Origin of the sequence: Heyndrickxia shackletonii, assembly GCF_001420715.1 — a bacterium.
In the GTDB taxonomy this organism is placed as follows: domain Bacteria; phylum Bacillota; class Bacilli; order Bacillales; family Bacillaceae_C; genus Margalitia; species Margalitia shackletonii.
This window is the reverse complement of the sequence record NZ_LJJC01000004.1, coordinates 57,672-173,014: the sequence shown is the minus strand read 5'-3', so window position 1 is coordinate 173,014 and position 115,343 is coordinate 57,672. Positions and strand designations below refer to the sequence as shown.

At 37.8% G+C, this 115,343-nt stretch carries 103 protein-coding genes, 8 tRNA genes, 3 rRNA genes, 1 pseudogene, 1 riboswitch and 1 other annotated feature (2 of these 117 cut by a window edge); of the genes and pseudogenes, 21 read left to right on the top strand and 94 right to left on the bottom strand.

Features of this window, described 5'->3' with window-relative positions; genetic code table 11:
* The 5 genes from AN964_RS00910 to hutU form a co-directional block, all read right to left on the bottom strand.
* On the bottom strand, positions 1–405 hold the 5' portion of the coding sequence (locus tag AN964_RS00910; protein ID WP_055737920.1) for an RNA polymerase sigma factor. It extends 120 nt beyond the left edge of the window; the window shows 405 of its 525 coding nt (coding positions 1–405); the start codon lies at positions 403–405; its stop codon lies off the left edge, out of view.
* Positions 406–769: 364 nt separating this feature from the next.
* Positions 770–1,525, bottom strand: a complete 756-nt coding sequence (locus AN964_RS00905; RefSeq protein WP_055737919.1) for a sulfite exporter TauE/SafE family protein — start codon at positions 1,523–1,525, stop codon at positions 770–772.
* Positions 1,526–1,954: 429 nt separating this feature from the next.
* Positions 1,955–2,956, bottom strand: coding sequence for an agmatinase family protein (locus AN964_RS00900; RefSeq protein ID WP_055737918.1), 1,002 nt, complete (start codon positions 2,954–2,956; stop codon positions 1,955–1,957).
* On the bottom strand, positions 2,950–4,227 hold the full coding sequence (gene hutI / locus AN964_RS00895; protein ID WP_055737917.1) for an imidazolonepropionase: 1,278 nt from the start codon (positions 4,225–4,227) through the stop codon (positions 2,950–2,952). The genes AN964_RS00900 and hutI overlap by 7 nt, the downstream gene beginning before the upstream one ends.
* 20 nt (positions 4,228–4,247) lie before the next feature.
* Complete coding sequence (gene hutU, locus AN964_RS00890; protein ID WP_055737916.1) at positions 4,248–5,915, bottom strand: urocanate hydratase; 1,668 nt, start codon at positions 5,913–5,915, stop codon at positions 4,248–4,250.
* A 328-nt stretch (positions 5,916–6,243) separates the two neighbouring features.
* Between hutU and AN964_RS00885 the strand changes: the two genes are divergently transcribed.
* Complete coding sequence (locus AN964_RS00885) at positions 6,244–6,588, top strand: YkgJ family cysteine cluster protein (RefSeq protein ID WP_055737915.1); 345 nt, start codon at positions 6,244–6,246, stop codon at positions 6,586–6,588.
* A gap of 39 nt (positions 6,589–6,627) precedes the next feature.
* Here AN964_RS00885 and AN964_RS00880 read toward each other — a convergent pair whose 3' ends face one another.
* From AN964_RS00880 to AN964_RS00850, 7 genes are all read right to left on the bottom strand, one after another.
* A complete protein-coding gene (locus AN964_RS00880) occupies positions 6,628–8,094 on the bottom strand; it encodes an AraC family transcriptional regulator (RefSeq protein WP_055737914.1) in 1,467 nt (488 codons plus the stop codon).
* 340 nt (positions 8,095–8,434) lie between these two features.
* Positions 8,435–8,941: a CcdC protein domain-containing protein gene (locus tag AN964_RS00875; RefSeq protein WP_055737913.1), complete on the bottom strand. Its 507-nt coding sequence runs from the start codon at positions 8,939–8,941 to the stop codon at positions 8,435–8,437.
* A 308-nt stretch (positions 8,942–9,249) separates the two neighbouring features.
* Positions 9,250–10,083 carry an energy-coupling factor transporter transmembrane component T family protein gene (locus tag AN964_RS00870; protein ID WP_055737912.1) on the bottom strand — a complete coding sequence of 278 codons (834 nt, stop codon included), beginning with the start codon at positions 10,081–10,083 and terminating at the stop codon, positions 9,250–9,252.
* Positions 10,074–11,786 (bottom strand): ABC transporter ATP-binding protein, encoded by a 1,713-nt coding sequence (locus AN964_RS00865; RefSeq protein ID WP_055737911.1) that lies wholly within the window; start codon positions 11,784–11,786, stop codon positions 10,074–10,076. Before AN964_RS00865 ends, AN964_RS00870 begins: the two co-directional genes overlap by 10 nt.
* 33 nt (positions 11,787–11,819) lie before the next feature.
* Positions 11,820–12,377, bottom strand: coding sequence for an ECF-type riboflavin transporter substrate-binding protein (locus tag AN964_RS00860; protein WP_055737910.1), 558 nt, complete (start codon positions 12,375–12,377; stop codon positions 11,820–11,822).
* A gap of 45 nt (positions 12,378–12,422) precedes the next feature.
* Entirely contained in the window at positions 12,423–13,280 is an 858-nt protein-coding gene (locus AN964_RS00855; RefSeq protein WP_055737909.1) for an SAM hydrolase/SAM-dependent halogenase family protein, read from the bottom strand.
* A 68-nt stretch (positions 13,281–13,348) separates the two neighbouring features.
* Positions 13,349–13,627: a binding site (T-box leader), on the bottom strand.
* 201 nt (positions 13,628–13,828) lie between these two features.
* Positions 13,829–14,197 carry an alanine:cation symporter family protein gene (locus AN964_RS00850; RefSeq protein WP_280513075.1) on the bottom strand — a complete coding sequence of 123 codons (369 nt, stop codon included), beginning with the start codon at positions 14,195–14,197 and terminating at the stop codon, positions 13,829–13,831.
* Positions 14,198–14,354: 157 nt separating this feature from the next.
* On the opposite strand from AN964_RS00850, the gene AN964_RS00845 reads away from it, so the two are divergent.
* Positions 14,355–14,843 carry a PCYCGC motif-containing (lipo)protein gene (locus AN964_RS00845; RefSeq protein ID WP_055737907.1) on the top strand — a complete coding sequence of 163 codons (489 nt, stop codon included), beginning with the start codon at positions 14,355–14,357 and terminating at the stop codon, positions 14,841–14,843.
* Positions 14,844–14,897: 54 nt separating this feature from the next.
* Here AN964_RS00845 and AN964_RS00840 read toward each other — a convergent pair whose 3' ends face one another.
* The 5 genes from AN964_RS00840 to AN964_RS00820 all read right to left on the bottom strand — a co-directional run bounded on the left by AN964_RS00840 (position 14,898) and on the right by AN964_RS00820 (position 17,588).
* Entirely contained in the window at positions 14,898–15,212 is a 315-nt protein-coding gene (locus AN964_RS00840) for an iron-sulfur cluster assembly accessory protein (RefSeq protein ID WP_055737906.1), read from the bottom strand.
* A gap of 421 nt (positions 15,213–15,633) precedes the next feature.
* Positions 15,634–16,494 (bottom strand): AraC family transcriptional regulator, encoded by an 861-nt coding sequence (locus tag AN964_RS00835; protein WP_055737905.1) that lies wholly within the window; start codon positions 16,492–16,494, stop codon positions 15,634–15,636.
* A gap of 246 nt (positions 16,495–16,740) precedes the next feature.
* Entirely contained in the window at positions 16,741–16,977 is a 237-nt protein-coding gene (locus tag AN964_RS00830; protein WP_187356703.1) for a spore germination protein, read from the bottom strand.
* A gap of 26 nt (positions 16,978–17,003) precedes the next feature.
* Positions 17,004–17,237, bottom strand: coding sequence for a hypothetical protein (locus tag AN964_RS00825; RefSeq protein WP_055737904.1), 234 nt, complete (start codon positions 17,235–17,237; stop codon positions 17,004–17,006).
* 114 nt (positions 17,238–17,351) lie between these two features.
* Positions 17,352–17,588, bottom strand: a complete 237-nt coding sequence (locus AN964_RS00820; protein WP_055737903.1) for a hypothetical protein — start codon at positions 17,586–17,588, stop codon at positions 17,352–17,354.
* Between the two features lie 240 nt (positions 17,589–17,828).
* Here AN964_RS00820 and AN964_RS26605 point away from each other — a divergent pair, with 240 nt between their 5' ends.
* Positions 17,829–18,035: a hypothetical protein gene (locus AN964_RS26605; protein ID WP_055737902.1), complete on the top strand. Its 207-nt coding sequence runs from the start codon at positions 17,829–17,831 to the stop codon at positions 18,033–18,035.
* Between the two features lie 100 nt (positions 18,036–18,135).
* Here the strand turns inward: AN964_RS26605 and AN964_RS00810 are convergent, their stop codons facing one another.
* The gene (locus AN964_RS00810) at positions 18,136–18,573 is read right to left on the bottom strand and encodes an Hsp20/alpha crystallin family protein (protein WP_055737901.1); all 438 of its coding nucleotides are present in this window, start codon (positions 18,571–18,573) and stop codon (positions 18,136–18,138) included.
* A 221-nt stretch (positions 18,574–18,794) separates the two neighbouring features.
* Between AN964_RS00810 and AN964_RS00805 the strand changes: the two genes are divergently transcribed.
* Complete coding sequence (locus AN964_RS00805; protein WP_126648147.1) at positions 18,795–19,919, top strand: GerAB/ArcD/ProY family transporter; 1,125 nt, start codon at positions 18,795–18,797, stop codon at positions 19,917–19,919.
* Positions 19,920–20,516: 597 nt separating this feature from the next.
* The gene (locus AN964_RS00795; protein WP_055737898.1) at positions 20,517–21,647 is read left to right on the top strand and encodes a serine hydrolase domain-containing protein; all 1,131 of its coding nucleotides are present in this window, start codon (positions 20,517–20,519) and stop codon (positions 21,645–21,647) included.
* 88 nt (positions 21,648–21,735) lie between these two features.
* On the opposite strand, the gene ltrA (AN964_RS00790) is transcribed toward AN964_RS00795, so the two are convergent.
* The 6 genes from ltrA (AN964_RS00790) to AN964_RS00765 all read right to left on the bottom strand — a co-directional run bounded on the left by ltrA (AN964_RS00790) (position 21,736) and on the right by AN964_RS00765 (position 28,736).
* The gene (gene ltrA / locus AN964_RS00790; protein WP_055737770.1) at positions 21,736–22,995 is read right to left on the bottom strand and encodes a group II intron reverse transcriptase/maturase; all 1,260 of its coding nucleotides are present in this window, start codon (positions 22,993–22,995) and stop codon (positions 21,736–21,738) included.
* 651 nt (positions 22,996–23,646) lie between these two features.
* Positions 23,647–25,032 carry an MFS transporter gene (locus tag AN964_RS00785; protein ID WP_055737897.1) on the bottom strand — a complete coding sequence of 462 codons (1,386 nt, stop codon included), beginning with the start codon at positions 25,030–25,032 and terminating at the stop codon, positions 23,647–23,649.
* Between the two features lie 116 nt (positions 25,033–25,148).
* Entirely contained in the window at positions 25,149–25,817 is a 669-nt protein-coding gene (locus AN964_RS00780; protein ID WP_055737896.1) for a GntR family transcriptional regulator, read from the bottom strand.
* Between the two features lie 21 nt (positions 25,818–25,838).
* Positions 25,839–26,744 carry a hydroxymethylglutaryl-CoA lyase gene (locus AN964_RS00775; protein WP_055737895.1) on the bottom strand — a complete coding sequence of 302 codons (906 nt, stop codon included), beginning with the start codon at positions 26,742–26,744 and terminating at the stop codon, positions 25,839–25,841.
* 46 nt (positions 26,745–26,790) lie between these two features.
* Positions 26,791–27,990 carry a CaiB/BaiF CoA transferase family protein gene (locus AN964_RS00770; protein WP_321198511.1) on the bottom strand — a complete coding sequence of 400 codons (1,200 nt, stop codon included), beginning with the start codon at positions 27,988–27,990 and terminating at the stop codon, positions 26,791–26,793.
* A 380-nt stretch (positions 27,991–28,370) separates the two neighbouring features.
* A complete protein-coding gene (locus AN964_RS00765) occupies positions 28,371–28,736 on the bottom strand; it encodes a Na-translocating system protein MpsC family protein (RefSeq protein WP_055737893.1) in 366 nt (121 codons plus the stop codon).
* 234 nt (positions 28,737–28,970) lie between these two features.
* A riboswitch (cyclic di-AMP (ydaO/yuaA leader) is annotated at positions 28,971–29,114 on the top strand.
* Positions 29,115–29,678: 564 nt separating this feature from the next.
* Between AN964_RS00765 and AN964_RS27435 the strand changes: the two genes are divergently transcribed.
* The 5 genes from AN964_RS27435 (at position 29,679) to kdpDN (ending at position 35,291) form a co-directional block, all read left to right on the top strand.
* Positions 29,679–29,756, top strand: a complete 78-nt coding sequence (locus tag AN964_RS27435) for a potassium-transporting ATPase subunit F (protein WP_126648161.1) — start codon at positions 29,679–29,681, stop codon at positions 29,754–29,756.
* Between the two features lie 17 nt (positions 29,757–29,773).
* Complete coding sequence (gene kdpA / locus AN964_RS00760; protein WP_055737892.1) at positions 29,774–31,453, top strand: potassium-transporting ATPase subunit KdpA; 1,680 nt, start codon at positions 29,774–29,776, stop codon at positions 31,451–31,453.
* Positions 31,454–31,468: 15 nt separating this feature from the next.
* Complete coding sequence (gene kdpB, locus AN964_RS00755; protein ID WP_055737891.1) at positions 31,469–33,499, top strand: potassium-transporting ATPase subunit KdpB; 2,031 nt, start codon at positions 31,469–31,471, stop codon at positions 33,497–33,499.
* Between the two features lie 17 nt (positions 33,500–33,516).
* A complete protein-coding gene (gene kdpC / locus AN964_RS00750) occupies positions 33,517–34,071 on the top strand; it encodes a potassium-transporting ATPase subunit KdpC (protein WP_055737890.1) in 555 nt (184 codons plus the stop codon).
* A gap of 62 nt (positions 34,072–34,133) precedes the next feature.
* On the top strand, positions 34,134–35,291 hold the full coding sequence (kdpDN, locus tag AN964_RS00745) for a KdpD-like non-kinase potassium sensor (protein ID WP_055737889.1): 1,158 nt from the start codon (positions 34,134–34,136) through the stop codon (positions 35,289–35,291).
* Positions 35,292–35,415: 124 nt separating this feature from the next.
* On the opposite strand, the gene AN964_RS00740 is transcribed toward kdpDN, so the two are convergent.
* The 5 genes from AN964_RS00740 to AN964_RS00720 all read right to left on the bottom strand — a co-directional run bounded on the left by AN964_RS00740 (position 35,416) and on the right by AN964_RS00720 (position 38,654).
* Entirely contained in the window at positions 35,416–35,814 is a 399-nt protein-coding gene (locus AN964_RS00740; protein WP_055737888.1) for a DUF6157 family protein, read from the bottom strand.
* A 388-nt stretch (positions 35,815–36,202) separates the two neighbouring features.
* Positions 36,203–37,006 carry a DUF4097 family beta strand repeat-containing protein gene (locus tag AN964_RS00735; RefSeq protein ID WP_055737887.1) on the bottom strand — a complete coding sequence of 268 codons (804 nt, stop codon included), beginning with the start codon at positions 37,004–37,006 and terminating at the stop codon, positions 36,203–36,205.
* The gene (locus AN964_RS00730; RefSeq protein ID WP_055737886.1) at positions 36,999–37,559 is read right to left on the bottom strand and encodes an HAAS signaling domain-containing protein; all 561 of its coding nucleotides are present in this window, start codon (positions 37,557–37,559) and stop codon (positions 36,999–37,001) included. The genes AN964_RS00735 and AN964_RS00730 overlap by 8 nt, the downstream gene beginning before the upstream one ends.
* Positions 37,552–37,875 carry a PadR family transcriptional regulator gene (locus AN964_RS00725; RefSeq protein WP_055737885.1) on the bottom strand — a complete coding sequence of 108 codons (324 nt, stop codon included), beginning with the start codon at positions 37,873–37,875 and terminating at the stop codon, positions 37,552–37,554. The genes AN964_RS00730 and AN964_RS00725 overlap by 8 nt, the downstream gene beginning before the upstream one ends.
* Positions 37,876–38,111: 236 nt before the next feature.
* Positions 38,112–38,654: a DinB family protein gene (locus tag AN964_RS00720; RefSeq protein WP_055737884.1), complete on the bottom strand. Its 543-nt coding sequence runs from the start codon at positions 38,652–38,654 to the stop codon at positions 38,112–38,114.
* 309 nt (positions 38,655–38,963) lie between these two features.
* On the opposite strand from AN964_RS00720, the gene AN964_RS00715 reads away from it, so the two are divergent.
* A complete protein-coding gene (locus AN964_RS00715; RefSeq protein ID WP_055737883.1) occupies positions 38,964–39,416 on the top strand; it encodes a GNAT family N-acetyltransferase in 453 nt (150 codons plus the stop codon).
* Positions 39,417–39,614: 198 nt separating this feature from the next.
* Here the strand turns inward: AN964_RS00715 and AN964_RS00710 are convergent, their stop codons facing one another.
* The 10 genes from AN964_RS00710 to AN964_RS00670 form a co-directional block, all read right to left on the bottom strand.
* On the bottom strand, positions 39,615–42,032 hold the full coding sequence (locus AN964_RS00710) for a heavy metal translocating P-type ATPase (protein ID WP_055737882.1): 2,418 nt from the start codon (positions 42,030–42,032) through the stop codon (positions 39,615–39,617).
* A gap of 61 nt (positions 42,033–42,093) precedes the next feature.
* Complete coding sequence (copZ, locus tag AN964_RS00705) at positions 42,094–42,318, bottom strand: copper chaperone CopZ (protein ID WP_083489170.1); 225 nt, start codon at positions 42,316–42,318, stop codon at positions 42,094–42,096.
* 14 nt (positions 42,319–42,332) lie between these two features.
* Positions 42,333–42,659 (bottom strand): metal-sensitive transcriptional regulator, encoded by a 327-nt coding sequence (locus AN964_RS00700; RefSeq protein ID WP_055737881.1) that lies wholly within the window; start codon positions 42,657–42,659, stop codon positions 42,333–42,335.
* A gap of 197 nt (positions 42,660–42,856) precedes the next feature.
* Entirely contained in the window at positions 42,857–43,540 is a 684-nt protein-coding gene (locus tag AN964_RS00695; protein WP_055737880.1) for a DUF2306 domain-containing protein, read from the bottom strand.
* An 87-nt stretch (positions 43,541–43,627) separates the two neighbouring features.
* Positions 43,628–44,659, bottom strand: coding sequence for a DJ-1/PfpI family protein (locus tag AN964_RS00690; protein WP_055737879.1), 1,032 nt, complete (start codon positions 44,657–44,659; stop codon positions 43,628–43,630).
* A gap of 120 nt (positions 44,660–44,779) precedes the next feature.
* Positions 44,780–44,947: a hypothetical protein gene (locus tag AN964_RS26600; protein ID WP_163258631.1), complete on the bottom strand. Its 168-nt coding sequence runs from the start codon at positions 44,945–44,947 to the stop codon at positions 44,780–44,782.
* Between the two features lie 319 nt (positions 44,948–45,266).
* The gene (locus tag AN964_RS00685) at positions 45,267–46,061 is read right to left on the bottom strand and encodes an SDR family NAD(P)-dependent oxidoreductase (RefSeq protein WP_055737878.1); all 795 of its coding nucleotides are present in this window, start codon (positions 46,059–46,061) and stop codon (positions 45,267–45,269) included.
* A gap of 119 nt (positions 46,062–46,180) precedes the next feature.
* Positions 46,181–47,194 (bottom strand): helix-turn-helix transcriptional regulator, encoded by a 1,014-nt coding sequence (locus AN964_RS00680; RefSeq protein WP_055737877.1) that lies wholly within the window; start codon positions 47,192–47,194, stop codon positions 46,181–46,183.
* A gap of 489 nt (positions 47,195–47,683) precedes the next feature.
* Entirely contained in the window at positions 47,684–48,253 is a 570-nt protein-coding gene (locus AN964_RS00675; protein WP_055737876.1) for a hypothetical protein, read from the bottom strand.
* Between the two features lie 869 nt (positions 48,254–49,122).
* Positions 49,123–49,584 (bottom strand): GNAT family N-acetyltransferase, encoded by a 462-nt coding sequence (locus AN964_RS00670; RefSeq protein WP_055737875.1) that lies wholly within the window; start codon positions 49,582–49,584, stop codon positions 49,123–49,125.
* Between the two features lie 326 nt (positions 49,585–49,910).
* Here AN964_RS00670 and AN964_RS00665 point away from each other — a divergent pair, with 326 nt between their 5' ends.
* The 3 genes from AN964_RS00665 to AN964_RS00655 all read left to right on the top strand — a co-directional run bounded on the left by AN964_RS00665 (position 49,911) and on the right by AN964_RS00655 (position 52,715).
* Entirely contained in the window at positions 49,911–51,341 is a 1,431-nt protein-coding gene (locus tag AN964_RS00665; protein WP_055737874.1) for a PQQ-dependent sugar dehydrogenase, read from the top strand.
* 163 nt (positions 51,342–51,504) lie between these two features.
* A complete protein-coding gene (locus AN964_RS00660; protein ID WP_055737873.1) occupies positions 51,505–52,314 on the top strand; it encodes an MBL fold metallo-hydrolase in 810 nt (269 codons plus the stop codon).
* A 2-nt stretch (positions 52,315–52,316) separates the two neighbouring features.
* Positions 52,317–52,715: a DUF1259 domain-containing protein gene (locus tag AN964_RS00655; protein ID WP_205603484.1), complete on the top strand. Its 399-nt coding sequence runs from the start codon at positions 52,317–52,319 to the stop codon at positions 52,713–52,715.
* 139 nt (positions 52,716–52,854) lie between these two features.
* Here AN964_RS00655 and AN964_RS00650 read toward each other — a convergent pair whose 3' ends face one another.
* Positions 52,855–53,064, bottom strand: a complete 210-nt coding sequence (locus tag AN964_RS00650) for a hypothetical protein (protein WP_152982335.1) — start codon at positions 53,062–53,064, stop codon at positions 52,855–52,857.
* Between AN964_RS00650 and AN964_RS25270 the strand changes: the two are divergent.
* Positions 53,023–53,301 (top strand): annotated as a pseudogene (locus tag AN964_RS25270) (YmaF family protein); the annotation flags it as partial. The gene AN964_RS00650 and the pseudogene AN964_RS25270 overlap by 42 nt on opposite strands.
* A 549-nt stretch (positions 53,302–53,850) precedes the next feature.
* Here AN964_RS25270 and AN964_RS27430 read toward each other — a convergent pair.
* From AN964_RS27430 to sigW, 22 genes are all read right to left on the bottom strand, one after another.
* Complete coding sequence (locus AN964_RS27430; protein WP_083489168.1) at positions 53,851–53,982, bottom strand: methyltransferase domain-containing protein; 132 nt, start codon at positions 53,980–53,982, stop codon at positions 53,851–53,853.
* Positions 53,983–54,166: 184 nt separating this feature from the next.
* A complete protein-coding gene (ltrA, locus tag AN964_RS00645; protein WP_055737770.1) occupies positions 54,167–55,426 on the bottom strand; it encodes a group II intron reverse transcriptase/maturase in 1,260 nt (419 codons plus the stop codon).
* Positions 55,427–57,082: 1,656 nt separating this feature from the next.
* Entirely contained in the window at positions 57,083–57,283 is a 201-nt protein-coding gene (locus AN964_RS00635) for a hypothetical protein (protein ID WP_055737870.1), read from the bottom strand.
* 87 nt (positions 57,284–57,370) lie between these two features.
* On the bottom strand, positions 57,371–58,558 hold the full coding sequence (locus tag AN964_RS00630; protein ID WP_055737869.1) for a Ger(x)C family spore germination protein: 1,188 nt from the start codon (positions 58,556–58,558) through the stop codon (positions 57,371–57,373).
* The gene (locus AN964_RS00625; RefSeq protein WP_055737868.1) at positions 58,536–60,062 is read right to left on the bottom strand and encodes a spore germination protein; all 1,527 of its coding nucleotides are present in this window, start codon (positions 60,060–60,062) and stop codon (positions 58,536–58,538) included. Before AN964_RS00625 ends, AN964_RS00630 begins: the two co-directional genes overlap by 23 nt.
* Complete coding sequence (locus AN964_RS00620; protein WP_268877619.1) at positions 60,059–61,126, bottom strand: endospore germination permease; 1,068 nt, start codon at positions 61,124–61,126, stop codon at positions 60,059–60,061. Before AN964_RS00620 ends, AN964_RS00625 begins: the two co-directional genes overlap by 4 nt.
* Positions 61,127–61,420: 294 nt before the next feature.
* A complete protein-coding gene (locus AN964_RS00615) occupies positions 61,421–62,005 on the bottom strand; it encodes a hypothetical protein (protein WP_055737866.1) in 585 nt (194 codons plus the stop codon).
* A gap of 391 nt (positions 62,006–62,396) precedes the next feature.
* Entirely contained in the window at positions 62,397–62,642 is a 246-nt protein-coding gene (locus AN964_RS00610) for a hypothetical protein (RefSeq protein ID WP_055737865.1), read from the bottom strand.
* Positions 62,639–63,862 (bottom strand): DUF4062 domain-containing protein, encoded by a 1,224-nt coding sequence (locus AN964_RS00605; RefSeq protein WP_055737864.1) that lies wholly within the window; start codon positions 63,860–63,862, stop codon positions 62,639–62,641. Before AN964_RS00605 ends, AN964_RS00610 begins: the two co-directional genes overlap by 4 nt.
* Positions 63,863–63,952: 90 nt before the next feature.
* Positions 63,953–66,295: a S8 family peptidase gene (locus AN964_RS00600; RefSeq protein WP_055737863.1), complete on the bottom strand. Its 2,343-nt coding sequence runs from the start codon at positions 66,293–66,295 to the stop codon at positions 63,953–63,955.
* A complete protein-coding gene (locus tag AN964_RS00595; protein ID WP_055737862.1) occupies positions 66,296–67,435 on the bottom strand; it encodes an AAA family ATPase in 1,140 nt (379 codons plus the stop codon). It abuts the gene before it with no gap.
* A 517-nt stretch (positions 67,436–67,952) separates the two neighbouring features.
* Positions 67,953–69,485: a Tn7-like element transposition protein TnsE gene (locus AN964_RS00590; protein ID WP_055737861.1), complete on the bottom strand. Its 1,533-nt coding sequence runs from the start codon at positions 69,483–69,485 to the stop codon at positions 67,953–67,955.
* Positions 69,478–71,334, bottom strand: coding sequence for a TnsD family Tn7-like transposition protein (locus AN964_RS00585; protein ID WP_055737860.1), 1,857 nt, complete (start codon positions 71,332–71,334; stop codon positions 69,478–69,480). The genes AN964_RS00590 and AN964_RS00585 overlap by 8 nt, the downstream gene beginning before the upstream one ends.
* Before the next feature lie 85 nt (positions 71,335–71,419).
* On the bottom strand, positions 71,420–73,111 hold the full coding sequence (locus AN964_RS00580) for an ATP-binding protein (RefSeq protein WP_055737859.1): 1,692 nt from the start codon (positions 73,109–73,111) through the stop codon (positions 71,420–71,422).
* Positions 73,086–75,242 carry a TnsB C-terminal domain-containing protein gene (locus AN964_RS00575; RefSeq protein ID WP_055737858.1) on the bottom strand — a complete coding sequence of 719 codons (2,157 nt, stop codon included), beginning with the start codon at positions 75,240–75,242 and terminating at the stop codon, positions 73,086–73,088. The genes AN964_RS00580 and AN964_RS00575 overlap by 26 nt, the downstream gene beginning before the upstream one ends.
* The gene (locus tag AN964_RS00570) at positions 75,239–76,078 is read right to left on the bottom strand and encodes a heteromeric transposase endonuclease subunit TnsA (protein WP_055737857.1); all 840 of its coding nucleotides are present in this window, start codon (positions 76,076–76,078) and stop codon (positions 75,239–75,241) included. Before AN964_RS00570 ends, AN964_RS00575 begins: the two co-directional genes overlap by 4 nt.
* Before the next feature lie 151 nt (positions 76,079–76,229).
* Positions 76,230–78,032 carry a glutamine--fructose-6-phosphate transaminase (isomerizing) gene (gene glmS / locus AN964_RS00565; RefSeq protein ID WP_055737856.1) on the bottom strand — a complete coding sequence of 601 codons (1,803 nt, stop codon included), beginning with the start codon at positions 78,030–78,032 and terminating at the stop codon, positions 76,230–76,232.
* Positions 78,033–78,624: 592 nt separating this feature from the next.
* A complete protein-coding gene (gene glmM, locus AN964_RS00560) occupies positions 78,625–79,980 on the bottom strand; it encodes a phosphoglucosamine mutase (protein ID WP_055737855.1) in 1,356 nt (451 codons plus the stop codon).
* A gap of 32 nt (positions 79,981–80,012) precedes the next feature.
* Positions 80,013–81,245 carry a CdaR family protein gene (locus AN964_RS00555; protein WP_055737854.1) on the bottom strand — a complete coding sequence of 411 codons (1,233 nt, stop codon included), beginning with the start codon at positions 81,243–81,245 and terminating at the stop codon, positions 80,013–80,015.
* Positions 81,238–82,065, bottom strand: a complete 828-nt coding sequence (gene cdaA / locus AN964_RS00550) for a diadenylate cyclase CdaA (protein ID WP_055737853.1) — start codon at positions 82,063–82,065, stop codon at positions 81,238–81,240. Before cdaA ends, AN964_RS00555 begins: the two co-directional genes overlap by 8 nt.
* A gap of 262 nt (positions 82,066–82,327) precedes the next feature.
* Positions 82,328–82,954 (bottom strand): anti-sigma factor family protein, encoded by a 627-nt coding sequence (locus AN964_RS00545; RefSeq protein WP_055737852.1) that lies wholly within the window; start codon positions 82,952–82,954, stop codon positions 82,328–82,330.
* A 5-nt stretch (positions 82,955–82,959) separates the two neighbouring features.
* Positions 82,960–83,523 (bottom strand): RNA polymerase sigma factor SigW, encoded by a 564-nt coding sequence (gene sigW / locus AN964_RS00540; RefSeq protein WP_055737851.1) that lies wholly within the window; start codon positions 83,521–83,523, stop codon positions 82,960–82,962.
* A gap of 223 nt (positions 83,524–83,746) precedes the next feature.
* On the opposite strand from sigW, the gene AN964_RS25260 reads away from it, so the two are divergent.
* Both AN964_RS25260 and AN964_RS00535 read left to right on the top strand, forming a co-directional pair.
* Positions 83,747–83,911, top strand: coding sequence for an aspartyl-phosphate phosphatase Spo0E family protein (locus AN964_RS25260; RefSeq protein ID WP_083489166.1), 165 nt, complete (start codon positions 83,747–83,749; stop codon positions 83,909–83,911).
* Positions 83,912–84,072: 161 nt separating this feature from the next.
* Complete coding sequence (locus AN964_RS00535) at positions 84,073–85,647, top strand: IS1182 family transposase (protein WP_055737850.1); 1,575 nt, start codon at positions 84,073–84,075, stop codon at positions 85,645–85,647.
* Between the two features lie 103 nt (positions 85,648–85,750).
* Here the strand turns inward: AN964_RS00535 and rocF are convergent, their stop codons facing one another.
* The 14 genes from rocF to AN964_RS00465 form a co-directional block, all read right to left on the bottom strand.
* Positions 85,751–86,650: an arginase gene (rocF, locus tag AN964_RS00530; RefSeq protein WP_055737849.1), complete on the bottom strand. Its 900-nt coding sequence runs from the start codon at positions 86,648–86,650 to the stop codon at positions 85,751–85,753.
* Positions 86,651–86,778: 128 nt separating this feature from the next.
* Entirely contained in the window at positions 86,779–87,747 is a 969-nt protein-coding gene (locus AN964_RS00525) for a cation diffusion facilitator family transporter (protein WP_055737848.1), read from the bottom strand.
* A gap of 469 nt (positions 87,748–88,216) precedes the next feature.
* Positions 88,217–88,289 (bottom strand) — tRNA-Lys (locus AN964_RS00520).
* A 211-nt stretch (positions 88,290–88,500) separates the two neighbouring features.
* A tRNA-Gln gene (locus tag AN964_RS00515) sits at positions 88,501–88,575 on the bottom strand.
* Between the two features lie 60 nt (positions 88,576–88,635).
* Positions 88,636–88,719: transfer RNA gene (locus AN964_RS00510), tRNA-Tyr, on the bottom strand.
* Positions 88,720–88,728: 9 nt separating this feature from the next.
* Positions 88,729–88,804 (bottom strand) — tRNA-Thr (locus AN964_RS00505).
* A 164-nt stretch (positions 88,805–88,968) separates the two neighbouring features.
* Positions 88,969–89,044, bottom strand: a tRNA-Val gene (locus tag AN964_RS00500).
* Positions 89,045–89,058: 14 nt separating this feature from the next.
* Positions 89,059–89,133, bottom strand: a tRNA-Glu gene (locus tag AN964_RS00495).
* Positions 89,134–89,154: 21 nt separating this feature from the next.
* Positions 89,155–89,227, bottom strand: a tRNA-Thr gene (locus tag AN964_RS00490).
* Between the two features lie 2 nt (positions 89,228–89,229).
* A tRNA-Asn gene (locus tag AN964_RS00485) sits at positions 89,230–89,304 on the bottom strand.
* Positions 89,305–89,313: 9 nt separating this feature from the next.
* A 5S ribosomal RNA gene (rrf, locus tag AN964_RS00480) occupies positions 89,314–89,430 on the bottom strand.
* 324 nt (positions 89,431–89,754) lie between these two features.
* Positions 89,755–92,689 (bottom strand): 23S ribosomal RNA (locus tag AN964_RS00475).
* 188 nt (positions 92,690–92,877) lie between these two features.
* Positions 92,878–94,428 (bottom strand): 16S ribosomal RNA (locus tag AN964_RS00470).
* The 16S, 23S and 5S rRNA genes sit together here with 8 tRNA genes alongside, the layout of an rRNA operon.
* Before the next feature lie 346 nt (positions 94,429–94,774).
* Positions 94,775–94,996: a hypothetical protein gene (locus AN964_RS00465; protein ID WP_055737847.1), complete on the bottom strand. Its 222-nt coding sequence runs from the start codon at positions 94,994–94,996 to the stop codon at positions 94,775–94,777.
* A gap of 173 nt (positions 94,997–95,169) precedes the next feature.
* Between AN964_RS00465 and pdaB the strand changes: the two genes are divergently transcribed.
* Complete coding sequence (pdaB, locus tag AN964_RS00460) at positions 95,170–95,919, top strand: polysaccharide deacetylase family sporulation protein PdaB (RefSeq protein ID WP_055737846.1); 750 nt, start codon at positions 95,170–95,172, stop codon at positions 95,917–95,919.
* Positions 95,920–96,101: 182 nt separating this feature from the next.
* Here the strand turns inward: pdaB and AN964_RS00455 are convergent, their stop codons facing one another.
* On the bottom strand, positions 96,102–96,767 hold the full coding sequence (locus tag AN964_RS00455) for a KinB-signaling pathway activation protein (protein WP_055737845.1): 666 nt from the start codon (positions 96,765–96,767) through the stop codon (positions 96,102–96,104).
* Between the two features lie 271 nt (positions 96,768–97,038).
* On the opposite strand from AN964_RS00455, the gene gerD reads away from it, so the two are divergent.
* Positions 97,039–97,674 (top strand): spore germination lipoprotein GerD, encoded by a 636-nt coding sequence (gene gerD, locus AN964_RS00450; RefSeq protein ID WP_055737844.1) that lies wholly within the window; start codon positions 97,039–97,041, stop codon positions 97,672–97,674.
* A 54-nt stretch (positions 97,675–97,728) separates the two neighbouring features.
* Here gerD and salA read toward each other — a convergent pair whose 3' ends face one another.
* The 4 genes from salA to AN964_RS00430 all read right to left on the bottom strand — a co-directional run bounded on the left by salA (position 97,729) and on the right by AN964_RS00430 (position 101,659).
* Positions 97,729–98,787, bottom strand: coding sequence for an iron-sulfur carrier protein/transcriptional regulator SalA (salA, locus tag AN964_RS00445; RefSeq protein WP_055737843.1), 1,059 nt, complete (start codon positions 98,785–98,787; stop codon positions 97,729–97,731).
* Between the two features lie 124 nt (positions 98,788–98,911).
* The gene (gene cwlD / locus AN964_RS00440) at positions 98,912–99,622 is read right to left on the bottom strand and encodes an N-acetylmuramoyl-L-alanine amidase CwlD (RefSeq protein WP_055737842.1); all 711 of its coding nucleotides are present in this window, start codon (positions 99,620–99,622) and stop codon (positions 98,912–98,914) included.
* A gap of 110 nt (positions 99,623–99,732) precedes the next feature.
* Positions 99,733–100,176, bottom strand: a complete 444-nt coding sequence (locus AN964_RS00435; RefSeq protein ID WP_055737841.1) for a YbaK family protein — start codon at positions 100,174–100,176, stop codon at positions 99,733–99,735.
* A gap of 214 nt (positions 100,177–100,390) precedes the next feature.
* Positions 100,391–101,659, bottom strand: coding sequence for an MFS transporter (locus AN964_RS00430; RefSeq protein ID WP_055737840.1), 1,269 nt, complete (start codon positions 101,657–101,659; stop codon positions 100,391–100,393).
* 221 nt (positions 101,660–101,880) lie between these two features.
* Between AN964_RS00430 and AN964_RS00425 the strand changes: the two genes are divergently transcribed.
* A complete protein-coding gene (locus AN964_RS00425; RefSeq protein WP_055737839.1) occupies positions 101,881–102,261 on the top strand; it encodes a YkvA family protein in 381 nt (126 codons plus the stop codon).
* A gap of 152 nt (positions 102,262–102,413) precedes the next feature.
* On the opposite strand, the gene pqqE is transcribed toward AN964_RS00425, so the two are convergent.
* From pqqE to AN964_RS00390, 8 genes are all read right to left on the bottom strand, one after another.
* Positions 102,414–103,547, bottom strand: a complete 1,134-nt coding sequence (pqqE, locus tag AN964_RS00420; protein WP_055737838.1) for a pyrroloquinoline quinone biosynthesis protein PqqE — start codon at positions 103,545–103,547, stop codon at positions 102,414–102,416.
* A complete protein-coding gene (gene pqqD, locus AN964_RS00415; protein ID WP_055737837.1) occupies positions 103,531–103,860 on the bottom strand; it encodes a pyrroloquinoline quinone biosynthesis peptide chaperone PqqD in 330 nt (109 codons plus the stop codon). Before pqqD ends, pqqE begins: the two co-directional genes overlap by 17 nt.
* A gap of 42 nt (positions 103,861–103,902) precedes the next feature.
* The gene (pqqC, locus tag AN964_RS00410; RefSeq protein WP_083489165.1) at positions 103,903–104,652 is read right to left on the bottom strand and encodes a pyrroloquinoline-quinone synthase PqqC; all 750 of its coding nucleotides are present in this window, start codon (positions 104,650–104,652) and stop codon (positions 103,903–103,905) included.
* A 2-nt stretch (positions 104,653–104,654) separates the two neighbouring features.
* On the bottom strand, positions 104,655–105,554 hold the full coding sequence (gene pqqB, locus AN964_RS00405) for a pyrroloquinoline quinone biosynthesis protein PqqB (RefSeq protein ID WP_244885878.1): 900 nt from the start codon (positions 105,552–105,554) through the stop codon (positions 104,655–104,657).
* On the bottom strand, positions 105,550–105,792 hold the full coding sequence (locus AN964_RS00400) for a hypothetical protein (protein ID WP_055737835.1): 243 nt from the start codon (positions 105,790–105,792) through the stop codon (positions 105,550–105,552). The genes pqqB and AN964_RS00400 overlap by 5 nt, the downstream gene beginning before the upstream one ends.
* 58 nt (positions 105,793–105,850) lie before the next feature.
* A complete protein-coding gene (pqqA, locus tag AN964_RS27425) occupies positions 105,851–105,925 on the bottom strand; it encodes a pyrroloquinoline quinone precursor peptide PqqA (RefSeq protein WP_152982403.1) in 75 nt (24 codons plus the stop codon).
* Positions 105,926–106,209: 284 nt separating this feature from the next.
* On the bottom strand, positions 106,210–107,469 hold the full coding sequence (gene ltrA, locus AN964_RS00395) for a group II intron reverse transcriptase/maturase (RefSeq protein WP_055737770.1): 1,260 nt from the start codon (positions 107,467–107,469) through the stop codon (positions 106,210–106,212).
* 641 nt (positions 107,470–108,110) lie between these two features.
* On the bottom strand, positions 108,111–110,090 hold the full coding sequence (locus tag AN964_RS00390) for an outer membrane protein assembly factor BamB family protein (protein ID WP_055737834.1): 1,980 nt from the start codon (positions 110,088–110,090) through the stop codon (positions 108,111–108,113).
* A gap of 348 nt (positions 110,091–110,438) precedes the next feature.
* Here AN964_RS00390 and AN964_RS00385 point away from each other — a divergent pair, with 348 nt between their 5' ends.
* The gene (locus AN964_RS00385; protein ID WP_055737833.1) at positions 110,439–110,894 is read left to right on the top strand and encodes a hypothetical protein; all 456 of its coding nucleotides are present in this window, start codon (positions 110,439–110,441) and stop codon (positions 110,892–110,894) included.
* 166 nt (positions 110,895–111,060) lie between these two features.
* Here AN964_RS00385 and AN964_RS00380 read toward each other — a convergent pair whose 3' ends face one another.
* The 5 genes from AN964_RS00380 to truA form a co-directional block, all read right to left on the bottom strand.
* Positions 111,061–111,522 carry a hypothetical protein gene (locus AN964_RS00380; RefSeq protein ID WP_055737832.1) on the bottom strand — a complete coding sequence of 154 codons (462 nt, stop codon included), beginning with the start codon at positions 111,520–111,522 and terminating at the stop codon, positions 111,061–111,063.
* Between the two features lie 111 nt (positions 111,523–111,633).
* Entirely contained in the window at positions 111,634–113,565 is a 1,932-nt protein-coding gene (locus tag AN964_RS00375) for an outer membrane protein assembly factor BamB family protein (protein ID WP_055737831.1), read from the bottom strand.
* Between the two features lie 357 nt (positions 113,566–113,922).
* Entirely contained in the window at positions 113,923–114,315 is a 393-nt protein-coding gene (rpsI, locus tag AN964_RS00370) for a 30S ribosomal protein S9 (RefSeq protein ID WP_055737830.1), read from the bottom strand.
* Between the two features lie 21 nt (positions 114,316–114,336).
* Entirely contained in the window at positions 114,337–114,774 is a 438-nt protein-coding gene (gene rplM / locus AN964_RS00365; RefSeq protein WP_055737829.1) for a 50S ribosomal protein L13, read from the bottom strand.
* A gap of 237 nt (positions 114,775–115,011) precedes the next feature.
* Positions 115,012–115,343, bottom strand: the end of a protein-coding gene (truA, locus tag AN964_RS00360) for a tRNA pseudouridine(38-40) synthase TruA (protein ID WP_055737828.1). 409 nt of this gene lie beyond the right edge of the window; only the last 332 of its 741 coding nucleotides appear in the window; its start codon lies off the right edge, out of view — the gene reads right to left on this strand; the stop codon is at positions 115,012–115,014.

Sequence of the window (115,343 nt, the reverse complement as noted above, 5' to 3'; positions counted from 1 at the left end):
TTCTGATACCGATAGATCCATGATTCCTCTTAAAATCAGAACGTCTCGGTCCTTCTTTTTCAATTCGTTTATTGCCTTGTAGATTAGTTGGATTTCTTCTTGACGGATTAAATACTCCTCTAGGTGCAGTTGATTAGATGGGATAAGTTGTAACATGTTGTCTGGTAGGTGAGGTAGCTTTTGCTTTCTGCGGTGATGATCAATGGCAACACGTCGGGCAATGGAAACAAGCCATGTTTTCGGATCTGCCCTGCCTTCAAATTGTTGAATACCTTTTAACGCTTTTAAAAAACTCTCCTGAACAAGGTCCTCAACATCTGTGCTTTGCGTGTAATAAACTAGGAAATGATAAATATAGGAGTTGTACTTTCGGAATAAATCTTCTATTATTCGTTCCTTATCCACTGAAGGTCCTCCCTTCCAAAACACTATTTATAATTAGACGGTCTTGAGCGTTGGAGATTTCATTTTTATTATAACTTTTTGTAAAAGAGGAAAAATCAATGAATAAAGCAATAAGCAAATAAAAGAACAATACAGCAATTAATAATTTCATTTCGCGCTTGGCGGACACCAGTTCCGTTATTATGGACAAAACGAGATAATTCTTACTGTTCGCGGACATAGGTTCCGTTATTCTACTAAAAAACAGTGATTTTCCTGTGTATTTAATTAAATAACGGAATCTGTGTCCGCTTAACCCTTAAATTAGCGGCATTTTAATAAAATAACGGATCCATTGTCCGCTTACCGATTTTCTTCACGTACTTCAGTACCTACCATGCGGAAAAAGCAGCAATATCCCTAGCGCAACTATGATGATAAATAAAGAGTTTTCAAATTTCGCAGCTGGGATTTTTTTATTAAAATATTTTCCTATTATAATAGCTAACAATATTGCCGGAATAGAGAAAGCATACAGAGTTAACAAATCCTTCGTCCATAAGCCGCCCAAAGCATGCCCGGATACAACCAGTACGCCAGATATCAAAAAATGAGCCTGCAATGTTCCTCTGAAACGCTCTGGATTCCAACGGCGTAATGTTCCATATATAACAACCGGTACACCATTGAAGTTATAGGCACTGCCAAGGGCACCAGAAGCAAATCCAAATGGTAAAACCCAGCCTCCCGCATTTAGTAATGGACGATCCAGCCCTTTTAAAAGCTTTTTCTTTAATATCGAGTAACATCCGTAAGCTATTAGGAAAACGCCTAGTCCAGTTGTAATGACATTTGCCGGTGTAAACCTGAGCATGAGCAGACCTATCGGGATTCCAATCACCGTGGTAATTGCGAGTCTAATTAGGACTGGCCGTTCTATATGACGCCATCCGCTGGCAACGGTTAAAGCAGCAACAGTAAGTCCAGCCAATCCAATCAGGGAAACAGATGTATTTAATGAAATTGGCAGTAGTGCAAGCAGCGGCATACTAACGATTGCTTCCCCGAACCCGAACATAGTTCTCATCAAGGCACCAATAAAAACAGCAGCGATAATTAAAATCATAATATTTATTGACATAGCTCAACCTCACTTATCAATATATTCCATTCATTTGCATATTTTACTTTTTATGGTAATATAAAAATGCAGAAGTTCCCTCCTTCCCTTATTAGTAATGTTCATTAATAAAGGAACTACTATTATTCATCCTTATCATTCATTGATGTATCCCTTCTATTATTATAGCATATTTTTACACCAAAAACCGCTATTTAATAAGGTTTTTTGACGTTTTTCAGCGCGTTTTAAGGTACTATACAGGCTTTAAAAATCTGTTTTAATAGGGAATTCTATCAATTCCCTCTAAAACGGCTTAAACAGAAAAATAAGGCCCTTTTACAAGATGGCCCCATTCTAAAAATCCCTCTTTCTATATATCTATATAAAACAGCAGTAAAAAGGCCTAAATCCGTATTGGAATTAGACCTTTCCATTGTTTTATATGTCCTATTTCTTCCGCATAGCTAATCCAGTCATAAACGACAAAAACACATGTGTTCCGGCTTTTACAGTAGGTTGTACGACTCCGTCCCGCATTGGATCCAAGCAAACAATATCCATAGCTCCAACTTTTGGATGAAGACCAGCAGTATAGACTGCCTCAAACAGTTCATCTGTCCTCATTCCACCGGGTGTGGAGGCTGGGACACCCGGTGCATAAGCAATATCTAAGACATCCATATCACAAGTCAGATAAATGCGGTCTACTTTCCCCGCTAAAGTATGCAGCGCTTGCTCAACCGTTTCTTTCACACCATTTTTTCGCACTTTCTTTAATGTAATGTAATTCACGCCATATTCCTTTGCACATTCCACTAATGATGGTGCATTAAAGAAACCGTGTAAACCAATATTAAATACATTTTCTCCCTTGATTGTTCCGCTTTCAATCAAGTTACGGATTGGTGTCCCGTTTGTTGGACCATGGTCCTTTAAATCACGTAAATCAAAATGAGTATCAAACTGTAAGATCCCGATTTCCTCATTAGGATAGGTTTCCTTCCAGCCTTTCACAAGCATCGCGGTAATCGAGTGATCTCCACCGATGCTAACTGGGATGGAACCTGAAAATTCCTTTGTTAGCCCATGGAAAGCGTCTTTAATATTTTGGTGGCTTAATAGGATATCTGTGAAGTGCATTTTCACATCACCGACATCGACAACGGACAATTCCCTTAAATCCACTTCTTCATCAAGATTATACGTATTGAACCCTTTCCAAGCGCGTCTAAAACTCTCCGGAAATTCAGATGCACCGGATGCACTAATCGATGATCTGGAAATTGGAACTCCCATCATTACTGCATCCCAGTGCTTTCCCCCTTCCTCTTCATTTAAATGGTGAATAGATTGAATCCATTCATTCACCTTTAAATCCTGCCCCCAAACGGCCTTTTTCCAAGAAAAAGCTGGAGTTTCGATCGGTAATTCACTTATTTTATTTAACATAGCTGACCACTCTCTACCACGATTTTTCCGGACTTAATAACGGTATCTGTATGATTCATTCCATAATGATATTGCAGCTGCATATAATTTGGCACATTCATAATGACAACATCCGCTTTCTTGCCAACTTCTAAACTGCCAATTTCTTTCGAGCGATTGATTGCATGCGCAGCATTTATAGTAGTTGCCGTAATAGCTTCTGCAGGAGTCATTCCCATTTTCATGCATGCCAGATTCATAATAAAAGGCAAAGAAGTGGTCGGGGATGAACCAGGGTTACAATCTGTTGATAGCGCAACCGGAACACCTTCATCAATCATTTTCCGTCCCCGTGCAGAATCCGCCATTAAGAAGAACGCCGTACCCGGCAGTAATACCCCAATTACCCCTTGTTCCGCCATTCTTTTAATGCCTTGGTCAGATGCCCTTAACAAATGATCAGCAGAAATAGCTCCTACCTCTGCCGCTAATTCTGCCCCTTCGTATGGCTCAATTTCATCGGCATGAATCTTCGGAATAAGCCCGTGCTTTTTACCAGCTTCCAATATCAAACGGCTTTGTTCAGGTGTAAAAACGCCTCTTTCGCAAAAAACGTCATTAAACTCTGCTAAACTATCAGCAGCAACTAGAGGAAGCATCTCTTCGATTACGATTCTCACAAATTCATCCGGGTTTTCCTTATATTCTCCTGGAACTGCATGAGCTCCCATAAATGTGCGAACAACATCGATCACGTGATCATCATTTAAACGTTTTGCTACTTCCAGCTGTTTTTTCTCTGTTTCCCAATCAAGCCCGTATCCGCTTTTTGCCTCAACTGTTGTTACGCCGTGCTTTAAAAAGGAATCCAGGCGCTTCATACTTTCCGAATAAAGCTCCTCTGGTGAAGCCGAACGAGTCCTCGATGTAGTAGCATGAATACCGCCGCCATTATTCATGATTTCCATATAGGTCGCACCATTTAAGCGCATATTAAATTCATTTTCACGACTTCCCGCATAAACAAGATGTGTATGCGGGTCAACAAGACCCGGCATCACAATTTTTCCACTCGCATCAACTACTGTTGCTTCCGAAATACGACTGGAGTACTTCTCGTTCAGTTCTTCCGTCTTCCCAACAGCTTGAATCTTCCCATCCTCTAACCAAAGTGCTCCATCCTGGAGTATATGAAGCTCGTTCATCGCCTCTTTTGTTAAAGGCTTTTCCGAACCGCCTTTTACCGTAATCAATTCATTTGCATGTTGGATAAAAATTGGTTTTTCAGACATTTGTGGTACCTCCGCTAAAATTATTTCGAACGCAGCATTGGAATATGGATACCTTTTTCCTCCGCTGTTTTAATCGCTAAGTCATAACCTGCATCCACATGACGGACAACACCCATTCCAGGGTCTGTTGTTAGCACGCGTTCAAGACGTTTTTCCGCTTCCTTTGTACCATCTGCAACGATAACCATCCCTGCATGTAACGAATATCCCATACCAACACCGCCGCCATGGTGTACAGATACCCAGCTTGCACCACCAACCGCATTGATCATCGCATTCAAAATCGGCCAATCTGCTACTGCATCACTGCCATCCTTCATGCCTTCCGTTTCACGGTTTGGTGAAGCAACGGAACCGGAGTCTAGATGGTCGCGGCCGATTACGATAGGAGCTTTTAACTCTCCGCTTGCCACCATATCATTTATGATTTTTCCGAAACGAGCACGTTCTCCGTAGCCTAACCAGCAAATACGTGCCGGAAGTCCTTGAAATTGAATCTTTTCACGGGCCATCTTAATCCAGTTACATAAATGGGTGTTGTAGCTGAATTCACGAAGGATAACCTCATCTGTTTTATAGATATCTTCAGGATCTCCTGATAATGCTACCCAACGGAAAGGACCTTTTCCTTCGCAAAATTGCGGACGAATATATGCTGGAACAAAGCCTGGGAAGTTAAAAGCGTTTTCTACTCCTTCATCCTTTGCTACTTGGCGAATATTGTTTCCATAATCAAATGTAACAGCACCTTTTTCTTGCATGACAAGCATTGCCTTCACATGCTCTGCCATGCTAGCTTTGGATTTTTTCACATATTCAACTGGATTTTCCTTACGTAATTCAGCTGCCGCTTCTAAGCTATAACCAACTGGAACATAGCCATTTAATGGATCGTGTGCAGAGGTTTGATCGGTTAGCACATCTGGAATGAACCCAATCTCAATCATCTTTGGTAAAATTTCAGCTGCATTCCCTAATAATCCAATAGACAATGCTTTCCCTTCCGCTTTCGCTTCTTTCGCTAGACGGATGGCTTCTTCTAAGGAATCCGTTTTGGTATCTAGATAACGCGTTTCTATACGGCGATCAATTCTTGTTTCATCTACCTCTATCGCAATACATACTCCTTCTGCCATTGTTACAGCAAGTGGTTGTGCTCCGCCCATGCCGCCGAGTCCCGCTGTAACCGTAATAGTTTGCTTTAACGATCCGCCGAAATGTTGTTTTCCTGCTTCAGCAAATGTTTCATATGTTCCTTGAACAATTCCTTGGCTGCCAATATAAATCCAGCTACCAGCTGTCATCTGGCCATACATCATTAAGCCTTTTTTGTCCAACTCATGGAAGGTATCCCAATTTGCCCATGCCGGTACAATGTTGGAGTTTGCAATTAATACTCGCGGTGCATCTGTGTGTGTTTTAAATACAGCAACAGGCTTACCCGATTGAACTAAAAGCGTTTCATCCGATTCCAACTCATGTAATGTTTTCACAATCGCATCATAGCAATCCCAGTTACGGGCAGCTTTTCCGATCCCGCCATACACAACTAAATCTTCAGGACGCTCCGCCACATCCTTATTTAAATTGTTCATTAGCATACGTAATGCCGCTTCTTGAACCCAACCTTTTGCATGTAATTCAGTGCCTGAGTAATTAATAACCTCTCTCTTTGTATCCGTTTTCATTTCTATGCCCTCCAAATCTACTTTTGATTGTTTCCTACTCTTATTATATAAATAAAATATTCAGGAAAGTTTTTAAAAAATATTTGATTTCTTATATTTATTCAACATTTTTTAGGCTATCTTTATAATAAATTGCTCATTTATTTATACTTAATCTATATTTTTATACTTATTCAATCTAACAACGAATTTTTACTTTCTTGGAATGAGCAATCAATTAAATATTGACAAATAAATATTTTTATGTTATGATAGAATATTTACCCGTTGATTACTAGCTTACTATATGATAAATTTCTTTTAACTTGTTTTTTTGGGAGGAGATAGTGTGGATACATTACCTTGCAAAGGATGCAGAGGGCTTTGTTGTGGACCTGTCCCAATCACGGGAAAAGAATTAACAAAAATAAAACGAAAGGTTAAAAACATGCCAAAAAAGCTGCGATCGAATCTTGAAAATCAAACCAGACTTTTGGGAACATGTATATTTTATGATTTAGATAATGATAAATGCGGTATTCATGATGTAAGGCCAGAAATTTGCAGAATGTTCGGTTACTATGAGCAACTTGCTTGTTTTCGTAAACCGGAGCTTGCAACTAAACCTTTACCTGCTATAATAGAAGACCCCGTTGGAATATTATCGGTAGATTTTACGTGGGACTATTTTTAAATATTTCCTGGGCTGTTAGCAACAGCCCTGTTTTTCTTATCAGTGTTCCATCCGATATTCCTTCGGTGCTTTTCCTACCACTTTTTTAAAAACTCTTGAAAAGTAATGCTGATTTTGAAAGCCAGTTAACGACGCAATCTCTTTAATGGCTAATTCCGTTTCTTCCAGTAATCTTTTCGCCTCTTTAATTCTTAATTGTGTTAAGCTTTCGCGGAATGTGCTCGATGTTTTTTCCACAAACAGATGACTTAAATAAGTAGAATTTCTTCCTACATAACGAGACAATTCATTTAAATCAAACTCAGGTTTCCAAAAGTGAAGTTCCATATAATGGAGGCATTTATCAATAAGCTCCAGATGGTCACTTTTACTTTTTTCGCGAACAGCATCAACCAGTTTCGAAGTGAAAATAATGAGCTTTTGTACAATACGATAAATTAAAGGATTATATAGAATGGTATCAAATATATCCAGGTACTCCTTCTCGTATGAATTGGAATCTAGATTTGCAGATTTCATATGACGGCGAATTTGTGCAAGAATACTTGTTAAGCGAATCCGCAGTAACCCCGGGTCGGGATACGGTTCATGAAACTGTAAAAATTCACTCGTTAAAAATTGAGATATTCCCTCTTTATTACCTTCGTTTAAAAAGCTTATCCATTGCTTCTGTTCACTCGGTGTCAAAAAGGGATCAATAAAAGCCCATTTCAATGGACTTTCAAATTCCAGTACTTGCCGATATCCAATAAAAAAGGTTACCTCGGTCATCTTTTTTGTTTGACTATATCTTTCATGAATGGATCTCCCCGAGTATTGATCATGATTGATAATAATAGAGACAGGCTCTTTTTGTTCCTGTTCCCAATCAAGCATAAATCGTTTACATCTTTCACTCCAATTCACATCTGCTGCATCCTTAAATAAACAAAGCAGCATATCACTCAACGGAAATATAATAGGAGAAACCGGAAAGATGTAATCCTTTAAAAATTGATTCAAGGTGGGTATGGTACTGGTATTTTCCGGCTGAAAAGCAATAAACACATATGATTTTGCTTGCTTTTTTACCATCATAAACAATTCTTCGTACATAACCTCTTGTTTTATTTCCGGATGAGGATGAATAGCATTTCTTTGTCGTTTACGATGCTGCTCTCGTATTAAATTATTTATATAATTTAATAACTCTTGAGGGGAAAAGGGCTTTAATAATAAGTATTTTGTTCCAATATCGATTGCTTTTTTAGCAGTCTCATAGGTTGCTTCCATCGTCAAACAAATCATAGCTGGCTCATGAATTTTCAATAGTCTTGTCAAGGATTCTGAACTTCCAATATTCATATCATATACCAATATGGCAGGGGGATCTTGTTCAAGTGCCAATATCGTTTCGCTTAAACTTGTAGCCACTTTTATACTTACATTGGAAACAGAAGACTCCACCAGCCACTGTATTCCCTTTGCCTCAAAGTCATCATGATCGGCAATGACTATTTTTATCATACGATTTCCCCTTCTTCCAATCCCTATTACCCATCATTATTTCAAAGATAATTTAAGAGGTAAAGCTTTTATATTATTAACGATTAATCCAGATATTTTTATAATTCACTTTTCGCCAAGAGTCAACACCACCTCCATTAATTGGGGAAATCAGCGGAATTACCAGGTCAATGTTTAAACTAGGTATGCATGGAGCCGGCTGGATATCGGCACTGGCGCATTCGGAAATCGTATTTCTTCTCGCGTGTATCGGGGATGTTCTTATATTTCTATTTTGTCGCTATAGTTTACTATGGAAAAAGTAAAAAACTGTGTGAGTTCACACAGTTTTTTCTGTATATTAAATTGTTTCCACTTTTAGATCACCCGCACATACTTTCCGAAATTTAACGAAGCTGCCAATTCTCCAAACTGCTATATAAATAAAGGCTAGTTCCATCGTTAAGACGGTAAACTCAATATAATCCAAGGTTTTAAAATATTGGCTTAAAGCAATACGAATCGCAATAAGAGCTATAATTACATATTTAAAATTTTTATTTCGTTTTGAATATACGAGTCCATCTTCTCTTATCTCATAGGATGTTTGAGTTAGCATTATTACTCCGAACAAAATACCAAGAATGCCGGCAATTAGCATTTCCCAAAATGCAGGTAAGTGAAATGGTTTTCCTGGTATATGCATTAGCTGACTAATACTTAACGTAAATACAATACTTAAAAACAACATGGGAGCAAGAATGCTAAATCCATTCCCTTTAATCGGACGCCCCCCTCTTTTCACTTTTATCAAAATGATTAATCCTATAATAATAGCCATGATTCCAAATGTTATTATTGTTTGCATTTGAACCTCAACCTTTCTATTTTATTTCTGCTCTTCTTTATATTGCTATTATAGTCAAGAAACGTATGCAAATATCAGTGCAATCCTTCACGTTTTCCATATGAAAAATTTCATGATTTAGAGATGAAAAAGCTTGGAATGAAGCAAATGATCTTTAAAAAGGATTCAAACAAAGGACGAGAAGAATGATGACTTATGGAGAAGTTATTATTCTTTCTTATTGCACACAAAAACCTTAAAACAGCAAACCACGAAGAGAGAATAGAAAATGAGTGAAGCTAAAAGCTTCACTCGCACTAGAACACAGGCTATTTTACAAACGGATTATAAAAACGATTACCATCATGAAAGGTAATAAACAAAGCAGCACCTAAGATACATGCACCCGAAACGATAGTAATATAATCCGCACGTTTAAAAGGCTTCCTACTATACCAGGTACGTCTTTTATTTTTTCCAAAGCCTCGCAATTCCATTGCATTCGTAATCACTTCGATACGATCCAAGCTCGATAAAATTAACGGGATAATAATCGAAGATGCATTTTTTATCCGCTTGAAAAGCTTTTCCTTCTTTGATAAGTCAATCCCGCGTGCTTGTTGAGATTGCGCGATATTCCGAAAATCCCTCTGAATATCCGGAATATAGCGCAGGGCAATGGAAACGGCGTACGCAATTTTATAAGGAACTCCTATTCTATTTAAAGAAGCTGCAAACTCACTCGGATGTGTTGTTACAATAAATAGCAATGCCGCTGGAATGACCACAAAATATTTTATCGTAATATTAAACTGATAAAATAGCTGCTCCAGCGTCACATTATATCTACTTGCAATATCAAATAACACATGACTAGTTCCATATATCTTCACGCCCTCTTGCGGGGAAAAAAGATAAATAGCGATATTATTTAAGAATAGAAAAAATAAAATAAAGAATAGAACAAAGGAAACCTCTCGAAGGTGAATCTTTGAAACAATGAAAATAGCAATACTTATTACTAATAAGAATAATAATACACGGGTATCATATGTAAGCATGGCTGCCGAAGACCACATGATAAAGAGGATTAGTTTGGTCGCACCTGAAAGTTCATGAACAGGTGATGAACGTTTAATATAGGAAAGCATCTCTACTGCCATGTCTTCCTTACCTCCTTATCGTAAGTGATAAATCTCGCAACAAAATCCTGAGGTTCTGGAATTTCCGCGCGAACCGCTAAATCATATAATGATGTTTCCTTCAAATTTGCTTTTTCAATAATTTGTTTATTAGTAAGGACATGAGATGCAGAATCATCTGCAATGAGTTTTCCGTCTGCAATCACAAGTGCTCTTGGTGTATACTCTAGCATCAAATGCATATCGTGAGTGATCATCAAAATGGTTACCCCTTGCTGATTTAACTCTACTAAAAATTCCATGATATCTGTATACGCTCGAAGATCTTGTCCAGCAGTCGGCTCATCCAGTATTAGAATTTCCGGCTGTAAAACTAAAATCGATGCGATCGTTACTCGTTTCTTCTGCCCAAAGCTTAATGCGGAAATGGGCCAATTGCGAAACGGATACAATCCGCATACTTTCAGTGTTTTTTCGACCCGCTCTATAATCTCTTCTAGCGGTACACCACGCATCACAAGCCCTAACGCAACCTCATCAAAAATCATATGCTTCGATATCATTTGATTCGGATTTTGCATGACCATCCCAATTCTTTCCGATCGCTCTCTAATGGTATCCTTTGTGATTTCCTTTCCATTCAAAAGAATTCTTCCGGACCGTACTTTTTCAAAACCGCAGATTAGTTTGGACAAAGTTGATTTCCCTGCACCATTTTTTCCAACAATACTAACCATCTCTCCTTTTTGAATGGAGAAGGATATTCCCTGCAGTGTGTTTTTACCTGCATGGTAGCCAAATGTAAGATTCTCCGCCTCTAATATAGGAAGGGGTTTATCTGGACTATTTGGCATGTTTGTTTTCTCAAACCATTTCTGTAATTTCTCTTTACATGAATGGATATCTAAACGTTCCAAATAGGCGGGATGCATATCCTTTGTAATAGTACAACCAGCATATTTCAAGGCCTTTACATACAAAGGCTCCCGAATATGATTTTCTTCTAATATTTGTGAAGCTAATAATTCATCTGGCGTTGTATCACTTACAATACGTCCCTCATTCATCACAATAATTCGATCTACATCCTGGTGTAAAACATCCTCTAGGCGGTGTTCCACAATAATTACCGTTGTATTGGTTTCTCTTTTGATCCGATCAATCAATTCGATTGCATGTTTTCCAGTTGCAGGGTCTAAATTTGCCAAAGGCTCGTCGAACAAGAGAATCTCCACCTGATCTACCATTACTCCGCCAAGTGCAACACGCTGCTTTTGCCCTCCTGATAGTTCATGAATCGAAGCTTCTAAATAATTCTCCATGTCGATTAATCTGGAAACATCCGCTACTTGCTTCTCCATCTTCTCTTGTGAAATACAGTCGTTTTCGAGAGCAAAAGCAATATCTTCTGCTACAGACAACCCAATAAATTGCCCGTCTGGATCCTGCAAGACTGTGCCAACCATTTTAGATATGGTGAATAAATCTAATTCCTTTGTTTCCCTCTCTTTTATTTTCAGACTGCCTTTTATTTCACCACTATAAGAAAAGGGAACAAGCCCATTGATGCAATGAGCCAGTGTACTTTTTCCAGAACCTGAAGGACCGACAATTAATACTTTTTCTCCTTCAAATATCGTTAAATTAATATCATGAAGAGTAGGTTCTGCTTGACTTCTGTATTTAAAAGTAAAGTTTTTAAAAGAAATAATACCTTTTTTCATTAATGTACTCCCTATAATACTATCTCTATTTCATTACATATCTTTTGTCAGACTTCCTGTTTTGCTGCGCGTTTTTGCATAGGCAAGTAATAAAACCGTCCCAATTACACCAACAGTTATAATATTTGAAATACCCGCAACTAAACCTTGCGTGTAAACTTTATGAGATGGTTCTGCATAAATTAAGACGTCTAATGATGGCGCAATGAGGAACCAACCTATTGCTTGAACAATAGCTTGAATAAGGTTAAATGTCACAATTTGTTTTACTCTAAAGACACCAGATTCAATATTGATTTTTTTAGACACTAGACCAATAAAAAATCCAACAAATACGGAAACAATTACCCAACTCCACCAAACAGATCCATAGAAAATAGCATCTTTAAGCGCGTGACCAATTAATCCAATCAATCCTCCTGCAATTGGTCCAAAAACAATAGACATTAACGCTAGAAAGGCATATGAAGTTTCAATAGAAGTATTAGCTATACCACTCGGGATGGACGCGAACCTTCCTAATACAGCAAAAACAGCCGCTCCTATACCGATTGCAACAATCGTTTTAACAGATAGTCCTTTTCTTTTCATCTATACTTCCTCTCCTAATTTTTTTATTTTTCAAACATTTGATTCCTAATTATAGCTGATTTTCGGGACTTTGCGAATAGTAATTTTCCAATTCACACCTGTGGAAATATGATACGCTTTAGCAAATGATCCTTGATTAATCGCCACCCCTAAATTATCGAGTGAATTTACATAAAGCAGTGGTTCACCTAAATGGGTATCAGCGAAACAACGGCCAAAGGTCATAATATTTTTATAAACTTGGCGAGTATTATTATCGATGGTTACTTGTAAGGAATCGCCATATGATATTCCTGCTTTTTCAAATAATTCTCTGCTTATATTTGTCCAAAGGTTGCCAAAGCGAACATCTAAAATATCGATAGTACCAGAAATGAGATCTTCCGTAAGGGTAGGATCAGTTAAAGGCAATTCAACAAGGTCATCCACATTTACAACGGGGCCAACTTCCTCAAAAGAAATAATATTTGCCGCCAAGCGGGCACCCGTGTATGCATAGACATCTCGGCCATGAAATGTGTACGATTCTCCTGAGTTTGGCAAACGGTTAACCGTTTCATCTATTTCACGTGCCTCAACAATCCCAATATTCTGTTTGATATGCGTAATGCTTCCATTATCCGGTGTAACAATATAATGGTTGTCAGCGGTTTTGACTACAATACTTAATCTGTCCGAACCTACCCCAGGATCGACGACAGAAACAAAGACTGTATCTTCCGGCCAATACGAAATCGTTTGATAGAGACGATAAGAACCCTCCCATATATTGTATTGCGGAATTTCATGTGTTAAGTCAAAAATAGTAATGCCTGAATCTACGGATAACGCAACACCGTACATTGCACTGACTGCACCATCACATGTACCAAAGTCTGTTTGAAGAACTAAATGTTTTGCCATTGTCGTATTCCTCCATTTACGTTTAGATATTTGTATAAAAATAAAAAACCACGCCATTATCAATAAATGATAAGGACGTGGTTGGAATCAACGTGGTACCACCTTACTTCACTGCATGCTCGCACATACAGCCTCAACAAGTACATAAGCCAGCAAAAAATATGACTCTTTATACTGTGGTTTTGATAACGAGTACCAAATCTCGTCGGAACCTACTGATATCAAAGATACGTTCAGCACGAAACTCAGAGGCCATTGTTCAGATTTCTATTCTTTGCTTCTTTTCAGCTACCGAAGCTCTCTGTGTAAAAATATTGAAATCTTACTTTTCTCTTCATCGTTTTTAAAAGGGTGTTTTTCCTATTCTATTGAAATATTAACGTTATTATACGGAACAATATTTGGCAATGCAAGCATAAATTTCAAAAAAGTATGAATTCAATATCGACAAATAACGACTAGTCCAATGACTTGTAAATATCAAAAAAAATAAACTACCTTCTCTTTTTTATTCATTAAGGGAAGATGACTAATTTTTTACATTGATTTTAGGTATTTATCGGGACTTCTTTTACATTGTTCCTGCTTTTGCTTTTCTCTTTTTTACGAACATCCTCGAAAATCTTTGTTTCTGATACGATAACACCTGAAAGCATAAGGAGAGCGATTAGATTAGGAATAGCCATTAAATCGTTGAAAACATCGGATATTCCCCATACGATACTCAAGCTAGAAACAGAACCTATTAGGACTGCTATTGTAAAAATAACACGATAGACAAATACTGAACGATCACCAAATAGGTAACTTACACATTTTTCCCCATAGTATGACCAGCCAATAACAGTGGAATATGCAAAGAAGATAAGTCCAAAGGTCACAATGTAGCCTCCGACATGCGGGAAGAACCGTCGAATGCAGATTCCCTATATTTTTTTGGCATTTTCATTAAAAAAATAGTCATATAATCCGTTATATGAAATTAATGTGTCAGTATGATGTATTCACTTGATTACATTTATAGGAAAAATTAACATTAGGTTAGTTGTATAAATAGTACGGGAAGGTGATGAAATGATTAAAAGATATTTTGTGAGTATTCTAGTTTTACTTTTATTCATTTTCGCAGCGGGCTGCTCGAATTCGAATCATAAAAAAAGTGCGGTAAGTGATGACCATAAGGCATCAACGGGAGATTTGGCGGAGGAAACCTCTTCCATGAATGAACTGCCTACCTTTTTAAATGGCCAAACAGATACTATTAAATCTATTTATAAAGCCTCTGCTGCAAGTAAGGAATTGCTTGAAAAGATTCCATGTTACTGCGGATGCGGTAAAAGTGTGGGACATAAAAATAATTATGATTGTTTTGTTAGGGAAAATAAGAAAAATGGCAGTATAGTTTGGGATTCCCATGGGGTGAATTGCGATGTATGCCTTGAAATCGCGGCACAATCTATTACAGATTATCATAACGGAAAATCCATTAAAGAAATCCGAAAAGAAATTGATCAAAAATATAAGGAAGGATATGCTAACCCAACTCCAACACCACAAGTATAATAATGAAGAAGTGTCCGCTGCACGAGGACACTTTTTCATTTTGTATACGAGTCATTAATGGTGGTGATGGTGTCCAGCATGACCTTTTTTGGGATTGGTGATGACGAATTCTTCTTGAGGAACGAAGAAGAATTGGATCCAAACACCATCAAGGTATTCTTCGTCACGTTTGTCCAACAGGATATCGATGCCTTTATCCGTTTTGACAATTTCATCATGCTCCGTTGGGTGATCAAATTGTAAAGCGTAGTGTGCATGATCTCCGTGAACCTCGGTAATGATAACACGGAGCATTTTGCCTTCTGATTCTTCGTCATTTAACATTTTATTCATGATTTTTGCGGCATTTCGGTTTATTTTAACTTGCATTTTAATAGGACCTCGATTCACATAATGTCTATTTCATTATTCTATCACAATAATGGAAAAGACAAACATCAGAAGCCTCATACAAAATCAAACTGGTTCTGAAAATACAGTGAAAAAACGTTGGGACAATGAGCTTGGGAGATTGTAGACGAAAACAAAAGAGGAAAGCCCAGGGCTAAGCGGACAGAGGTTCCCTTATCTGTGACAAAAGTGGTATTTATAAGAGTTTACAGGACAGACGTTCCGCTATTCACGGAAAAACGCATGAAAATCACTGCATTTATACCGAATAACGGATTTTGTGTCCTCTAACATCGAAAATAAGCCCATTTTGTCACAGATAGCGGAACTGGTGTCCGCCTCAAGATCAAAAAAAGCAAATACCCTTTGTTTATACAAAGAGTATTTGCTGCTCGTATCCCTATTTTACCGGAATCCAAATTTCAGAATAATAATCATCCTGATATGCATCATCATCCGGATACACTTCTAATTCTGGTGTTCCCGCATGGCGGTATCCGCTTGAAGGGAACCATTCGGAAAAAATTCGCTCCCATGTTTTTTGCATTGCTTCAGGCATTGGACCGTTTACTTCAAAAACAGCCCATTTAGAGGCAGGGATCTCGAGATGAAGTAATTTCTCCGGTTGCTCGCCTTCATGTGCTGCAGCAATCCAGTAATCAATCTTACGTGAATCTGTATCACTCTTATCTACACAAACACCAAGCACACCTTTAACTGGACCATTATTCAATTGGTTCAATAACCGCGCTGTTCCATTTGAATTTACTTCTTCCCATAACTTAGGAATTTCAATAAGATTTTCATTGTTCATCACCGAATACTCACGTTTGATTCCGACTACTTGAAACGCTTCTTTTTCTACAATACTGTACTTCACTGGTTCTACCCCTTTCAGACTCACCTGAATAGTCAGGCGGTTATAAGATTGCAGCTTCCCCTTCCCCTTTCGCACTTCGCTTGGCGAGATACCATGCTGTCTACGGAAAGCTTTCGTGAAAGCCTCGGGAGTGTCGTAGCCATATTTATAGGCTAAATCAATTACTTTCTCATCTGTTCTGGACAATTCTTCAGCTGCAAGGGTCAGACGACGTCGCCGTATATACTCTCCTACCGTTGTATCCGTCAAGATAGCAAATGTTCGTTGAAAATGAAACACGGATACATTTGCTTGTTTGGCAATATTATCGATAGATAGGGAATCAAGTAAATGTTCTTCCATATAATCGATCGCCTTCTGCAATGATTCAACCCAAGTCATATTGCTCACTCCTTACATTTATCTTAACGGCCGAAAATTTTTTCTTCCTGTCATTTTGTGCTTTGTGATGACATGTTCCAATTATGTAAATTCTGCATAGATCCCGATTTCCCCTTCCAGTGTTAAACAACATAAAAATAAAGGCTTTACAGGTGTTCTTTAAAGAAATATCAATCAGAAGAAACAATATAACTAACCACAACAAAAAACAGGTGTAAAAAAATACACCTGCTAAATATATATCGTTTATACAATGCTATTTTTAACAGAAGGGCTATCGCTTACATCTGGATCAACTAGGTAATCAATCGGTATATTTATCGGCGACAAATCGCCGTTTAGTTCTCCAAACCCTTGATTACGCTTATAGGAAGTAAATTGATCAATAAATTGAACCGGCCCAACATTAATAACCGAATTATTATCAACTGAATTAATTTTAAATGCAAGCAGATTGAGTGCGAAAGGGGTAAAAAACACCATTTAAATACCTCCCTTTTGACCATAAGCTATAGTATGCTATTTTTTACCGTTGGGGTATCGATAAAATCACAATCAATAGCCGTCGTAATAGGAAAAAAAACAGGTGAGAAATCACCATTCAGTTCTCCGGTTCCTTGATTTCTCTTATAAGAAACGAATAAATCAATGTGTTGACTAGAACCCATATTCACAGTAGCGGCATGGTCAACTGCATTTAATTTAAAAACTTGAAGGTTTATCTCCACTGGAGCAAAATTCATGTTATACCTCCTATTTTCAAAACGGAGCCGTTTTTTCCTTAGCTATAATACTAAATTTTTTTGTTAAGTACCTGATGAACGAATCTTAGTCAATATCCCCAGATACAAATTCCTTTACTCCATATCCGTTTGCTTTTCACTGGAAAAATCAGTCATATCATCATCAATAAGTTCACTAACGGTAAAAAACCGGGGACTTCCATCTGATAAAAACTGTCCAATCGCCTGATTTTTTTTAGCACTTGCAGCCTTATTTACCTGGACTGTTGACCCTAAAGAAATAGTACTGGAATGATCCGCGTTAACAATAATGAGATCACTAAGATTGATTCGTGTAGAGTCAAACTTCATATTTCATTTCCCTTTCTCAAAATCTAAGAATTATTTAATCCTATGCATAGGTTAGATACATTATTCAGTGGATATTAATTTCATGCGTGTATCACTTTGATTTTCCGTCTACCCTTAACTTTCCATTATTCCATGAACCCACTTCCTGAACATTTTCTAGGTAACCCCCTGGATTTCTGCCCATACCAATTATTTTTTATTGAATACCAATAGATTAATGGGATGTAAAGGAGGGGAAATATGTCTAAGCAAAAACACGAAAAAGTCATTCATGTCGATAAGCTTGTCATACATGCAAAGGAAGTTGAAATTATTCAAGAAAGGCCGGCCCACACTGAACCAGAAAGAAGAAACCCATGGGATTTCTTCTGGAGAGGGCAGCCAAGAACTCAGGAGAACATGGCACCAACAACGGCTGAAAATATGCCGGTTGAGGAGAGCGAATAAAAGGAGACAAAAAAAGGCCAGTTTTGGCCTTTTTCTTCTGCAATAAAAATTTGATAGTATCGTAACCTTAGTCCTTATCTAGCTATAGCGCCTTTTCTTCTTAATGAAATTCCACATCAATTTTTCGGTTGTTTTCCTTCATTAATTTTGGCATTCGGACTTCCAGCACTCCACTTTTATAAGAAGCTTTTACACCTTCTGTCGAAACAGGGCTTGGCAATGAAACGGAACGATGGAAACGCCCAACATACCTTTCTTTCCTGTGCATATTTTCCTCTTTTACTTCATTTGTTCGATTAATCGATCCACTAATCATCAAAATATTGTTTTCTATCTCGATGTTTACATCTTCCTTCTTCACCAATCCCGGAATATCACAAGTGGCAACCACTTCACTATCCGTTTCATGTACGTCTACTCGTATCCCTCCCAGATTAGGCTCTCTATCAAAGTTCATTGGAAAATCTGAAAACAACCGATCAAAATCCTTTCTCATGTTAGATAAATGTCTAAACGGATCATACGGAGTTAAATCCATCTTTTCTCCTCCTTATAAGTAGTACTGTTCTATTTTTTGAAGTATGGATAAGATTATACAAATTACAAATGAGAGAGTGATTCCTTTTCATTTGTAATTCCTACATAACAAACCTTTTTTTGGAGACAATAATATTAGAATAATGAAACTCCGTTTATTCGAATTATATTTTTTTCATAATCCATTGGCATTAATAAGTGCCTACAACCTGGGGGTTAATGATGCAGCCGCCAATAATTCCAGAAAGCAAAAAATTCTCCCCTTATCTAGTTTTTTTTACTGTTGCTGGTATGCAAATCGGGATAGGGATATTAGGGTTTCAACGAATAATCGCCAAACTAGCGGGATATGATGCATGGGTATCTGTTATTTTGGCAGGGTTAAGTACGCATGTTATTATTTGGTTTTTATACAAACAATTGGAGACAGTGAAAGGTGATCTTTCCGACATTCACACGGCTGTTTTCGGAAAATGGATCGGAGCCTTATTTAATATCTTTTTTGTGTTATATTTTTCTTTGTTTGTAGTAACAGCTCTTCGCACGTACATTGAGGTTATTCAAGTGTGGATGTTCCCTGATATGAGTACTGCTTGGTTTGCCTTAATATATTTAGTTCTATGTATTTATAGTATTAATGGAGGAATTCGAACAGTAGTCGGTCTTTTCTTTTTTGGGTCAGCCCTTCCTTATTATATTATTTTCTTCTACGGATTTGCGATGCAGTATGCCGATTTCCGGCACTTTCTGCCTATCTTTAATCATTCTTTTAATGATTTTTTACAGGCAGCTCAAGGCATGTCCTTAACCAATCTTGGCTATGAACTTATTTGGGTTTACTACCCTTTTATAAAGGAGCCAACTAAATCAAAAAAATGGGCTCATCTTGCATTGGTTTTTACAACTATTGTGAATTTATTTGTCACTTTAATAACCTTTGCATTTTATTCCCAGCCTCAATTACAAAAAAATATATGGGCAACCTTGACTACTTTTAAAATTATTCATTTTCCAGTTGTAGAACGCTTTGAATTTATCGGGATAGCTAACTGGTGTTTAGTGATTCTCCCAATTGTTTGTCTTTCCTTATGGAGTGCAAGTAGAATTTTAAAAAGAACCGTGAAAGTCAAACAAAAATATGGGGTTGTCCTAATAAGCTTTTTTGTATTTTTAGTATGCCTGCAATTAGAAACAAGGTTACATATTGACTTGATCAATGCTATCATCTCCGATATTGGATTTTTCATTAACTACGTTTATATCCCTTTATTGTTTGTTTTACTGATAATTGTAAATAAAGTGAAGAAGATGATGAAAAAGCAAAAGAAGAGTTCCGCTTCGTCTTAGTACACGAGATCTTAGGAAAAGGGATCTCGTTTTTTTGTGGGTTAATGGAGTAAGTTAAAAACAAAACGGGGAAAGGAAGGATATTTTAGCCTTTAGGTGAATATAACAAACTTAATAGCCTATAGGAAGCAGGTGTCAATTTATGATGCTAAAATTATTTATCTGTTCATTTATTTTACTCTTCCTGTCATTTGTCTTCTGGCTTTATGCACATCTTTCTCCGGTGTATATGGACAAAATGGCTTCCCCGACATCCCATGATCATCTAAAAACATGGAGCAATTTAGGCACAGGAATTTTTCTTATCAGCACCGTTATCCTGCTAATCATTCTCATCATGCGAAAAAAAGCGGATTAATAAAAGGATTCGTTAATTAGATTATTCTTGGATGGAATCGAACTCCTTTCATTGTGATACAAATAAAGTCAAAAATATGTGGTTCGAACCTTCATTTTCTTATTGATTATTCATTTCTATTTCATTAATATAGGACTGTTACAGAATGATTTTAAAAAAGAGGATTGGTTACGCTGACTAGGGCATCCACATTAAAACGTAGAAGGGCCATAAGAAAGAGGAGAATTATCGGAACCCTAATGGTTTTTTGTCTTCTCATTTTACTTCTATTTGGCGCCATCTACAGTTTATTTCACAAAAAAGGAATAACGAAAGCAACAGAACAAAAGCATCAAACGGAAAGTTTAATTCGTGATGATAAACCAAATATAACAGCAAAGAAAAATGCAAAAACAAATCACTCTCCAAAAAATATCGTGAAGAGCAAAGAAATTGATGATTATTTAAAAAGCATTCATTTTAACGGAACGGCAGTCGTTGTAAAAAATGGCCAGTTCGTTATAAATAAAGGATACGGTTTTGCAAATAGGGAAAAACAAGCGCCAGACAATCCCAATACCATTTATTATATTGGCTCCATTACGAAATCCTTTGTATCTGCATCATTCATGCAGTTACAGGAAAAAGGTTTGGTAAATACGAATGATTTATTGTCAAAATACCTGCCATCATTTCCACATGCTAACGAAATAAAAATCTATAACTTGTTGACACATACTTCGGGAATTCGGGAGCATATGGAAACGAGTGAAAAACTTTCGAGAGAACAATTGATGAAAAAAATCGGTAAAGGCGCACAAACCTTGCTATTTAAGCCCGGAACTCAATGGAACTATTCTGATTCCAATTATGCGATATTAGGCTACATCATTGAAAAGGTTACAGGAGAATCCCTACATGACTATATTCGTGGACACATATTCAAGCCAGCACAAATGAAAGATTCCGGTTTTGGAGAGGCCTTATACCATTCGCCTAATCAATCCATTGGCTACAAGCTAAAAGATAACTCTATCTACACACCTGGTATGCCTGATTTTTCCCAGTTATTTGGATGTGGGGATATCTATACAACTGCTTCCGATTTATATAAGTTCGATTTAGCAATAGAATCTGGAAAGCTGTTCTCAAAGGATAGCTTCAACCAAATCTATACTCCCAACAAATCGAATTACGGCTTTGGCTGGTATGTAGATCCAGGAAGCTACTCATCCCATGGAGTTATGCCTGGTTGGAATACACTAAATAGTTATTCAAAGAGCGGAAATATTTATGTAGTTTTGCTCTCTAATATCCAAAATAATATTCAATCTATGGGTGTTGTAAACAATAATATATATATGAAACTGGCAAATTTTCAAGGAAGTTAATCTTTTGTCCAAAATCGAGTAGGAGGAGGTGACTAACCCCCGACCTCTCACACCACCGTACGTACGGTTCCGTATACGGCGGTTCCATTTATGTCTGACGTAGTTGAGAATATCTCACATAAAGACTCTTCAGCCCTCGCATCTCCCAATAGGAGTTTGTGAGGGTTTTCTGTAGGATTGGGCTTCTGGCTATTCTCCAATATTTCTTTCTAGAGTTTCCCCATTCGTATGCCTTCTCTTTTGGAATCCCTAATCCAATGAGTTTTCTTACTTTGGTTTTTGGTTTCTTCCATTCTTTCCATTGGCACATTCTGAGACGCCTTCTAATCCATTCGTCTAATTCTTTGAAAATAGTGGGTGTATCTGCTAATGCATAATATCCGCACCAGCCAATCAAATATTGATTCAGCTTCTCTATTCTATAATCCATTGGAATTGGTTTTGACCTTGAAGTTAATTCTCGTATCCGTTTCTTGACACGTTGAATACTTTGGTTTGACATCCGCACCTTCGGTTTCTTATGAAATGTGAAGCTAAAACCTAAAAACTTTCTTTTCCAAGGTCTGTCTACAGCTGACTTTTCTCGATTCACCTTTAGTTTTAGAGTAAATTCAATGAAAGTAGTAATCGAGTCCATTACTCGCTCTCCGGCTCTTCTCGATTTTACGTAGATATTACAATCATCTGCGTATCGGACAAACTTGTGCCCTCTCTTTTCTAACTCTTTGTCTAGTTCATCTAGAACGATATTGGAGAGTAAAGGACTTAATGGTCCACCTTGGGGCGTACCCTCCTCGGATTTCGTTATGACTCCATTAATCATAATGCCAGACTGTAGATACTTCCGAATTAGTGATAGGAGCGTTCTGTCTTGAATCCTTTTGGATAGAGTCCGCATTAATCTATCATGATTGACTTTATCAAAGAATTTCTCCAAGTCCATGTCGACTACCCATCGGTATCCCTCTTCGATATATTTCTTCGCTTGTCTAACACCGTCATGACCTCGTTTGTTTGGTCGAAAACCATAGCTCTGTGTTGAAAAAGTCGGGTCGAAGATAGGGGTTAAAATCTGAGTAATCGCCTGTTGGATGAAACGGTCTGTCACGGTTGGGATACCTAATAACCTTACTCCACCGTTCGGTTTTGGGATTTCAACCCGACGGACAGGAGAAGGTTGATAAGTACCCTCCATTAAGGATGTTTTAAGTGTATCCCACGTTTCGAGAATATGTCTTCGTAGGTCTTTTACGGACATATTGTCTACTCCATGACTTCCTTTGTTCTTTTCTACTCGCTTTAATGCCAGTAAAAGATTTTCCCGTGACAGCATTCGTTCCATTAACATTGAGATTTATCCTTTCTACGTGAACAATACATTCTCATTAAGTGGGTTCTTTACTAAGCCCTCCCGAAGTCCCCCATGGAATTCACCATTTCTTCCTTTCAGGTAGGTTCCGTAAGAATTTTCTGCTTTCATACATAAAGAACCGTTTGCCGAGTGTTTGTTCTCCTAAAATGGTTCAGTCCTTCCTTGATTCTCTCGAGCAAACCAAGTACTACGACTTCGGCTGACTTCTGATTGTTCAGCTATCCATTACTAGATAGGTTACCAAGTGTACTTGGCGTATCAACCAGACCTCCCCGGGTAAGAGTGCAATCTTTCCTTCCATCTATCTGCTTCATTTACTTTGTATCACCTTCGGCAGAAAGGACTTTGTTTTGTATTGCAAACTCATCCAATGATACCTAGCCTTGTATGAAGTTCGTGTTCCTCAGACCGGAAGTTTGCCGCTCGCTTCCTTCAGATTCCGCGTCACCACGGACACCCTTGCGTTAAGCTAACTGCTACTTCTGCCTTCACAGTTCGGGACTTTCACCCTAGAGACTACACCCATGCCGGGCGCACAATAAAGAAGCACCCTATCAAAATAGGGTGTTTCCTTTTATATAAGTATTAAGTTAGCAAACACTGTCCAAGCATGAGATCAAAACAATTCTATGATGTTACTTGAGTTGGATCGACAATGGTTTGCTCATTCGTTCCGTCAATAGTCTCGAGGGATCTTCCCCTTGTTGGCGGTGCAAGTAATGCTATATCAAGGATAACGATAATCATTGCTGCTGCAACAATCGAATACATTGCAGTAGCACCGCTTTTATTTAACACAGGAAGCAAGATAAAAGGCATTAGTCCGCTCATGATACGGCTAATACTATACGCCACCCCTGTAGCAGTTGCTCGAATATCTGTCGGGAATATTTCTGCTTGTAAAATATGATAAGCATTGGAAAAGACATTGCTGCAGAGGGTATAAATAAATCCAAATAGAACAATCATCGCTGCTGAATTTCCCATCCCAAATAAGATTCCGAATACGCCCATGCAAAATGCCGATAAACATACCAGCCATTTACGGTCGATGCGTTCAATTAACGGCACAGAAAGCAATGAACCTAGAGGATATCCAATAAAGGATAAGGCAACAAACTCAAGAGAATGAGTAATGGTATATCCTTTTGCTGCTAAAACAAGAGGGGCAAGGGTACCAAATCCATAGTATCCGAGTGTTTGGAATATTTGGAAAATATAAAGCATAATGGTCCGTTTCATATATCGTTTTTGAAAAACATCCGCATATAATTTTGAATTAGAAACTTGTGTACTCTTGTTTGCCTTCTGAACATGCTTTACATTAGGAACCTGGCTGTTTCCTGATAAACTTTTCACAATTTCTTCCGCTTCTTTCGTTCTTCCAACAGATTCTAGCCATCTAGGTGATTCCGGTAAATGGCGTAATTGCATAAATACAATTACCGCTCCAATCGACCCGATTAAGAACATCCATCTCCATCCTTCAAGACCAAGAGGAGTTAAAGGCACCAACCCCCTGGCTAAAAACCCCTCAATCGGAACAGCGAGGAAAGCAAGGGTGTATGCCCATGCAATGTATTTCCCACGTTTTGCAGATGGAATAATTTCACTTAAATACGTATCACAAAGTGCTGGCTGCGCTCCTAAACCCATCCCTGCTAAAAAGCGAAATAGAATGATAAGACCAACATTAGGACTTAATACGATTAAAAACGTAAACACACTGTAAATCCCGAGATTAAGTAAGAACGCATTTTTCCTCCCGTATCGATCGGCAATACCGCTTAATAGAATTGCTCCCACAAACATTCCTAAAAAACTTGATCCAAGTAACAAAGGCATAAGCGAAGAGCTAACATGGAACTTTTCTCCTAAAACACTCGACAACACACTTGCCAAAAACAGCTCAAAGAATTCAAAGAATAACCCAATACTTATTAACACAACAGCCTTTTTATGACCTTTCCCAATAGAGAGCAAATCCAATCGCTTTCCGATCGTTCCTTCCATTCCATAACCCCCTCATTTTCATATCCGAAATATAGAATGCCTTCACCAACACCTAATACTCCCCATCATTGCTTCTGCCACCACCCCCTACTAATTGGTTAATTGGTTTCACCGTTTTATTCTTCCTTTAAAAAGTGACGAAATGTTTGCAAATCATGAAGAATATGTTCACTCATCCGCTGCTGCGCCTTTAATGGATCTTTTTCTTTCAAAGCCAAAAATATAAGTTCATGGTCTTCAATATAGCTTGTATCTCTAGATGAATAGTAATAGTCCCTGGTGATATTGGATCGCATAAATAACGTTTTCGTTCGAATGGTTTCAAGCAGAGCAATGAGCTGGTGATTATGCGAAGCTTTGATAATGGTTTCATGAAATTTTGTGTTTAATTCTACGGATTCTGATATTCTTCCGTCCAAAAATGCATTTTTGGATTCTACGATTAATCGCCATAATTCATGCTCAATTTCTTCCGTCATATGACCTGCGGCTAATTGTGCAGCAAGAGACTCCAATCTTTCACGGCACTGGTAAATTTCAATAACATCCTGAACACTCGGCTTATAAATATGAATAGCTCCGGATCGTTGTACAAGTAAACCGTCTTTTAATAGCATTCGCACTGCTTCCCGTAGTGTTCCTCTTCCTACCCCCAACTTTTTAGCCAAATTAGTTTCCACCACTAATTCACCTGGCAGCAAATCCATTTGTATAATTTGTTTCAGTAAAATATCGTAAATTTGTTCATGTAATGGTGTAGATCGAACAATTTCTATTTTTCTCAACCCCTCATTATTTTTTGATCGTTATGTTGTTTGAAGCGCCTTTACTTTATGAATATGCCCTGTAAATTCACGCTTGGTAAAGGCTTGAATCTGCTTTACACAGGAAAGAAGCGCGGATACATCAATACCAGTTTCAATCCCCATTTCATGGAGCATAAAAACAACATCCTCTGTTGCAACATTTCCAGCTGCACCTGGAGCAAATGGACAACCCCCTAATCCTCCAACGGAAGCATCAAAACGGGTAACTCCCGCCTGAAGGGCAGCCATAACATTCGCTAAAGCAAGCCCATAAGTATCATGAAAATGAGCGGAGATAACTGCCTGTGTGTTGATGGCCATGACTTTTTCAAATATTTCAAATACTTGTTTTGGATTTGCACGACCGATCGTATCACAAATGGCAATTTCATCGACCCCCAATGCCTCTGCTCTTTTGACCATTTCTAACACGATTGCTGGATCTACCTTTCCTTCAAATGGACACCAAAATGACGTTGCAATGCAATATCGAATAAAGGAATCGTTTCCCTTTGCTTTTGCAATGATTCTATCTAACACTCGGATGGATTCTTCTCTGCCCATTCTTACATTATGAAGATTAAAAGTTTCACTTGCTCCTACTACCAAGGAAAAGGCTTGAACATTACTCGCTAATGCACGCTCATATCCTTTTTCGTTTGGAATTAAAGCAATATATTGAATGCTCGGGTCCTGGTGTATTCCAGCAAACACTTCTTGAGCGTCCCTCATTTGCGGCACGAATTGCGGATGAACAAATGAAGTCGTTTCTACTCTTTTAATGCCTGTTTTGCTTATAGCATTAATAAAGGCTATTTTTTCATCTGTGGGAATAAAATTCGCTTCATTTTGCAGCCCATCTCTTGGACCCACTTCAACAATTTCGACTTTTTTTGGTAAACTCATATGATAGCCACCTTTACTCTACATATCACTAGTTTTATAGGTTTTTTTAAACTATACCCTTTTCTTGCAATTCTTTAATTTCTTCCTCTGATAAATGTACCTTATCGGATAAAATTTCCTTCGTATGTTGGCCTAATCTAGGACCTGCCCACTCAATATCGCCCGGCGTTTCACTCATCTTTGGCACGATTCCAGGCATTTTTAATATTCCTATGTCCTCCACTTCCACATCACGTATCATGTCCCTTGCTTGATAATGCGGATCGTTTACTATATCTTCAATGGAGTAAATCGATCCTGCAGGAACCTGGGCTTCATCTAGAAACTTCATTATCTCCATAAAAGGATGTCTCAGCGTCCATTCTTCTATTAATTGATCCAAGTAATCAGCATGCTCTGATCGTTTTGCATTATTTGCAAAGCGCGGGTCTTCCGCAATATCGGGGCGCCCCATCACATTCATTAGGCGTTTAAAAATGGTATCACCGTTTGCGCCAATAACGATATATTTCCCATCCTTACAAGGATAAGTATTAGATGGTGTCACACCAGGCAAAGAACTCCCAGTCCGTTCCCTAATCAAACCCGTTCTTCCGTATTCTGGTAAAGTGCTCTCCATTAAGCTGAAAACAGATTCATAAAGGGCCACATCAATAATTTGTCCCTCATGGGTTCCTTTAACATCCCTATGATAAACCGCCATCAATGCTCCAATGACTGCATAAAGTGCTGATACGGTATCCCCAATACTGATACCCACACGTGTAGGAGGACGATCTGGATAACCGGTTATGTACCGCATTCCTCCCATCGCTTCACCTATGGAACCGAACCCAGGTTTCTCTCGGTAAGGTCCATCTTGACCATATCCGGATACACGGACCATAATTAGGGATGGATTAATAGATTTAAGTACATCATACCCCAGCCCCCATTTTTCCAATGTACCCGGACGAAAATTTTCAATAACAACATCTATGTCTTCAATTAGTTTGCGAACTAGCTGCTGCCCTTCCGATTTCCTTAAATCGATGGTGATCGACTTTTTATTCCTGGACTGCAAATACCACCAAAGACTAGTGCCATTTTCAACCGTTCTCCAGGTCCGAATCGGATCGCCTTTTTTTGGCGCTTCGATTTTTATTACTTCAGCACCAAACTCAGCTAGTAAGCGGGCGGCAAATGGTCCAGCAATCAATTGCCCCATCTCTAGCACACGTAGACCTTCCAACGCTTTTTTCCCCAAGTCAAACATCCCCTTAAGTCAAATAACACATTTTTAAAACGCTTTCATTAATGTTTAAATAATAAATGTTTTCAAACAATTCGTCAACCGTTGGCGGTCGACACATTACTACAATTATTGCTTTATAGAAACCCTGAATAAATTCACGCTGTTTTTTATTCTATTAGGATATTTTTAAAAAATATACAGCTTTTCTAAACAGAGGTAGGGGAGGAAACTACGAGGGGTTTATCCATATTACTAAATATAAGAAGAAAAGAATAACCTCACAATATTCTGTTCGCATTTATTTCTATTTGAAATTATATTCATATATCATTTATTAATAGAATTAACCCTATTCTTTTATAGATTTTTAAGAGAAACATACCGAACTTTTACTAATCAAGTAATTTCTCTAAATTTTTATCTAAAATAAATACCTCAATTCGCTCACCCATTCTAGTACTTATATCACTATGACTGGAAAGAACTGTGCAATTTGTGTATTGTTCCACAATTTTTTCAAAGTCTTGACTGTACATTTCGCGAAGCACTTGTCTCATCTGTTTAACAAGCTTCTTTCCGTATTGGTGGTTGACCAAATGTTTCTCTTCAATGGTTAAAACTCCTTTAAACCGAGCAATAATCATATCCTGGACGATATACGTCTTAATCTCCTGAGGACCGCGTCCAATTAAATCTCGATGGAGTTTAATAAAAGCCTCGTTTAATTCTGATTCAAGTTTTTTCTTTGATTTGGTCATTTTTCCAATCCCCCTAATCATTCATGAAAAATATATTACGCAGAGGAGATTTCAATTGTCAACCATATTTTTATAAAATTTGAAATCGGTAGAAAATGAATAAATTAATTAGATATCGATAGTTTTCATTTGATTTCCTTCCTAAATTGCCGAATATCAGACGTAAAAGGCAAAATACCGAATTTTACAAACAAATCATATCTGCGTAGAATATGCCACATATAGTTTTGAAATGAATATGATCGGCCTAATCTCAGAAATGAGAGCGGAGGAACCACCTTTTATTGGGGTTAATTCTACAGATTGTAGAAGGGATGAGATTTTCTCTTTCGCCATCCTACCCGTCAGCTAACTTCGTCGGCTAAAGCGAGGGAGGTCTTAAGACCGCCTTTTAACAAGAGGCTTTTTTTATTGCATCTTAATGATGCAGTAAAGGATGCAGCTTGAAAATAAGTAGGTCTTTTTTGTATGCCTATTTTTAGGAAAAGTGTCAGAGAAGACAGAATGCAAAGAGGGCAATAGCCAGCTGGGCATTAGGTAGACTACTGTGTACTTTTTCTCCCAAATGTTAGAGGAACATGAATTTAGTAATTATCATTCCAAGTCAGGGATGATCTTTCCTTCATGTTCTGAATTTGCGGGGAGAGTATGCAGTAGTCTTTTTTATTCTCGATTCTTTGAATAAAAAAGACTACTGATAAGGCTCTCCAAGGAATGTAAAAAATAAGGAGGGCATCATGCATGGTACATTTTTAGCTTATATAGGGTTTATCGTTCCCTTTTTAGGATTTTCCATATTAATACTGTTCGCAAATAAGAAAAAAAGGTGATATGAGTGATTACATTTATTATGATTCTGCTCCTATGCGGGAGTTTTACTTGTTTGCATTTTTTTATAAATTGGTGTGAACGAATACTTGAGGAAAAAGGTGGAGCTTGACCATGATCATCGTTTCAATATTTACACTATTTGTGTTCATCTATTTAGTCTACGCCCTTGTTCATCCTGAGAAATTTTAAAAAAGGAGTATTTGATGATGGATATAGTACAAATGCTGGTTGTTATTCTTATCCTAGTATTACTGGTTAAACCGTTAGGAACCTATATTTACCACGTGTTCTCAAATAAACAAAACCGTACAGATAAATGGTTTAACTGGTTAGAAAGGATTATTTATACCTTTTCAGGGTTAAAAACTAGACCGTCGATGTCCTGGAAACGCTATGCACTATCGTTAGTATTGTTAAATGCAGGCTTTGTGGCCATTGGATTTTTGATATTGCTCATTCAAGGGTATTTACCCCTTAATTCAAGCAAGATTAAAGGGATGGAACCTACTCTTGCATTTAACACGATTATCAGCTTTATGACGAATACTAACCTGCAGCATTATAGCGGTGAAACAGGTTTATCCTATTTTTCACAAATGGCCGTCATTATTATGATGATGTTCACATCCGCAGCAACAGGTATATGTGTGGCAATAGCCTTTATTCGAGGAATTACCTCAAAGGGAGAAACGCTTGGAAATTTCTTTGAGGATTTCACTAAATCGATTACGCGATTGTTACTTCCTCTCGCTTTGGTTATGGCAATTATCCTGGTTGGGCTGAAAGTACCACAAACATTGCAGCCAACGATCCATGCCACGACGGTAGAAGGAAAAGTACAAAATATCGCGATTGGACCAATTGCCTCCTTAGAATCGATCAAGCACATTGGGACAAACGGCGGGGGGCATACAGGAGCAAATTCGGCGCATCCATTTGAAAATCCTAGTCCGCTGACAAATGTATTAGAAATTCTAATGATGTGGTGTATACCAGCATCCTTAACGTATACATTCGGTAAATTTGCACGCAATCAAAAACAGGGTTGGGTAATTTTCAGCACGATGCTTCTTATATTTCTTAGTTTTCTCTCCCTTGTTTACTTTTCAGAGAGCATGGGGAATCCAACATTAAATGCTCTGGGATTAAACCATGAAGAAGGAAGCATGGAGGGAAAAGAAGTTCGATTTGGAATTGCACAGTCTTCCCTTTTCACAACGGTTACGACTTCTGCTACTACAGGAAGCGTTGATAATATGCACGATACATTAACACCTCTAGGAGGTTTAGTACCACTTTCCTTGATGATGTTAAATGTCGTCTTTGGCGGTGACGGAGTAGGATTAGTGAACATGCTTATGTATGCCATCTTGGCAGTCTTTCTATGCGGATTGTTAGTGGGAAGAACACCGGAATTCTTAGGCAGAAAGATTGAACCAAAGGAAATGAAGCTTATTACGATTGCTCTATTGGCTCATCCGCTTATTATTCTATTCCCATCCGCTCTCGCATTTATAACAGATTTAGGAAAAGGAGCCATAAGCAATCCGAGCTTCCATGGCATTTCACAAGTAATATATGAATTTACCTCTTCAGCAGCCAATAACGGATCTGGTTTTGAGGGGCTGGGAGATAACACTCCATTTTGGAATATTTCTACTGGAATTGTTATGTTCCTTGGACGCTATATATCTATTATTGCTTTATTAGGAGTGGCAGGCTCCCTTGCCAAAAAACAATTTGTCCCTGAAACGACAGGTACATTTCGGACAGATAATGGACTGTTTATCGGCATTTTACTAGGAATTGTCCTCATTGTCGGGGCTCTTACTTTTCTTCCTGTTTTAGCATTGGGACCGATAGCAGAATATGTTTCGATTCGATAGGAAAGGATGTTAGGAATGTCAAAATCCACTGATGCAATAAATAAGAAGCTAGTGATGGAAGCCACGAAACAAAGCTTTATAAAATTGAATCCTATTATCATGATAAAAAACCCTGTCATGTTTGTGGTGGAGGTAGGAACCATTATTGTATTACTTATACTGTGCATGCCTTCTTATTTTCATACGGAAGGTGCATTTGGATACAATCTGGCGGTTCTCCTCATTCTGCTTTTTACCATTTTATTTGCTAATTTTGCAGAAAGCTTGGCAGAAGGCAGAGGGAAGGCACAATCGGAAAGTTTAAAAAAGACAAAGCAAGAGACACTTGCTAAGCTCATGCTGAAGGATGGGGATATCAAATCTGTATCATCTTCTAGCTTAAGAAAAGGGGATATTGTACTCGTGGAAACGAGTGACATCATTCCGGGAGACGGGGAAATTATCGATGGCCTTGCTTCGATCGACGAATCAGCCATTACTGGTGAATCAGCTCCCGTTATTAAAGAAGCCGGCGGTGATTTTAGCTCTGTCACAGGCGGTACAAGAGTAATAAGCGATTGGATAAAAGTCAAAATTCAAGCGGATCCAGGTGAATCATTCTTAGATAAGATGATTGCACTTGTGGAAGGGGCTAAGCGCCAAAAAACACCAAACGAGATTGCTCTAAATATTCTTTTGATTACTTTAACGATTATTTTCTTAATCGTTGTCGTTACCTTATATCCGATTGCCCAATATGTTGGAGTCACTCTTTCCATCTCAACATTAGTGGCATTGCTCGTTTGTCTCATTCCTACTACTATCGGCGGCTTACTCTCAGCTATTGGAATCGCAGGCATGGATCGGGTGACCCGCTTCAATGTCCTTGCCATGTCCGGTAAAGCAGTGGAAGCAGCGGGCGATATCAATACGATTATCTTAGATAAAACAGGAACTATTACATTCGGAAATCGGATGGCCAGCAACTTTATTCCGGTTGAAAATACATCCATGGAGGACTTGGCTCAGGCGGCGGTATTAAGTTCTATTCAGGATGATACACCTGAAGGAAAATCTGTCATTCAACTTATGAAGAAGTTAAATATAACGCCGCAATCAATCCCAATTGAGAATGCTTCATTTATCGAATTTAAAGCAGAAACAAGAATGAGTGGCCTGAACTTGGCTACCGGAGAAAAAATTAGAAAAGGTTCTATTGACGCAATCAAGAATTGGGTCTTAACTCAAGGCGGACAGATTCCAAAGGATTTAGACGATAAAAGCAATCAAATTGCCTCTAAAGGCGGAACCCCATTGGCGGTTGCAAAGGGCAATCAAATTCTTGGCCTAATTTATTTGAAGGATACAGTAAAGCCCGGAATGAAGGAACGTTTTGCAGAGCTGCGGAAAATGGGGATTAAAACCATTATGTGCACTGGAGATAACCCTATCACCGCTAAAACCATTGCTGAGGAAGCCGGAGTCGATGATTTTATTGCTGAATCCATGCCTGAAGATAAAATTTGCGTCATAAAAGACGAACAAAAACAAGGGAAATTAGTTGCCATGACAGGGGACGGAACCAATGATGCTCCAGCACTTGCTCAAGCAGATGTCGGATTAGCGATGAATAGCGGCACGATTGCAGCAAAAGAGGCCGCAAATATGGTGGATTTAGATTCTGATCCAACCAAAATTATCGAAGTGGTTTCTATCGGAAAACAGCTGCTAATGACACGCGGAGCATTAACCACCTTTAGTATTGCAAACGACATCGCTAAATATTTCGCAATCATTCCAGCGATGTTCACGATTGCTATTCCGAAGATGGAAATCTTAAACATTATGAAATTAACATCGCCAACTTCAGCTATATTGTCTGCGTTAATCTTTAATGCAATTATCATCCCATTGCTCATTCCTTTAGCAATGAAGGGTGTGAAATACATTCCGATGAAAGCGAGTAAACTTCTGTCCCGAAATCTAATGATTTATGGCGTCGGGGGGATACTTGTTCCTTTTATTGGAATTAAAGTTATCGATATGATCATCAGCCTCATATTATAGGCAAAGGAGTATAATCAATGAAAATAATACGTTTATGTATAGTATTTATCCTTGTTTGCGGGATTATCTATCCATTGGTGACTACTGGAATCTCCCAATTAATATTTCCGAAACAGGCTGACGGAAGTCTCATTTATAAAAATCATAAAGTAATAGGTTCCGAGCTAATTGGTCAAACCTTCACGTCACCAAAGTATTTTCATGGCAGAGTTTCTTCTATTAATAATGATGCTTCTGCGAGCGGGTCCAATAATTATGGTCCATCGAATAAAGAAATGTTGGAGAGAGTAGAAAAATCGATCAACACATTAAAAAAGGAGAATCCCGGACTTGATGTAAACGACATCCCTCTGGACCTGATTACAAATTCCGGATCAGGACTGGATCCCAATATTTCCATTAAGGCAGCAGAATTTCAGATACCGAGAATTGCAAAAGCTACAGGAATTTCCAAAGCAAAACTGAAACAACTAATTACTGATTATAAGGAAGGAAGGTCATTAGGAATCTTTGGAGAACCGCGCATCAATGTTTTGAAGTTAAATCTTGCACTAACGAAACTAGAAAATTAATCTTCATGCCGGCCCATTTGAAATGGGCTGGCATTTCCTACTTATGAAAAAGGGTGAATGGAATGTTTACAGGTGATCATTTTGATTTTAAGCGGAAATCTCCCGAAGAGATTCTGCGTGAAATGGAGATATTAAAACATGGAAAGTTGAAGCTTTACATTGGATCTGCTCCAGGAGTTGGGAAAACCTATCGAATGCTCCTGGAAGCACATGAATTAAAACAAGAAGGAATTGATGTTGTCGTTGGATTAATTGAAACCCATAACCGGCCGGACACCATGAATCTTTTTACAGACTTAGAGACTGTTCCTCTCAAGGATATCCAATATAAGGGAAAATCCTTTAAGGAATTGAATGTAGAAGAGATAATTGCTAGGAACCCAGACGTAGTTATTATCGACGAACTTGCACATACAAATGTACCAGGTTCCCCAAATGAGAAACGATATTCCGATGTACAGGATATTCTGGCAAATGGAATACATGTCATCTCCGCCGTTAATATTCAGCATTTGGAAAGCTTACATGATATTGTCCAGCAAATCACTGGTGTACATGTGAGAGAGAGAATACCAGACAGTATTCTAAATTTCGCCCAAGAGGTTATTTTAGTCGATGTCACCCCTGAAATCCTGCAAAAAAGGCTTAAGGACGGAAAAATTTATTCCTCCAATAAAATTGAGCAAGCTTTGCAAAACTTTTTTACCAAAAGCAATCTTTTAGCACTCAGGGAACTGTCCCTTCGCGAAGTCGCAAATGATGTAGATGAAAAAGCGGAGAAGGAAAATGAAAAGAATGGTTTTGAAACTACTCCAGCAGGTACTTGTGAAAAAATATTGGTCTGCATCCAAAATGATCAAAATGCCGAAAAACTGATAAGACGCGGTTGGAGAATTGCAAGCAGACTAAAAGCACAGCTATACATCTTTCATGGGTCACGAAAAGAAATAAGGGAAATGACTCAAAAGGAAATGAAAAAAATCGAAGGCTGGGAGCAGTTAAGTATTGAATTTAATGCAAAATTTATTCTCAAAAACCTGAAAAATAAAAAGGTAGCAAAAGCAATTACAGAAGTGACAAAGGAATACCATATTACTCAAATTATCTTAGGGCAATCCGCAAAATCCCGGCTGGAGGAGTTAACAAAAGGCTCGATTGTAAATGACATTATGCGCTTAACTTCGGGAATTGATATTCATATTGTGGCGGAACAATCATGAGAGCTCGTACCAGTAAGGAATCGAAAAGGTGATTCCTTATTGGTAGACTAGTTTATTATTATATGGTCATATAGTAAACCTATAAAATAGCTCATCGCTTTATTTGATCCAATCATTGAAATCTTTATCTTTTAGACCTCATCGCTTTTACCTTTTTAATAGTATCGCTATTCTCTAGCATCTGGTACCTATCCGATTCCACAGGAACCAATTCCGCTTTCCCTTGTGCATCAAAATAGATACCCCATCCATAACGCTTGGGAAGAGCAGAAGTTCGCATGCAGGCCCGTTTTTTCGCAAAGAAACGCTTCCTTTCTTCTTCACGGTTCGTTTCTGGAATCTCCCTGTGATTCATATACGCTTCAAATTGCAGCTCATCGTGAGTATAAAAACCCGGATTTTCATTAAGTAGCTGATACTCGATTTCAGCCAATGTTTTCTTGTTTCGATTGGATATCGGTACTCGGCTTTCTTGCGCCGGGCAATCATCCGAAATTAGTATCAGAGTATTATAATAGACCATGGAATTTTCATCCTCCCTCAAAAGAGCAATAAACATATTTTGTTCTTACTATAAAACAACTTAACTGTCAGTTACAGTCAGTCAACTTTAATGGTTATTAGACCCTAACCATTGTTCCCTAAAATGGATTTGCATAGTCTATAATAATAGAATTGAATTATACTAAAAAAGGATGGTTAAGTTATAGTTAGTTGATGTACCTGAAGAGATCGTTCGAAGAGAAAAATGGATTTTTTAAGTAATAGAAGCCAAGCTCCCGTTATTTAAAGCATTACCATACCGGAACCTAGGCTTCCTCTACATATACTTGTATGAAAATAATTGTATTGTTCTTGCTTTAATGAATCATGATTAAAATAACCGACCAGAGGAACACATTACGATGAAATCACTTCTTTAAAGATACATTTATACTTCCATTATCGGTTGTAAGATGAATAACATGCTCCCCATTGCCAATAACAGCATTATCCTTGTATTTATTAAAAATATTAATTCTCCCATTATCTACATGAACATCAAATCGTACATTGGTTGGCTCTTTTTCCGTTTGAACATCAATTCTTCCGTTATTAGACGTTAAATCAATCGAACCGTTCATATCCCTAGTTACCACAGAAATTTTACCATTGTCTGTTTCCCCTTTTAGTTGACCCTCCACATGGTATAATGACACTCTGCCGTTGTTCGCTTTTACTTTAACCTTTTTACCCGTAATATTCTTTAATTCCATCATACCATTATCTGTTGATGCAAAGACATCCGTACTAGTAATCCCCTCTAAATAGACTTTCCCATTATTACTCACGGTGTCTATAGATTCATATTGTTTTTCTGGCAAAAGCACTTTTAAATGAAGGGATCGGTCTGTAAATTCAAAATTAAAGAAGGTGGACTGTTTATCGATTAATTCTACCTTGAGTGTCTTACCTTCCACATTTGTGTTGAAAATTACATTTGTATTTTTTGCTTTTTTTCCCGACAGTTCTATTTTTGCTGCCTTATCTTTCGTAGGAAGTATCTCAACCTGAGCACCAGAAATTACCTTCACTTTAGAAAATTCTTCATTTATCACTTTTTCCTTAGATATCGTTTCTGATTGATTCATGGAACGAAATGTTAAGAGGCCTCCCACTACACCAACAATCACTAATCCTAAAGCAATGAACATTATTCCTTTTAACTTATTCATGCTTCAACCCCCCTCTAACAAGTGAGACATTGAATTTCAAATAACGAATGAAACCCTTGTTCAATACTTTTGTAACAAAAAACATACCTATACCAAGCAAAATCCCAAGACCGCATAATGCAATGGATACAAACAAATGAAAGAATTCAAAAGTGCCTGGATGAACGAGAAAATCAAATATCACGAGCAGTGGAGCCAATGTAAATCCTAAGCTAGCCACCCAAAGTCCGCATATGACCCCAACTAATGCTACGAAAGGTCCCAAGACAATGATTAAATTGAAGAAGCTTAACCCAATCACAGCCCAAATCGCTCGTATAATATTACCTGCTGTAACGGACTGTTCCACTCTATCAATATGGTAGGAGGCCAATAAATCCTTCCCAATTGAACTTGGTGAACCAAGCCTCTCCGCAATCTCCGCTTCCGTCTTTCCTTCTTCCAAACCAATCACAAAATGTTCTTCATAGTCCTGTAAAATATCCCGTCGTTCATTTAAGGACAAACCCCTAAGAGCTTCATTCAATTTATTTAAAAATTCGTCTTTAGTCACTGCTTACACCTTCCTTTATTAATTCATTGACAGCATTTGAAAATTCTCGCCATTCATTCACCAGTTCGTTCAAATACCTTTTACCTTTCTCTGTTAACCTATAATATTTACGTGATGGCCCTTCCGTTGATTCCTTTAAATATGTGGTGAAATATTCTTCCTTTGTCAGTCTTCTTAAGAGCGGATAGACAGTTCCTTCAGATATTTCAATCCGATCTGAAATTTTCTGTACTAGCTCATACCCGTATCGATCCTGTTTATCCAGCAAAACCAGCACACACAGCTCTAAAACTCCTTTTTTAAATTGTACATTCAATTTTTTAGCCACCTTATTATTATTTAGTACTATACAATAAACAGTACCAATTTTTAATTAATACTCGATAGGAATAATATATCACTTAGTATTGTTCATTGCAAGGTACTGTTTTAAAAAAAATATCCAAAATGGGCTGAGAAAATCTTTGTTTTGAGGGAGAAGCTGAAATTTATTAAAAAGAGACACCGTTTCATTAGAACTGTGCCCCATTTCATTGCTTAATGTACCCAATGTTAAACCTGCAGCTTCTTTGCCATCATTTTTTTGATAATCCTAATCTGGCCCCTATGATTTAATTCATCTTCGAATACATGAAACCATTTAAAATAATTATTTGCCTGCTGATTAAACCAAAATGGAGTTTGTTGAAACAACCATTCATCCGGAAGTGTTTTGAATGTTTCGATGGTTTTATTTCTTGTGTCCGTTAATTCTTTTACATAAAAATCGATGGTGTTCCCTTTAATTTGCTGACGGGCGTTTTCTCCTAACTCTAACGCTGGATTTAATTCATTAATTTCCTCATCTGTAACCTCACGATTTTGGAACGATTCAATTTGATACGCCTTTTCTACCGCTGCCATATGCGCCAATAACATCCCAATCGAATTGGCATCCTCATTATAAAGGAAATCCAGTTCCTCTACAGTTAAATCCTTTACCTCTTCCAGCGTCAACACTCTCGTATAATTCATCATCGAAACTAATTTACTGAACTCTAAGCTTAGTCCGTCCTTTTGATCAATAATAAATAACGTTTTTAATTTCTCTGACATTTTTACACCTACTTTTTTTAAAAGTTTACTTATTATTAATTCTGGTAGAAGTATGGAAATTCCTTCAATTTTTATTAATTTCGCACCTTATTTGCTACAAGAATGTATTTATTACTTATGAACTTTGCTTGAATAGGAAAATCCGTATATGAAACTTATCGTTTTTTACTATTCCTAAAAGATCCTCCCAAAAATAGATTACTTATGAAAATCCATTTATATAACGGTTAAAGGAAATTTAGAGTCAAAGTAGAATTACTATATTTAAAAATAAAGGCAAAAAATCAAAAATATTAAAGGAGTACACAGATGGAATTACAAACAGAAAGATTAATAATTGTTCCTTGCACAGATGAACTAGTTTCAACAATTTCAACGGAAAGATACGAAATGGGTCCTCATATAAAGAGGTATGTAGAGAAACTTAGAGAGGATTCAACCCAATTAGGTTGGGGTGTATGGCTGGTGATCACGAAAGAAACCAATACGATTATTGGTGATATTGGATTTAAAGGGAAACCTGATTCAGAGAATACAGTCGAAGTGGGATATGGAATTATACCTTCAGCGCAAAATAAAGGGTATGCAACGGAAGCTGTGAAAGAAATTATTCATTGGGCATTTACACATGATCAAGTAGATAAAGTTGTTGCTGAGTGCTTACATGATAATATTCCTTCCATTAAAGTATTGGAAAAGTTGAATATGAATAAAATCGGAGTAGAGAACGAAATGTTAAAATGGGAATTAAAAAAAGGTTGAGATGAATTCTTTCTTCATAACAGTACCTGAAGGCTGCCGGAAGGAACCTTCGGCTTGAGCATGTTTACTTAATTATTGAAATCATAACACTTCATAAAATACTGAAATCTATTAATAAATCAATACCTATATTATGATGATTAACCTTATAAAAGGATGGCCAGACATATAAGTCAAAAATACACCTGGCCATCATGTCTATAACTTTACTTTTTGCAATCGAAGAGCGTTCAATACAACGGAAACGGAGCTGAAAGCCATTGCTGCGCCTGCCAGCCAAGGAGCTAGAAATCCCGCTGCGGCAATCGGAATACCGATTGTATTATAAGCAAGAGCCCAAAACAAATTTTGCTTAATGTTTCGAATGGTTTTCTTACTCATAAAAATGGCATCTGCAATACTATTTAAATCCCCTCGGATCAGGGTAATATCAGCTGCTTCCATTGCAACATCCGTTCCTGTTCCAATCGCCATCCCAATATCGGCAGTTACTAAAGCTGGTGCGTCATTAATTCCGTCCCCAACCATTGCCACTTTCTTTCCTTGTTCCTGTAATTTTTTCACTTCTTCTGCTTTTCCATTTGGTAAAACTTCTGCAATAACGCGGTCAATTCCTACCTGCTTTCCAATAGATGCAGCTGTTCTTTGATTATCACCTGTCATCATGATCACTTCGATACCGATATTTTTTAATCGGCTGATTGCCGTTTTCGACGTTTCCTTTACCGTATCAGCAACGGCAATCATTCCTGCATATTTTTGATTGACCCCAACAAGCATCACGGTTTTTCCATCGGACTCTAATTTATTCATCGTCTCAAATGCAGATTCTATGTTGATATTATGTTGTTTCAACAGCTTTTGAGTCCCAACCAATATAGAATTTCCCTTTACGATTGCTTGGATTCCGTATCCTGGAATAGCGTTAAATTCACTTGCGTCCGTCAACAGTATTTCTTTCTCTTTTACACCGTTCACAATAGCTTGTGCTACAGGATGTTCTGATTGTTTTTCGGCAGAACCAACAATCTCTAATAAGAAGGTTTCATTAAATCCATCATTTACAACTACATCCGTTAATACAGGTTCTCCATTGGTTACGGTCCCCGTTTTATCTAAAACAACGGTGTTGATAAGATGCGTTTTTTCAAGATGTTCCCCACCTTTAAATAACACACCTATTTCTGCTGCTCGCCCTGAACCAGCCATAATAGAGGTTGGGGTTGCAAGACCCAATGCACACGGACAAGCAATAACTAGCACTGCAATAAATTTTTGAAGTGCAGCGGGAAAATCACCTGGATTTACCCAAATAAACCATATAATAAAGGTAAGAACGGCTATCCCTACGACAATCGGGACGAAAATACCTGATATTTGATCAGCAAGACGTTGAATAGGTGCTTTTGAACCTTGTGCTTCTTCTACAATTTTAATAATTTGGGCTAGGGCAGTTTCTTTCCCAACTTTTGTGGCCTTGATTTTTAAAAATCCATTTTTATTTATCGTAGAACCGATCACAGTATCACCGACCGCTTTATCCACTGGTACGCTTTCTCCTGTAATCATCGATTCATCAAGAGCGGAATTTCCCTCCAAAATAATCCCATCCACAGGCACTTTCTCTCCTGGTTTTACAAAAACGATATCATTTATTACAACTTGGTCTAAAGGTACCTCTTGTTCCACCCCATCCCGTTCAATGATCGCAGTTTTCGCCTGTAAACCCATCAATTTTTTAATGGCTTCGGAAGATCTTCCTTTTGCTTTTGCTTCAAATAATTTTCCAAGGAGAATCAAAGTAATCAGAATCGAACTCGTTTCATAATACAGTTCTACCTTTCCATGAGAACTTACAGATAGAATGGTTAAATATAAACTGTAAAAGAAGGCAGCTGATGTCCCCAGTGCTACTAGCACATCCATATTGGCACTTCTGTTTCTTAAAGCTTTATAGGCACCGACATAAAATTGCTTACCAATAATAAATTGTACAGGTGCTGATAAAGCAAGTTGTACCCATGGATTCATGAAAGCCTCTGGAACATAGATAAAAGAAGTAAAACTAAAATGGCCAACCATTGCCCATAGTAACGGAATGGATAAAATAGCTGAAAAGATAAGCTTTCCTTTTTGACGCTCTATTTCTTTTTCTTTATAATTAGCAGCCTTTTCGCTGTTATTGTCATCCTTTAAAATAGCCCCATAACCTAACTTTTCAACCGTTTTAATGACATCTTGTGTGGACACTTCAATCGGATTCAATTCCACAGTTGCACTTTCTAGCGCAAGATTGACCGATGCTTTCGAAACTCCATTTAATTTATTTAGTCCTTTTTCAATTCGATTGGCACATGCTGCACACGTCATTCCTGTAATGGCAAACTCATTTTTTTCCGTTACAACATCATACCCTAAGTTTTTCACTTTTGCTTGAAACTCTCCGATGTTGGTGATCTCTGGATTATATTTAATCGAGGCATTTTCTAAAGCAAAATTAACATTGGCGGATTCTACACCATTTACTTTATTAAGGCCCTTTTCAATTCTGTTAGCACAAGCTGCACACGTCATTCCAGCAATTTGAAGATGGACCTCTTTTTGATTTCCACTCATCGTTATCAACTCCTCCCACATACCCAACAGGGGTATATTTCAATAAAAAAGAAAGTGCTCATCAAACGTGAGCACGTTCTCCCTTTACTTCATACCCTTGATCATCAATTGTTTCTTTAATTTGTTCTAGGGTTACTCTTTCAGGATTGAATTCAACATCCACTAATCCTTCTGCCAAATTTACTTTGACCATTTCCACTCCATTTAATGCACCAACATTACTTTCCACAGCATTAACACAATGGCCGCATGACATTCCAATTACCTCTAAAGTTACTTTATTCACTTAAAACACTCCTTTTATTTTTTCATTAATTTTTGAACGGTTAATAACAGTTCATCTAAAACATCCATATCCCCTTCTTGGAGTCGATCGACTACACAACCTTTTAAATGACCTTCCAGAAGAATTTTTGCTACACCATTAAGTGCTGACTGAGTTGCGGCAATTTGGGTAATGACATCATCACAATATGTGTCTTTTTCAATTAACCCTTTTATTCCCCTTATTTGTCCTTCAATTCTATTTAGACGTGTAACTAAGTTCTTTTTTACTGTATCAGAATGATGGCTTTTTCTATCACAATGTTCAAGTTGACCTTCCATTACTTCTTGAATTTGATCCATACGAATAGCTCCTTTCGGTTTGCTATACCCCCCTACTGTATCTGTGGTATGATTTTATCATACAATACCCCCCCACCCTATGTCAAGCGATAAAAAAAATTAGGCGTCACACTTTCCATAATAAAGACAAGGACAAAAAAGCCCCCTAAATATGACAGGTAGCCGTAATGTCCTAAACGAAGTCCACCATCAATGTATTAAACTAAAGCAGAATGTTTATTCTTTCTCTTGATAGGCGTTAAGTTAGTAGGAGTCCTGTATACGTTTCGAATGACGATCTCCGCTAAAATGAAATTTACTAGTATCGTCCCTAAAACAGCTGAAGTATAGCTTATATCATAAGTAATACCAAATCCATCATTGAGAACAAAAGTAAGGATCTTGATAAACATGTTCGTAAAGCAGAATACATAGCTCCGGACCATCCATTTCCGATGTTGATTAACTTGTTTTTGTTTGATTCGAACAAGCGCTGTGATTGTCAAGACCATCCAAATCATATTCATAAGATTGAACGCTATACTGTTTATTCTTCCACCTGTTGCATAAGGCGCCATAAAACCGGATGTTCCACAAACAACAAAGACGGAAACGATATACATGTACCCATTGATTCTGTGAAGCATTCTATGTTTTCGTAAAACCCTGTTTGAGAAATTAATCGCTCCTGTTACCATAGCCAAACAGGCGAAAACAATATGAATATACAGTACATTTAACCAAACTGGAACATTCATCGGATGATTCAGCTTGGTCTTGTGACTCAAAAAGTGAGTGGCATGTGGATCAAAATACAAATTAGTAAGCATAACATAAACCATGTAGGCAACAGAAATAACAATCATAGTGAAATACAGATATCTACCTTTAATAATCTTCATTAACTTCTCCATCCTTCATGCATTCGAATTGCCTTGTTAAATAAAAAACTCCGGGGGGATCATCCCTCTAAAATATGGTTCCGTTTCTCAACTAATACGTTCTCCTGTTAGCTTTGAAGATGGTAAAACACCAGCTTTAGCGACCCCTTCCATTTTGTTTCCATCCACAGTTGCTTCAAATTTAAGTTTCAAAGACATCGGTTTAGTGATGTGTTGTGTCCAGGTCATCCGATTTTCGGTAATCACAGGATCAATAAACTCACTTATCTCACCGTTTTGTTCAGCTGAACCTTGTACTATTCCATCTTTTGTCGAAATCTGGGCTATAATGAACTGCTTGCCGATCGGCGTGGCAATGGTGATGTCCCATTTCCCATCAAAAATAGTACTGTCATTATAATTTGAGGTTTCCTTTGTTGGTTTAGGCAATGACACATCGAGTGTTGACTCTATTTCAGAATTAGTGTGCTGATCCATCTCAATTGGGGCAAGGCCTTTTGCACACCACACCGTCCCGCTGCGTTCATACTCGAACAACTTTTCCACCTCATGTGCTATACGTGGACCAAGCTCCCGTTCGACGACGTATAAGGCTACATCAAGACCCGACGTTACCCCTCCACCAGTAATAAGATTCCCATCATCTACAACTCTTGCGCTCACAGGTACTGCGCCCGTTGCTCCGAGAACATCCATGCCAAGATGATGAGTCACGGCATGTCGCCCGTCGAGTAAACCTCCCATCGCCAGCAACAATGACCCTCCACAAACAGTAACAGTGACAAGGTCTTGCTTGTTAAGTCCCGAACGAACTAAATTTGTTAATTCGGTTTCCGCTGCTCTTCCAAGTATGGCAGGGATTGTGTTTGGTCCCTCTCCACTGACTTCTCCGGCTGCTCCGGGAACTATAATGATGTGGGCATGTTCCGGATTGAGTTTGCCACTGGCGCGTATCTCAAGCCCGCTGATTCCGCTTTGTACCGATCTCGCTCCTTCAGCGGTTACCAATTCTACATTTAATGCACCATTTGCAATATTTCCTGCCGCATTTAATACCTCATAAGGTACTATCGCATCAAGAAGATCAAAACCATCGAATAAAACAATTTGTGCTAACATGAAATGTCCTCCTATAGTTTAAATCCGTTTCAGTTGTGCCATCCCGTCCATGAAATGGCATCTAAACCTTGTGGTGATAGTGAGCTTTTTTTATATATTGATATCTTTCAACTATTGATATTAATGATCGCCATGATCCTCTTTGTCCACTTTGCTTTTAAGTAATCGGTCATGTTGATATCTATCCCTATATCGATAGCGAATTTCAAATACTCTAACCGCTACAAAACATAGAAGGGTAAAACAAAACAAAGCACCAAATGGAAAGAACGAAAAATAATGACCCATTTGAAAATCCTCCTTCAAGTAGTTAAAGTAGAAACGAATCATTACACTCAACTGCACAAAAATCCGTCTCTTTGTACCACATTGAAAGATTAACATTTAAAAGTCTCAAACCAAGGCGCAAAAATGTCTCAAAACAATCACAAAACGTACGGTAATCTTGTTCCTTGTTACAAACTTAATTTGATTAATTATTGGTAGAATATGAGAAGAAAAAAATAAACAGGTCACTTATTGGTATTTTATTACCATTAAGTGACCTGTTTTAACATTTTGCTGACTGATTTCCTGACGTAAATGGGAATATGAAATAGAAAATATGTTAAAAAATAGTCGGAACCATTCCGCCATCCATACGGATTGGGGAACCTTTAAATGCTGATGCATAAGGGCTGCATACAAATGTAGTTAGTCTACCTATTTCGATTGGCTTGATAAAGCGCTGTATTTCTGATTGAGGTAGGTTTGTAGTCATAAATTTTTTCTCTTTTTCAGAAAAGGACATGTCTTCATTAGGATACATTCCTTCTATGATTTGATGCACGTTTTCAGAGAGTGTCGGTCCTGGCATGATAGTATTGACTGTAACTTCTGTTCCTATTGTTAATTTAGATAAGCTTTTTGACAATGATAACAGCATTGATTTTGTCATACAATACTGCGGCATTTGACCAGAAGGCATGATTGCTTCTTCACTCGCAATAAAAATAATACGGCCATAATCATTTTTCAACATTTTAGGTAAATAAAATTTAGATAATCCATTTGCAGCAAGAACATTCGTACGGAAGTATTTTTCCCATACTTCATCGTCAATGTCCTCATATTGCATAATTTCATAAATACCCATATTGTTAACTAAAATATCAATATTAGGGTATTTTTCAAATAAAGCTTCTCTTTGTTTTATATCCACAATATCGGCTGTAGCATTTTGAGGAGAAGTAGTTGGGAAATCTGACTTAATTTCATGTACAACTCGTTCTACCTCTTCATCATTCCGCCCATTAATTAATACATTAACACCTTCTTTGGCAAGTTCAATGGCAATTGCTTTCCCTATACCTTTCGTTGATCCTGTAACTAGAGCTGTTTTATTGTTTAATCCCATATCCATAATACTTTCTCCCTTTCATTTACTTATAATAAGGTTAATTTAAAAAGCGTTCCTACTCCGTTGTATAGTTATTATCCCTTCGTATAACGGAGTGTAAAAAATTTACTTTTAAGACAAAGTCAATTTATTGGGTTTGTCCCTAAATGTTCAGTACGCCAATTTGAAGGAGAATCCCCTTCCCAAAGGCGAAAAGCGCGGTAGAACGAATTTTGGTCTTCATATCCAATCAGAAAAGCAACTTCTTTAATATCAAGCGAGGGGTCTGCCAGGTACTCCCTTGCCTGTTCGTGTCGGACTTGTGACAACAGAAGATGGAAGCTTGTACCTTCGTCAGCAAGCCTTCGCTGCAAGGTACGATCACTCATCCCCAACTCGCTCGCGACTGCTCGAATATCGGGACGCCCTCCTGTTAGACTGCGTTTTGTGATCCACTTGACCATCTCGGTGATGGAACGTCTACTTTGTTGCTCATCCAACGATTGGTCCAGAACAGGAGTCAGAATCTGCAGCAGCTCTGCGTTATACGAGACAAAGGGGCGATCAAGATCTCTGCGATGCAGCGTCAGCCGGTTACAATTGGCACCGATCTGGATACGGCAGCCGAAGTAAGCTTCAAGTGCCTGTACATCGCCCATTGAGTGCGAAAATTCGACGAACTTCGCCGTCAAAGGTTGACCTGTGCCGCGCCGCCCTAGCTCCAGTAGAAATGCCAGTGTAACTCCAACCAGAATTGGTGGACCTGGTTGGTCGGAATGCAACCATTTCAGTTCGATTGTACAGTGCTCGCCTTCCTCAGTAATACGTAAGCTTTCAGGAGGACATAGTTGTTTGTACCGGACCATTCGATTTAACGCATCACGGTAGTCCCGAGCATGGTAAGTCGCTAAGACGCTCGGTGGGTATTGAGCGGCTTCAAAAACCGTCGGAAGTTTGATAATTCCTTTGGCAGTGTCACCAATGAGATCAGAATAAGCCTGCCAAATTGCGAAATATTGGGCGGTGGTGACAGCTGGTTCAGTAATAATAGTGAGCGGCAGACGTGCTTTTCGAATGACGTCGTGGGCAGCGATTCCCAATTGACGTAATCCTGCCCAAAATCCTGCCGGGATTTTAATACGATTGTGAGAAGTCATACATATGTCCCCTCCTTTTGCTAATCTATACATTTACTAGTTTTTGTTATGATTTCGTCCTTTATATTAAACATAAATAAAACTTTTCTTTATTAATAGATTACCTTTCTTATGTAGCTCTGTAACTAGCAAAAAGCGACAATTTACTTGCAAATTACGCCGAGCCCGTTAGTAATAAGTGCCTTTAAGCGTTTGTACAGGTATCAATACTCCCTAAACACTGTGTCCTATAAACAAAAATTCGTTTTTTGTGTTTATTCATCTTTAAGCCATTCAGTAAATTTCAAAGCGGCATTCGTGAAACCAGTAAAAGGAAAACGATTATTAAGATCAAAGCACGATAATATTGATTAAGAGAATTTTATGTAAAGGAAAGCGAAGAAGGAAAACCCTTCAGATTCGCACATAGTACTTTGGTATAGAGTTATCAAACTCTTTAAAACGTCAATAAATTCAATATATATGACTTTAAAAAATGCCTATTCCCTATTATTTTCCCCATAGCCAATTTACCCTTTTTATGACGAAAATGGACAACTTTAGCCATACCCAGGAGTACACAGTCGAAAAAATTAGGATTATCAAAATGGTGTTGACATCAATTTTGGTGGAGATTGTCGGACCTAATACCGGGAACCGGATGATATAGAGGATAATTAAGATTCCTAGGGTAAGTGTTACCCCTGAAAACAATGTGGCAAAGATTCCTTTCTTAAAAAAGCGAATAGAAAAGCCCATGCTAATTCCCAATAGCCCTGTAGTAAAGGGGTAGACAAAAAATTCGCTCGGTTGGATAAACAAAATTAACAAAAAGGCGCTAATATAAGATAAAATCCCCATCCGGTAGGAGAGAAATGTACCTAAAAGTATTGGTAGTGTACTAAGGGCGCTAATCAAAAAACCAATGCCGCCAAACATTCCAGCTGACTGGAGAATGGTTGTAAAACAAGCTAATAATGAACCAACAACTATGATTCTAGTCTGATTAGAATACTCCCCTCCAGCAGGATGCTTCAATCCTATATCTTTACGTATATATTTCCCAATAAAGCCTTTCATTTCAATAACCTTTCAACTCCTTTTTAATCAATCCCAAGACCCTTCATCATCATATTCGTTTCTGAGAAAAGAGTGCGAATGAATAGATTTCAATAATCAATGTCTGAGAGAAACGGTTATCCTACTGGTAGAAATGAATCTATTTTTATCAACCTTATGAAGAAAAGGAATGAAAATTACCTCTTTCCATAAACAAGGGCTATTAAAAATCCTCGATTAATTTCAATAAAACAAGTAAATAGCATAAAAGAATATTTGAAATATTAATTGGATGGAAGTGGACAATTATCTCATTTAAAAGAAGTATTTAGGAATCGAGGATATTGTGTAGTTATTTATCGGTTAGGAATGGGGCTTATAAATAAGTCTCAGTCAAGCTATCAAAACAATTTTAGGCACATCAAACATTTAATGTGTCCTACGATTTTATTAGTACTAAAAGAAAAAAAGGCGAATATGTTGTATTTGAGAAAAATGAATAGCAACTACCGTTTTAAAATAACAAGGAAAGGTGGAATAGTTTGATGGAAATTCCGGTTACAGGTATTATTGTTCATTCACCAAATTCTAATTTGGATTCTGACCATTCACACGTTTTATATCTGACTTCTTGGGATGGGAGACCACTTACCTTACCACAGTAACTGCGGATTTAGTTTGAGTATAACAATTACTCAGCACATTTCATTATTCTGCTGTTTGTATCTATTACATGTTCCAAGTGGATTTACTCCTACTTTTACTTCCCTCCATAATCCACTAGCTCATTTTAAAATTTCCATATAAAGCCGATTCTAGAATACTGAGCATTAAGTAAAATAGCGCATCCGCTTATTGCAGATACGCCACCGATAGTTTTAAAAAAGTTATTAAAGCTTCAGCTTTAAACCTTCATGCGTTGCTTTAAAACCTAACCGTTCATAAAACCTTAACGCATCTGGTCTTTTTTTATCAGTTGTCAGTTGTACTAAATGACACCCCCGTTCCTCCGCACGTTGAATTGCCCATTTTATAAGTTCAGTACCTACACCCTTACCTCTTACAGAAGCGGATGTTCTCACTCCTTCGATAGTAGCTCTCCATCCACCTTGATGTGTTATATAAGGTGTAAAAGTAATTTGTTGTACCCCAATCACTTCATTGCCTTCACAAGCAACTACTAATTCGTTATTAGGGTCAGATGTAATAGCCTTAAATGCTTTTATGTAACTATCAGGAAGCGGATGCTCATAACGCTCACGTTTACTTCCCAAAACATCATCAGCAAGCATTGCAACAATACTATCTAAATCTTTTTCAGTAGCTATTCTAAACCTTATTTCTGTCTTCAATCCAATCCCTCCTCTTATTTGTAAACCTTTTATTAGTTTCTATGCTAACTGAATTCACGCCATAAATTAATTGCAATTATTTTATGATATTTAATAAGTTTTACTTAATGATTGATATCTGATCCCACTTTTCTTCCTGTTTGCTCAGTAAGAAATGCAATAAAAGTGCGTTAATCCTGCTTGGATATAGGCAAAAAACACCATGGAAACCTACCAATAGCAGACCAATATTAAAAGGAATTTCACCTGCTCTAATTTACATACTAATAGAACAGTTCTAATCATATTCTTATAAAAGAAAACAATAAGATGGGGTGTGAAATTAGTTGATAAAAGTGAAGGTTAGTTTACGGCCCATTGTTAGTAAGATAAATTTACCCACTGTTTTGAAAACCACCATACTTCCAGGGGACTCAATGGAAAGTTTATTTATTGCAACCCAGGTAGGAGAAATCTTTTACATACGAAACCGGGGGATAAGGACTTTTTTAGATATTCGTCCGCGAATCATAAAACTAGGTGCTTCTGAACCAGGTGTTTCAGGTCGTGGCTATGATGAACGCGGTTTGCTGGGGCTAGCGTTTCATCCACAATTTTATTATAACGGTTTGTTTTATCTTCATTATTCGGTAGCCGGGACACAAGGTCCAGGTGCTCTTCCTAAACCCTTTAAGCCTAACCCGTGTGATCCCAATACTTTAAACCTAAAGTGGATTAATAGAGAGACTCAGTATGATCATATCGATACTATTGAAGAATGGATTTTACAAGCGAACGGGCAACCTCAAATACGACGGACATTACTTAACTTAAGAAGACCATTTTTTAATCATAATGGTGTCAATAGCCTAAACTTTTCACCTGAAACAGGAAAACTTGTTTTAACAACCGGAGATGGTGGAGCAGGCTATGATCCATTTAATTTAAGTCAGGATGATATGGAGATATTCGGTAAAATAATCGAAATTGATGTAGCTAAGAATACATTTATCTATACTCCTCCCGCAGTCACACGTTTTAATGAACTTCCCGCTCCTATTCAGGAAACGCTGACGGTAATTGCCAAAGGTGTCCGCAATATACCAGGCATATCATTTCAACGGTTTGGTAATCAATATATCAAATATATGGGAAATGTCGGACAAGATTTGGAAGAGGCGATTTTTTCATTTGTTTATTATAAACCAATACCGGTTACACAGCTTATTCAAGCTTCTTTAATGAAATCTAAACCTGACCAAGAAGGATTTATTAACATTGGATGGCGAGGGTGGGAAGGTGCTTTTCCTACTTCGATTATAAGGGGCTGCTCTGCAAATCCAACTTTAAATGAGAAAACGATTGCTTATTACAATGAAGCGGTAAATACTTCAGTGAGTCGTCTTCAGCCTCTAACAAGTTATTATCATAAAGATCAAAGGCCCGGTAAATTTGGAGGAACTGCACTTACAGGAGTCCAACCGTATATGGGGAATAGAATTCCCCATTTAACGGGAAGTGTAGTATTTACCGATCTTGCCCGGAATGAAGAAGCGGGGCCTCCTGTAAGAGGGGTCTTAGCTTATACTAGGGGCAGAACAGATTGTAAACTAAATGATTTTAGTGTTATGGAAACCGATTATAATTTTGGGTCCGGATCAGCTTATTATGTTAGTTTAGGAACGAACCTGGATCAAACCAGACTATATTTAGGAGTATATGGCTCTATGAAAGTAACTGATTTTTACCAAGGCAGTGTATTGGAAATTGTTCCATGATTTATTACTATAAAATTCGACTTAATCAATCTGCCGATGAAGGCAGTCACTTTTTCTAGTGACGTGACAGGCTGAAGAGAAGAAGGATTTTTAACAAAATAACAGAATTTAATAAGTAAATAAAAAGAAAAATAAAGGGAACTGGTAGAAGGAGAAAAATCGAATGATACAATATAGAAATAATTATGTGACCATTTTTGAAAGTCAGCTATTTAAAACTACATCTACAGTAATTCAAACCGATGATTGTGTAATAGTAGTTGATCCTACTTGGCTTCCCAATGAAGTGGAGAAAATTAGACAATACGTTAATAAAGTTAAAAAGAAAAGACCAGTTTATCTTTTGTTTACGCATTCAGATTGGGATCATATTCTAGGCTATGGGGCATTTCCTGATGCAACTGTAATTGGAAGTGAGCAATTAAGTGAACGAAATGATAAAGAACAAATCATCGAACAAATACAGATATTTGATAGTAAATATTATTTAGATCGTGATTACCCAATTGTTTATCCTAAAATTGACCTTGTAGTACGTGAAGAAGGGCAAGTTATTAATATTGGCAATACCTCACTAACATTTTACATTGCAAATGGACATACGGATGATGGTTTATTTACAATAGTTGAACCATATGGTATATGGATTGCTGGAGATTACTTGTCAGACGTTGAATTTCCTTATATTTATTTTAGCAGCGACAAATATGAAGAAACATTGGCAAAAACAGAATTTATTTTAAAAAATCATGATGTGAGCCTGCTTATTCCGGGGCACGGACATGTAACAGAAAGTATAGAAGAGATCCAGAAACGTAAAGAAGTATCCCTTAACTATATCAAGAAATTAAGGAATGCCATTGTTAATGAACACGATAGTTTACATTTACTTGAAAACTACTCCTATATAAGAGGGATGAAGGCTTTTCATGAGGCGAATATAAATTTAATTAAAGGGGAATTAAGTAGGTAGCTTTGAAAATTAGGGAAATAACTGCTTCAACATGCCAACGACTGGCAGATATTATCGGCGGCGAAGTTATTTCAGCAGCACCTGTATGTACTGTAATGCGACTTCGAGATATTAATGCTACTATTTTAGGGCGCCGCACACGTTCACCGCTTGCACTTCCGTTTATGTTATCCTTTGAAAATAATGGTCTAAATTTTGGTGAATCGGTTGTTCTCCAAAAAGAACTTAATCGATTTATAGCAGCATTACGGAAAAGAAGCCTTATCGTAACGGCCTTTCATAACCATTGGCTGTTTGAAAATCCACGTTTAATGTATATACATTGGGAGAATGTTGGCATTTCTGCGGAAGAGTTTGCTAGAAATAGTATTGCTGCCGCAAGGGAAGCAGGACTATTCTAATGATAATGCATTTGTGATACTTCTCAAAATAATCATGAATGGCTTCCTTTTCCATTTTGTTGCCATGCTCAAAAGGGGCATCTATATAATAGCTGTGCCCCTTTAATTCTTTTAATTATGCACCTTTTTTGTTTCTAAATTATTTTTGAAGGTCTTTCTTCAGGAATATAAATAAGGACGGAATAATAAAGACGATTAACGCTACTGTTTCAAAAACTTCACCACCACCAACAATTTTGACTAATCCTTCCCCAAATAATTCTCCGCCTAAGTAAATGAATATAATTCCTAATGCTTTAAAAACTAATCCGTTGACTATACGTCCGTAGATAACGGGCATGTCCATCAATGTCTTGATGTTACATCCCCACCGATTCAGACGCAGGAAGGAAGTCATATTCATTATACGGAGGGTTATGTTTTATACGAGGACGGACACACACATTACTATTAAGCTTATTCAGGTCCAGCTATTCCTGTCGGTAATGGCATGCATGTTCATTATTATGACTTTTATACAAGTGAAGCGAATCATCATCGCCACCATGTAAAAGGTGTTGACCAACCCGCTCCCGGTACAAAATAATACAATAAAAATGGATGAAGTCCCTTTTTTAAGAAAGATTTCATCCATTTTTTTATTACTCGATTCCCGCTCAAAAGGGTAATTTCCTTTATAGTTCACCCATCAATTTCGGATCTCAAAATCCTCCACCCCTGTTTAGACAGAATCCCTGAAAATGTCCATGTATTATTAGGTTTCACAAAAGAAATTAAGGTATTGGACTGGGTTTAAAGTCAAGGGGTTATGCATGTAGGAAATAAAATCGATGAATTAGTAGAGATCCCCAAGTATCATGATATTTACAAAATTACTATCCAGATAGATGGGTTACTATTAAAAGTACTATTCAGCCCACCTTATAAGTACAATTATAAAATTATTCACCTGATCAACTTCTAATTCACCTGGCATTATAAAGACTTGACACTTTTAAGAGTACAGAAAATATTCACTCATTTGACAAAGGAGGTTCTTTTTTTCAACATTAGGTTATCTTATTTAGGTGGTTCTAAATTAGCTAATCGATACAAAACTCCCATAGGAATTGATATTCCAGGATTATTTTCTAGTTTAGACCAAACTAAAGCCCCGCTTTTTTAATACACGATAAATTTCTTTAAATGCCTGTTTCACGTTTGGAACAAACATTAATCCATGTCTTGATATGACACTATCGAATGTATTTTCAGCCCTTGCATCCATTACTTATGTTGAACCATTCGTAAAGCCATTCTTCTTTTGCTAGCTCTAATGCCACATTCAACATCTGAAATGATAAAGAGGATCCAAATGCAGGAAATAAACCTGGGTAATCGAGTAGGAGGAGGTGACTAACCCCCGACCTCTCACACCACCGTACGTACGGTTCCGTATACGGCGGTTCCATTTATGTCTGACGTAGTTGAGAATATCTCACATAAAGACTCTTCAGCCCTCGCATCTCCCAATAGGAGTTTGTGAGGGTTTTCTGTAGGATTGGGCTTCTGGCTATTCTCCAATATTTCTTTCTAGAGTTTCCCCATTCGTATGCCTTCTCTTTTGGAATCCCTAATCCAATGAGTTTTCTTACTTTGGTTTTTGGTTTCTTCCATTCTTTCCATTGGCACATTCTGAGACGCCTTCTAATCCATTCGTCTAATTCTTTGAAAATAGTGGGTGTATCTGCTAATGCATAATATCCGCACCAGCCAATCAAATATTGATTCAGCTTCTCTATTCTATAATCCATTGGAATTGGTTTTGACCTTGAAGTTAATTCTCGTATCCGTTTCTTGACACGTTGAATACTTTGGTTTGACATCCGCACCTTCGGTTTCTTATGAAATGTGAAGCTAAAACCTAAAAACTTTCTTTTCCAAGGTCTGTCTACAGCTGACTTTTCTCGATTCACCTTTAGTTTTAGAGTAAATTCAATGAAAGTAGTAATCGAGTCCATTACTCGCTCTCCGGCTCTTCTCGATTTTACGTAGATATTACAATCATCTGCGTATCGGACAAACTTGTGCCCTCTCTTTTCTAACTCTTTGTCTAGTTCATCTAGAACGATATTGGAGAGTAAAGGACTTAATGGTCCACCTTGGGGCGTACCCTCCTCGGATTTCGTTATGACTCCATTAATCATAATGCCAGACTGTAGATACTTCCGAATTAGTGATAGGAGCGTTCTGTCTTGAATCCTTTTGGATAGAGTCCGCATTAATCTATCATGATTGACTTTATCAAAGAATTTCTCCAAGTCCATGTCGACTACCCATCGGTATCCCTCTTCGATATATTTCTTCGCTTGTCTAACACCGTCATGACCTCGTTTGTTTGGTCGAAAACCATAGCTCTGTGTTGAAAAAGTCGGGTCGAAGATAGGGGTTAAAATCTGAGTAATCGCCTGTTGGATGAAACGGTCTGTCACGGTTGGGATACCTAATAACCTTACTCCACCGTTCGGTTTTGGGATTTCAACCCGACGGACAGGAGAAGGTTGATAAGTACCCTCCATTAAGGATGTTTTAAGTGTATCCCACGTTTCGAGAATATGTCTTCGTAGGTCTTTTACGGACATATTGTCTACTCCATGACTTCCTTTGTTCTTTTCTACTCGCTTTAATGCCAGTAAAAGATTTTCCCGTGACAGCATTCGTTCCATTAACATTGAGATTTATCCTTTCTACGTGAACAATACATTCTCATTAAGTGGGTTCTTTACTAAGCCCTCCCGAAGTCCCCCATGGAATTCACCATTTCTTCCTTTCAGGTAGGTTCCGTAAGAATTTTCTGCTTTCATACATAAAGAACCGTTTGCCGAGTGTTTGTTCTCCTAAAATGGTTCAGTCCTTCCTTGATTCTCTCGAGCAAACCAAGTACTACGACTTCGGCTGACTTCTGATTGTTCAGCTATCCATTACTAGATAGGTTACCAAGTGTACTTGGCGTATCAACCAGACCTCCCCGGGTAAGAGTGCAATCTTTCCTTCCATCTATCTGCTTCATTTACTTTGTATCACCTTCGGCAGAAAGGACTTTGTTTTGTATTGCAAACTCATCCAATGATACCTAGCCTTGTATGAAGTTCGTGTTCCTCAGACCGGAAGTTTGCCGCTCGCTTCCTTCAGATTCCGCGTCACCACGGACACCCTTGCGTTAAGCTAACTGCTACTTCTGCCTTCACAGTTCGGGACTTTCACCCTAGAGACTACACCCATGCCGGGCGCACAATGCAAAAACAAGGGAGTAGTACTCCCTTGTTTTTGTGTAACACATTAATTATTATTTAAATAAATTAATTATTAGAATCCCTAGAAATGGACCTTGGTTCGTATACTGATAATTAAGATTTTCATATAAAAAAACTTATGCCCTTCTTTTCTGCTTCTTTCTTAAAAAAAGATCGAAGGGTAACCAGGATCCACCTGATTTTCCTTCGATCTAATTCAAACTTTTTTACTTAAGGATTTACATAGATGTTTCAGTACATTAATTTTTGATGTACACTAGTAACTTACTTTAATGTAAAGTAGTGAACTTTAATGTAAAGTAGCGAACTTTAATGTAAAGTAGTGAACTTTAATGTAAAGTAGCGAACTTTAATGTAAAGTAGTCAACTTTAATGTATCTAGACATGAACAACATCTGTTGCTTTGAAATAAAGTTTGATCAAAAATATCACACAAACCCTAATTTTACAACGAATATAAAGAATCCATTTTGAAAAAAGATTGATTAAAATGGATTCTTTATCAGCAGATTCAAGTGTCGTTTTTATAAAAAAGTTTGATCATTTCGTAGTGGTGTTAATCTAGTAAGCATATACAACTAATTTAATTACATAACTCAAATTCACTGCCCTTTTTGCTTCAGCGTAGGTGTTTAATTTCCTGAATTCAGATTGATGGTCTTCTAATCCTCTTAGAACATCTATTTCAAGAGATATCCTTGGAGTTACACCCTTATTATTAATATCCAAGTTAGCCTCGAATTCTTTCATTGACTTCGCTAGAATATCCCATTCAGATTCTGAATAATGTTTTGTAGCAATGTATGCTTGTAACCGTCAGATAACTTTGAACACTTTTTGCCAAATTGAAGTGAACACTTTACTGGAAATTAGAACGTGTCCAATGTCACTTTACTTGGAGCCTCTACGGGCAAGATTGTGAGCCAAGAAGCCAGATGTACCAAGGTATCTGGCTCAGCCCAAGTAGGCTATCATGCCCGCCTCTCCAAATAAAGTGCACGTCTCTACTGGAAAATAGTGTTCAGGCTTATTTAGCATTTTTGGGGTAAGAAAGTGTTCATTTCTACTTGGCGGTTACAATGCTTTCTCTATCACACTTCCCACAGTAATATTTAAAGTTAAATTCAAACTAATACCTTCTAATTCCCTATAAAAATCTTGAAGTAGTTTTTCTTCCAACCTATCTATTAAACCTTGTCTAATTTCTTCATTTAATTTTGCTTGTTCATTCTCCCAACAAAAAATAATGGAGAACCCAAATAAAGCAACATCCACGCCTAAGCATTTTACCTCTTGAAATTTATATGGACCCTCTATAATGGTTTAAAACATGATGTTAAACATCGACTTAAAGCCATCCAATTATGGATGGCTCGGATATTTTCTCTTAATTAAGGTGGGCTTGTTCCTTTGTTTTCCAGCATCTATTATTTTTAAATTAATGTCAATATTATTAATTGAGTGATTATTCAACGGTATTTTTCCATCATGTTGTATTCTTTTCCAAGTGGAATAATTCTTTATGTAAAGTACGTTTGAAAGACGATATATATCAGAATCCAGTTTCAGACCTTCTAAATAAGTATCCATTATTTCTTTTTTAATTTTCCTTTTAGCCTCAGAACTTATTTCCTCTAATGAATTAGTTCGTCTTACTTTATTTATATGTACTTTAGCTTTAATTTTAACATCAAATTTAACCTCATTATGTTTTATGACCGGAGTTACCTTTACATGTAAGTTCCTTAATAAAAGACCCATACCTTCCTTGCCTTTTATAGTTATTTCTGATCTTTGAAAATCCTTATTCATCCATCTATATCCTTTAGCTTTACTGTTACTAAGATACCCTTTCAAATTGTCATTAGTGATAATACCTAATCCGTTTAATATTGCTGCATCCATGTGTTTAGAATCAGCTTCCCATGATTGGTGATTTCCTGAAATAATTGGTAATACTATTTCATTTGGTGGACGGTTATTTAAAATAATTAATCTTCTTAAATCAATAGGTCGGATATAGGAAAATTGTTTAAAACTAGGTTCTGGATCACTAAGGCGTGAAAGATCTGTAGACATTCCAATATTCGGCATGGCATGAAGTATATTAGGAATGGAATCTTCCGTTAGATATATCCATATTTGATAATAAGTTTCAACATACCGATCTAATATATCTGTAATGGCTTGTAAGCCTCCTTGTTTCAAAACATTTTCTGTGAAAACAATGTATGCAATATGCCCCCAGAAAAGTCTTCTTTGAGTTGTCTGATAGATATTAAAGATGGCTTCTTCCACGGTATTTCCTGATGCATGACCAAGTTCTGCTGTAACTTGGTTATTGCTACCTCCTGCCTCGCTTTTTGCAAGTAGTCCTAAATTAATGATTTGTAAATATGCTATATATTTACCGTCTTTATAGTCAAGACCTATAGAATGTATGTAAACCATTCTTTCCGTTTGTTTCACATCCCAGCATCCAGAAAGAAATACTGTAGTTAAAATGCTCAATAAAAGAAAAAATTGATTAGCTTTTCTTTTTATTTTCATTTTCTTCACCTGTTCTAGTAACGTCATTTAATTCGAGCGCTTTTGGCCTTTTTGTGTATTTTGTGCTAGGAATTTTAATAATTGTTTTAATAAAATCAGATATATTTAGTAGGCTAATTCCCTCCAAATAAGAAACACCAAATGTATTTATTCTGCCGATATATGCACAAATAACAAATATTGCTGTAAACATGCCAAAAAAACCGAATAAAGAAGAGAATATAATAATAAAAAGACGTGTAAGAGAGAGTGTTCCAATTAAAGATTGGTCATTTAGATTAAACGTGGATAATGTGGAAAGAGCTATTACAACGACGGTAACCGGACTAGCCAATCCAGCACTTATTGCAGCATCTCCAATTATTAATCCACCAACTACACTAAGAATTTGACCAATGGACATAGGTAATCGTAATCCCGCCTCTTTAAAAAGTTCAAATAAAAGTAACATAAGAATAACTTCAATGGATAATGGTAATGGAACTCCTTTTCTTGATTCGACAACGGTTGCTAATAATGAGAGTGGGAGTTGATCTTGATGAAATGAGGTTAAAGAGACCCATATGCCTGGTAGTATAGCTGACAAGAAAAGTCCAGATATTCTTATCAATCGTTGAAATGAACTGAAGATGTATGATACTTCTTTATCTTCACTTCCTTTAAGTAGCAAAAAAAAGTTAATAGGAGTAATTAAGGCAATAGTGACACCATCAATTAGGATAACAAACCTTCCATTTAATAATGTTTGCACAGCGAAATCTGGCTTACCAGTATACTGGTGTCTTGGAAATACTGCATAAGGAGTGTTATTGAACGTTTCTTCTAATTGTTGGGTAGTTACAAGTCCGTCGATATCAATGGTAGAAAGTCTATTTTTTATTTCTTTAAGTACATTCATATTTGCGATATCTTCCATATAAAGAATAGCAACTTTCGTTTGGGAACGTTTACCTATCGTTGTTTGTTCAAATGCAAGTGAAGATGTGCGTAATCTTTTCCTGATTAAAGAAATGTTAACATTGATATCCTCAATAAAGTTATCTCTAGGACCTTTTACAGTTGCTTCAGTGGCAGTCTCTTCAGGCTTTCTTTGAGGACGTTCTGATATATCAATCGTAAAAAGTTTTCCATTGATTCCAAAATCGATTAATAATTTTCCGGCGAATATATCCGTTATTGCAACCTCTAAATTATCAATTACATCCAAGGTTGGGATATGTAGATAGTTGCGTATCTGTTCCTCAGTGATTTCGCCTTTATGTACGAAAAAAAAATGATCAATTGACTGAGGAACAGTATTGTATAATATTTCAGTATTGACTAATCCCGAACAATATATATATGTAATTTGATGATGTATATAAGTAGTTGAGGAAAATTGTATATCCGGACATTTTTTTAGAACATTTCTTAATACTCGTTCACTAATTACGGTGCTCTTTTTATTATTATCATTACTTATTGATAAATTTTTTTGTAGGGATTTTTTTTTGAAAAACTTCATACATTTATTCTCCTTTTATGTAGTACTAAAATAAATAAGGATAATAGAAGTAAAAAACTGATTAAAAAGTAAGTCGTAAAAGGTAGTAGGATATTCCATAAAACATTCGAATAATGAATATCACTGATGGGATAAACGGCATATCCAATTACGATAAATAAAATTACAAATAGACACCATTTTGAATATAAATTAATTTCTAATAAAACTTCTTTTATCGTATAAAAGAATAAGGAAATGCGAATAAATGCACCTGCTAACCATTGATACAAAGCTAAAAAACTCACATGTTCAATAAAATCCCCTATAGAAACTAATCCCCATTCTTCAAATGCTGGGAAACGTTGATAGGATGCTTCAACCTCATCAAATTCCGTTATTGCTCCTATTAATGGTCCTAATGTAAGCCCCATTAATATGAAAGACGTTATAAAGAGATGTCGAAATTTAACTGGAGTATTAATTCTCTTTTTTAAAAATAAAAAAAGCATAAGTTCAGTCATTCCGGAATAGGGAAAAATAATACTTTTTAATATGGGGCTATATCCATTTTCAAAAATAGGAAGTAATAGTGAATAATCTTTGTGTTCCATATTTGTAAAAGCAACGAAAAACCCAAGACAGACAACGAAAATGAGTAATAAGATATTAATGATACTTATCGTTCCTAGTTTTGATCCTCCAAAATATAGGCAAACAATACTGAAAATACATGCTACTATCCATTTTGGGGTTTCAGGAAGATATCCAACATTAATTAACGCAATAGTTTCTCTTAATGTGATAGCACTTAAATTTATTAAAAAGAGAATAAAGATTATTCCCAAAATAATAATAATTTTTTTGTTTACTTTAAATCGTAGCCACTCAAAAATTCCCTCATTATTAATTGACTTTTGGAAAACTAAAAGAAGTATAATCCAGACTATGGATAATAAAAATGATAGAATTACACTGATCCATGAATCTTTACCTGCATGTTGCACAAGTGGAGATATTACAAATACATGATTGTTTAGACCTATCACTGTTATTAGAATAAGCATCATTTGCTTATTTGTAATGGAATCAAGTGTATTAATACTAGCACTTCCTTTTTTTAGAATATTATTTTTAAAAAAGGAGAAATTTATTCGTTTTTTTATATAAAATCATAGGTAGACTCAGGAAAATACATAAACTTAATTCTTAGGAACATTTCAATATTAATTTTAATAGGCATAATTTTTTACAATATTTTTGAGAACCACAGCTTTTTTCATTGTTCCATTAAAGCAAATGTTAGTTATCTTATTTATTTTGCGTGGTAGAATAAAAAAATAAAGCCCAGTATTCCAAGCTTTATCTATCTTAAATACTTATGAAGTTAGGTAGCATTTTTTACATAATGTTTTCCATCTATTTTCAGCATTTAACCATCTTTTTTTATGACATGAGGGACAAGGAATTCTTATCTTATGTAATTCCCATTTCAACTTTTCCCCGTTAAAAACGTACTTTTCATTTTCGTTTGAAGGATTAGGGATTTTTTTTACTCCTGCATCAATAATGCATTTCTGACAATAAAGTTTATTATCAAATTTAATTAGTTTTACAAACTTAATTCCTTTCAGTTCCCCGTCTATCACACCACAAGAACTACAAACAAGTCCATTTAATTTGTTCTGATAAAGTTTAATATTAATTTTACATATGTATTCATTATAACCATCATAGTAACGAACATCTGGAATAATCTTTGAACAACAATAGCAGTTTAATTCCTTTGTTCCAGATGGATAGGTAAATTCATAACCCGAACTGCCTTTCTTATCCGACTTAAGTTCAGCACTACCCAAAACATTTAAGACATTGTTAAATCCACAATGAGGGCATATTATACTGAATTGGTCTGTTCTACAATCCTTACAATCACATGGTCTACCCCAATCACAATTTGGCATAAAGCACGAACTCCCTCACTAAAATATTCTTTCTTTTAAGATAACATGTTAATAGATTCGGAAAAACATTTTTTTTCACATGGAATAAGGTGAAAATTACCGATATCCTCTCAATATAATTGTTCAGGAAATCACAGCTTTACGTACTATTAAAGAATTGTTGTTGGTTTGATTTAAAGTTTGAACAAAAATATGCTTTGAATGTTGATTTTATAAGAAAAAACCCCCTCCGTTTTGAAAAAAGATTACTCAAAACGAATGAGGTTAATTTTAGCTAAATTTATTTTTAATAAAAAGTTTGATTACTTAGGAGACTTTCCTCCATTAAGACTAGATAAAACTTGTTTCAAACATTTTTTGAAACAAGTAAATGGAAGGATAACTCATTTAATTACCTGTTTTCAAGTTGTCTATCCCAAGGCAGAATCTCATTAGATTCTCTTAGTACCTTATCTAGAGTAAATATATTTTTTGCAATCGCATTACTTACACTTTTTACTATAGGTGGATTACTCCTTACCACTATTGAGCATTTTAAAGATGATGCGGATAACGTATTTAGATTTTTCCTTCCACTTACTGCTGGGGAACGTTTAATAATAACGGAAGAATCATGTTCATAATCCTCTTTTCTCATAATTTCCCTCCTATCAGCAATTTTAAGTACTCGTAGAAATATTCATCTTCTTCTTTAATTATAGCATATTCGATTAAGTCAATGTGTGCCTTTACTTGATCATTATTCCACCGTTCAACTAAAGGAAAATGGAGACAAAGTACACATTCACCTATGGGTTCAGTTATATACAAAGTTTGTTTTTCTTCCCTATAAAAAATAATTTTCTCTTGTTGGTTAAATGCATCCACTACATAGACATTTGAATTAGTTAAATCAAAAGTATCAGGTGCAGTAACATTTCCAGTTGCCCCTAATAAAATTAATTTTTGGGGTGTGTTCTCATTATAATGATAAAGTGATGCAGCCTTACAACCTCTTATTATGTTTACTCTAGTCGGATTAAAGTCTGGAGCTACAATGATTTCTTTGTCCTTCTGTAAAAAATTAATTGCCTGTTCTAAAAAGTTTGACCAATTTCCAATTTCATTATTCATTATTAAGTTTTTTTCTGAAAGTAAGGTAAGTGTATAGTTAGCATAGTTCATTAAGTTAGCAGTTTGATTCTTAAGTTCATTTAACTTCGTTCTTTCAGGGATTAGATTTACAACTGACCTTAACGAAGTACTTAATAATGCAGATATATTCTTTGCTTGTTCCTGAGAACGTGCAATATCAAATTCGTATAACCAATAGCCATTACTATATATATCATATAAAAATGCCCAGATAAAAGGGTCTGCTTTTTCAAGTAAACTTTTGCCTAATTGACCATCTTTCATTTGGTCCCTTATCCAGTCTTTAAATGGAGTATATGGCGAATCAGGAACCCTATGGTGGTCTCTTAAATAACTTTCATAAACATTTTTCAAAGCATCTTTTAACGACATAAAACTTGCTTTTACTTCAGGGGATACAAAAACTAAGATGTGTTTTTTTTGATTTTTTGCTGCTTTATATTCTAAAAATGTTGGCGTAATATCACCATATAGCAAAGTACCTGAACCTTTATTGATCAAGAGAATTAAAACATCACTTGAATTGACTACATCAACACATTGTTGTAAGGTATCACTCTCCCATGATCCAAAGTCTCCATCTTCAAATATAGGAACCTCATGTCCGCTTTTCTCTAAATGATCTTTTACAATCTTTCTAGTATCTTTTAAAGCATCTTCATAAGCAGAACTAATGAAAATTCTAGTTCTATTAATCAGTTTAAACGACTCCTTCAATATCATTTGGTTAACAAAACAAATAATAAAGCTACGTACAATTGTAATTGCAAGTAGCTCTATAACTTTTTAAATTTATTTTCAAGTCACTTAGGACTAACGTACACTGATCTTAACCGGTGCGTTTTTAAGTCTAAGGTCTGTTGTTGCAAATGATTCGTTTAGTTTTTGAGCAACTTCATTATATACTGGTAATTCTCTTTTAGGATCTTTAATAGTTAATGCTATTACAAATGGTACTCTTTCCTTTTCGTCTAGGTTTCTCCAAGTAGGTAATACTTCTAAAATCATATCATCTGTACCTTGCCTACCTACAGGACTCTTAAATTCGACTTGCTTAATATTGGACCACTTTGATTCACTAGTTATTCTATCTCTTTCCCATTTTGCATCAAATGAAGCATCATCAGTTTTGCTTCCTTCTGTAATTTTTTTATAAGAATCGCTAATTTTTGTTCGAATACGAACATCAAGGTTGCACCTACAATATTCACTTCCATATCTTGCATTTAATGGAGTTTCATACCCCAAAGTTACAAGAATATTTCCTTTAATTTTTTGGTTTTCCTCATCAAAAAAAGATTCCGGAAAAGGGAACTCCTCAATTTTTATCCAACTGGTACCTCTTGAAGAATCAATTTCTCCTTCGAATAATAAAGTAATTTCATGCTCATCCCCATTTAAAATATCTGATATTCTTCGGGGCAAACCATATCCATATTCATAATGAGCTGATATTTCTTTTATTCTATCTTTACCTACTGGGTTTTTAGCACCATGTATTAACAATGTTTTCGCCATTAACGGATACATGTTCTGAGGATAAAGACTAAAATATTCAGCTATAATTGCTGATACCAATGGGGTAGAAAAGCTAGTCCCGAAATCTCCAATCCTTTTACCATTAGAATCTAATGAATATATAGGGTGGTTAGACGGATTACCACTAAAGTGTACTACATCAGGCTTTATCGAAAGGCCAATACCAGGGCCGACTCTTGAATAAGGAACTATCATATTCTCTTCTACAACATCACCTATACTGCTATTTAAAGCAATTGAGCCCACAGTAACTGATCTAACCGAATCAGCAGGCAATGTAATTCTATTAATACGACTATTTGTGGTATTTCCAGCAGCGACAACAAAAATCACATTATATCTTTTTTGTAGTTCATCAATCGATGCAGTGAATTCTGATACAAACCCTGTACATTGTCTCTTACTAGACAGAGATAAATTCCAAACTTTATACGTATCCGAGTATTCCTCTAAAGCCTGTTCAAGTGATGATAATAAATCATCTTCTCTTACTTTCTCTTTTTCTGGATCAGGAAGTACTATAACATCAAGTATCTTAACTCCAGAATCTACAACATTAGTTAAATTTTCATTTAATATGTGTCCGTAATTTATTATTCCTGCAACAAAATCACCATGATAATTATTTTGATTTGTTTCAATCACATAGTTATCAACATCTTCTACCCAAGGTTTTAGGTGGTGATTGTCAGAGGAAACACCAGAATCTACAATTGCAACTTTTGGGTATTCATTACCTGGCAACGAATTTATAATATCAATAATTTCATCTTCTACTAAAGCTTCCTGCGAGCCCGATTCAAAATAAACAAAACTAGAAACAGACTCTACTCCAGGAAAGTGGGAAGCTATTTGGATTATTTCATCAGACAGATAAGGAATCGCATAAACTTCTACAGAGTTAACAAAGTCCATTTTCCTAATTTTACTTCTATTTATCCCATAATCTTTTAATTGCTTTAAAAATGCAGTTAAAACTATTTGATTTATTTCCGAATCACCATAATTAAAAAACCTGACCTTAAACTCTTTGTCCTCTTTAATGTTAATCATTTCATCTTCGTTTAAATTTTCAACGACTAATTCATTATTATAAAGTTTTATATTATTTATACACGTGAGCTGATGAATAACTTCATACCATTTTTCTTTACTCTTAGTAACTGCCTCACGCTCATCTCTATAAAACAACCATTCTCTACGGTTATTTGGAACCACTTCAATGACATCATATATTAGTTCTATTAATGTTTCTAAAGAAGACTTAGATGCGCCAACGACAAGAACTCCGATATCCTGTACAGCAATAACTTCACTATTAATTTGATTTAATATAGATGTTGGCCTATGATTCTTTGCGATTTTATTATTTTGAAGTTCAAATAATATTGGAAAAGGATACTCCGATTTATTTCTAATAAAATCTGCATATCTTTCTAATTCAACATCTAAAATACTTTCTATTTGGGCTATTAATTTTTTAAAGTGTTTTCTTATAGTTGGACCTTCATCATAATACCAAGTCTTTGGACCTGGTGAAATTTTCATATGATTACCTCTTTGTCTGTCATTAGCTCTTAATCCTATCTGTTTTGCCGGAAAATCTGGATTAGCCAATTACTCCAACTCCCCTTGGATTTTTTTAAAATCACTTCTTATTGTATTGTGATGGCAATTTAATATTTGTCCTAACATTCTTAGACTAAAAGAAGGATTAATCTTTAATAAAAACTTTAATTTTTCTCTACGTACAGCGTCTGGGTCACCATCCAAATTAACATCTGTAGCGATATAATTGAAATATCCCTCAATAAAGTCTAAAAATTCAGTTTCTCTATTTTTTAATACTGCTGTTCGAACAGATTTTTTTAATATTTGCTCTATATCAGCTACAGATAAACTTTCAAATAAATCAACCAATACATCTAAGAAGTTCCTTTTATAGGTATTATAACCTATATCAGAGAGTATTTGGATAATTATTTCTCTTCTTAATTGTCTCTCAGGATAACTAATATTTAATCTAGTGCCGAATCGTCTCCAAATAGCTTTATCTAGTAAATTCTCATGATTCGTTGCACCAATTAAAACACTTCTATCATTTAAAAAATCAATATTCTGCAACAAGGAATTTACTACCCTTTTCAATTCACCTTGTTCATTTACATCGTCTCTTAGTTTTGCTATTGCATCAAATTCATCCAAAAATAGAATACAAGGGTTTTTTTTTGCATATTCAAATAACATTCTTATATTCTTTGAAGTGCTTCCTAAATATGATGAGATTAAAGTATCTAATCTTGCAATTACAATTGGTAAGTTGAGCCTTTTTGCAATAAAAAATGCTAATTCTGTTTTCCCACACCCTGGGGGGCCATATAATAACAAAGTAGAAGGGATATTTAACCCATATGATGCAAGACGATCAGATTCTTTATAAGAATCAATAAACTCATCTATTTGTTGTCTTAAAGATTCATTGTAGAACAGTGTTTTTTCTTCTATTTGAATCGGCATTAAGACTGTTGCTACTTCAAGTTTAGATTCACTATCAAATGGGACTTGCCTAGAATAGTTTATTGTATTTTCATCAAAACTACCTGATTTCATTAGTATTTTTTCTATTCTTTGTGATTTTTTTTCTTCACCATCATCTTTTAACTTTTTTGCTAATAAAGTAGCATAATCATTTACTTTCTGGGAATCTTTTTTTATTCCTCCTTCAATTATTTTTAATAACTCAGTATAATATTTCACGGTACATCCTCCTTACTAACATTATCCAAAAACCCTAAAAAACTATCCATATTTGTAATATTTTTATCCATTTACTTATATATACTATCCAAATCAGTGGAATTATTCAATGTTTTTTATATTTCAGCAGGGTAAGAAATAAAACAAAGAGATAGCATCCTCTATCTCTTTTACTTTAAGTTCTCTAGGAAGAAAGGTCGCAATGAATTAAGCAACCGACTAGAAGAAAAAAACAAATACCGATACATAACTAAAAACCATATCTCGAATCCACTTTAAGAGAACGGTGTAAAACTAATGATTTTTGAGAAGTTTATACAAAAAGACAACTTCCCCTATGGAATTAAATAGGAAGTTGTCTTTTTAGTATTTCTACTTCAAGTCGATACGGTAAATCCACCCACACAAAGGACGTTATTAGCTAAAAAAATATTTCATTAATTCTATCTTTCTTTAAGAAAGTCAGCAAAGATAATTAATGCTACCTCATATCCCAATTCTTCCTTAGATAATATTTCTATAGTAACTTGCTTAATAGGATTTCTGCCTTATGATGAATACTATTTTTACTGTGCTTTGCCTTAATTATATTAACTCCTTCATTTTGGCTGTCTCTTAACGATTTACTTGTCCAGGTACCACTATTATTAACCAAATTTACAAGCAAACGATTATACATAGGTTTCCATTCGTGAATAAAGGTAGCAGATAAAATTAACATCGACAATGATCGATTCTCTCGCTCCACTTCTAAAATATTAAACAGCTTTCCATTAACCATATATACTTCGGCAGTCACATATCTTCGTTTGGTTATACCATCACTTAATTTAGTAAACCTACGCTCTCCTAATCCATCTGGTAAAACATCCATAAACGCTCGAATTGCCTTAATTTGTGGATATTGTTCTAGAATCTTTAAAACATTAATAAAATCCTGTAGTTCACCTTGAGCTTGTATTTCGTGCAACATTTGATGCTCTAGCCCTCTTGCCAGTTTTTGACCTCCAGTGTCTGCTGTAGATCGAATTGAATTATTTTCCCCAAAGTATTTCTTTGTATTTTCATCCTCTCTTGTTCGCTGCTTTGAAGAACTACTTTTTATACGTTTAATTTTAGGTACCGATGTATATTCATGTTTCAACTGATTCATTTGTAAAAGATCAAAATCTTCGGTAGAACCACCGGCTTGTTCATCTAATGTAAGACCATCTTCATCGTCCTTTTTTTTTAGTAAACGATATGTGAATTTCTTTGCCTCATTAGATTTCTCTCGATCCAGTATTTCTGGATGCGAAATCGAAATATGTTCATACGGAATATATTTATTTTTCACATTAACAACTTGTAATACTGTACATGTGTTATTCTTTTCTTTTACACGAGCTATTATGGTGATCGGTTGTGTAAAATCCCATTCAAATTTCAAAGTCTTTTCTTGCAACCAAGTAAAGGCGATATTTTCATATACTTGTCGTATATCACTGTTCGTTAGCAGCCACGCAAGTTGATAGATAAACGTTGTCTTTGTATATTTCAACTCATATTGTGATGAAAAACTAAGATGAATTTTATTAGGTTCGTATGTTTCCGTGAAATATTGAGGAAATGAATTCGATTCAAACAAGCGATATAAAAGAAAGACATTCGGGGCTAAGATACTACGTAACACTTCAATAACAGGTAAAATAATATTCTTGCCATCATATGAGAATACGAAACTACGGGAGGTTGCAGAATCATCGCTACCTCGAATGTTCCATGGCCTTTCATAATACTTTACTCCGTTAGGATAAATGGTTATATCTACTTCTCGAGCTCCTTGAGGGGGATGACTTGTTGTTATGGTTCCATCTGAATAAAAGTGTTGAATTGCTAAGCAGGGTAAAGTTCCCCAGTCCATCAGAATTTTCTCTGTTCGCCCATGCACACGAAAATAAGCATGTATCATTATTTTACTTTCTTGTCGGAAGGGCTCACCAATCCAGATTAATTCGGCTTTTTCCCCCTTTACAAATGGCCAAACAATTTTAACCTGTTGTTTACTCATAATCATCCACTTCCTGTTTTGTTCGTATATACACTTCTAAATGAGGTTTTATTTCGTTAAAATGATTTGACTTCACAGCACCAATTCGTTGTACTTTCCATAGCAATACTGGTTCTTTTTTCAGTAACATACTGTCAATTATTTTACAGCAACGTCGAATCTGAAATTGTAGTGTAGATTCCGTAATTTTTTTTAGATATTTTTCAGTTTGTGGCAACTTATCAAGATGTTTCTCCAAATTTGGTAAGATTCCTAGGCGTTTCCCAATTATCGAAATTGTGATACGTATGGGCTTATCTATTTCAAGTAATTCTTTGTAAAGCTGTTTCACTTTAGAAAGATACTCCCGATCACGTATGCCCCAATCGACAATTGATTTTGGCTTCTCTTTCGCATGAACTATAGGTAACTGATCAAACAACCATTCATAATCGTGGCGATACAGGTACATATATTCTTTTGAGAAGCATTTACGTATTTGTGTTCTTGTATAACTTGGATAAAGCTGTATCCCTTTTATTAATTGGTTTCGATACATATGTAACTTAGGTGGGCAATACTTTTCAGATAATTCTTCCATTTCCGCAGCTAAGGAAAGTTGCCTCTTAACTGTTTTCGTATCTACTCCAAGTATTTTCGCTATTAATCTTGTACTGTACATCCCTTTAGCTGTTAGTTCATGTAATTTAGCCTTCCAAACATCCCCATAGGCTTTTGTACGTCCAATTCGATATTTATCTTCAGATAATCTATCAGGGCCTTTTCTAGCGTAAATAAAACCGCAAGAGCATTCAAACGTACCAATAGGTGCTTTTGATTTAAAATCTCTCGTAACATTTACTTCAGGAATCACACATTCCTTATAATGATTAGCTGCCTTATTTAAACAAGGCCATGGGCCACAACCGAAAGGACCTGTATCAGTTTCAACTTGTAAAAAAGAATCTACATCTTGTTCTAAGAAATAAAGCATAAGCAAATGACGGAAAGGATGTGAATGGCGTTTTAGATTGCGTGTAATGATCCTCAGCCAATTGTACTCATCATCAACATCGATTTCTGATTCATATTTAACTAAAAATCCTTTTGGAAACTTTGATTGAAATGCTTTGTATAGCTCATTCTGCCGAACTCGATTAGAAGTTGTTATTAATTTGTGCTCACGTAAAAGAACACGATATTTATGATTAATAGATTCTCTTGAAAATCGATCTATTGGGACTTGCAGCAATTGATAAGCCTTCTTTGCCAAAGCAATTTGAATAGCTTCGAACTCTTTTGGTTCAACTTCTTGAATCATTGATAAGTTCAGTGACCTTTTATCGAATCGAATAAATTCTATTCGACTCTGCTTTGAAGGATCTACAGGATACTTCTTTAATTTCAATTCATGATGCGCACAGAAATCAATTCCTTGTAGCTGATGCTCACGATGAATATAGGGTTCTCCATACTGATCAATATCATTAGCAGCACATTCTGGACAATAACAGAGCCAGTCTTTTTTACAAATACCTCCTGCGACCATCCCAAGTCTTATATAAAGTCCTTTTCCATCTCCTTGAACATCATGTAGAAGTTCTTTCTGGCGGTTCTTAGAAAGAAAAGGAGCATAGAAAGGATAAATTGTATGCTTGGCTAATAGGCTCTCAACAGAATAGTTAGAGCCAAATTGCTCAACTAGTACAGAAAAATGGCTGCCAATCTCTACACTTGGTATCACAGTACGACTTTGAAATACTTCTTCCAATGTGTCCTTACAATCGATATTGCCACTATAAAAGTGATAACGAGCAATCGCTGAATACATCAATTCATCAGGATATGGGTTCGTAAAGAACGGTAGCATCCAAAATCCCCCTAGTTTTATTCGACATACTTCTATCATGTCGATCAATCTAGGTTTTTAGACACCTCATAACTTAATTTCTAATTTACTTATAGAATTCTTGTAGTGGACTTTTAATAAATCCTTTTAATTTCAACAATTCATAAGGGTGTTGCTTTTTTTCAATTGCTGCTGTTCTTAATGTTAACAATGGCAATAATTCTCCCTTTTGCATCTTTGATTCTTTATTTTTTTTCTTTTGTTGATTTATTGTAATAGCTTGTTGAATTGAATCTGTTTTTAATACATTTAAATCTGTATCAATCGGGTTATTTTCAACAATTCTGATTATAATTCGCTTAATATCACTCAATTCCAGATTATCAAAAATTCCTAGTGAGGCTACCTCCACAGTTAAATTTTCTATCGTATCCTGTCGCTTATATCCCAAAGTATTTTGTCGTTCTTTCATCGCCTTTTTGATTTTACCTTCATACTCTGTGTTTTGCTTATGGTTAATCATCAGATCATCTAGATTAATCATAATATCCTCGTACTTATACATCGCTTTTAAATCGTTTTTACGAATTGCATTAAGCATTGGTTGGATAATTTTCATATCTTCTTTTGCTGTTTTCTTCAGAACACGTGGAGTAATTCTTTCTTCTTCATTTGATTCATCAAATAAAGCTCGCTCCTGTGCTAAAATAAACAAGTTTACTGCAACCGAAGTTATCCCCTGACATTCCTCATAAAAAGTCTTTTTCACATCTTCAGTAAGTTCTGAGCGTGTTTTAAGACATTGTAATTCCCATAAAGTTTCTAAAAAGAAATCCCATTCCTCACTGTCCTCAGCCATACGATCCCAAATAATCGCACCGTCACTTGCTGCACGACGAGCTTGTCTGAAGTTACCTTTAAATAATTGCTGTGCCTTTGAAGTACCAATTAATACTGTGGGGATACCAACTGTATTTGATAGTGTAACAAAGAAATTCAGCATTTCCTCTTGGTCGTTCTTGGAATGTAAAAGGTGCTGAATTTCATCGATGACTAGCATACCAATACCATACATACTTGCTAATGAAGTCATATGTAAAAGCATTGTTGATGTAATACGATTTAAGTAGCCGTACTTCTCTAGATAACGAGTTCCTAATAAGTCATCAATCGCTTTGAAAAAGCTTTTACAAAGTGTTGATAAGCTGCCATCATATGGACAATCAATTTTAAGCCAAACAATTTGTGTACGGTTAAAAGGCTGGCCTTTATACGTCTCATGCTTAATAACTTGAGGATACATAAGTAACAATCGTTCAATTGCTGTTGTTTTACCAATACCAGATATACCGATAATTGATAAACTATCTGCTGTAGAACGAATATAATTCAAGCGCTCATCAATATATTTATGAGCTTCTTCCTCATCTTCACGTAATTGGTGTAATACTCGAATACGTTCAAAAAACGTTTTCTCTAAAGGATTTCGAGCTAAGTAACCTCTACGTATTAGCGTAGAAAGTCTCCGTTCTACTTCAAAATGAATTGGTAAAGGCTGAATAAAGTTTTTCACACGTTTTAGCACATGATATCGGATATTCGTTTCACTTTGCTTTTCTTGCTGTGTAATACGTGGGGTCACCATAAATCGCTCTAGTACATTGTCTTCATCGAAAATACATGGAAGAGCTTCGATGAATGGATTGTTACTATACTCAGATAAAGCTTGTTCCCTATATGTTGCTTTCTCAAAATCACCTTTAAGGACAAGATTATTCGTCTTTTCCAAACTTCTCATCTCGCTTCTTCTTTAGTTTTTCCATTAGACGCGAACTGGATTTTTTAGGTATGTCATCTTGCACTTTTTCTTTTGTTACAAAATCAATAACATCTGGTTTATCACTGACTACAGCTAGCGATAAATCAAATTTCTCCTCTACACGATTTAACTGTTTTTCCGTATGTTTGTTATCTCTTATCGAAACAATTTTTTCTTTCTTACTTGTCGGTTGATTGAATGATTGCTTTTTCTTCTTCTCTGCTTTTTTTATTATTTCATTCATCATGGCATCCGTATTAATTGTTAGCTGTACTTGATGAGATCGTTCGATTTCTTCCAATTCACTACGTAGCTGTTGATAAAAAACGATTTCCTCTAAAAAGTCGTTTCGATACTGTTGGCTTGGCTCAAGTAATATACACGCTTCATAATCCATACCATTATCATGAGGAATATATATCTTCTCGACATTACGAGGATCATAAACAATTTCAATACTGCGATTTTTTAACTTCAAGTACCACTGTTCTTCAATTGCTTGTCGTGAACCATATAACAAGTTTTTAAACTTAATACCGGCTCTAGAAATTGTTGCCTTGCCACGTGGTAACACATTTAAGCGTAGAATATTACGATCGATTGTTCTTAATCGCCCTTTACTATTTTGAATGCCCCAGTTCCATAAATTAACTGGTGTTGGTACTAAACCGTCTGTAATCATTTCTTTTTCCATTGGATATTTATCAATGATTTTATGATTATGATGAAGGACTAGCGTAATAATTAATGTTGTGAACTCTTTAAGATTTAACGTAGCATCTAAACGATAATCTTGATCTCCACGTTCTCGATATTCCTTTTGAATTGCACCAGGAGCCTTCTGTTTTATCTTGCCGTTAAACGTACGAAATTTGCGCTCAACAATTCCTTTTAAATCTCCTCGGTATGCTGTCGTATTTTCTATTTTTATATTTAAGTTATTGATTAAATTTTCGACAGAATATCCTTCAAACTCTCCACGATCTGCAATAATAATTTCAGGTAAATGTTTTGTTGGCCATTGTTCCTCAGTAATCTCGATTCCATATTTCTTACAAAACTCCACCTTGTCTGCTACCATATTATCTAAAGCCATCATCGCTCCAATCCATGAAGGTCCTTCTAATCCAACATATAGTCCTGTTATTATTCGTGAATACACATCAATGACAGCATAAATAACAGGGCGACCAATGACTTTATTTACATCCAACGAGCTCACTAAATAAATATCTGCAATTGTAGCATCAATTTGAAAGCGAGTACCTGGACCATTCGTTTCCGATTTTGAATCACTTAAAATAGGACGATGCTTCAGTTCATATTCTTTAGCACTTTTACGGAACTGAATATCTTTCTTTGGATCTTCTATTTTCTTAAACCAATAGTAAAACTGATTGTAAGACGGTATTCTGTTTACTTCCCATACTCTATATTTCATTTCACCATTTTCTTTATAACGGTCGGAATAAAAATCACGCAATATGAAATGATAGACATCTTTTAATGAGTAGTTGTTCGTTTTTCGGTAAAATTTATTAATGGCATGCTCAAACTGAAGCTTCACTTCGTCTGTTATATTAATGCCAGTTTGATAATCTCCACTAATTTGCACTCTACGTGGACGACCTGTTTTGGCTTCTTTCAAAGACTTTGCTTTACCCTTGCCACCAGAATTTGCATAGTCTGGTAACATGGAATTTTTATTCATACCACGCTGCCAATAACGGCTAAGTAATTTTTTTATTTTCGTTTTTCCAACTCCACTTGTCTTAACGATTTCAGTAATTTTCTTTTCTCTTCCTTTTTTTCGTAGTAACTCACTTATATTAGGGAGGATATATTCTTCTACTGTTCGCCAATCTTCTTCACGTTTACGAATTTGAACTTCTGTGAGCTCATTATCTGGGATAGCTTTTGCATAAGGATCACTTACAACAAGCAGTTCATCTTGATTCATCTCTGTTTGTAAGTTTAAATAAAGTTCCCTTTGGGGCATAGCACTTGTCGTATCAATATTGACTATATATACATAAGATTCTTCTATCTCAATAACACGTAATCTTCTTGAATCAGATACATATTGAAGCACTTGGTTAATCAACATCATCCGTATTTCACCTTCTTCAGATTGCTATCATCAATCGACTTAATGGTGATTGGCTTTTCCAAATTTAAAGGCTCAATCATATCTATGATGATGATTTTTCGAGATAATAAATGATAAAACAACGTTACACCACTACCAAAAGGCAAATGCGTATCTGTATCAAATTCATTTGTGATTTTACGAATGCTTTCTGTAGTTCCTAATAACCTTTGCATTAAAGAAATAGATAAGTCTTCAATATGCTGTGCACTCATTTCTCGAAATACATCATAATCTCGAATGTCATAGTAATCGTGGATAAAACTGATGTTTCTTGCCATTGTTTTAAGTATTTCTTCTTCTGTTACAATGCCCCAATCAATTCCTTTTCGATGCCAATACTCACGTTCAATCTCAAACTTTTCAAGTATACGCTCTTTTAATAATTCATCCTTCATTTTAATTGTATGAGCTACTTCAAATACGCTTTGTCCATTATTAATCGTTAATAAAAAATCCGTTGTCATCACAATCGGTTCTCCCGTTCTAGGATCGGTAGGATGTTTAATACCTAACTCATCTGCAATGACAATTGTTTCTTCCAATGGAAGTAAAGGAAATTGTTCACGAATATCAAGAACCAAATCCGAATATTCAGTAATATAAAAGTAGTTTCGTTCTAAATCTGATAAAAACTCATGCTGCCTTTTTGTCTTAATTCCTTTCAAGCGAGTAGATCTACCTAACGAAGATACATCTTGGATCTTTAACCATGGTTTATATTCTGAACCAATTCCTGAGCCACGACCTTCCTTAATCCACTTCTCAATTTTAGATGTTCTTTTTCTTTTAGACATAAAAACACCCCTTTAGACAATCATATCTAAAGGGGAAAAGCTTCGCAACTTTCTTTAAAACATCGTGACTTTCTTCAAAACATCGCATCTTTTTTATAAACATCGCGACTTTATTTCAAATCCACAACATCATCTATTCTTCAACTAACCATTACTCCACTGTGACACTTTTCGCCAAGTTACGTGGTTTATCCACATCACAGTCGCGATGAAGGGCAGCGTAGTATGCGATTAGTTGTAATGGTACTACAGAGATAAGAGGTGTTAATAATTCGTGTACTTCCGGTATGATGAAACGGTCTTCATCTGTTTCTAAGCCTTTCATGGAAATGATACAAGGGTTTGCACCACGAGCCGTTACTTCTTTGACATTACCACGAATGCTTAAGTTGACATTCTTTTGTGTTGCCAACGCGATGACAGGTGTTCCTTCTTCGATTAAAGCGATGGTACCATGCTTTAATTCTCCACCGGCAAAGCCTTCTGCTTGAATATATGAAATTTCTTTTAACTTTAGTGCCCCTTCAAGTCCTACATAATTGTCAAGGGAACGTCCGATAAAGAAGCAGTTACGAGTTACAGTTAAATACTCATAAGCAATTTTTTCGATTTCTTCCTTCGAATCACACAATACTTCCATTGCATTTGCGACAATACCAAGTTCATGAATAAGGTCGAATTCTTCTGCAATTCCTTTTACTTTTGCAGTAACGCTTGCAAGGATGGAAAGCACGGCTATCTGTGCTGTGTATGCTTTTGTTGAAGCAACTGCAATCTCTGGTCCTGCATGTAATAATAAAGTATAGTCTGCTTCACGTGAAAGTGTAGAGCCAGCAACATTCGTGATCGTTAATGCCTTATAGCCTAAATTCTTCACATTTACAAGCACAGAACGGCTATCTGCTGTTTCCCCGCTTTGGGAGATGAAAATAAATAAAGGCTTTTCACTTAAAAGCGGCATATTGTAACTGAACTCACTTGCTACATGCACTTCTACTGGAATTTTTGCGAGCTTTTCGATTAGCTGCTTACCTACAAGTCCAGCGTGGTAACTCGTTCCACACGCTACGATGTAAACACGGTCGGCTTCTTTTAGAGCAGCAGTAATATCGGAATCAATTGCTAGTTCCCCATTAATATCCTGATACGCCTGAATGATTTTTCTCATTACAAGAGGCTGTTCATCGATTTCCTTCAACATGTAGTGAGGATAGGTTCCCTTTTCAATATCACTTGCATCAATTGAAGCGGTATATGGATCACGTTTAACTTGGTTGCCTTGGAGATCCTCAATGACAATTGCATTATTCGTAACGATGACCATCTCTTTATCCATTAGTTCGATATATTGATTCGTTACCTGAATCATTGCCATCGCATCACTAGCAACTACATTAAAGCCTTCTCCAACCCCGACTAGGAGCGGACTCTTGTTTTTCGCAACATAAATAGTGCTATTATCTTCCGTATCTAATAATGCAAGTGCATAGGAACCAATAAGTAGAGTAAGAGTTTTGCGGAATGCTTCCTTCGTAGAAAGCCCCTCACCTGCAAACTTTTCAACTAGTTGAACAATGATTTCCGTGTCCGTTTCACTTCTTAGTTCAACATCCTTTAAATACTCCTGTTGCAAGTGGGAATAGTTTTCAATTACTCCATTATGAACAAGCGTAAAACGGCCTGATGCACTCTGATGGGGATGAGCATTTCCTTTGCTCGGAACACCGTGAGTTGCCCAGCGTGTATGTCCAATTCCCTTTGGAGCTTGAACTTCCTCCGAAACAATTGCACGAAGATCTGCAATTCTTCCCTTTTCTTTGAAAACATGAACCATATTTCCGTTCTGCAACGCAATACCTGCAGAGTCATATCCTCTATATTCAAGCTTTTCTAAGCCTTTTAGTAAAATTTCCTTCGCATCTTTTTGTCCAATATAACCTACAATACCACACATTTTGTATCTTCCTCCCTAATAATAGGGGCAAGAATACTAGGAGCATTCCTGCCCCTTATCTCTGCTTTTTAGTTGGTAGTTTTCCTGTTCATATAAATCATCTAATCTTTTCCTGATTTCGTATCTGCTGTGAAATAGAAACATAGATTCATTAATGAAATAGGATCTTTTCCACTTTTCTTTTTCCTTTGTGCACCAAGTCACCTCAGTGTTTTAAGAAAAAGACATCGACTGTGTGTGGCAGCCGGGAGGTATCCGCCGAAATCCTCGATACTCCTCCACCTCGTCAACTAAACCTCTACGTTTAGTTCTGGCGCTTTTAAATAAAATATTGTGACACTATCCTCCTTTTCCCTTTGATGTTAACTCCAATTAAAAAGCACCATTATCTTACCTTACTTTAGTGCTTTTCGTCAATAAAAAACTTTTTTTCGTTTCAATTGTTGCTTTTCATCATTTGTTTTTAGTCTAAAAATAGGTAATTTTTGAGGTTCTTAATTTAAAAAAGCAACAAAGAAAAAGAGCTATAAAAAACATTACATAAATAAAATATGCATACGGGATTGGAAGGTGACCCGTATGCATATCCATTTTATTTTTCCACTTTTAATCCCATTTCTTTTTCCACAACTTCTACAATTCGACGCACGTATTCTTCACATTTTTCTTCAGTCGGCGCTTCTGCCATTACACGAACTAATGGTTCTGTTCCGGAAGGGCGGACGAGAATTCGACCATTACCTCCCATTTCTGATTCTACTTCTTGGATAATGGCTTTTACACTTTCATTATCCGTCACATGATATTTATCTGAAACCATTACATTCACAAGTTTTTGTGGATATTTTTTCATTTCCTTTGCAAGCTCGGATAATGGCTTTTTCGTCGCCTTCATAATATTAACAAGCTGAATACCGGATAACAGGCCATCCCCTGTTGTATTATAATCTAAAAAGATAACATGTCCGGATTGTTCACCGCCAAGGTTATAACCGTCATTTTTCATTTCTTCCACTACATAACGATCCCCGACAGCGGTTTGAATACTCTTAATGCCGAGTTCCTCCAGACCTTTATGAAATCCTAAGTTACTCATAACAGTAGATACCACCGTAGAATGCTTTAAACGGCCTTCACTCTTAAGGTATTTTGCACAGATATACATGATCTGATCGCCATCCACGATTTCACCATTTTCATCCACTGCAATCATGCGGTCGCCATCACCATCGAAGGCAAGACCTACATCCGCTCCTTTTTCTTTTACAAAAGCGGCTAGATTTTCGGGATGTGTAGAACCGACACCTTCATTAATATTCAATCCATCCGGAGATGCTCCCATAGTAGATACATCCGCATCAAGATCAGCGAATAGATGCGTTGCTAAAGAAGAGGTTGCGCCATTAGCACAATCTAATGCAATATGAATGCCTGAGAAATCTTCTTCAACCGTTTGCTTCAAAAATTGTAAATATTTTTGACCACCTTCAAAGTAATCGTTTACCATACCAAGATCTTTCCCAACTGGACGCGGTAGATGATCCTCTTGCTGGTCAAGTAATTCTTCAATTTCCAGCTCCTGTTGGTCCACTAGCTTAAAGCCGTCAGATCCGAAAAACTTAATTCCATTATCGGCAACCGGATTATGGGATGCAGAAATCATAACTCCAGCCTGAGCACCTAACGCTTTTGTTAAAAAAGCAACACCAGGTGTTGAAATAACACCTAAACGCATGACCTCTGCTCCTATGGAAAGCAAGCCGGCAACTAGTGCACCTTCCAGCATATGACCGGAAATACGAGTATCACGACCAATTATAACCTTAGGTCGCTCCGAATTTTTTGTTAATACATATCCACCATAACGTCCGAGTTTAAATGCCAGTTCGGGTGTTAATTCTGTATTAGCAATCCCTCTTACTCCGTCAGTACCAAAATATTTACCCATAAAATCTTTCTCTCCTTCTTTAAATCCATTGTCTATACATTACTTTGATTTTTTTCAGTTAAACGAATTTTTGCCTTCTTACTGGATAACTCCCACGATAAGTCGTTTGGCCCGTTAACTTCTATGTTCACATTATGATCACCAGGTTTTAACCCCGATAAGTCCAGAAACACATCAAAATTATGATCGTCTAAGTTCTTAAGCTCTTGACTTGGACCCGTCACATTTAGGTCCACAAGACCATCAGAAGGGGATAGGAATTCTAAATCATAATTATCATCCAAACCTTTACTGCTCAACTTAATATTCGAAAAGGTTTTTTGTTCCACCTTATCCCGCACCTTTACCTTTACCTTCACCGTTCCTGGATCCAGTTTATTAACGTCTTTAGGACTCTTCAATGGAACAGTAAGATCCGTATCTTTAGCAATTTTGCTAATATCAACATCTAAGGTTAGGGCATCAATGGTTTTTAATACATCGCTCTTTCCGTAAATAGTCACATTCTTTGGATCTGTCGAGATACTGTCAATGACCACCCCATCCTGCTCTTTTCCTGTAGGGTTAATGGTAATTGGCACCGTCTTACTTGGATTCTTTACTGGTATGTTAACCTGCACAGTACCGGGATTCACTGACACATCTAATTTGTTAAAATTACGGTCGAGAACTTGTACCCATGCATCTTTCGTTATATCGGCATCAATGTTCTTATTGACATTTAATGCCGCTCTTACATAGCTAATTTTATCAATAACATCTTTTGCACCGGTGATTTTAACGGTTTTCGGACTAACAGTTGGCTGTTCCGCCTCAAATCCTTCCGCCAGTAAATCCGAATTAAATTCTGCGGTAACTGGCTTTTCAACGGTGACCTTTTCTTGTACAGATACTTCTACCGCTGCAGGGGAAATTTTTGCTGTTAATTTATCCGAAAGACCCTTTGTCTTTAGTTTCACTCTTTGACGCCCAATTTTGGCATTGCTTAAATCAACAAACACACTGAAATCTCTGGAGCTTTTTGCAAACTCAACAAGATTATTAGGGCCGGAGAGTGTTACCTCCACCGTTTTAGGAACTCCCGAAACAACGGTATTTTCCTCATCATAATAAAGTACAACCGGCATTTGTACGGTTGCTTCCCCTTTATTTGATTTAATGTTTTTAAAGAGACTTTGATTATCATGTACGGAAGTAAATAATAAAAGGGCTAGGAGCAGTGCAAGAATTCTAATAAACCATTTACTTTCCATAAATTTATCCATGCTTCTTCACCCTCCAATTCCACTTTGATGAGGAAGCCTGTTTATCATGATCTACGTCAAAAAGTTCTTTTTCCAATAAGTGTTTAAATTGCTCTATCGTAAGGTCACGATGTAATTCACCATTTTTCGTTAAGGAAATACCACCTGTTTCCTCGGAAACAACAATCGTCACACTATCTGTTACCTCACTGATTCCGATTGCTGCCCGATGCCTTGTACCAAGTTCTTTTGAAATAAAAGGACTTTCAGATAATGGCAAATAGCATGCTGCCGCGGCAATTTGGTTTTTTTGAAGAATAACAGCACCATCATGCAAAGGAGTGTTTGGAATGAAAATGTTGATCAAAAGTTCCGAGGATATCGCCGAATTTAGCGGTATACCCGTTTCTATGTAATCACTCAATCCGGTTTCCCTTTCAAATGAGATTAATGCACCAATTCTCCGTTTTGCCATATAGCTGGTCGCTTTAACCAGAGATTCAATAATCCGGTTGCGTTCCTCATCCTCATGGACATTTCCGCGTGAGAAGAGTTTCCCTCGCCCTAATTGTTCGAGCGCCCTTCTCAATTCCGGCTGGAAGATGATGATAACTCCTAAAAATCCCCATGTAATTACTTTGTCAATCATCCAACCTAACGTATTAAATCCTAGAACGCCACTTAGTGCTCTGGCAAGAACAATGACGATGATTCCCTTTAACAGCTGAACCGCTTTTGTACCGCGAATCACCATTAATAGCTTATATATCACGTACCAAACGAGGAGTATGTCTACTATACTGGATAGATAATCTAAGACAGTGAAATTAGCAAACGACATCTTTTGTCCTCCATTAGTTTTTAATCAGAGACTCTTTTCTTAACTTTATTCATTCAAAAACCAGATCAATTTAAATGATGCAATTTTTAAGATAAGATGCCCCTAAACAATACTTGTTTTATTATTATTTTACACATAATGCGAATAGCAATATTTTACGAAAACAGCTTAATTAAAAAATTGCTTAGTTATTATTATACCATATTATAAGAAAACAAAATAAAAGGAAACAATCCTGCATAAATTGCTTCCTTAGTAACATTTATTTAAAATAATTTACTATCTTCTTTCCCGTATCCTTCATTTCGAACCATAGCCAATCGTATATTTCATTAATTTCCTTTACATTTCCGGTGACATTTCCTGCTGATGCCATGTATTTCTTTCCGTTAATTACGGTGACATCCCCTTCTACTTTGCCATCTACTCGCAGGTCGCCATTCTTCACCACGAGATCACCTTTAATTACCTCTCCCTTTGGTACTATCACTGTGTGGTCCTTTACTATTAAGTGCGGGTTTTTCGTAAAGGAAAACTCATGATCATCATTCCACACTGAGAAGACAGTGCCTCCCATCAAAATAATAAATACAGAAACTGCAACTAATAGTGGATGGACTCTGATCCAGCGTTTTATTCCTGCTTGAAGCTGCTCCTTAGGCAATTGTGCCATTACTTTTTTTGTAAAATCATGCGGAGCAAATATATGTGAACCACTTTTAACATAGGCAACAGTTTTCTTGAGCTCTTGAAAATGCTTTCCACAATCAGGACAATGTTGTATATGTTCTTTAAGCACTTGTTCCTCATTCGCTGTTAGTTCACCATCTAGATATTTGTGCATATAGAGAATAATTTCTTCAGAACAAGTATTCAATTTCGTTCTCATCCTCTCTATAAATTTCGAAGTTGCTTTCGAAGTGCTTCTCGTCCTCGATGTATCCTTGTCTTTACCGTTCCAAGGGGTAAATTCATTATTTCACTTATCTCATTTAACGATAAGTCTTCTACATATTTCAATACAATGACCGAACGATATTTTTCGGGTAAATGGTAAATGGCCTGCTGAATATTTTCTTGCAGCTCTATATTTTCAACTTCCACATCAGGTAATCGGTCATTGGAAGGAATTTGTGAATATAAAGTAAGCCCGTCAGTTCCTGACACTTCAGCATCTAAATAATAATCAGGCTTCTTCCTGCGTAATCGGTCGATACATAAATTTGTTGCTATGCGATAAAGCCAAGTAGAAAATTTTCGTTCCTGCTTAAAGCTTTCAATATTTAAATACGCACGAATAAAAGCTTCCTGTGCCACTTCCTCCGCATCATGACGATTCCCCAACATACGATAACATATTTGAAAAACCTTGTCTTTAAATAGCTCTACTATGTCTTCATAAGCATTACGATCACCTTTTATAACTTGCTTAATTCTCTTTTTTACAAGCATTTCCATCTAGTTTCCCTCCGCCCTAGCGGCTATACATTGTTACGAATGAATAGCAAAAAGGTTTCAAAAAAATCTATACTTCTATATTATCAAATATTTACCAATGAATGTTTTATTTTTTACAAAAATGGATAAACAGTAAATAATAAACGCAAATACAAGCATTAGGAAATTTTTCGGAAGACCATGCTGTAAGGATAGTCTTCATTAGAAAAGAGGAGGTTTTTATATGAAGATGCAAAAGATAATATCTAATATTGAAGAAAAACGAAAAGAAATGATTGAACTTGCATTAAAATCCTCTTTTAACAATGAAAAAGTTATTGAAGCGAGTGACAAATTAGATCAGCTACTTAATCAATATGAAGTGTTAAAAAGAAGTATGAAAGAATAAAAAAGAGGCTGGGACAAAACCCGCCTCTGAGATGAAAAAGCCGGTGAAATTTTACGACAAGTAAAATTTCACCGGCTTTGATTATTTTTTGAATAAAAATAAGGACCGCTTCTGATAAAATTAAGTCACCACAACAAAATTATACAGAAAGAAGGATCCTTATGTTTAAAAATTATACCATGAATCAATTAGTTTTGCCTTTAGATTTAGAAGTAAAATTACAAAAAAATGATATTGCCTTCCATGTCCATCATTTAGTTGAAAGCATCCCTCTTGAAGCGTTCGAACCATTTCTGCGAAATAATGGCTGCCCTGCCTACCATCCACGCATGATGCTTAAAATTATCTTATGTGCTTACACGCAATCTATCTTTTCAGGACGCAAAATGGAAGCCCTATTAAAAGACAGTATCCGTATGATGTGGTTAGCTCAAGGTTATCAACCAAGCTACCGCACCATCAACCGATTCCGTGTTCAATCAGAAGTGAAAGATTTAATTCGCCAATGTTTCGTCCAATTTCGTTGCCAATTGATCGAAGAAAAACTTATCGATCAAGAAGCGGTTTTTATCGATGGTACAAAGATTGAAGCGAATGCGAATAAATTTACGTTTGTCTGGAAGAAATCGATTGAGAAATATCATCAAAGTTTAATTGAAAAGTCAAACCAGCTATACAATGAACTGCTTGAAAATGAAATTATACCTGAAATGGAACGTGAAAGCGATGAACAGTTATCATTGGAAGAACTCGCTCAATTGGTTCAAAAAGTGGACGATGTCGTAACCGAGTATGATAAACAAATAGAAGCATCATCAGACGTTCCAGAACGAAAAGCTTTAAGAAATGAACGGAAATACCCAAAACAAGTGCGAAAACAGTTGATTGATTTTGTCCTGCGAAAACAGAAATACCAACAAGACATTGAAATCTTTGGCACGCGTAATAGCTATTCTAAAACAGATCCAGATGCGACATTTATGCGAATGAAAGATGATTATATGCAAAACGGACAATTGAAAGCTGGTTACAATGTACAAATCGCAACGGAGGGCCAATACGCGCTTGCCTATAGTTTATTTTCAAACCCAACAGATACGCGTACGTTAATTCCATTTTTAGATGAGATCGAGCAGCATTATTTCGAGTTACCGAAACACATTGCCGCAGATGCAGGTTATGGTAGTGAACAAAACTTTAATGATATCCTTTTGAAAAGAAAACGAGAAGCACTTATTACATATAATATGTATTTGAAGGAACAAAAGAAAAAGTACAAACAAAACACTTTTAATCCCGACAACTGGAAGTATGATAAAGAAACAGATACCTATACATGCCCTAATCAGAAACGTCTTGAATATCAATATCATTCAGTCCGAAATGACCGTACAGGCTTCCAACGGAAGTTCAAAATCTACGAGTGCGAAGACTGTTCGGGATGCCCATTCCGTTCATCCTGTACAAAAGCAAAAGAAGGCAACAATCGAAAACTAATGGTGAATGAAAAATGGGAACAGCAAAAAGAATATGTAAGAGCGAAGCTTTCAGAAGAGAAAACGAGTGCCATCTATCGAAAACGCAAAATCGATGTGGAACCAGTTTTTGGATTCTTGAAGGCTAATTTGCGTTTCGCTCGATTTTCTGTACGAGGAAAATCGAAGGTAGAAAACGAAATGGGCCTTGCGTTAATGGCAGTGAATTTAAGAAAATTCACTGCCAAACAACTAAGGTAATAGAAAATTTAAACGCAAAAATAGAGAAAGGTGAATTTGAGTTCCCTCAAATTCACCTTTCTCACTATTTGAAGCTAGTTATGTCCCAGCCTCTAGATTATGATTATAATAGCTTTTCCCCAAATAATGAACACATTAAACCTACAGCAACATCTGCTGTTTTATTCTTGTCATCGAGAATTGGATTGACTTCAACAAATTCTGCTGATGTGATGATACCCGATTCAGCAAGCATCTCCATTGCTAAATGACTTTCGCGGTAGCTTATTCCTCCCATTACAGGGGTTCCCACACCTGGACAGTCGTTTGGATCTAATCCGTCTAAATCTAATGATAGGTGAACACCATCCGTACGATCCTTTAAGTATTCAATCGTTTCCTCTATTACTCTTGTCATACCCATACGATCAATTTCATGCATGGTATACACTTTAATGCCCTTTTCCTTAATTAACTCTCTTTCTCCTTCATCTAGATCTCTAGCTCCGATCAGAACGATATTTTCATATTTTACTTTCGGGCAATAACCGCCAATATTCGTTAATGTTTCATTCCCAAGCCCTAAACTTGCAGCAAGCGGCATTCCGTGAATATTGCCTGAAGGAGAGGTTTCTGGAATATTTAAATCTCCATGAGCATCATACCAAATTACACCTAGGTTTTTATAATGTTTAGATACTCCTGCTAAAGTACCAATAGCAATACTATGATCTCCTCCTAAAATTAGAGGAAAATCACCTTTTTCAACAATCTCATTAACTTTAGAAGCTAATATTTCACTCGCATCTGCAACCGCTTTCAAATTCCTTAAATTTAATTCTGCATCATGCAATCTTTCTGCTTTGCCAATTTCTATATCATCCATATCATGAACTTCGTATCCAAGCTTTTCAATACGCTCTACAACATCCGCATACCGAATCGCACTCGGTCCCATATTAACCCCTCTGCGAGTCTGTCCTAAATCCATCGGGACACCAAGAATCGAAATATTCTTTTTCATATAAAACCCTCCTTTTCCCTTATACGCTTATTGTATACAGGAAAAAGAAATGACTCAACTCGACAACTTTCTGTATATATATTCAATTAAAAAAGCTGTGAAAATTTCTCACAGCCAGTCAGTATTGTTCACTCTTTTTCCTTATCTTCTTTCCAATTAGTTACCCCATCATCTTCATCAAACTCAATTAAAACATCTACTACTCCGTTTTCCTCCATAATTCTTTGTTCCAATCGATCTTTTATGTCATCTGCCTCTGCCACGGTTAAAGTTGGATCTACCTCAATTTCAAGTTCTACATGGAGATCCTCACCTTCTTTGATTACGGTAACATCCTGAATATCTTTTACAGAAGGATCATTCATAACAATCTTGCCGATTCTATCTTCCATTTCTTCATCTGCTTCACCTAATGCTCCAGCAGCATTATCTAGAAAAACTTTACCAACGACAATAAACATCATCACACCAATTAAGATAGACGCTATTCCTTCTGCCTGATGAAAAGAAGTAAAATGAGAAATAACCACGGCTATAATGGCAAGCAAGCCTCCGCCTGTAGCAACCGTATCTTCCAAAAACACTAATTTCGTCGCAGGTTTTGCTTTCGAAAAACCTCTCATACTTTGTATAACAATTCCGAATCCTTTTGCCTCGACACCTACACTGTGTACGATTTCCTTCATCGCCTTAAAAAGAACAAAAGATTCTAGTATTACACCTGCACCTAACACAACGATATTAATAATAAACCCATGTGAAACGGTAGGATGGATGATATGATGAAATCCTTCCTTTATTGTTTCGAATGACATAATCCCCACTATTAAAACTGCTCCGAGTAATACAAGGTTTACCAGTCTTCCAAATCCATTTGGGAAACGATCAGTAGGAGCCTTTTTACTTAAAGCCGATCCAATAAATACAAATAGCTGATTTGCTGCATCCCCTAAACTATGCATCGTCTCCGCAAACATCGCAACATTGCCTGTGAGAAAAAAGGCAATACCTTTTATTATAGAAATAATTGTATTTACTATAGCGGCTAATAAAGCTGATTTATTACCGCCTTTTAAAAGCCTAAATAACTCTGTCATCCATGACCTCCAATGAAATTTATTCTTTCATTATACATTAGGATTTTGTTGTTTTCGTAATTTTATGGTGGATATTTTTTGAAATTTGAAGGAAGGGGTTTTCTGGAATAAGGTTTTAAAATAGCATGTGGAGAAGCATTGTAAATAAACAAACACTAGCAAATCAAAAGCATATGAAGTTCCATCGTTATAATATTTTTCGTCTTGTACAAAGTTTATCGGACACTAGTTCCTTTATCTGTGACAAAACACGATAATTCCTTGAGTTTGCGGACATAGGTTCCGCTATTTTACAAAAAAGCAGTGATTTCGATGTGATTTTTCTTAAATAACGGAATCTATGTCCGCTAAACGTTTAAAATATGGGCATTTAATAAGAATAACGGATTCAGTGTCCGCTTAAGAGATATAACTGCTTATTAAAACAAAAAAAGGCCTGATTTTTTCAATCAAGACCTTAAAGGATGGATGAGCCATGAAGGACTCGAACCTTCGACCCTCTGATTAAAAGTCAGATGCTCTACCGACTGAGCTAATGGCTCGTAATATAGATTGTAGAAAAGATTTTATGCTTCTTTCCTAAGAACATCTACGTCGTCAAGCTTTCAGTATGCCTATTCAAGTAGCAGCTCAAGCTGTACGCTGATGTTTCGCTTCGTAGATTACTCGTGCGAGCTAATGGCTCGCATATCTATGCCTCTTTATTATGTACTAAAGTTCAATATATATGAATCAAAAAAGGGCAAAAAAAAATGGCTGGGCTAGCTGGATTCGAACCAACGAGTGACGGAGTCAAAGTCCGTTGCCTTACCGCTTGGCTATAGCCCATTGAAAAGAAAAAAGACATTTATATTATGTCCACAGTTTTAAAAAAATATAACTTTAAAATGGTGGAGGGGGACGGATTCGAACCGCCGAACCCGAAGGAGCGGATTTACAGTCCGCCGCGTTTAGCCACTTCGCTACCCCTCCGATAAGGAATGGTGCCGGCCAGAGGACTTGAACCCCCAACCTACTGATTACAAGTCAGTTGCTCTACCAATTGAGCTAGGCCGGCTTATTAAAAGATGTTAACTGCTGATAAATTATCGCAAATAATTGTCGTCCAGCTCTCAGAAAGCTTATCCAAGTAGCAACTCGAGCTATACGCTGAAGCGTCGCTTCGTAGCATATTCGATCGTGCTCTACCAATTGAGCTAGGCCGGCATTTTTTTTAAAATATGGTGGAGGATGACGGGATCGAACCGCCGACCCCCTGCTTGTAAGGCAGGTGCTCTCCCAGCTGAGCTAATCCTCCGAAATATATTAAAGTGGTGACCCGTACGGGATTCGAACCCGTGTTACCGCCGTGAAAGGGCGGTGTCTTAACCGCTTGACCAACGGGCCAATCTAGATGCTGTTTAGGTAAGCTTCCAACCGGGCTCGAACCGGTGACCTCTTCCTTACCATGGAAGTGCTCTACCTGCTGAGCTATGGAAGCAATGGCTCCGCAGGTAGGATTCGAACCTACGACCGATCGGTTAACAGCCGATAGCTCTACCACTGAGCTACTGCGGAATAATCTAAACCCGGCAACGTCCTACTCTTGCAGGGGGAGAGCCCCCAACTACCATCGGCGCTGAGAAGCTTAACTTCCGTGTTCGGGATGGGAACGGGTGTGACCTTCTCGCCATAATTACCGGATATTGTTTCTTTTGCTTCACTGCTTATAAGCAGTTCATTTCATTAAGACAAACTTAATTATAATGATTTTCAGCTAAATTTCAAGGGTTTTTTTAGAATTTCTTCATTTTATTCCCTCAAAACTAAATACTGCAGAAGAAGAAGTAAAACTGAGTTTCGCTTTTTTCAATCCAGCTCCAGCGCCTATCGGCTAGTGAATTTCTCCGTCTCCTCCCTACGATAAGTCAACATCAGTTCGTGAACTACCTCACTGTGTTTCCTTTATCTCGAGCCTGCGACTACGAAATTCATACGCCGATGAGCAAGGCGCTTCCACTTTATATTTTGGTTAAGTCCTCGATCGATTAGTATTCGTCAGCTCCATGTGTCGCCACACTTCCACCTCGAACCTATCAACCTGATCATCTTTCAGGGATCTTACTAGCTTGCGCTATGGGAAATCTCATCTTGAGGGGGGCTTCATGCTTAGATGCTTTCAGCACTTATCCCTTCCGCACATAGCTACCCAGCGATGCCTTTGGCAAGACAACTGGTACACCAGCGGTGCGTCCATCCCGGTCCTCTCGTACTAAGGACAGCTCCTCTCAAATTTCCTACGCCCACGACGGATAGGGACCGAACTGTCTCACGACGTTCTGAACCCAGCTCGCGTACCGCTTTAATGGGCGAACAGCCCAACCCTTGGGACCGACTACAGCCCCAGGATGCGATGAGCCGACATCGAGGTGCCAAACCTCCCCGTCGATGTGGACTCTTGGGGGAGATAAGCCTGTTATCCCCGGGGTAGCTTTTATCCGTTGAGCGATGGCCCTTCCATGCGGAACCACCGGATCACTAAGCCCGACTTTCGTCCCTGCTCGACTTGTAGGTCTCGCAGTCAAGCTCCCTTGTGCCTTTACACTCTACGAATGATTTCCAACCATTCTGAGGGAACCTTTGGGCGCCTCCGTTACTCTTTAGGAGGCGACCGCCCCAGTCAAACTGCCTGCCTGACACTGTCTCCCACCCCGATCAGGGGTGCGGGTTAGAATTTCAATACAGCCAGGGTAGTATCCCACCGACGCCTCCACCGAAGCTGGCGCTCCGGCTTCAAAGGCTCCTACCTATCCTGTACAAGCTGTACCAAAATTCAATATCAGGCTGCAGTAAAGCTCCACGGGGTCTTTCCGTCCTGTCGCGGGTAACCTGCATCTTCACAGGTACTATAATTTCACCGAGTCTCTCGTTGAGACAGTGCCCAGATCGTTACGCCTTTCGTGCGGGTCAGAACTTACCTGACAAGGAATTTCGCTACCTTAGGACCGTTATAGTTACGGCCGCCGTTTACTGGGGCTTCAATTCAGAGCTTCGCTTACGCTAACCCCTCCTCTTAACCTTCCAGCACCGGGCAGGCGTCAGCCCCTATACTTCGCCTTGCGGCTTCGCAGAGACCTGTGTTTTTGCTAAACAGTCGCCTGGGCCTATTCACTGCGGCTCTCTCGGGCTTGCACCCTACCAGAGCACCCCTTCTCCCGAAGTTACGGGGTCATTTTGCCGAGTTCCTTAACGAGAGTTCTCTCGCTCACCTTAGGATTCTCTCCTCGCCTACCTGTGTCGGTTTGCGGTACGGGCACCTTTCACCTCACTAGAGGATTTTCTTGGCAGTGTGGAATCAGGAACTTCGGTACTATATTTCCCTCGCTATCACAGCTCCGCCTTCACGGTTACGGGATTTGCCTCGTAACCAGCCTAACTGCTTAGACGCACATAACCAGCAGTGCGCTTACCCTATCCTCCTGCGTCCCCCCATCGTTCAAACGGTGAAGAGGTGGTACAGGAATATCAACCTGTTGTCCATCGCCTACGCCTTTCGGCCTCGGCTTAGGTCCCGACTAACCCTGAGCGGACGAGCCTTCCTCAGGAAACCTTAGGCATTCGGTGGAAGGGATTCTCACCCTTCTTTCGCTACTCATACCGGCATTCTCACTTCTAAGCGCTCCACTAGTCCTTCCGGTCTAGCTTCACCGCCCTTAGAACGCTCTCCTACCACGGACACCTGCCAGGTGTCCATCCACAGCTTCGGTGATACGTTTAGCCCCGGTACATTTTCGGCGCAGAGTCACTCGACCAGTGAGCTATTACGCACTCTTTAAATGGTGGCTGCTTCTAAGCCAACATCCTGGTTGTCTAAGCAACTCCACATCCTTTTCCACTTAACGTATACTTTGGGACCTTAGCTGGTGGTCTGGGCTGTTTCCCTTTTGACTACGGATCTTATCACTCGCAGTCTGACTCCCAAGCATAAGTATTTGGCATTCGGAGTTTGTCTGAATTCGGTAACCCGATGAGGGCCCCTAGTCCAAACAGTGCTCTACCTCCAATACTCTTCATCTTGAGGCTAGCCCTAAAGCTATTTCGGAGAGAACCAGCTATCTCCAAGTTCGATTGGAATTTCTCCGCTACCCACACCTCATCCCCGCACTTTTCAACGTGCGTGGGTTCGGGCCTCCAGTAAGTGTTACCTTACCTTCACCCTGGACATGGGTAGATCACCTGGTTTCGGGTCTACGACCTCATACTTATTCGCCCTATTCAGACTCGCTTTCGCTGCGGCTCCGCTTCATCAGCTTAACCTTGCATGAAATCGTAACTCGCCGGTTCATTCTACAAAAGGCACGCTATCACCCATTAACGGGCTCTAACTACTTGTAGGCACACGGTTTCAGGTTCTCTTTCACTCCCCTCCCGGGGTGCTTTTCACCTTTCCCTCACGGTACTGGTTCACTATCGGTCACTAGGGAGTATTTAGCCTTGGGAGATGGTCCTCCCTGCTTCCGACGGGATTTCACGTGTCCCGCCGTACTCAGGATCCACTCTGGAGGGAACGAAGTTTCAACTACAGGGTTGTTACCTTCTTTGACGGGCCTTTCCAGACCTCTTCATCTACTCCGTTCCTTTGTAACTCCGTATAGAGTGTCCTACAACCCCAAGAGGCAAGCCTCTTGGTTTGGGCTTCTTCCGTTTCGCTCGCCGCTACTCAGGAAATCGCGTTTGCTTTCTCTTCCTCCGGGTACTTAGATGTTTCAGTTCCCCGGGTCTGCCTTCATTACCCTATGTATTCAGGTAAAGATACTGCTCCATTACGAGCAGTGGGTTCCCCCATTCGGAAATCTCCGGATCAAAGCTTGCTTACAGCTCCCCGAAGCATATCGGTGTTAGTCCCGTCCTTCATCGGCTCCTAGTGCCAAGGCATCCACCGTGCGCCCTTACTAACTTAACCTATAAGGTTATTACTACTTTAAAATGGATGAAATCCATAAAGTGGCGATTCTCGGTTTTACTTGGTTTCTTCTATCAGTATCTAGTTTTCAAAGAACAAATTATCCTGGATGAATTGATCATCCAAAACTGAACAGAACTTATAAACGTCTTCTTATAACCACGTAAGTGGTTTTCCATTATCCTTAGAAAGGAGGTGATCCAGCCGCACCTTCCGATACGGCTACCTTGTTACGACTTCACCCCAATCATCTGTCCCACCTTCGGCGGCTGGCTCCAAAAGGTTACCTCACCGACTTCGGGTGTTACAAACTCTCGTGGTGTGACGGGCGGTGTGTACAAGGCCCGGGAACGTATTCACCGCGGCATGCTGATCCGCGATTACTAGCGATTCCGGCTTCATGCAGGCGAGTTGCAGCCTGCAATCCGAACTGAGAATGGTTTTATGGGATTGGCTTAACCTCGCGGTCTCGCAGCCCTTTGTACCATCCATTGTAGCACGTGTGTAGCCCAGGTCATAAGGGGCATGATGATTTGACGTCATCCCCACCTTCCTCCGGTTTGTCACCGGCAGTCACCTTAGAGTGCCCAACTGAATGCTGGCAACTAAGGTCAAGGGTTGCGCTCGTTGCGGGACTTAACCCAACATCTCACGACACGAGCTGACGACAACCATGCACCACCTGTCACTCTGTCCCCCGAAGGGGAACGCCCTATCTCTAGGGTTGTCAGAGGATGTCAAGACCTGGTAAGGTTCTTCGCGTTGCTTCGAATTAAACCACATGCTCCACCGCTTGTGCGGGCCCCCGTCAATTCCTTTGAGTTTCAGCCTTGCGGCCGTACTCCCCAGGCGGAGTGCTTAATGCGTTAGCTGCAGCACTAAAGGGCGGAAACCCTCTAACACTTAGCACTCATCGTTTACGGCGTGGACTACCAGGGTATCTAATCCTGTTCGCTCCCCACGCTTTCGCGCCTCAGCGTCAGTTACAGACCAGAGAGTCGCCTTCGCCACTGGTGTTCCTCCACATCTCTACGCATTTCACCGCTACACGTGGAATTCCACTCTCCTCTTCTGCACTCAAGTCTCCCAGTTTCCAATGACCCTCCACGGTTGAGCCGTGGGCTTTCACATCAGACTTAAGAAACCGCCTGCGCGCGCTTTACGCCCAATAATTCCGGACAACGCTTGCCACCTACGTATTACCGCGGCTGCTGGCACGTAGTTAGCCGTGGCTTTCTGGTTAGGTACCGTCAAGGTACCGCCCTATTCGAACGATACTTGTTCTTCCCTAACAACAGAGTTTTACGATCCGAAAACCTTCATCACTCACGCGGCGTTGCTCCGTCAGACTTTCGTCCATTGCGGAAGATTCCCTACTGCTGCCTCCCGTAGGAGTCTGGGCCGTGTCTCAGTCCCAGTGTGGCCGATCACCCTCTCAGGTCGGCTACGCATCGTCGCCTTGGTGAGCCGTTACCTCACCAACTAGCTAATGCGCCGCGGGTCCATCTGTAAGTGATAGCCGAAGCCATCTTTCAATCTTTCCTCATGCGAGGAAAGAAGTTATCCGGTATTAGCCCCGGTTTCCCGGAGTTATCCCAGTCTTACAGGCAGGTTACCCACGTGTTACTCACCCGTCCGCCGCTAACTTTTAAAAGCAAGCTTTTAAAAGTCCGCTCGACTTGCATGTATTAGGCACGCCGCCAGCGTTCGTCCTGAGCCAGGATCAAACTCTCCAAAAAAGTGTTTGATATAGCTCATTATTTAAAACATTAACGTTTTGTTCTGTTCAGTTTTCAAAGATCAATATCCAACTGCTTAAAATCAGCAACTTTTATACTTTATCATTGTTGTGTTTTCTTGTCAACAACTTTTTTGTCGCCATCAGCGACATTTATTAATATACCAGGATTATTATTAACTGTCAACATATCTCTTGCATTTTTATCAATAAAAAAATAGTTTCTCTTATTTCATTACAAATATGTTGATAGATGCTTAATCAAATACTTCAATTATGTTTCAATTTATTAATGACTTTTTTGTTCCATGTAAAAAAGGGCCCTTTTAACACTTTCATTATCTACTCTAGTTTTTTATTTTTGTCGGTATAATGTAGTTTACACACTCACTATGCGGAGCAACCCTTGTAAAAAGGGAAAACAAAATTTTATACCTTTCCTTCATTGCTCTTTTCACAATGTGATCGATTCTTGAATCTTTTAAGTCATGTAGTATCTCGTCCATCTCTCTTTTCAATAAATATTGAATTTCTAGTTTTTCTTTTTCATGAATGATCAGACCGAGCATTCTGTCCACCCCTTCTTAGTAGTAAGTGTAGTTTTTTCCAAATTAACCAAAATTATAAGAAGAAAATCTTTTTGGACATATTTTTTATACAGGCAAGCATAAGATTCTTATAAAAGAACTTGTCTTATTTATGTATGGTCAAAAAAGAAATAGAAAACAAAAGGGGGATCGATATGAACTTTTTTATGGTATTAAATGGACGTAAAGTGAAGCAGCTCGTGTTCATTTTAGTAGTTTCCTTCTTTACAGCACTTTTTCTTTATTCTCAGTCTGCTGCTAATGTTTCGGTTTTCTCCACTAAAGAAGGACCAAAAGCTGTGTATAAAGGGGAAAAGGGAATTGCATTAACTTTTGATATTGGGTGGGGGGATGAAAAGGCCGCACCGATTATTGAGGCGTTAGATAAAAAAGGGGTAAAATCCGCTACATTTTTCCTATCGGGATCTTGGGCGGAAAGCCATCCGGATATTGTAGATAAAATTGTAAAACAAGGTTACGAAATAGGAAGCCTAGGCTACGCATACGAAGATTATACAGATCTCGAAACAAGTAAAATTAAAAGCGATATTTTAAAAGCGCAAGAAGTATTCAAAAAACTAAATATTAAGAATGTAAAAATTTTGCGATCCCCTACCGGACATTTTGATGAAAAAACTTTAAAAGTTGCTGAAAACCTAGGGTTAACGGTCGTTCATTGGAGTGTAAATTCGGATGATTGGAAGAATCCTGGGGTGGATAAGATTGTGAAGAACACGGCAAAGGCTAAAAATGGCGATATAGTTTTATTACATGCCTCCGATTCTGCACGGCAGACAGCAAAAGCAATACCTGCTATAGTAGATGAATTGTCTAAAAAGGGAAATTTTATTAAAGTATCCGATATGATCGCAAATGGAAAAGTGAAGACGACTCTTATTCAATAAAGTATCTTCCGAAAAAATACGATTATTAGGTATGATTACAATAGTGTTCAGTTACAGCGCCTATCGGCAAACGTATTTCTGCGGATAGGGACATCGGCTCCCGAAAAACTTCGCCGTGTTTCCTTTATCTCGCCTGTGACTACGAAATCCGTACGCCGATGAGCAAGGCGCTTCCACTTTTCTTATTCTCGTGGTTTTTTCCCTTTTTCTGCTTTTCGAGCTTCTATTCTCTGTCTTGCCTGTTCCCGCTCTGCCTCAGATCTTTTAAGATATTTCGGCAATATTAAAATTTGGTATGCATTACAAATGATTAAAGGATAAATCATAAGGAAAATCCAGCTTTTTTCGTTTACACGTAAAACTGGCACCCATTCCACTATCGTTACAACCACCATAAAAAATAATGCAGAGATAAATGTATTTTTATGAGACTGTTTCGCCTTTAAATACGCAATTATTAAACCAACAACTAAAATGAATACAGCGAGTGCAATATACGGCAAAATACTTTCGTTATTCTTAGCAAATTTTTCAAAACGGAAATACACTAAATCAAATAATGCGAATAGAATCAACACAACTTGTACAGGATTCCATAAAGAGCGGAAAATGCCGAGACCGAATTGATGAATGGTTAAGTATGCAAAATACCCAACCTGACTGATAACACTGAAAATGAAGCCAACCCCTACAAGCCAAACAAATGTGGAAAGAATACTGGATATATTAACATGAATAAAATACTCTTGAAATTCACTCCAGCGGATTACAAAGCCTAATATTCCGGTTGTTAATCCACCAACAATTAAAGTGGAAAAAAACAAGCGTACCCAATTTCGACTCGTCAATTGAGAAATCCTCCAATACCAAATTTATCATCCTTTTGATTTTACCAACCACGTTATAAAAAATCTAGAAATTCCTCTTCATATGCATAATTCTTTTGTAAAATCCCATATTAACATTAAAAGTCCAATCAAAGGTTCTTTTCTTAAACTTTTTTGCATTTTTATTGAAAATCTTATATCTTTCTTACTTTAAGAAAAGATGCCTGAAGTGTTTTATACGAAATACAAAATAATGACGACAACAGCCATTCAAATGAAAGGAGCTATTCTTATGAAAAAGATCGCTACATTGCTCCTAATTCCAATGATGATATTTCTGTTAGCTTCCTGTTCAGGTAGTGAAACAAAAGCAGGGCAAATGGATTACGATCAAACGAAAAAAATGATTGTCGATATATTGAAAACGGATGATGGTAAAAAAGCGATTCAAGATATCATGACTGATGATAAAATGAAAAACCAATTAATTATGGACCAAACAACTGTGAAGAATACCATTGAAAAAACGTTAGCGTCCGATAAAGGCAGCGAATTTTGGAAGAAGTCATTTAGTGATCCCCAATTTGCTAAGGCTTATGCAAAAGGCATGAAAAAGGAAAATGAAAATTTACTGAAGAGTTTAATGAAAGACCCTGATTATCAAAGCATGATGCTTTCCATCTTAAAAGATCCCGAATATCAAAAAGAAGTAATTGACTTGATGAAAAGTAAAGAGATGCGGAAACATTTTCAAAACACCATGATCGAAACATTCGACAGTCCATTGTTTAAAGCAAAGATGCAAACAATATTACTTAAAGCTGCTCAAGAAATGAATAATCAAAAAGGCGGACAGCAAAATCAAGGGCAGCAGCAAGGCGGAACATCGGGAGGCCAGCAGCAAGGCGGTTCATCAGGAGGAAGTTAATTAGTATGAATGTTAATATTATAGTAAAACCTGCTGCTGCGCAGCAGGTTTCTTTTATTTATCCAATAAGGTAATAACCTTTTTAGCAATGTCTTTATAAATAACACCTAATTTATGATCTTCTGCATAAATAGAAGGTGCAAAGTCCTCTTCATTCCAATCCGGCTGTTGTAGTGGAAGTTGTCCTAAAAGCTCGGTTTGCAGTTCTTCTGCAAGCCTTTGGCCACCGCCTTGTCCAAAAACATATTCCCGTTCACCCGTTACTTTGCTTTCAAAGTATGACATATTCTCAATCACACCAAGAATTTCATGTTCCGTTCTTAACGCCATAGCACCTGCACGTGCCGCTACAAAGGCTGCAGTTGGGTGTGGTGTTGTTACGATAATCTCTTTACAATGTGGAAGCATCGTATGAACATCAAGGGCTACATCACCAGTTCCCGGAGGTAGGTCTAGTAGTAAGTAATCTAATTCGTCCCATTCCACTTCGGTAAAGAAGTTATTAAGCATTTTCCCAAGCATTGGCCCACGCCAAATAACCGGTGCATTATCTTCCACAAAAAATCCCATCGAAATAACTTTTACACCAAATCTTTCGACTGGAATAATTCTTTCACCGCGAACAACAGGTCGTTGTGTTACACCCATCATATCCGGAACACTAAATCCATAAATATCAGCATCTACCAATCCAACTTTTTTTCCAAGTCTAGCAAGGGAAACAGCTAAATTGACGGAAACAGTAGATTTACCTACCCCGCCTTTACCACTGGCGATAGCAATGAAGGTAGTTTTGCTTTTTGGTGATAAAAGATTATTTCCCTGATCTTCTGGCTCAGACCCGCGAAATTGTTCCAGAACCTCATCCGAAAGCTGTGCAAAACGAATTCCTACCGTCTTTGCTCCTGCTCCTTTAAGTGTATTAACAATTAAAGTTTGTAATTGCAGCTGTTCACTTGTTCCTGTCTTGGCAACCGCAATCTTTACGCTAACATGTTCCTTTTCCTCTTTAATGTTTATTTCAAGAATACCATTTGTTTCTTCCAATGTTTTATGTAAAAAAGGATCTTTCATTACTTTTAATAAATCAAAGACTTGTTGCTCTGTTAACAATTTTGATACACCTTCCTTTTACCCATATTCTCTAATTCCACCCCAAGTATATCACAATTTAGGAGAAGGGAAGAAATTGAAGTATATGGGGAATAAATAGAAGGTAACCGGAGAACGATTACCCTCATTTTAAATCCTTTTCATTTGTAAAATATCTCATAATTCCATTATAAATAGATGCAGAGACCTTTTCCTGATATTTGTCTGATTTTAAATTTTGCCTTTCTTGCGCATTGGAGAGAAATCCGACCTCCACTAGTGCACCCGGTTTTTTGGAATTTTTCACAATATATACGTTTTGCAGCATTTTAGCTTGTCTATCTGTGTTTCCTAAATTTTTTATTAATTCATCCTGGATAAACTTCGCAACTCGTTTATTTTCAATGAGATGTGGGGAATAAAAGGTTTGAGCACCGCTCCATCTTGGTGATGGGATCGAATTTAAATGAATGCTTATATAAAGATCTGCATCAGAGTCATTAATCAACTCCAGCCTTTTCTTAAGGTCCACCACTTTTCTTCTACTATAGCCTCTTACATCAGATCCAGCTAAATCCTTGTCTGTTTCCCTTGTCATTAACACTAATGCGCCCTGTTCTTGCAGAAAATCCCGCAACTTTAGAGATATTTTTAAGGCTATTTCTTTTTCTAAGGCATCATCATCCCCTGCACCACCATCCGGCCCCCCATGACCAGGATCTAAATAGATTATTTTTCCAGAAAGGGGAAGATTCCATGAATCCCAGGTATCCTTTTGAAAAAATTGAAATTGAAAAAGCAGAAATAACAAAATGGCCCCAAAAATAAAACTAAACGTTTTTATCCTTCGCTTCATCTGATTCTTTCCCTTCCTTGTCTCTATTCAAAACATATGGGACAAGGAACATTTTTAGAACAGAAAAAAGGGGACAAAATGTCCCGATTTCATCGTTATGGAAGATGATGTTAGTGAAGCCTTAACTTTCTTCTTTGTTCACCTTTCTTAAATCCCTCCATCCACCATTTATCCACGAACTGTTCACATGCATAGTAGGTGGATTCTTGCATAAGGCTTTCATCTCCAAATTTCCAATAGAGCCAAAAATTATAGAGTGTATCTGTTAAATGCTTTAATTCCTTTTCACAACGTAATTTTATATGTTCAACTGGCTCCCCGCCGTAACCAAAGCGGCTATACTGTCCACCTAATAAATAGGCTTCAATGGCAACATCGTAGCATCCTTCCTCTACACCTTGCTGAACCCAAATCCCGCCTTGTACTCTTTCAGAGCTAAACGAATTCTGTACACTTTTCTTTAAGCTTTCAATCGAAAGCTCCCGCAGCAGCTTCCGTTCATTTTTTATTTGTCTTTCTCGTCTTTTAGCTGATAAAGTTGTGATAACATTCATATCCCATCCTCCTACCGATATTTTTCAACGAATGTTATCTTCTAATACAGAAACAAGACACTAAAACTTTACCAATCAATACGAAAAGTGGAAGCGCTTTGCTCATCGACGTACTTCCTTTCGTGCTTCGACTGAGATAAAGGAAACCGTGCTGAGGCAGTTCAGGAACTGAGGGACTTATCACAGTGAGTAGAACCGGAAGTCCGCCAGCCGATTATCCGGATGAAGCATGTGATTTCATGCGAACTTCGTAAGCGCGAAATATTCTTCCATAGAAATAGGCAAAACTTAATTGTAACCCGGAGGCTATGTAAAAAGGTAGGGAAAGTGAACCTAATCCAAATAGATAGCCTGATATATAAGGTCCGATTGAGGTTGGTAAGCGCATGGAAAGAATATTAACACTGGATGCAAACCCTCTCCTTCTATCACGGGTCAAACTTACACTCAACGCTTGCTGTGCCCCTTGTGTACCCCTATTTAAAGCAGTTCGAATCATATACACAAAGGAAACAAGTGCATATGAGGGGAGCAGAGGCATCAGAATTAAAAGGAAGCTTGCCATAAAACGTACCAACACAATGGAGCGAATATTCCCATGTTTATGCGATAATCTAGCCTGAAAAAGCGACATAATACCTGTCGCAAAAAAAGTAATGGCCAGTGTGCTTCCAATTTGCGTATTGCTTGCCCCAAATTTAGCCGCGAGCCAATAAGACATCATCGGCCCTGTCAAACCGATTGCCATTCCGTTAAGGATATTAATGGCAGCCAGCTTAAAAACCGCAGTATTCTCTTCACGCAGGATTTTCTTATCCTGTTTCTCTATACTTTCTTCCTTATGCCCTTTCTGTCTTTCGGGCTTTTCTTCCTTTACGGTTAGAATAATCGAAGAGGTAACTAGTGATAAAACGAAAACAAAGACAAAAATGGGTCGAAAGGTTAAGACTTCAGGAAGGTTTTTTTGCCACAAGGCTATAATTCCAGCGAGCACCGCACCAACAGCCATACCAAAAAAACTAAGAGAATTGTTCAAACTATACACTTTTCCACGCTCAGCTGGTGGAATAAATGTTGCTAGCCATGCATGCTCTGCAGGGGCGCATGGACTGGGCGAGCCGGCATCCGCTTTACCGAATCCGGAAAGGGTGATGGCAATAAACAACAACATAAAGTTCGTTGAAATAACTCCAATCAATGCACATGCCGCTATTAATAGTTCATAAAAAAGAATAAACGGCTTTCTGCCAACACGATCACTATAAATTCCTATACATGGTGCAAGTCCTACACCTAGCAACCCGCCAGCAGCAAGTACACCGCCAATCGCGGCAGTACTCCATCCCAATGTATCCAAATATAAAGTCAAATCCACCACCATCATTCCTTGACCTATACTCCGTAATGCATTCACTAACATAAGCCTGCGAGCCCCATGATGAATTTGTCCGGTAACCTTATTCTTTAAAAATGTCACTTCCATCACTTCTTTTCCATTTTTTGAACTTTATAAAGGGAATATTTGGCTTTATTTATGGTTCCTAACCTCATTGTCATTTATGCACAATAAAGAGAGACACTCTAATAAAAATCACAACAAATATGTCTGGGCATATTATAAAAAGACATCACATGAGGCAAAATAAAGCAAAATGAAGGAAATTACTGTCCGAAATACAGCAGCAGAAGAGGGAAGTAAGCGATATGAAGAACCAACTTAACAAATGGAAGAAACTCATACAAAGTGTAAAACGTAATATTCATATCCTTTACCTGGCATATCGCCATCAGGATACACCATGGTATGCAAAAGCATTTTCTCTATTTATTGTTGCTTATGCACTAAGTCCAATTGATTTTATTCCAGATGTAATCCCGGTATTGGGGTATTTGGACGAGGCTATTTTGCTGCCATTGGGTATATTAGGTGCGTTCACCATGATTCCAAATCATGTACTGCAAGAATGTCGGGAAATTGCGGAGAAAGCCCCGAAAAGATTACGGAAAAATTGGGCTGCGGCCGTTGTTATTCTTCTTATTTGGATTAGTCTTGCTACCTCCATTCTGTTTAAATGGATTATTTAACCATTTCCTGAATTATTATGAAAATCGGACGAATTTTAGTGTAAACCCGCTGGATTATAGTAAAATTTGGACGAATAAGTCCTAGTAGTCCTTTATAACTGAGTGGTTATTTGAAACAAAAAAGGTGCCAAGCTAATTTGGCACCAAAACCATTATTTTTTTAAAGCCTTTGGTTTGTCAGATAGGTATTTCCGATAAATCAATTGTGATGATATAGGTATTAATGACTTACTTTTTGTTTCCTGTATCGCTTCTTCAATCAAGTGATGCTTAGGTGCCCACCTGCATGCAGGATCTGTTGCATAAGCATCTCCCGTTAAAGCATAAGCTTGACAACGGCACCCCCCGCCATCCTCATGTCTAAGATCACATGAAAGGCAAGGTTCAGGCATCCATTCATCCCCGCGGAAACGATTAAAGGCTGCTGAGTCGTACCAAATACTTTTTAAAGACGAATAACGTATGTTTTCAAAGGATAAGGCTTTAATCATACCAGCAGTCGGGCAAGGAAGAGCAACTCCATCGGGGGCAACAGTAAGGCCAATGGCTCCCCATCCCCCCATACAGGGTTTTGGTGTCGAAGCATAATAATCAGGGATAACCCAAATGATTTCCATTTTCTTTTCAAGGCGTGCTTTTGCTTCATTATAGATTTCAGTTGCTCGTTCAATCTGCTCCTTGTTCGGTAACAGCCGCTCTCGATTGAGTAATGCCCAATTATAATACTGGGTGTTTGCTAGTTCTAAACGTTCCGCTCCCATTTCCTCCGCTAACTTAATAATCTCATCCAGATGATCGATATTCATCTGGTGCAGCACAACATTTAATGACAAATGCATCTCAGCTATTTTTACAGATTTTACTGCTTCTTTCTTCTTTTCAAAGGCCTTATACCCGCCAATGATATCCGAAAGCTTTGAATCGGCGGCTTGAAAACTTATTTGAACATTTGCCAAACCTGCTTTTCTTAGACGAATAGCCTTTTCAGTCGTTAACCCAATACCGCTTGTAATGAGATTGGTGTACATCTCTAATGAATCCGCATGGCGGATTAAGTTCTCTAGGTCATCCCGTAAGAGCGGTTCACCACCTGAAAAGTGAACTTCTACTACTCCTAAATCTGCGGCCTCCGACAAAACACGGTGCCACTCCTCCGTAGAAAGCTCTGATTCCTGTAATGCCATTTCCAATGGGTTTGAACAATAGGGACAATGTAAAGGACAACGGTGAGTCAACTCCGCAAGCAGCGAATAAGGCGGCTCAATTGTATTACTTCTTTTTATCATGATAATCAACCACCACCCATCCTAAATCCACCATTTCCTGAAGAAAGTCAGAAATATCCTCCTCCATCGTTTTTAAATCCGGCAAGGCATCTGCTTCATCTTCCGTGCTTTCCTTAAGCGAATTTCTCATCCTTTCTACGAGTCCAGTCACCGTTTGACTTCCGTCACATAGAATAAGGATAGATGCGGCAGTTTCGTTCAAGACGACAACTTTTTCCGGTAACAAAAGGAGATGCTTCTCTCTCACCTTATCAAATTTTAGGCGTGCTTTTGCTGCGAGTTTTGGATAGCAATTTGCTAAAATATGCTCCACCACCAATCCTATATTCTTTTGGGCCCATTATGAGCCTTTCGATCAAGCATTAGAGGAAAAAGCTTTTTCGATGGCATCAAGCTGTACCCATAGTACATCACACTTAAAACGTAAAGCGGCAACTGCCCGTTGTTGAGCTTCCGGTGTTTGGCAATACGTTAAAACAAGCCTAAGCGCAGTGTCTGAGTCACGTGGCGCTTGGGTTAAACGATTTTGAAAATACTCTAGTCCGCTGCTATCAATCCACGGATATTGCTGTTCCAGTACTTTAATTCGCTTTGAGATTAAATCCGGTGAAAATAATTCTGTTAATGAGGAGGCAACCGCTTCAATCCATGGTTTTGTCCGTGCAAAGTTTACATAAGCGTCAACGGCAAAGCGAACGCCCGGAACAACATGCTTCTCGTTCAATACGTCTTCACGGGATAACCCCACAGCTTCTCCTAGCCTAAGCCATGCCTCAATACCGCCATCTTCTCCATGCGTTCCGTCATGGTCGATAATTCGGCCAATCCAGTCACGTCTCAGCTCCAATGACGGCAAATTCGACAGGATGGCGGCATCTTTAATCGGAACAGATTTCTGATAGTAATACCGGTTAGCTACCCAGCCACGAATCTGTTCACGATTTAATTCACCTTGGTGCATTTTCACATGAAAAGGGTGTTTATCATGATAATAAGAACGCCCCACATTCTTTAAACGTTCTGTAAATTCATCTGCGGTCCATAACACTTTTCTTTCTTGTTCTGGTTTCTTTTCGTGATTGACGAAACCTCCTTTTTCAAGCATGATTACACCTCCACTTCCATTCCATCAAAGGCAACCTCAAATCCAAGTCTTTCTAAAGTAATCCTTTCCCTGGAGCCCATTTTTAATATTGGGTTGCTATTGTTAATGTGTATTAGAATTTTTCGCTCTGCCGGAAATGTCGCTAACTTTTCCGCTGTTCCCCCTCCTCCGCTAATTGGCAAGTGTCCCATATTTCTTGCATCACGCATCGTTGCACCCATCTCTACCAATTCATCCTCTGACCAAAACGTACCATCAACCATTAAAATATCCGCTTTCTTTAAGCTTGCTTCTATAACAGGCGTAATCTCTTCCAACGTAGGAAAATACGCAAGGCATTTGCCGGATTTTTCATTATGAAGAATTAACCCGACCTCCCAAATATCATCCTTATTTGACTTCGTATAAAGCGGTGGCTTTCTGGAAACAGGAACTGTCTCGACGATCATTGTTTCTTCTGCTGTCCCTATCCTATGTGGAAATTCAGGGGAAAGAGATTCCCACTCCCATGAGCAATAGTTTTCCAGCATCGGAAACACTGGAAAGGTGGAATGTAAAGTCTTTCGTACCATTTCCGTTCCATAAATGCTCAAGCAAGAGCCTTCCCGCAGGGACAATAATCCGATTGTATGATCAAGCTCGGCATCCGTTAAAATAACACCGGCTAAAGGAGTTTCTCTTATTCCAGGTCCTGCATGCAGCGCAGGGAATGACTCGATTTGTTGATGAACGTCTGGCCCGGCATTTATTAGGTACCAATCCTTTTCATTCGCACTCACTGCAAGTGAAGATTGTAATAACGGGTGAAATGCATCGTTTTCTTTCCGAACCTCGCGACAGTTTTCACAAGCACAGTTCCACTGTGGAAATCCTCCACCTGCTGCTGAACCTAAAACTCTAATTCGAATTTGGCTTCAGTCCTTTCTCCGGCGAGTCAAGAACTTCATTTTTACTAACATCCCGCGATTTTCCCACTAATCTTCCAACCTGCCATCCAATCACTATATTGGACAAAGCCATGAGGGAAAATAATAGATAGTCGCCAATTGGCTCAGGCGTCAGAAGATCAACACCTAACCACACTCCTGTTGTGGCAGCTCCAATAATCGCGCCTAACAATGACTTTAAGTAACGATTCATTCTATTTGCACCACCTCTTGTATTTATTGAACCCCATTAGAAGTCGCGAAAGTCCATACTATTTACCAACATATGCATACATCGTCACCTCAGAAGACGTATTTATCACTTTGTATTCAGGCTTCTTCCACATGTTAGTCACCACCTTTCATGACACCAACATTTGTGAAAATGGTCTTAAAGTGTGTCTGATTTTCTCTTTCAAATTAATCTTATGTCGTTCGATTCCCCGAAATAACCAGAATTTTGACTGGAAGTTGTCCAAAAGTGTACGGCTATTTGCAATTTATTACAAAAAGGGACAAGAAGAGATGGGACACTTGTCACTGAAAATAACGTAAAATCGAGTAGGAGGAGGTGACTAACCCCCGACCTCTCACACCACCGTACGTACGGTTCCGTATACGGCGGTTCCATTTATGTCTGACGTAGTTGAGAATATCTCACATAAAGACTCTTCAGCCCTCGCATCTCCCAATAGGAGTTTGTGAGGGTTTTCTGTAGGATTGGGCTTCTGGCTATTCTCCAATATTTCTTTCTAGAGTTTCCCCATTCGTATGCCTTCTCTTTTGGAATCCCTAATCCAATGAGTTTTCTTACTTTGGTTTTTGGTTTCTTCCATTCTTTCCATTGGCACATTCTGAGACGCCTTCTAATCCATTCGTCTAATTCTTTGAAAATAGTGGGTGTATCTGCTAATGCATAATATCCGCACCAGCCAATCAAATATTGATTCAGCTTCTCTATTCTATAATCCATTGGAATTGGTTTTGACCTTGAAGTTAATTCTCGTATCCGTTTCTTGACACGTTGAATACTTTGGTTTGACATCCGCACCTTCGGTTTCTTATGAAATGTGAAGCTAAAACCTAAAAACTTTCTTTTCCAAGGTCTGTCTACAGCTGACTTTTCTCGATTCACCTTTAGTTTTAGAGTAAATTCAATGAAAGTAGTAATCGAGTCCATTACTCGCTCTCCGGCTCTTCTCGATTTTACGTAGATATTACAATCATCTGCGTATCGGACAAACTTGTGCCCTCTCTTTTCTAACTCTTTGTCTAGTTCATCTAGAACGATATTGGAGAGTAAAGGACTTAATGGTCCACCTTGGGGCGTACCCTCCTCGGATTTCGTTATGACTCCATTAATCATAATGCCAGACTGTAGATACTTCCGAATTAGTGATAGGAGCGTTCTGTCTTGAATCCTTTTGGATAGAGTCCGCATTAATCTATCATGATTGACTTTATCAAAGAATTTCTCCAAGTCCATGTCGACTACCCATCGGTATCCCTCTTCGATATATTTCTTCGCTTGTCTAACACCGTCATGACCTCGTTTGTTTGGTCGAAAACCATAGCTCTGTGTTGAAAAAGTCGGGTCGAAGATAGGGGTTAAAATCTGAGTAATCGCCTGTTGGATGAAACGGTCTGTCACGGTTGGGATACCTAATAACCTTACTCCACCGTTCGGTTTTGGGATTTCAACCCGACGGACAGGAGAAGGTTGATAAGTACCCTCCATTAAGGATGTTTTAAGTGTATCCCACGTTTCGAGAATATGTCTTCGTAGGTCTTTTACGGACATATTGTCTACTCCATGACTTCCTTTGTTCTTTTCTACTCGCTTTAATGCCAGTAAAAGATTTTCCCGTGACAGCATTCGTTCCATTAACATTGAGATTTATCCTTTCTACGTGAACAATACATTCTCATTAAGTGGGTTCTTTACTAAGCCCTCCCGAAGTCCCCCATGGAATTCACCATTTCTTCCTTTCAGGTAGGTTCCGTAAGAATTTTCTGCTTTCATACATAAAGAACCGTTTGCCGAGTGTTTGTTCTCCTAAAATGGTTCAGTCCTTCCTTGATTCTCTCGAGCAAACCAAGTACTACGACTTCGGCTGACTTCTGATTGTTCAGCTATCCATTACTAGATAGGTTACCAAGTGTACTTGGCGTATCAACCAGACCTCCCCGGGTAAGAGTGCAATCTTTCCTTCCATCTATCTGCTTCATTTACTTTGTATCACCTTCGGCAGAAAGGACTTTGTTTTGTATTGCAAACTCATCCAATGATACCTAGCCTTGTATGAAGTTCGTGTTCCTCAGACCGGAAGTTTGCCGCTCGCTTCCTTCAGATTCCGCGTCACCACGGACACCCTTGCGTTAAGCTAACTGCTACTTCTGCCTTCACAGTTCGGGACTTTCACCCTAGAGACTACACCCATGCCGGGCGCACAATAAAATAACCTGAGTCTTATTGAGACTCAGGTTGTTTACATTACAGTATCCCTTTAAAACATCATTAACTCAGAACGGTTATTTCTTTTGAGACAACCATCTTGCCAACGTTTTCGCATCGTCTCCTGTTGCCATACCTGCAGGCATGCGGCCGCCTCCGTTTATTATCTGATTTAATATATCTTGTTCAGACATTTTACTTCCGATATGCGTTAGGTCAGGACCGACGCCTCCACCAAGATTTTGTCCATGACAGGAAGCACAGCTCTTTTTGTAAATTGCTGGTGCCGCAGTATTACCAGGCTGCTTCTTGCCTTTTTCTTTATTACCGCTACTTCCATCATTGGCATTATCATTTTTACCCGATTCTTCTTTTCCTTGTTCAGGAATAAGTGACTTCTTGCCGCCGAGTCCGTAGGTAACAACCTTGGTGCCCGTAACAAAGGTAACGAATTGTTTACCGTTATCCATATAGATCGCTGGTGCCATCATAACCTGTTGTCCACCGGTTTTTGCGTTCCATAATTTCTTTCCAGTTTTGATATCCATAGCACTAACGGTTCCATCCAACTCTCCGTAAAAAGCAAGTCCGGTAGTCGTACTCGTAAAACCTCCACGCATTGGTTGTTTTGTTTTATTCTGATAAACTTTTTTACCGGTATTCAAATCGATTGCGGTAATGGTACCGGATGACTCCGTACCTTTAGGGCTGGGAAGAACTTCTGTCCCTGGGAATAAACCATTTTTTTGCTCCACTTCTTTTTCATCTTTAGCGGCAACAGCTAAAGATGGCATATTAATTCCAGGAATTAAAACATAATTAGTTCCAGGATCATACGTTTCTGTACCATAATTTTGTCCACCTTCCACCCCTGGCCATTGGAGTACAGCTTTGCTTTTATCCGTTGGTGCCGGCGTATGCTTGATTTTAACAAATGGAACTCCGTCGTAAATGGTATTTCCTGATTTAGCATCCCAAGCAAACCATTTTCCGTTTTTTCCCCCATGAACAACGACTTTTTTCTTTTTGCCTCCCACTGTGGCATTGAGAACCATTGGAGTGGAAGCTGCATCATAATCCCAAACATCATGGCCGACTTCTGATTTTGCCCAAACCAATTTTCCTGTTTTACTATCAAGAGCAACAACCGAGTCAGTGTGTGGATTGTTGCCAGGGCGAATGTCTCCAAAATAGTCAGGAGCTGGATTTCCTACACCGAAATACATCATATCCGTATCCGGATCAAAAGCCATTGGGTTCCATACGGCTCCACCGCCTGTATATTTACCCTTCACCCAATCTTTCCCTTTTTCAGGGATCGTCCAAAATGGCGCGTCCCAAGCAGGTGATAAATCGCTTGCTTTAAAAGCCATAACAAAGCCTCGAATTCCGTTATCACCACCGCTGCTTCCTACATAAATATTTCCTTTGTAGTACATAGGAGCTGAGGTTTCATAATACCTATTTTCAAGAGTGACTCCCTTCATATCCTTAACATCCCAAAAGTTAACCATTTTTTCCATTTTACCAGTTTTCGCATCAAGCTTAATTAAACGATTATCTGCCATAAGTACAAATACTTTGCCCTCCGCAACAGCTACACCGCGGCTGGCAACAATTTCTAAAAGACTTAAATCTGCATGGTCCAGATGGTTTTGTACCTCTTTTGGCGGCGTCCATTCCCATATTTTTTTCCCATTTGAAGCATCCATTGCAAATACTTTGTTTAATGATGTCGTTACATACATGACACCATCTTTAACAACTGGGTAGTCCTCCGAGGCATTGGGTGCTTTTTTATCCCAACCTGCCAAATCTGACTGCCAAACAACGCCTAACTTATTCACATTGTCTTTTGTAATTTTGTCATAAGGAACATGTCTAGTTTGTTGAAGATCATAACCCCAGTTGGGAAATCCCGTTTCCTTCGTTGCTTTGGCTGGTTGATTCGCATTATTAGCATTATTTTTCTGCTTATTTCCTTGATTCGTTGCACAGCCAGCAATCACGAATACCGCGAGCAAAGCAATACTTACCGCTTTTAAATAGCGCTTCAAGAAAAGTCCTCCTATTCTGCAGAATCTAGAGTGGTCAAATGCTTTAAATTTTTCCCTGTTACAGAAAGACTCCTATGTTGTGAGACCTACCTCTTTTTCTAGATTGAGTAAAACAGACCTTAATTATGCAAAAGAAAAAGTAAATAGAGAAAAAGGATATGGAAGACTGTCCTTTTTGCAGAAAAATCATGTTCAGAGTGATAGAGAGGAATATTTCCTAAAAGTGGAGACAATCTAAAATCGAAGGTGACATAAAGCGTAGACATTCTAATTTTTTTACAAATGCAAAGACTTTCTTGTCAGGTTTTATGTACACATACATAAACAATAATAGGATGGTGGTTTCAATTGAAGACTTTCACAAAGATAACGAATTGTTTTGGAGTGTTTGTTTTAACCATTTGCTTACTTGTTGGGTCGACAATCGCCTCTTCCCAAAATTCGAAGGCGGAATCGATTCTTGGATCGACAGAAGATAATGGTATTAAGCTTACACTTCATAGCTATGAAATTCAAAACTATGGCCAAGAAATGATAGTAAATTACACTATTCAAGCGTCAACAGGTTCACTTACGAATGAGGATGGGATGGCACTTATAAAAGACCTGGACTTTTCGATTGGAAGCAGAGTAGTAAAAGGAAAAGATGCTTGGCATAAAAAAATTGGCAATCAAAAATACCAAGGCGTCATGAAGGTTGACCTGCCACAATACAGACCCGCTACCTCTAATGTAATATTCAATACTGACTCTATTTCTAACCAAAAGGGAAAGTGGACTATTAACTTCCAAATACAAAAATAAAGATTATTTCAAATGATAAAAGCCTTAGACTTAGTCTAGGGCTTTCTTTTTAAGATTCTATAAACTTTCCATCACAAACAGTTAAAGTTAACAATCTGTTCCATTTATTAATCCCGTACCATTTTAAAATTTGATACGGGATGCTTATAGGTATTTAACACTTATCTTAGTATTTATCGGTCCTAAGGAGAAATTTAACCGTCCATTGACCCTTTTGATGCAATAACCCATGTGTATGAATGGACATTTCAGAATTATCGGGTCTGTAATGCTGCAGTTGTGCTGTTATTGTTCCTTTATACACGTTATTACTTACCTTTTTAAATGATTCGGATTGCTCCCGAACTAACGTATGTCCAATCCAAATATGCGGATTTTCGACCAAGCTAGTAGTATCCGGATTAACTTGTATATTCGAATTTGATTGTATCGTATAATGCAACTGGATGTTTTGACCGTGGTTTACTATGGAATAGCTATTGATTGTTAGCCTGATTCCTTTATCCTCGGATGAACCTAATCCCTGACTTGATTGGGCTTCTGCACTAGGAGAAGCAAAGCCAAAGAGCAAGCAAATCAATAAGGGGACACTAAAGAATCGCACGGTATATTTCGGTAGATTCCTCATTTTTCCACCATCCTTATTTCGTTTATATTTTTCGACACTTTAAAAAGTCTTTAAATGAAACAACCTGAGTCCGAATAAAAAGATCGGACTCGGATTGCTTCGAGAAAAACATCATTTCTTTTTGGATAGCCAATCTGCTAATGCTTCTGCCTCTTTACCTTTAGCCAAGCCTGCAGGCATGCGGTCGCCACCGTTTAAGATTTGATTCAATATATCTTGTTTGGACATTGTTTTACCTATGTGTTGAAGATTTGGAGCTGTTGCACCCTGAAGATTATCCCCATGACAAGAAACGCAGCTTCTTTTGTAAACGGCCATCGGGTCAACTTTAACAACATCTGCTTGCCCTTGTAATTTTGCATTTTTATTAATAGCTCCAGGTTTTAACTTACCACCAAGTCCATAAACGACAACCTTCGTACCGCCAGTGATTAACGCTACATATTCTTTGCCGTCAACGGTATAAATGGTAGGTGCCATTTTGATTTGTTTTCCTCCACTGTCCATGCTCCATAACACTTTATTGTTTTTAATATCAAGAGCATTCACTTTTCCGCTCAATTCCCCGTAAAAGGCAAGACCAGTGGCTGTACTTGTGAATCCTCCATACATAGGATCGTCCGTTTTCCTTTGATATACCTTTTTCCCCGTATTCATGTCAATTGCTGTAATGGTACCAGAAGGCTTAACATTCTTTGGTAAAGGAAGTATCTTTGTACCAGGGAATGTATTATTATCTTTCGCTATCTCTTTGGCATCTTTAGCTGCTACCATTAAATTCGGGCTATTAATACCCGGAATAAGCACATAGTTGGTGTCAGGATCATAAGTCTGTGGAGCATAGCTTTCTCCACCTGGTGTACCAGGCCATTGTAGTTTAACTTTACCCTCATCGCTTGGTACGCTCGAATGTTGAATTTTCACAAATGGTACGCCATCATAAATGGTTTTTCCCGTTTTTGCGTCCCATGCATACCACTTTCCATTCTTACCGCCTTCAACCACAACCTTTTGTTTTTTTCCGCCAACCTTTGTATTGAGAATCATAGGTGTCGCAGCAGCGTCATAATCCCATACATCGTGATCTACTTGGGAGGATGCCCACTTAAATTTCCCTGTTTTACTATCCAAAGCAACGATAGAATCGGTGTAAGGATTTTTTCCTTTTCTATCTGCATCGTAAAAGTCAGGAGCCGGGTTCCCTACTGCAAAATACATCATATCTGTATCTGGATCGAACGACATTGGCGTCCATACGGAGCCTCCGCCCGTATATTTACCTTTCGCCCAGCTCGTTCCTCTTTTAGGAACGGTCCAAAACGGCTCTTTCCATAACGGTTCGAGGGTATCAGCTTTAAATGCCCAAACAAAACCTCGTGTACCATTATCGCCACCGCTGCTTCCAACGTAAATGTTGCCATCATAATACATTGGTGCCGAAGATTCATAATATCTGTTTTCTAACTTGATAGTAGGTTCATGATCCCAAAAGTTAACCATTTTTATCAGTTTTCCGGTTTTCGCATCAAGTTTAGCAAGACGATTGTCTATCATCAAAACATAAACATTTCCATTAGCTACAGCGACACCTCTACTTGCCACATTAGATTGCCATGGCAAACTATTTAGATGGTCAAGTACATTCTTAGGAGGTGTCCATGCCCAAAGTTTCTTTCCGCTTGCGGCATCAATTGCAAACACATGATTCTTGGCACTAGTCACATACATGACCCCGTCATGCACGACAGGGAAATCCTCTTGTAAATTAGGAACATCCTTATTCCAATCCAAGATATCTTGCTGCCATACAATCCCCATTTTATTCACATTATCTTTTGTAATCTCCTTGTAGGGCACATGTCGGGTATGTTGAAGGTCATAACCCCAATTTGGAAATCCTGTCTCTTTTACTTGATTTGCCTGGTTGGATTTCGTGGTTTGCCCCTGGTTATTTGCATTGTTCTGGTTGTTTTTCGTTTGACAGCCAACAATCACTGTACTGGCCAGCAAAACTAAACCTGTTGCCTTTAAAAAACGCCTCACGAAAATACCCTCCTTACACTGTGAAATTTTCATACTTTTGAATTCTGATGATGGAATGCCTCACCTTGTGCTTTATTCCTCCTTAAAACAATCTTATTTTAATAAGACAATGGTATATTGACCTAAAACTTCTTAAATTATACAAATTGAGAACAACCTCCCCATACTTTTTGTTTGAAATTTGAGCTAGACGCTTTTTACATAATTTTCCGCACAGACGATGACTAATACCTCTGAGCTACTACATACCATTCTAATATCAAAAGTTTTATTGACTGAGATGCGTGGACAAAAGCATTTTTAAGCATAAAAAAAACCCCCAGCCAAAATAGCTGAGAGTCTTGCAAACGTCCAAAATTAACGTTTTGAGAATTGTGGCGCGCGACGTGCACCTTTAAGACCGTATTTTTTACGTTCTTTCATACGTGGGTCACGAGTTAATAGACCTGCTGGTTTTAATGTTGCACGGTAACCAGGATCTGCTTGTAGTAACGCACGAGCGATACCATGACGGATCGCACCAGCTTGACCAGTGAATCCACCGCCGTTTACATTTACTAATACATCATAGCTGCCAAGTGTTTCAGTAGCAACTAGTGGTTGTTTAATTACTTCGATTAGAGCTGCAAATGGGATGTAGCTTTCTACATCACGACCGTTAATAACAATGCTGCCGTTACCTGGAACTAGGCGTACACGAGCAACAGAGCTTTTACGACGTCCTGTTCCGATATATTGAACTTGTGCCAAAATAATACCCTCCCTTATTTATTATCCGCGAAGTTCGTACACTTCTGGTTTTTGAGCTTGATGTTGATGTTCTGCACCTGCATAAACATGTAATTTTTTGATCATTTGACGTCCTAGAGAACCTTTTGGAAGCATGCCTTTAATAGCAAGTTCAAGCATTTTCTCAGGATAGTTTGTACGCATTTCGTTTGCTGTACGAGTTTTTAAACCGCCTGCGAATTGAGTATGACGGTAGTAAATTTTGTCAGAAAGTTTTTTACCAGTTAATTCGATTTGAGATGCATTGATGATAATCACATGGTCACCAGTGTCAACATGTGGTGTGAAAGTTGGTTTATGTTTACCGCGTAAAATAGATGCTACTTCACTAGCTAGGCGACCTAAAGTCTTGCCAGCAGCGTCTACAACATACCATTTACGTTCAACTGTATTTGCATTAGCCATATACGTAGTACGCATTCGTTACCCTCCTAAAAATAAAAAATGTCCATTCTCTTGTATTTATTTCATCACAATAAGTTTCCGGGGCTTATCGTGGGGTTAAAAACAATACCATAGGTTATAATATCTTTTTCTGACAACAATGTCAAGAAAATGTTACACCTGGATTAGTTGTTTTGTGAAAAAAGCGGAACGCCATGCTCATCTGCTTGCCGATAGGCGCTATAGCTAGACTTCTCTAAAAGCGAATATCCATCATTCATAAAACACTTTCCATAAATATAATCCTTCTGGACCTGCTGTTTTGCCAGCTAATTTTCTGTTTTTCTCTTCTATTATTATAGGAATCTGTTCCGGCTTTTTTCTGCCTCTGCCTACTTCCAAGATCGTGCCCATCATAATTCGCACCATATTATATAAAAAGCCATTTCCGACGAATTTAAAAACAAGTTCATCTTTTTCTTGGGTAAAACTAATTTCATGTAAAGTCCTTATCTTACTTGTAACAGTTGTTTTGGCAGAACAAAAGCTCGTAAAGTCATGGGTTCCTAGGAAGTAACCTAGCGCCTTTTCGATAGCTTGTAGAT

What these genes read in the sequence shown, in the direction of transcription:
- AN964_RS00905 (WP_055737919.1), bottom strand. Translation starts at nt 1,525, where the DNA reads ATGTCAATAAATATTATGATTTTAATTATCGCTGCTGTTTTTATTGGT.
- AN964_RS00900 (WP_055737918.1), bottom strand. Translation starts at nt 2,956, where the DNA reads ATGTTAAATAAAATAAGTGAATTACCGATCGAAACTCCAGCTTTTTCT.
- hutI (WP_055737917.1), bottom strand. Translation starts at nt 4,227, where the DNA reads ATGTCTGAAAAACCAATTTTTATCCAACATGCAAATGAATTGATTACG.
- hutU (WP_055737916.1), bottom strand. Translation starts at nt 5,915, where the DNA reads ATGAAAACGGATACAAAGAGAGAGGTTATTAATTACTCAGGCACTGAA.
- AN964_RS00880 (WP_055737914.1), bottom strand. Translation starts at nt 8,094, where the DNA reads ATGATAAAAATAGTCATTGCCGATCATGATGACTTTGAGGCAAAGGGA.
- AN964_RS00875 (WP_055737913.1), bottom strand. Translation starts at nt 8,941, where the DNA reads ATGCAAACAATAATAACATTTGGAATCATGGCTATTATTATAGGATTA.
- AN964_RS00870 (WP_055737912.1), bottom strand. Translation starts at nt 10,083, where the DNA reads ATGGCAGTAGAGATGCTTTCCTATATTAAACGTTCATCACCTGTTCAT.
- AN964_RS00865 (WP_055737911.1), bottom strand. Translation starts at nt 11,786, where the DNA reads ATGAAAAAAGGTATTATTTCTTTTAAAAACTTTACTTTTAAATACAGA.
- AN964_RS00860 (WP_055737910.1), bottom strand. Translation starts at nt 12,377, where the DNA reads ATGAAAAGAAAAGGACTATCTGTTAAAACGATTGTTGCAATCGGTATA.
- AN964_RS00855 (WP_055737909.1), bottom strand. Translation starts at nt 13,280, where the DNA reads ATGGCAAAACATTTAGTTCTTCAAACAGACTTTGGTACATGTGATGGT.
- AN964_RS00845 (WP_055737907.1), top strand. Translation starts at nt 14,355, where the DNA reads ATGATTAAAAGATATTTTGTGAGTATTCTAGTTTTACTTTTATTCATT.
- AN964_RS00840 (WP_055737906.1), bottom strand. Translation starts at nt 15,212, where the DNA reads ATGCAAGTTAAAATAAACCGAAATGCCGCAAAAATCATGAATAAAATG.
- AN964_RS00835 (WP_055737905.1), bottom strand. Translation starts at nt 16,494, where the DNA reads ATGACTTGGGTTGAATCATTGCAGAAGGCGATCGATTATATGGAAGAA.
- AN964_RS00830 (WP_187356703.1), bottom strand. Translation starts at nt 16,977, where the DNA reads ATGGTGTTTTTTACCCCTTTCGCACTCAATCTGCTTGCATTTAAAATT.
- AN964_RS00825 (WP_055737904.1), bottom strand. Translation starts at nt 17,237, where the DNA reads ATGAATTTTGCTCCAGTGGAGATAAACCTTCAAGTTTTTAAATTAAAT.
- AN964_RS00820 (WP_055737903.1), bottom strand. Translation starts at nt 17,588, where the DNA reads ATGAAGTTTGACTCTACACGAATCAATCTTAGTGATCTCATTATTGTT.
- AN964_RS26605 (WP_055737902.1), top strand. Translation starts at nt 17,829, where the DNA reads ATGTCTAAGCAAAAACACGAAAAAGTCATTCATGTCGATAAGCTTGTC.
- AN964_RS00810 (WP_055737901.1), bottom strand. Translation starts at nt 18,573, where the DNA reads ATGGATTTAACTCCGTATGATCCGTTTAGACATTTATCTAACATGAGA.
- AN964_RS00805 (WP_126648147.1), top strand. Translation starts at nt 18,795, where the DNA reads ATGCAGCCGCCAATAATTCCAGAAAGCAAAAAATTCTCCCCTTATCTA.
- AN964_RS00795 (WP_055737898.1), top strand. Translation starts at nt 20,517, where the DNA reads ATGGTTTTTTGTCTTCTCATTTTACTTCTATTTGGCGCCATCTACAGT.
- ltrA (WP_055737770.1), bottom strand. Translation starts at nt 22,995, where the DNA reads ATGTTAATGGAACGAATGCTGTCACGGGAAAATCTTTTACTGGCATTA.
- AN964_RS00785 (WP_055737897.1), bottom strand. Translation starts at nt 25,032, where the DNA reads ATGGAAGGAACGATCGGAAAGCGATTGGATTTGCTCTCTATTGGGAAA.
- AN964_RS00775 (WP_055737895.1), bottom strand. Translation starts at nt 26,744, where the DNA reads ATGAGTTTACCAAAAAAAGTCGAAATTGTTGAAGTGGGTCCAAGAGAT.
- AN964_RS00765 (WP_055737893.1), bottom strand. Translation starts at nt 28,736, where the DNA reads ATGACCAAATCAAAGAAAAAACTTGAATCAGAATTAAACGAGGCTTTT.
- AN964_RS27435 (WP_126648161.1), top strand. Translation starts at nt 29,679, where the DNA reads ATGATCATCGTTTCAATATTTACACTATTTGTGTTCATCTATTTAGTC.
- kdpA (WP_055737892.1), top strand. Translation starts at nt 29,774, where the DNA reads ATGGATATAGTACAAATGCTGGTTGTTATTCTTATCCTAGTATTACTG.
- kdpB (WP_055737891.1), top strand. Translation starts at nt 31,469, where the DNA reads ATGTCAAAATCCACTGATGCAATAAATAAGAAGCTAGTGATGGAAGCC.
- kdpC (WP_055737890.1), top strand. Translation starts at nt 33,517, where the DNA reads ATGAAAATAATACGTTTATGTATAGTATTTATCCTTGTTTGCGGGATT.
- kdpDN (WP_055737889.1), top strand. Translation starts at nt 34,134, where the DNA reads ATGTTTACAGGTGATCATTTTGATTTTAAGCGGAAATCTCCCGAAGAG.
- AN964_RS00740 (WP_055737888.1), bottom strand. Translation starts at nt 35,814, where the DNA reads ATGGTCTATTATAATACTCTGATACTAATTTCGGATGATTGCCCGGCG.
- AN964_RS00735 (WP_055737887.1), bottom strand. Translation starts at nt 37,006, where the DNA reads ATGAATAAGTTAAAAGGAATAATGTTCATTGCTTTAGGATTAGTGATT.
- AN964_RS00720 (WP_055737884.1), bottom strand. Translation starts at nt 38,654, where the DNA reads ATGTCAGAGAAATTAAAAACGTTATTTATTATTGATCAAAAGGACGGA.
- AN964_RS00715 (WP_055737883.1), top strand. Translation starts at nt 38,964, where the DNA reads ATGGAATTACAAACAGAAAGATTAATAATTGTTCCTTGCACAGATGAA.
- AN964_RS00710 (WP_055737882.1), bottom strand. Translation starts at nt 42,032, where the DNA reads ATGAGTGGAAATCAAAAAGAGGTCCATCTTCAAATTGCTGGAATGACG.
- AN964_RS00700 (WP_055737881.1), bottom strand. Translation starts at nt 42,659, where the DNA reads ATGGATCAAATTCAAGAAGTAATGGAAGGTCAACTTGAACATTGTGAT.
- AN964_RS00695 (WP_055737880.1), bottom strand. Translation starts at nt 43,540, where the DNA reads ATGAAGATTATTAAAGGTAGATATCTGTATTTCACTATGATTGTTATT.
- AN964_RS00690 (WP_055737879.1), bottom strand. Translation starts at nt 44,659, where the DNA reads ATGTTAGCACAAATTGTTTTATTCGATGGTTTTGATCTTCTTGATGCG.
- AN964_RS26600 (WP_163258631.1), bottom strand. Translation starts at nt 44,947, where the DNA reads ATGGGTCATTATTTTTCGTTCTTTCCATTTGGTGCTTTGTTTTGTTTT.
- AN964_RS00685 (WP_055737878.1), bottom strand. Translation starts at nt 46,061, where the DNA reads ATGGATATGGGATTAAACAATAAAACAGCTCTAGTTACAGGATCAACG.
- AN964_RS00680 (WP_055737877.1), bottom strand. Translation starts at nt 47,194, where the DNA reads ATGACTTCTCACAATCGTATTAAAATCCCGGCAGGATTTTGGGCAGGA.
- AN964_RS00675 (WP_055737876.1), bottom strand. Translation starts at nt 48,253, where the DNA reads ATGAAAGGCTTTATTGGGAAATATATACGTAAAGATATAGGATTGAAG.
- AN964_RS00660 (WP_055737873.1), top strand. Translation starts at nt 51,505, where the DNA reads ATGATACAATATAGAAATAATTATGTGACCATTTTTGAAAGTCAGCTA.
- AN964_RS27430 (WP_083489168.1), bottom strand. Translation starts at nt 53,982, where the DNA reads ATGGATGCAAGGGCTGAAAATACATTCGATAGTGTCATATCAAGACAT.
- ltrA (WP_055737770.1), bottom strand. Translation starts at nt 55,426, where the DNA reads ATGTTAATGGAACGAATGCTGTCACGGGAAAATCTTTTACTGGCATTA.
- AN964_RS00630 (WP_055737869.1), bottom strand. Translation starts at nt 58,558, where the DNA reads ATGAAAATAAAAAGAAAAGCTAATCAATTTTTTCTTTTATTGAGCATT.
- AN964_RS00625 (WP_055737868.1), bottom strand. Translation starts at nt 60,062, where the DNA reads ATGAAGTTTTTCAAAAAAAAATCCCTACAAAAAAATTTATCAATAAGT.
- AN964_RS00615 (WP_055737866.1), bottom strand. Translation starts at nt 62,005, where the DNA reads ATGCCAAATTGTGATTGGGGTAGACCATGTGATTGTAAGGATTGTAGA.
- AN964_RS00610 (WP_055737865.1), bottom strand. Translation starts at nt 62,642, where the DNA reads ATGAGAAAAGAGGATTATGAACATGATTCTTCCGTTATTATTAAACGT.
- AN964_RS00605 (WP_055737864.1), bottom strand. Translation starts at nt 63,862, where the DNA reads ATGATATTGAAGGAGTCGTTTAAACTGATTAATAGAACTAGAATTTTC.
- AN964_RS00590 (WP_055737861.1), bottom strand. Translation starts at nt 69,485, where the DNA reads ATGAGTAAACAACAGGTTAAAATTGTTTGGCCATTTGTAAAGGGGGAA.
- AN964_RS00585 (WP_055737860.1), bottom strand. Translation starts at nt 71,334, where the DNA reads ATGCTACCGTTCTTTACGAACCCATATCCTGATGAATTGATGTATTCA.
- AN964_RS00580 (WP_055737859.1), bottom strand. Translation starts at nt 73,111, where the DNA reads ATGAGAAGTTTGGAAAAGACGAATAATCTTGTCCTTAAAGGTGATTTT.
- AN964_RS00575 (WP_055737858.1), bottom strand. Translation starts at nt 75,242, where the DNA reads ATGATGTTGATTAACCAAGTGCTTCAATATGTATCTGATTCAAGAAGA.
- AN964_RS00570 (WP_055737857.1), bottom strand. Translation starts at nt 76,078, where the DNA reads ATGTCTAAAAGAAAAAGAACATCTAAAATTGAGAAGTGGATTAAGGAA.
- glmS (WP_055737856.1), bottom strand. Translation starts at nt 78,032, where the DNA reads ATGTGTGGTATTGTAGGTTATATTGGACAAAAAGATGCGAAGGAAATT.
- glmM (WP_055737855.1), bottom strand. Translation starts at nt 79,980, where the DNA reads ATGGGTAAATATTTTGGTACTGACGGAGTAAGAGGGATTGCTAATACA.
- AN964_RS00555 (WP_055737854.1), bottom strand. Translation starts at nt 81,245, where the DNA reads ATGGATAAATTTATGGAAAGTAAATGGTTTATTAGAATTCTTGCACTG.
- cdaA (WP_055737853.1), bottom strand. Translation starts at nt 82,065, where the DNA reads ATGTCGTTTGCTAATTTCACTGTCTTAGATTATCTATCCAGTATAGTA.
- AN964_RS00545 (WP_055737852.1), bottom strand. Translation starts at nt 82,954, where the DNA reads ATGAGAACGAAATTGAATACTTGTTCTGAAGAAATTATTCTCTATATG.
- sigW (WP_055737851.1), bottom strand. Translation starts at nt 83,523, where the DNA reads ATGGAAATGCTTGTAAAAAAGAGAATTAAGCAAGTTATAAAAGGTGAT.
- AN964_RS25260 (WP_083489166.1), top strand. Translation starts at nt 83,747, where the DNA reads ATGAAGATGCAAAAGATAATATCTAATATTGAAGAAAAACGAAAAGAA.
- AN964_RS00535 (WP_055737850.1), top strand. Translation starts at nt 84,073, where the DNA reads ATGTTTAAAAATTATACCATGAATCAATTAGTTTTGCCTTTAGATTTA.
- rocF (WP_055737849.1), bottom strand. Translation starts at nt 86,650, where the DNA reads ATGAAAAAGAATATTTCGATTCTTGGTGTCCCGATGGATTTAGGACAG.
- AN964_RS00525 (WP_055737848.1), bottom strand. Translation starts at nt 87,747, where the DNA reads ATGACAGAGTTATTTAGGCTTTTAAAAGGCGGTAATAAATCAGCTTTA.
- AN964_RS00465 (WP_055737847.1), bottom strand. Translation starts at nt 94,996, where the DNA reads ATGCTCGGTCTGATCATTCATGAAAAAGAAAAACTAGAAATTCAATAT.
- pdaB (WP_055737846.1), top strand. Translation starts at nt 95,170, where the DNA reads ATGAACTTTTTTATGGTATTAAATGGACGTAAAGTGAAGCAGCTCGTG.
- gerD (WP_055737844.1), top strand. Translation starts at nt 97,039, where the DNA reads ATGAAAAAGATCGCTACATTGCTCCTAATTCCAATGATGATATTTCTG.
- cwlD (WP_055737842.1), bottom strand. Translation starts at nt 99,622, where the DNA reads ATGAAGCGAAGGATAAAAACGTTTAGTTTTATTTTTGGGGCCATTTTG.
- AN964_RS00435 (WP_055737841.1), bottom strand. Translation starts at nt 100,176, where the DNA reads ATGAATGTTATCACAACTTTATCAGCTAAAAGACGAGAAAGACAAATA.
- AN964_RS00430 (WP_055737840.1), bottom strand. Translation starts at nt 101,659, where the DNA reads ATGGAAGTGACATTTTTAAAGAATAAGGTTACCGGACAAATTCATCAT.
- AN964_RS00425 (WP_055737839.1), top strand. Translation starts at nt 101,881, where the DNA reads ATGAAGAACCAACTTAACAAATGGAAGAAACTCATACAAAGTGTAAAA.
- pqqE (WP_055737838.1), bottom strand. Translation starts at nt 103,547, where the DNA reads ATGATAAAAAGAAGTAATACAATTGAGCCGCCTTATTCGCTGCTTGCG.
- pqqC (WP_083489165.1), bottom strand. Translation starts at nt 104,652, where the DNA reads ATGCTTGAAAAAGGAGGTTTCGTCAATCACGAAAAGAAACCAGAACAA.
- AN964_RS00400 (WP_055737835.1), bottom strand. Translation starts at nt 105,792, where the DNA reads ATGAATCGTTACTTAAAGTCATTGTTAGGCGCGATTATTGGAGCTGCC.
- ltrA (WP_055737770.1), bottom strand. Translation starts at nt 107,469, where the DNA reads ATGTTAATGGAACGAATGCTGTCACGGGAAAATCTTTTACTGGCATTA.
- AN964_RS00380 (WP_055737832.1), bottom strand. Translation starts at nt 111,522, where the DNA reads ATGAGGAATCTACCGAAATATACCGTGCGATTCTTTAGTGTCCCCTTA.
- rplM (WP_055737829.1), bottom strand. Translation starts at nt 114,774, where the DNA reads ATGCGTACTACGTATATGGCTAATGCAAATACAGTTGAACGTAAATGG.